This window comes from Pseudomonas wadenswilerensis (genome assembly GCF_900497695.1).
Classification (GTDB): Bacteria; Pseudomonadota; Gammaproteobacteria; order Pseudomonadales; family Pseudomonadaceae; genus Aquipseudomonas; species Aquipseudomonas wadenswilerensis.
On sequence record NZ_UIDD01000010.1, the window covers coordinates 679889 to 792829 of the forward strand.

Sequence of the window (112941 nt, forward strand, 5' to 3'; positions counted from 1 at the left end):
CCGGGACGGAACAACGCCACCAGTGCGATCAGGTCTTCGAGGCAGTCGGGCTTGAGCTTCTTGATCAGCTCCTTCATGCCCCGCGATTCAAGCTGGAACACCGCCGTGGTTTCAGCTTTTTGCAGCAGGTCGTAGGTCTTTTTGTCATCCAGCGGGATGAAGTCGATGTTCAGGTCATCCAGGCCTTTCTTGGCCTGTTCGCGGTTGATGGTTTCCATCGCCCACTTGATGATGGTCAGGGTCCGCAGGCCCAGGAAGTCGAACTTCACCAGGCCGGCGGCCTCGACGTCATCCTTGTCGAACTGGGTGACCAGGCCGCCGCCCTCTTCATCACAGGCGATCGGCGAGAAGTCGGTGAGCTTGGTCGGCGCGATAACCACACCACCGGCGTGCTTACCGGTACCCCGGCAGACGCCCTCGAGCTTGAGGGCCATGTCCCAGATTTCCTTGGCGTCTTCGTCGCTCTTGAGGAAATCGCGCAGGATCTCTTCCTGCTCGTAGGCTTTTTCCAGGGTCATGCCGACTTCGAAGGGGATCATCTTCGACAGGCGGTCAGCCAGGCCGTAGGACTTGCCCTGCACCCGCGCCACGTCACGCACCACCGCCTTGGCGGCCATGGTGCCGAAGGTGATGATCTGGCTCACGGCGTTGCGCCCGTAGGCGTCGGCCACGTATTCGATTACCCGGTCGCGACCGTCCATGCAGAAGTCGACGTCGAAGTCGGGCATCGATACCCGTTCCGGATTGAGGAAACGTTCGAACAGCAGGTCATAAGCCAGTGGGTCGAGGTCGGTAATCTTCAGCACGTAGGCGACCAGCGAGCCGGCACCCGAACCCCGGCCCGGGCCGACCGGCACGCCGTTGTTCTTGGCCCACTTGATGAAGTCCATAACGATCAGGAAGTAACCGGGGAAGCCCATCTGGATGATGATATCCAGCTCGAACTTCAAGCGGTCGAGGTAGACCTGGCGCTTCTCTTCGTAATTCGGCGTGGTTTCTTTCGGCCACAGTACCGCCAGACGTTCTTCCAGGCCTTCGTGGGAAACGTGGCGCAGGTAGTCGTCGATACCCATGCCGTTGGGCGTCGGAAAGTCGGGCAGGAAGTGCTTGCCCAACTGCACCTGGATGTTGCAGCGCTTGGCGATCTCGACGGTGTTGGCAATCGCCTCGGGCAGGTCGCTGAACAGCTCGGCCATTTCCTCCGGGCTTTTCAGGTACTGCTGGTCGCTGTAGTTACGCGAACGGCGCGGATCGTCCAGGGCCCGGCCTTCACCGATGCACACGCGGGTTTCGTGGGCGTCGTAGTCGGACTGCTTGATAAAGCGTACATCGTTGGTCGCCACCAACGGCGCGCCCAGCTTGTCGGCCAGGGCCACGGCGGCGTGCAGGTATTCTTCGTCACCGGCGCGGTTGGTGCGCTGCACCTCGACGTAGAAGCGCTCCGGGAACATCTGCAGCCAGTCGCGCAGCAGCGCTTCGGCTTCATCCGGGTTGCCATTGAGCAACGCCATGCCGATGTCGCCTTCCTTTGCCGCGGACAGGGCAATCAGCCCCTCGCTGGCCTCAACGATCCACTGGCGCTCGATGATCACCAGACCATTGCGCTGGCCATCGACCCAGCCGCGGGAAATCAACTCGGTAAGGTTGCGGTAGCCCTTGGCGTCCATGGCCAACAGGCAGATGCGCGACAGCGGTGCATCCGGGTCGCTGTTGGCCAGCCACAGGTCGGCACCGCAGATCGGCTTGATACCGGCGCCCATGGCGTTCTTGTAGAACTTGACCAGCGAGCACATGTTGCTCTGGTCGGTAACCGCGACCGCCGGCATGTTCATCGCCGCCAATGCCTTGGCCAGCGGCTTGATCCGCACCAGGCCATCGACCAGCGAGTATTCGGTGTGCAGGCGAAGATGAACGAAAGAAGCCGACATGATGATCCTATAGCAGCACAAAACAACAAGGCCCGGATTGTACCGGGCCTTGATCAAAACAACAGCCAGTGCGGGGCGATCCTGACTACTGACGCCCGTCGCGTCCGGTCAGACCTCGGCAAACCCGCCGTTGATGGCATCGCGGGCTTCGAAAGCGGCACGCACGGGTGCGAACGAGCGCCGGTGAATCGGCGTCGGCCCCAGGCGCGCCAGGGCTTCGAGGTGCACCGGGGTCGGGTAGCCCTTGTGCCCGCCGATGCCGTAGCCGGGGTAGATCAGCTCGAACGCCGCCATCTCGCGGTCACGGGTGACCTTGGCCAGGATCGACGCCGCCGCAATGGCCGGCACCTGGCTATCGCCCTTGACCACCGGTGCCGCCGGCACCGACAGCTGCGGGCAGCGATTACCGTCGATCAGCGCCAGTTTCGGCGTGACGCTCAGACCTTCGACTGCACGCTGCATGGCCAGCATGGTGGCGTGGAGGATATTGAGCTGGTCGATTTCCTCGACCTCGGCGCGGGCGATGCAGAAGCTCAGGGCTTTTTCACAGATTTCGTCAAAGAGCTTTTCACGCTTGGCTTCGGTGAGCTTTTTCGAGTCGTTGAGCCCCAGAATCGGCCGCTGTGGGTCGAGAATCACCGCAGCGGTCACCACCGCGCCGCACAGCGGGCCACGGCCCACTTCGTCGACACCGGCGACCAGGTCCTCGACCAGGTTGAAGTCCAATCCCATTTGCATCTATCGGTTTTCCAGCAGGGCCAGCACCGCGTCAGCTGCCTGGTTCGAGGCATCGCGGCGCAAGGTACGGTGAATCTGGTCAAAGCCTTCGGTCTGCTGCACACCGCCATGCACCAGCGGCGCCAGGGTCTGGGCCAGCGCTTCGGCGCTGGCCGCTTCCTGCAGCAACTCGGGCACCAGCATGCGCTGGGCCAGCAGGTTGGGCAGCGACACGTACGGGCTTTTTACCAGGCGTTTCAAAATCCAGTAGGTCAGCGGGGCCAAACGATAGGCCACGACCATTGGCCGCTTGAACAGCAAGGCTTCAAGGGTCGCAGTACCGGAAGCGATCAGCACCGCATCGCAGGCGGCCAGGGCCTGGTGCGAGCGACCGTCAAGCAGGGTCACCGGCAAGTCGCGGCCCTGGAGCATCTGCTCAAGCTGGGCACGGCGTTCGGCATTGGCGCACGGGGAAACGAAACGCACCCCCGGCACCAGTTCGCACAGGCGCTGGGCGGTATCGAGGAACAGCGCACCCAGGCGGCCAACTTCGCCGCCACGGCTGCCCGGCATCAACGCCACCAGCGGCCCCTCAGCCAGGCCCAGCTGTTCGCGCGCAGCGGCACGGTCAGCGTCCAGCGGAATGCTGTCGGCCAGCGGATGGCCGACAAAGCGTACCGGCACACCCTTCTCTTCATAGAATTTGGCTTCGAACGGAAACAGCGTGAGCATCAGGTCGCAGCCTTCGCGAATCTTCAGCACGCGCTTCTGCCGCCAGGCCCAGACCGAAGGGCTGACGTAATGCACGGTCTTGATCCCGGCCTTGCGCAGGTTCAGTTCGATATTGAGCGTGAAATCCGGGGCATCGATACCGATAAAGACGTCCGGACGCTCGGCGATCAGGGTCTGGATCAGTTCCTTGCGACGCTTGAGCAGCTCGCGCAGGCGCCCTAGCACCTCGACCAGACCCATCACCGCCAGGCGCTCCATGGGGAAGTACGAGCTCAGGCCTTCAGCCTGCATCAACGGCCCACCCACACCAATGAAGCGTACTTGCGGATGACGCGCCCTGAGCGCGCGCATCAGCCCGGCGCCGAGAATATCGCCGCTGGCCTCACCGGCCACCAGCGCTACACAAAGCTCGGCCATATCAGCGGGTGATGCCGCGAGTGGAGTTCTGGATCGACTTGAGGAACACGTCGACTTCAGGGAACTGGGTAGCCGGCTCGACAAGCTCGGCAATCGCCTGCTCGACGGTCAGGCCCTGGCGATAGACCACCTTGTAGGCCCGGCGCAGGGCGTGAATGGCGTCTTCGCTGAACCCGCGACGGCGCATGCCCTCGAAGTTCATGCTGCGCGCTTCAGCCGGGTTGCCGAACACGGTGACGTAGGCCGGTACATCCTTGCCGATCGCCGTGCCCATGCCGGAAAAGCTGTGGGCGCCGATATGGCAGAACTGATGCACCAGGGTGAACCCGGAGAGGATCGCCCAATCGTCGACATGCACATGGCCAGCCAATGCAGTGTTGTTGACCAGGATGCAATGGTTGCCAATGACGCTGTCGTGACCGATATGGGCATAGGCCATGATCAGGTTGTGATCACCCAGGGTGGTTTCCGAGCGGTCCTGCACGGTGCCACGGTGGATGGTCACGCCTTCGCGGATCACGTTGTGATCGCCAATCACCAGGCGTGTGGCTTCACCCTTGTACTTGAGGTCAGGGGTGTCTTCGCCTACCGAGGAAAACTGGTAGATGCGGTTGTGCCGACCGATGCGGGTCGGCCCTTTGAGAATCACGTGTGGACCGATGACGGTCCCCTCGCCGATCTCGACTCCGGCACCGATGATCGACCAAGGGCCTACCTCGACTCCGTCGGCGAGCTTCGCCGATGGATCGATGATTGCCCGAGGGTCAATCAAACTCATAGTTTGCGTTCCGCGCAGATGATCTCGGCCGAGCATACCGGCTTGCCGTCGACCGACGCCTGGCACTCGAACTTCCAGATCTGGCGCTTGCAGCTGATGAACTTGGCTTCGAGGATCAGCTGGTCACCCGGCAGCACCGGCTGGCGGAAGCGCAGCTTGTCGGAACCGACGAAGTAGTACAGGGTACCGTCCGCAGGTTTGACGTCGAGCATCTTGAAGCCGAGGATGCCGGCCGCCTGGGCCATGGCCTCGATGATCAGCACGCCCGGCATGATCGGATGCGCCGGGAAGTGACCATTGAAGAAAGGTTCGTTGATGCTGACATTCTTGTAGGCACGAATGCGCTGGGCCTCGACGTCCAGTTCCACCACCCGGTCCACCAGCAGGAACGGGTAACGGTGAGGCAGGTATTCGCGAATCTCGTTGATGTCCATCATTTCGGGGGGAAGCCTGTAGTAAAGATAGGGAGCGCCGGTTTTCACACGGCGCTCCTTTAGCAAATCAAAGAGTCAGTCTAGGGCTGTTCACTCTTGATCAGGAAATGGTATCAGCCTTCTGATGAAGCTTTATCGCCGGAGGTCACGGCGGCGAGACGCTTTTCCAGCTGTTGAAGGCGTTTTGACATCTCGTCCAGCTGGCGAATTCGTGCGGCGCTCTTGCGCCACTCGGCCAGCGGCTGCATCGCCGTACCGGAAGAATAGGCGCCTGGCTCGGTAATCGAGCGCGTCACCATGGTCATCCCGGATACGAAAACGTTGTCGCAGACATCGATGTGTCCAACCATGCCGACACCGCCGGCAATGGTGCAGTGCTTGCCGATCTTGGTGCTGCCGGAAATTCCGACACACGCCGCCATCGCCGTATGATCGCCGATCTGCACGTTGTGGGCGATCTGGATCTGGTTGTCGAGCTTGACCCCGTCACCGATGCGGGTATCGGCCAGAGCGCCGCGGTCGACCGCGGTGTTGACGCCGATCTCGACATCGTCACCGATGCTCACACCACCGATCTGGGCGATTTTCTGCCAGACGCCTTTCTCGTTGGCAAAGCCGAAGCCTTCGCCACCGATCACCGCGCCCGACTGAATGACCACTCGCTTGCCGATACGCACGTCGTGGTACAGGGTCACCCGCGGGGCCAGCCAGCCGCCCTCGCCGATCACGCAACGCGCGCCGACGAAACACTGGGCACCGATGGTCACGCCCGGGCCGATCTGCGCACCGCTCTCGATCACTGCACAGGCACCCACACTGGCGCTGGCATCGACCTGGGCATCGGCGGCAACCACGGCGCTGGGATGAATTCCCGCTACAGCCCTGGGCTTTGGATCGAACAGGTGGGAGATGCGCGCGTAGGCGAGGTACGGATCGGGAACGATCAGGGCGTTACCGGCAAAACCCTCGGCGTCGGCCGGCTTGAGCAGGATCGCTGCCGCGTGGGTTTCAACCAGGTACTTGCGGTACTGCGGGTTGGCGAGAAAGCTCAACTGCCCCGGCCCGGCTTCCTGAAGGGTCGCCAGGCCAGTGATTTCCAGCTCCTCGGGGCCACTCAGGGTGGCGCCGAGGAACTCGGCCAGCTGACCGAGTTTCATGGTCACGGTCATGATCAACGGGACTGATTCATGCGCTCGATAACCTGGCGGGTGATGTCGTACTGAGGTTTGACATCAATGACCGCGCCACGCTCGAGAACCAGGTCGAAACCGCCTTTCTTGATCACTTCTTCAACCGCGCCATCCAGCTTCGGCTTCAGTTGTTTCAGCATTTCGCGATCAGCCACGGCCTTGGACTCGTTCAGCTCCTTGGACTGGAACTGGAAGTCACGGGCTTTCTGCTTGTATTCAAGCTCCAGGCGCTCGCGCTCAGGCTGGGCCATCTTGTCGCCACCGGCACGGATCCGGTCGGCAATGCCCTTGGCGCTGCTTTCCAGGTTCTTCAGCTTGGTCAGCTGCGGGCCGAATTTCTTCTCGGCATCGACTGCGTACTTCTTCGCCGCGTCCGACTCGAGCAGAGCCATTTGATAGTTCAGCACGGCAACTTTCATTTCGGCGAAAGCCGGGGTTGCGATCAGGGTCGCAGCCAGTACTGCCAGTTGAGTCAACTTACGCACGATGCACTCCTACAGAATCCGTTGTCGTTAGCAAGGGGCAGACCTTAGAAGGTCTGACCCAGAGAGAATTGGAACACCTGGGTATCGGCTTCGTCCGGCTTCTTCACCGGCATTGCCAGGCTGAAGCTCAACGGACCGAGCGCGGTAATCCAGGTCACGCCCAGGCCGACGGAGCTGGCCAGACCCGACAGGCCGACCTTCTCGCAGTTCGGCTTGGAACCGCAGTTGGTGTCGAAAACGTTACCCACATCCCAGAAGACCGAGGTGCGCAGCGAGCGTTGGTCCTTGACGAACGGCAGCGGGAACAGCAGCTCCACACCACCCTGGACGAGGACGTTACCACCGAACGGCAGCGGATCCTGGTCCGGGTCTTCAATGGTACCGGGCTTGTTGCCCTTGCTCGGGGTACTGCGTGGGCCCAGGCTGCTGTCCTTGAAGCCACGTACCGAGTTGAAACCGCCGGCATAGTAGTTCTCGTAGAACGGCAGACCGGAGGTCGAACCGAAGCCATCACCATAGCCCAGCTCGGTGTGCAGGCGCAGGGTGTAGTCGTTGGTGATCGGCTTGAACAGCTGGCCACGGTAATCCAGTTTGAAGAACGACAGGTCACTACCCGGAGTGGTCGCTTCCAGCACCAGGCTTTGCGAGTGACCACGGGTGGCCAGCACGCCCTTGTTCAGGGTCGACTCGGACCAGCCGGCCGAGGCCTTGAAGTTCAGGTACTTGTCGCCTTCCTTGTCGACGAAGTCAAAGATCTCGTCAACGGTGTACTTGCCGGTCTTGATCTCGTCCTGCTGTACGGTCAGGCCGAAGGTCAGGCGCGAGGTCTCGCTGATCGGGTAGCCAACACTGACACCGGCACCCAGGCTGTCAACCGCATAGCTGGCCACGTCGACGTCGAGGTCATCGTAGTCGGTGGTGCGATAGAAAGCGTTGTAGCCCAGGCTGACGCCATCGGCGGTCCAGTAGGGGTCAACGAAGCCGAAGTTGTAGCGGCTCTGGTATTCACTGCGGGTCAGACCGATGGAAACCTTGTTACCGGTACCGAGGAAGTTGGTCTGGCTGATCGAACCACCGAGGATCAGGCCGGCGCTCTGGGCGAAACCGACGCTGGCGGTGATCGAACCGGAAGCTTGTTCTTCAACGCTGTAGTTGACGTCGACCTGGTCGTCGGTGCCCGGTACGGCCGGGGTCTCGACGTTGACTTCCTTGAAGAAGCCCAGGCGCTCCAGACGGGTCTTGGACTGGTCGATCAGGTAGGTCGAAGCCCAGCCGCCTTCCATCTGGCGCATTTCACGACGCAGCACTTCGTCTTCGGACTTGGTGTTGCCGCGGAAGTTGATGCGGTTGACGTAGGCACGCTTGCCCGGGTCGACCACGAACATGATATCGACAGTGTGGTCATCGTCGTGCGGCTGTGGCACACCGTTGACGTTGGCGAAGGTATAGCCTTCGTTACCGAGACGGCGGGTGATCAGCTCGGAGGTGGTGGTCATCACCTTGCGCGAGAACACCTGGCCTGGTTGGACCAGCAGCAGCGACTTGATCTGGTCTTCCGGCACCTTGAGGTCACCGGAGAGCTTGACGTCACGTACCGTGTACTTCTCGCCTTCGTTGACGTTGACGGTGATGTAGACGTGCTTCTTGTCCGGGGTGATCGACACCTGGGTGGAAGCGATGTCCATGTTGATGTAGCCGCGGTCCAGGTAGTAGGAACGCAGACGCTCCAGGTCACCGGAGAGTTTTTCGCGGGCGTACTTGTCATCGTTCTTGAAGAACGACAGCCAGTTGGTGGTCTTGAGCTCGAACAGGCCGATCAGGTCTTCATCGGGGAAGACGGTGTTGCCGACCACGTTGATGTGCTGGATCGCAGCGACAGTGCCTTCGTTGATCTTGATCTTCAGGCCCACGCGGTTACGCGGTTGCGGCACCACCTCGGTGTCGACCTCGGCCGAGTAGCGGCCCTGGGCAACGTACTGGCGTTGCAGTTCGTTGCGCACACCTTCAAGGGTGGCACGCTGGAAGATCTCGCCTTCGGACAGACCGGACTGCTTCAGACCTTTCATCAGGTCTTCGGTGCTGATCGCCTTGTTGCCTTCGATCTCGATGCTCGAAACCGAAGGACGTTCGACCACGGTAATGATCAGGACGTTGCCGTCCCGGCTCAGTTGGATGTCCTGGAAGAAACCGGTCTTGAACAGGGACCGGGTCGATTCCACCAGGCGCCGGTCATCGGCCTCATCGCCGACGTTCAATGGCAAGGCACCAAAAACGCTGCCCGCGGAAACCCGCTGCAGACCATTGACACGAATATCGGAGATGGTGAAGGACTCGGCGTGAACTTCAGCGATCATCAGTACGGCGAGAACCGCAGTTAGCAGCAGACGTTTCATGAAGTCCTTTCTTATTCCAACTGGCAATAAACGACCCACCGCGGGACGCGGCAGGTTCGCAATTGAGCGAAGCTTTACAGTCGACCCAAATCGTTGATCAGGGCAAGCAACATCACCCCGACTACCAAACTGATACCGATCTGGATCCCCCAACCTTGCACCCGATCCGAAAGCGGACGACCACGCGCCCACTCGATCAGGTAGAACAGCAAATGCCCCCCATCCAGTACAGGAATGGGCAGCAAATTAAGAACCCCCAGGCTAATGCTCAGGTAGGCGAGGAAATTCAGGAAATCCCCAACACCGGACTGGGCCGAAGCGCCCGCCACTTTAGCAATGGTTATCGGTCCGCTCAAGTTTTTTACCGAGAGCTCGCCGAACAGCATTTTCTTCAGCGATTCCAGGGTCAGGACACTCATGTTCCAGGTCCGCGAAAGCCCCTCCCCTACGGCCTCGAGCGGCCCGTAACTGACTTCGCGAAGCATGGCATCTGGCCACTTCACCGCTTTGACCCCGGCACCGAGATAACCCGTGGCCGATTTGCCTTCACCGCGGCTGGCCAACGTCACCGGCAGCTCCAGCGGCGCCCCGTCACGCTCGATGCGCAGGACGATCTTGCTGCCAGCCCGGCCACGTACGGTATCGACCACTTGCTGCCAGTTGTTCAGCGCCTGACCATCGAGCGCCAGCAAACGGTCACCGGTTTTCAACCCGGCAGCATTTGCCGGCCCCTTCGGGTCGAGTTCAGCCAGCACCGGCGGCAATACCGGGCGCCACGGGCGCAAGCCCAGCGAGCGAATCGGGTCCGGATCGTCGGCGCCCTTGAGCCAGTTATTGAGGGTCAGCACGTGCGGGCTGTCAACGGACGCGCCCTCCTCGCGCACACTGATGTGCAACTGGCCGCTTTCACCCAGACGGCGGATCAGTTGCAGGTTGACTGCCGCCCAGCCACTGGTTGGCTTGCCATCAATGGAAACAATTTCCTGGCCAGCTGTGAGCCCGGCCACTTCGGCGATACTCCCCGCCTCGACCGCACCGATGACCGGACGCTCCTGCTGGGTGCCGACCATGGCCAGGACCCAGAAGAAGAAAAACGCCAGGAGAAAGTTGGCCACCGGGCCCGCGGCAACAATCGCGATGCGCTGGCGCACGGACTTGCGGTTGAACGATTGCTCGACCTGATCGCGCGGCACCTCGCCTTCGCGCTCGTCGAGCATCTTCACGTAGCCGCCCAGCGGAATGGCCGCCACCACGAACTCCGTGCCATGGCGGTCATGCCAGCGCAGCAGCGGCATGCCGAAACCGACGGAGAAACGCAAAACCTTGACGCCGCAACGCCGGGCCACCCAGAAGTGACCGAATTCGTGAAAGGTGACCAGCACACCCAATGCCACCAGGGTGCCGATAATCATGTAGAGCGCACTCATGTCTTTCTCCGAATGACGTTCAGCGGCACCGGGCCTGACGCACTGATGCGCCAGGCCTCAGCGACCGTGATGAGCCAACCATTGTCCGGCCAGTTGCCGCGCACGCTGATCAGCGGCAAACACCGCATCAAGCGACTCGACGGCAACCACCGGCTCCTGATCGAGCACTTGTTCGATCATACTCGCGATCTCGGGGAAGCGGATGCGCCGCTGGAGAAATGCCTCCACCGCCACTTCGTTGGCCGCGTTGAGCATGGCCGGCGCGCTGTTACCCGCCTCGGCCGCCTCACGGGCCAGGCGCAGGCAAGGGAAACGCTGCTCGTCCGGCGCCTTGAAGTCCAGCCGGGCAATCGCGAACAGGTCCAGTGGCGCCACGCCTGAATCGATACGCTCCGGCCAAGCCAGAGCATTGGCGATCGGCGTGCGCATGTCCGGATTGCCCAACTGGGCCAGCACCGAACCGTCGACATAATCGACCAGCGAGTGGATCACACTTTGCGGGTGCACCACCACCTCAACCTGGCTCGGCCGGGCATCGAACAGCCAGCAGGCCTCGATCAGCTCCAGGCCCTTGTTCATCATGCTCGCCGAGTCGACCGAGATCTTGCGGCCCATGGACCAGTTCGGGTGGGCGCAGGCTTGCTCGGGACTGACATCCACAAGCTCGGCCATCGGCGTTTCGCGAAACGGCCCGCCAGAGGCGGTCAACAGGATACGGCGCACGCCAACCTGAGCCAGGCCGCGGGAGTAATCACCCGGCAGGCACTGGAAGATCGCATTGTGCTCGCTGTCGATCGGCAGCAGCACCGCACCACTGCGACGTACCGCCTGCATGAACAAGGCGCCGGACATCACCAGCGCTTCCTTGTTGGCCAGCAACACCTTCTTGCCCGCCTCGACTGCCGCCAGGGTCGGGCACAGGCCCGCAGCGCCGACGATCGCGGCCATCACGGCATCCACCTCGGCAGCTGCGGCCACCTGGCACAAGCCCTCTTCGCCGACCAGCACTTCAGTGGCCAAGCCGGCTTCCGCCAGGCCTTCACGCAGTTGCTGCGCAGATTCGGCTGTCGGCACCACGGCAAACACCGGGGTATGGCGCACGCACAGGGCCAGCAGCTCTTGCAGGCGCGAATAACCGCTCAGGGCGAACACCTGGTAACGATCCGGATGGCGGGCAATCACATCGAGGGTGCTCAGGCCGATGGAGCCAGTCGCACCCAGCACGGTAATACGTTGCACGCCGCTCACATCGCGCCCCAATTGGCTGCCCAGAGCAGCACGGCAAACACCGGAATAGCCGCGGTGAGGCTGTCGATACGGTCCAGCACGCCACCGTGGCCGGGCAGCAGATTACTGCTGTCCTTGATCCCCGAGCGGCGCTTGAACATGCTTTCGGTCAGGTCGCCAACCACCGACACCAGCACCACCACTGCAGCGCCGAACAAGCCAAGCATCAGCTCGCCTGCGCTCCAGTCACGGTAGATACCCACCGCAGCGGTGATGACCAAACTCAGGACCAGGCCGCCATAGACGCCTTCCCAGCTCTTGCCCGGGCTCACCTGCGGGGCCAGTTTGCGCTTGCCGAAGGCGCGGCCGGAGAAATACGCACCGATGTCCGCACCCCAGACCAGCACCATGACCGCCATGATCAGCCAGTTGCCCAGCGGCCACTGCTTGAGCAGCACCAGGCCTTGCCAGGCCGGCAGCAGGATCAGCAGCCCGATCAGCAGGCGGCAGGCAGCACTGGCCCACAGCTCGCTGCTGCGCGGATAGGTGAGCACCAGCCAGGTGGCCAGCCCCCACCACAATACCGACGCACCCAGCACCCACGGTGCCAGGTCGGGCATCAGGTAGAGCAGCATCAGCAGCCCGGCGACGACCGCCGCATAGGCTACCCGCAGGGATTGCGCGACCAGGCCGGCCAGGCGTGCCCATTCCCAGGCGCCCAGGGTCACCACCACACCGATGAACAGGGCAAAATCGCCACCGTTCAGCAGGAAGAAGCCACACAAGGCGATCGGCAGCAGGATCAGCGCAGTAATGATGCGTTGTTTAAGCATTAAGCACGGGCTCCAGCTTCGACCTGCTCGCTGGTTTTCCCGAAGCGGCGCTGGCGCGAAGCGAAATCGGCCAGCGCGGTGCGCATGGCCTCGTGTTTGAAGTCCGGCCAGAACAGGTCGGAAAAGTACAACTCGGCGTAGGCCAGCTGCCACAACAGGAAATTGCTGATGCGGCGCTCACCACCGGTACGGATACACAGATCGGGCAGCGGCAGGTCGCCTGTGGCCAGGCAGGTCTGCAGCAGCTCGGGGGTGATATCGTCCGGACGCAGGTGACCGGCCTGGACTTCCCGCGCCAGGCGCTGGGCGGCCTGGGCGATATCCCACTGACCGCCATAGTTGGCGGCGATCTGCAGGATGAAGCGGTTGCTGCCAGCGGTCAGCGCTTCGGCTTCACGCATGGCGGCCTGCAGCTCAGGGTGAAAGCGCGAGCGGTCACCGATGATGCGCAGGCTGATGTTGTTGTCGTTGAGTCGCTTGGCTTCCCGGCGCAAGGCCGAGAAGAACAGCTCCATCAACGCCCCGACCTCTTCAGCCGGGCGCTGCCAGTTTTCACTGGAAAAGGCGAACAGGGTCAGCACCTCGACCTTGGCCTCGGCGCATACCTCGATGACCGCGCGCACCGCATCCACACCGGCCTTATGCCCGGCAACACCGGGCAACAGGCGCTTCTTCGCCCAGCGATTATTCCCATCCATGATGATCGCGACATGGCGCGGCACCGATGGGGACACACCTTGCTTGGTCTTTTCCATTGAAAAAAGTCCCGACCCTTAAACGGCCATCAGGTCCTTTTCTTTCTGCTTGACGGCAACTTCGATCTCAGCCACGAATTTGTCAGTCAGCTTCTGGATTTCGTCGGCGGCACGGCGTTCGTCGTCTTCGCTGATTTCCTTTTCCTTGACCAGATCCTTGAGCTGGCTCAGTGCATCGCGACGGATATTGCGCACGGCAATACGGCCATCTTCAGCGGCGTCACGAGCCTGCTTGGTGAAACCCTTGCGGGTCTCTTCGGTCAGCGCCGGCATGGTGATCAGCAACAACTCGCCCAGGTTGGTCGGGTTGAGGTTCAGACCCGCACTGCCGATAGCCTTGTCGACAGCGCCCAGCATATTGCGCTCGAACGCCACGACCTGCAGGGTACGGGCATCTTTCACGGTGATGTTAGCCACTTGCTTGATCGGCGTATCGGCACCGTAGTAAGGAACCATCACACCTTCCAGAACGCTAGGATGCGCCTGGCCAGTACGGATTCGGCTGAAAGCGTGCGCCAAGGACTCCAGCGACTTTTGCATGCGCTCTTGAGCGTCTTTCTTGATTTCGTTGATCATTTTTGAACTTCCTCGATCAGAGTTCCTTCAGCGCCGCCATGCACGATGTTCAGCAGGGCGCCGGGCTTGTTCATGTTGAAGACGCGCAGCGGCATCTTGTGGTCGCGGCACAGGCAGATTGCCGTCAGGTCCATCACGCCCAGCTTGCGATCCAGCACTTCATCGTAGGTCAGATGATCGAACTTCTCGGCATGCGGGTCTTTGAATGGATCTGCAGTGTATACACCATCGACCTTGGTTGCCTTCAATACCACGTCGGCATCGATTTCGATGGCGCGCAGGCAAGCGGCGGAGTCAGTGGTGAAGAACGGGTTGCCGGTACCGGCAGCGAAGATGACCACTTCTTTCGAGTTCAGGTGGCGCATGGCTTTGCGGCGATCATAGTGATCGGTCACGCCTACCATGGAGATGGCCGACATGACGATCGCGGTAATGTTCGCCCGCTCCAGCGCATCGCGCATGGCCAGGGCATTCATTACGGTCGCCAGCATGCCCATGTGGTCGCCAGTGACGCGGTCCATGCCGGCTGCACTGAGCGCCGCGCCACGGAACAGGTTGCCACCACCGATCACCAAGCCTACCTGAACACCAATACCGACCAGTTGGCCGACTTCCAGCGCCATGCGATCCAGGACCTTGGGGTCGATCCCGAACTCTTCCGAGCCCATCAGGGCCTCGCCGCTAAGCTTGAGTAGAATGCGTTTATAGCGAGCTTGATAACCACTGCCCTGCTGAGCCATTGCGAATCTCTCCTGCGGCGTTTGTAAAAAAATCTGGCGGGCTGTTTTCAGCCTGCGCGTAACTCTAGCGTGGCGCAGCTACTGCGCCAGCGAAAGGCGGTCTCGTAAACCGCTCCCGCTTTGACAAAGAGGCTGCGCGCGTGAGCGGGCAGCCTCTTCGGGGCGACAGAGGTGAATCTGTCTTATTGCTTGGCAGCAGCCAGCTGAGCGGCAACTTCTTCAGCGAAGTTGTCGACCGGCTTCTCGATGCCTTCGCCTACTTTGAAGTAGGTGAAGGAAACGATTTCAGCGCCAGCTTTCTTGGCCAGCTCGCCGACCTTGATTTCCGGGTTCATGACGAACGCTTGCTCGACCAGGCTGGCTTCGGCCAGGAACTTCGAGATACGGCCTTTGACCATGTTCTCGACGATGTTCTCAGGCTTGCCCTTGATCTTCTCTTCGTTCAGGGTCAGGAAGACGTTCTTCTCGCGCTCGATCGCTTCAGCCGAAACTTCCGATGGCAGCAGGAACTCAGGGTTGCTTGCAGCCACGTGCATGGCGATTTCTTTGGCCAGCTGGACGTCGCCGCCCTTCAGGACAACAGCAACACCGATCTTGTTGCCGTGCAGGTAGGTGCCGACAACGTCACCTTCAACGCGCACCAGGCGACGGATGTTGACGTTCTCGCCAACCTTGGCAACCAGGGCTTCACGAGCCGATTCGCGGGAAGCGATCAGCGGAGCCGCGTCAGTCAGCTTCTCGGCGAAGGCTTGCTCAACGCTTTCGGCCACGAAGGTTTTGAAGTCGTCTTGCAGGGCCAGGAAGTCGGTCTGCGAGTTGACTTCCAGCAGAACGGCGGACTTGTCGTCGGCCTTGATGGCGATAGCGCCTTCAGCGGCAACGTTGCCGGCCTTTTTAGCGGCCTTGATGGCGCCCGAAGCGCGCATGTCGTCAATGGCTTTCTCGATGTCGCCGCCGGCCTTTTCCAGGGCCTTTTTGCAATCCATCATGCCTTCGCCGGTACGCTCACGCAGTTCTTTGACCAGCGCTGCAGTAATTGCTGCCATTTCAAATTCCTCTTGGATAGGTTTTCAACCATTCCACCCGATACTTGACGGGCGTTCAATTCTGTAAATCCACTTACCAGCACTCATGCAGTAACAAGATTGCAACGGCGATGCTGACAAGAGGATTTCAAGGTGGCAAAAAGGGGGCAAAGCCCCCTTTTCGCGTGCCGAGTAGACGCTAAGCGTCAGCTACTCAGGCTTCGGCAGCCGGTGCTGCTGCTTCTTCGGCGTACACTTCGGTACCGCCAGCAACGTTGTTGCGGCCACGGATAACGGCGTCAGCCATCGAACCCATGTACAGCTGGATAGCGCGGATGGCGTCATCGTTACCTGGGATGATGTAATCAACGCCTTCTGGGCTGGAGTTGGTATCGACAACGCCGATGACCGGGATGCCCAGCTTGTTGGCTTCGGTGATAGCGATGCGCTCGTGGTCAACGTCGATCACGAACAGGGCATCAGGCAGGCCGCCCATGTCCTTGATACCACCCAGGCTGCGATCCAGTTTTTCCAGATCGCGCGAACGCATCAGGGCTTCTTTCTTGGTCAGCTTGGCGAAAGTGCCGTCTTCGGACTGGACTTCCAGGTCGCGCAGACGCTTGATCGAAGCACGGATGGTCTTGTAGTTGGTCAGCATGCCGCCCAACCAGCGGTGATCGACGTACGGCGAACCGCAACGTGCTGCTTCTTCAGCAACGATCTTGCCAGCGGAACGCTTGGTGCCGACGAACAGAATCTTGTTTTTGCCCTGGGCCAGGCGCTCTACGAAGGTCAGTGCCTCGTTGAACATTGGCAGGGTTTTTTCAAGGTTGATGATGTGAATCTTGTTACGCGCGCCGAAAATGTACTTACCCATTTTCGGATTCCAGTAACGGGTTTGGTGACCGAAGTGCACACCGGCCTTCAGCATATCGCGCATGTTGACTTGGGACATGATAGTTCCTTGATAAGTCGGGTTGGGCCTCCACGTATCCCAATGACCAACCCGCGACCCTAAGATCGAAGGCACCCAGGTCATCGTGTCGACACGTGTGTGGGTTTAGTGCTTCCGGAGCTATCCCCGGAAAGCGGCGCATTTTATACCACAGAAGCCCGCCAAGCGAAACCCGAATTACCATAGAACGTCACAGGCTTTTGCACACACCGCCCATTAGCGCCAGAATGGCCCTTATATAAAGGCTGTATCAGCGCCATAGCCGCCTGAATCGGGCATGGCTCTGTTAGAATCCGGCCTTTCCCCAGATTATTCGCGCCTTGCTGCGCCGTAGAGAGCCTGTAATGACCGTTACCATCAAAACCGCCGAAGACATCGAAAAGATGCGCGTCGCCGGCCGCCTGGCCGCCGAAGTCCTGGAGATGATCGAAGAGCACGTCAAGCCCGGTGTCACCACCGAAGCGCTCGACCGCCTGTGCCACGACTACATCGTCAACGTCCAGAAAGCGATCCCGGCGCCACTCAACTACAAGGGTTTCCCCAAGTCGATCTGCACCTCGGTCAACCACGTGGTCTGTCACGGCATCCCCGGTGACAAACCGCTCAAGGATGGCGACACCCTGAACATCGACGTCACGGTGATCAAGGACGGCTACCACGGCGACACCAGCCGCATGTTCCACGTCGGCAGCGTGCCGGTGTGGGCCGAGCGCCTGTCCCAGGTCACCCAGGAATGCATGTACAAGGCCATCGAACTGGTCAAGCCGGGCTGCCGCCTGGGCGACATCGGTGAAGTGATCCAGAAGCACGCGGAAAAGAACGGCTTCTCGGTGGTGCGCGAGTTCTGCGGCCACGGCATCGGCAAGGTGTTCCACGAAGAGCCGCAGATCCTGCACTACGGCCGCGCCGGCACCGGCATGGAGCTCAAGGAAGGCATGACCTTCACCATCGAGCCGATGATCAACCAGGGCAAGGCCGACACCAAGGTGCTGGGCGACGGCTGGACCGCCATCACCAAGGACCGCAAGCTCTCGGCCCAGTGGGAGCACACCCTGGTGGTGACCGCGACCGGTTACGAAATCTTCACCCTGCGTAAAGACGACACTATTCCGCGCACATCGGCCTGACTCTTACAGGAAAGCCTCTCGATGCCCCAGGTGGATCCCGAGCTGTTCGATCGCGGCCAGTTCCAGGCGGAACTGGCCCTCAAGGCAAGCCCCATCGCTGCCTTCAAGAAAGCCATCCGCCAGGCCGGCGAGGTGCTCGACAACCGTTTTCGCAGCGGTCGCGAGATCCGCCGGCTGATCGAGGACCGCGCCTGGTTCGTCGACAACATCCTGCAACAGGCCTGGAATCAGTTCACCTGGAGCGAAGACGCCGATATTGCCCTGATCGCCACCGGCGGTTACGGGCGCGGCGAGCTGCACCCCTACTCCGACATCGACCTGTTGATCCTGCTCGACAGCGCCGACCATGAAGTCTTTCGTGACTCGATCGAACGCTTTTTGACCCTGCTCTGGGACATTGGCCTGGAAGTGGGCCAGAGCGTGCGCTCAGTCGATGAATGCGCCGAACAGGCCCGCGCCGACCTGACGGTTGTCACCAACCTAATGGAAAGCCGCACCATCGCCGGCCCCGAGCACCTGCGCCAGCGCATGCTCGAGGTGACCAGCACCGCGCACATGTGGCCGAGCAAGGAATTCTTCCTGGCCAAGCGTGCCGAGCAAAAGGCCCGGCACCACAAGTACAACGACACCGAGTACAACCTGGAGCCCAACGTCAAGGGCTCACCGGGCGGGCTGCGCGACATCCAGACGGTACTGTGGATCGCCCGCCGCCAATACGGCACCCTCAACCTGCATGCCCTGGCCGGCGAAGGCTTCTTGCTGGAAAGCGAGAACAACCTGCTGGCCTCGTCCCAGGAGTTTCTCTGGAAGGTGCGCTACGCCCTGCACATGCTGGCCGGGCGCGCCGAAGACCGCCTGCTGTTCGATCACCAGCGCAGCATCGCCGCCCTGCTCGGTTTTGGCGACGAGAACCCCAAGCGCGCCATCGAACAGTTCATGCAGCAGTACTACCGGGTGGTGATGAGCATCGCCGAGCTCAGCGACCTGATCATCCAACACTTCGAAGAAGTCATCCTGGACGACGACAGCGGCAGCGCCCAGCCGCTGAATGCGCGCTTCCAGCTCCACGACGGCTATATCGAGGCAGTGCGCACCAACGTTTTCAAGCGCACGCCGTTCGCCATGCTGGAAATCTTCGTGCTGATGGCCCAGCACCCGGAAATCAAGGGCGTGCGCGCCGACACCATTCGCCTGCTGCGTGAACACCGGCACCTGATCGACGACGATTTTCGTAACGATATCCGCAACACCAGCCTGTTCATCGAGCTGTTCAAGTGCGAGATCGGTATCCACCGCAACTTGCGACGAATGAACCGCTACGGCATTCTCGGCCGCTACTTGCCGGAGTTCGGCCTGATCATCGGGCAGATGCAGCACGACCTGTTCCACATCTATACAGTCGATGCGCACACCCTGAACCTGATCAAGCACCTGCGCAAACTGCAGTACACCCCGGTTTCGGAGAAATTCCCGCTGGCCAGCAAGCTCATGGGCCGCCTGCCCAAGCCGGAGCTGATCTACCTGGCCGGGCTCTACCACGACATCGGCAAGGGCCGCCAGGGCGACCATTCGGAGCTGGGCGCAGTGGATGCCCAGGCCTTCTGTGCACGCCATCAGTTGCCGAGCTGGGATAGCCGCCTGATTGTCTGGCTGGTGCAACATCACCTGGTGATGTCGACCACTGCCCAGCGCAAGGACCTCTCCGACCCGCAAGTGATCCACGACTTCGCCCAACTGGTCGGCGATGAGACCCGCCTGGACTACCTCTACGTGCTGACCGTGGCGGATATCAACGCCACCAACCCGAGCCTGTGGAACTCCTGGCGCGCCAGCCTGCTGCGCCAGCTCTACACCGAGACCAAGCGCGCCCTGCGCCGCGGCCTGGAAAACCCGCTGGACCGCGAAGAACAGATTCGCCAGACCCAGGGCGCGGCCCTGGACATCCTCATTCGCGAGGGCACCGACCCGGACGACGTCGAGCAACTGTGGTCGCAGCTGGGCGATGACTACTTTCTGCGCCATACCGCCGCCGACGTCGCCTGGCACAGCGATGCCATCCTTCAGCAGCCGGCCGATGGCGGACCACTGGTACTGATCAAGGAAACCACCCAGCGCGAGTTCGAGGGCGGCACGCAGATCTTCATCTATGCCCCCGACCAGCACGACTTCTTCGCCGTGACCGTGGCGGCCATGGACCAGCTCAACCTGAACATCCATGACGCGCGGATCATCACCTCGAGCAGCCAGTTCACCCTCGACACCTATATCGTGCTCGACAACGATGGCGGCTCTATCGGCGACAATCCCGTGCGGGTCAAGCAGATTCGCGACGGCTTGACCGACGCCCTGCGCAACCCCGACGACTATCCGACCATCATTCAGCGCCGGGTACCGCGCCAGCTCAAGCACTTCACCTTTGCCCCGCAGGTGACCATCCATAACGATGCCCAGCGCCCGGTGACCATCCTCGAACTCAGCGCCCCCGACCGCCCCGGCCTGCTGGCGCGGATCGGCAAAATCTTCCTGGAGTTCGACCTGTCGCTGCAAAATGCCAAGATTGCCACCCTCGGCGAACGGGTCGAAGACGTGTTCTTCATTACCGACGCCGACAACCAGCCCCTGTCCGACCCGCAACTGTGCAGCCGCCTGCAGGATGCGATCGTCGAGCAACTGCGCGTCGACCAGGCGACCGGGGTGCCTTTGACCCGCCTGACCATTTGACCGTTTGACGAGACCTTGCGCCGATGAACAATGCTTTGAACCAGCTTCAGCCCTACCCGTTCGAGAAACTCCGTGCGCTGCTCGGCAGCGTTCAGCCAGCAGCGGACAAACGCGCCATTGCCCTGTCGATCGGTGAACCGAAGCATGAGTCGCCGGCCTTCGTCGCCCAAGCCCTGGCCGACAGCCTCAAGCAGATGGCCGTGTACCCGACCACTGTCGGCCTGCCGGCCCTGCGCCAGGCCATTACCCGCTGGTGCGAACAACGCTTTGGCGTGCCGGCCGGCTGGCTGGATGCCGACAAACACGTGCTGCCGGTCAACGGCACCCGTGAAGCGCTGTTCGCCTTCACCCAGGCCGTGGTCAATCGCAGCGACGACGGCCTGGTGATCAGCCCCAACCCGTTCTACCAGATCTACGAAGGCGCAGCCCTGCTGGCCGGCGCCACCCCGCACTACCTGCCGTGCCTGGACAGCAACGGCTTCAACCCGGATTTCGACGCGGTGTCGGCCGAGACCTGGCAGCGCTGCCAGATACTTTTCCTCTGCTCCCCAGGCAACCCCACCGGCGCCCTGGTGCCGATGGAGACCCTGAAAAAGCTGATTGCCCTGGCCGACCAGTACGATTTCGTGATCGCCGCCGACGAGTGCTACAGCGAGCTGTACTTCGACGAGCAAAGCCCGCCGCCGGGCCTGCTCAGCGCCTGCGTGGAACTGGGCCGCAGCGACTTCAAGCGTTGCGTGGTGTTCCACAGCCTGTCCAAGCGCTCCAACCTGCCGGGCCTGCGCTCAGGCTTCGTGGCCGGCGACGCCGAGATCATCAAGCCGTTCCTGCTCTACCGCACCTACCACGGCTGCGCCATGCCGGTACAAACCCAGCTGGCGAGCATTGCCGCCTGGAACGATGAAGAACACGTGCTGGCCAACCGCGACCTGTACCGCGAAAAGTTCGATGCAGTACTGGCGATCCTCGCCCCGGTACTGGACGTTCAGCGTCCGGACGGCGGCTTCTACCTGTGGGCCAAGGTGCCAGGCGATGACGCCGCGTTCACCCGTGACCTGTTCGAAGCCCAACACGTGACCGTGGTGCCGGGTTCGTACCTGTCGCGCGAAGTGGATGGCGTCAACCCGGGTGCCGGGCGGGTGCGCATGGCATTGGTAGCGCCATTGGCCGAGTGTGTAGAAGCAGCCGAGCGGATTCGCGCGTTCTTGCAGAAGTAAACGGCCCCATCGCGGGGCAAGCTGAACTGGTCAACAGATTTTGGACACCGGTTTAGGTTCATGCCGCAACCTTGAGCTTTTTCTCCATGGCTACCGGGGTTTCATAGCCGTTGTAGCTGTGGAGACGCTTAAGGTTGTAACGCATCAGATAAGCCTGGATGTCTAACTGTGCTTGCGCTTCGGTTTCGTAACCTTCTGCTGGCATCCACTCAGACTTCAATGCACCGAAGAAGCGCTCCATGACGGCGTTATCCCAGCACTGGCCTCGGTGACTCATGCTCTGTTCCAGACCGTACTCCTCAAGAGCAGCCCTGAATTTATGGCTGGTGTACTGACAGCCCTGATCCGAGTGGAACATCACTCCAGCCGGTCTACCTCTAGATTCGGCCGCCATTCGTAGCGCCTCGCAGGCAAGCCGGGCATCGGCGATCATTGAGAAAGCCCAGCCCACCACTCGGCGAGCATACAAGTCGATCACAGCCGCCAAGTACAGCCAACGCTTGCCTACCTGGATGTAGGTGACATCGCCGCACCACACCTGGTTGACCGTCGAGACGTTGAAGTTTCGCTTGAGCTGGTTACTCGCGATCAATGCTTCTGTGCCCGATGATCGGTAACGATGCGGCCTGCGTTGCTTGCATTGCAGACCGGCTTCCTTCATCAGCATACGTACCTTGTATCGCCCGGCTTTATGGCCAGCACGACGCAATTCCCGAACCAGCGTTCGCGACCCAGCAGAGCTACGAGAGGCCTTGAAAAGGCTGGCCATCGTTGAACGCAGATCCTCTCTGACCGGATCCTTTCGTCCCTGGCGTTTTCGCCATGCGTAGAAACTGCTGCGCCGAACTCCAAGGACGCGACAGCAGTCGAAAACACCAAATTGCTCACTCAGTTCGTTGATCAACGAGAACGATCCTTGGAGTCCCGAGCAGGAGAGCACTGGCCTTTTTTAGGATTTCGATATCCCGGTCCTTTTGCCGGACTAGCGCTTCCAGCTCCTGGATTCGCTGCTGCTCTGGAGTGATGGCCTTGGCGCCGACTGGTGTTTGACCTTCTCGTTCCTGGCGCAGTTGCTCGACCCAGCGACGAAGCGCGGTCCGCCCTAGGCCAAGGCTCTCGCAGACATCAGGGACTGACTCACCATCGTCCAGCACCATCTCGGCAGCTTTGATTTTGAATTCGTTCGAGTAAGATTTTCGCACTGATTTTGCCTCCAATTGGGCGCCATAATAGCGCCCGACGAAGGTGTCCAAAATCATTAGGCCAGTTCAAGCCCGCTCCCACAGATGATGGTAGGAGCGGGCTTGCCCCGCGATGCTTTACTTCACCGGCCCCAGATTCGCCTCACTCATGTCCAGCTCCCCCAGCACCTGACGCACCACGTCATCACCGATCTGATGCTGGCGATGCAGGTTGTACAGCTCCAGACGCTGGGCCCGCAGCGCGCGCAGGCGCAAGCGCCGTTCGAGTTGGTCCATTTGCGCGGCCAGGGCCTGGGCTTCGGCGCTGTCGTTGAAGGTATCGAGCTGATGCCGGTATTCAGCCATCAACCGCGCCTTGAGTTCAGCCGCCAGGGCTGCCTGGGAGGCATCCAGCGGGGTACCGGCCTCGGCCAGATCTTCTGCCTCAAGCGCGTGAATCGCCGCCTCGGCCGTGCGTCGCCAGGCCTCCTGGGCTTCCTGGCGCAGGGCGTCATCCGGGCTTTTGGTGACACCGCGCAACAGCAGCGGCAAGGCGATGCAGGCGGCGACCAGCGACAGCAGAATCACCCCGGCAGCGATGAAAATCAGCAAATCACGCTCCGGGAAGTCCTTGCCGGCGCTGATCAACAGCGGCACCGACATGACACCGGCCAGGGTCACTGCCCCGCGCACGCCGCCGACGGTCAACAACCAGCAGGAACGGGCGTTGGGCACCAGCACCAGGTCTTCTTTACCGCGCCAGCGGCGGATCACGCCAATCAGGCGCCAGATGCTCTGCACCCAGATAAAGCGCAGGGCCAGCAGTACCGCAAAGATCGCCACTACATCCAGGCAGCGCCATAGCAAGGTCGGCCACAGCGAGGCTTCGTGACTGGTCACCGCCTTGATGATGTCGGGCAACTGCAAGCCCAACAACAGAAAGATCAGACCGTTGAAAGCGAACTCCAGCAGCGACCAGACGCTGCGGTTGAGCAGGCGCGTGCTGGTCTGCCGGGGCAGCAGGTCGAGCCAGCTCTGCATCATCCCCGCCGCTACCGCCGAGAGAATGCCGGAGGCACCCAGGCGCTCGGCCAGCACATAAGCGGCAAACGGCAGCAGCAACATGAACACGACATGGGTGGCCGGGTCATCCCAGCCGCGGGCGATCATCCAGGCGCGCAGGCGGCCGACCAGCCAGCTCTGGGCCACACCGATGGCCAGGCCACCGACGGCGACCAGCACGAAGGTCAGGCTGGCCTCGGCCAGGGAGAACACGCCGGTGATTGCCGCCGCCAGGGCGAACTTGAAGGTCACCAGGCCCGAGGCGTCGTTCATCAGCGCCTCGCCCTGGAGCATGTGCATCAGGGGCGTCGGCAGGCGGTCCTGGGTGATTGCCGAGACCGCCACGGCGTCGGTGGGCGACAGTACCGCCGCCAGGGCAAAGGCCACCGGCAGAGGAATGCTGGGCAGGATCCAGTGAATGAAATAGCCGGCACCTACTACGGTAAACAGGACCAGGCCGACCGCCAGGGTCAGGATCGGCCCGCGTAGCCGCCAGAGGTCGCGCTTGGGCATCCGCCAGCCATCGGAAAACAGCAGCGGTGGCAGGAACAAGAACAGAAACAATTCCGGGTCCAGGGCCACGTGCAGGCCCAGGGTCGGCCACGCCAGCAAGGCGCCAGCGGCAATCTGTACCAGCGGCAGGGGCAGCGGGATCATCCGCCCGACCAGTTTGGAAACACTCACCAGCATCAGCAGGATGAGAACGGTGTAGGCTGATTGCATTCAGCGAGTCCTGTTCAATTCAAACGCATTCAATAACTTATGCGGGGCTGGGCACGGCATTGCCATTGAAACGACATATTAGCCGCTTAGGCTGCCGGCGCACCGCTGCACAAAAGTCGCAGAACCGTCCAGAACCTGTAACACAATGCTACAAAGAGCCGTGGCAACGCCAACCCAAAGCCGCCGACCATGGCATAATCCTTCACCATTTTTTCCCAGGGGGGCAAGACATGACCAAACGCGACACGCCATTGCACCTTTATGGAATCAAGGCCTGCGACACCATGAAGAAAGCCCGCACCTGGCTCGAAAACCAGGGCCTGGGCTACGATTTCCACGACTACAAGACCCAGGGCATTGACCGTGCGAGCCTTGAGCGCTGGTGCAATGAACATGGCTGGCAAACAGTACTCAACCGTGCTGGCACCACCTTCCGCAAACTAGACGACGCCCAGAAGGCCGATCTCGACCAGCTCAAGGCCATCGAACTGATGCTGGCCCAACCGTCGATGATCAAGCGCCCTGTGCTCGACCTCGGTAAGCGGACCCTGGTCGGCTTCAAGCCTGATCTGTACGCGGCCGCCCTTCAGTAACCCGGCGCCGAGCTTTCATTCAATTTCGCAAGAGGTAACTGCATGTCCACTTCCCTGTTCAGCCTGGCCTTCGGTGTCGGCACCCAGAACCGTCAAGGCGCCTGGCTGGAAGTCTTCTACGCACAACCGCTGATCAACCCGGCTGCCGAACTGGTCGCTGCCATCGCCCCGGTCCTGGGCTATGAAGGCGGCAACCAGGCGATCGCCTTCAGCACCAGCCAGGCTGCCCAGCTGGCCGAAGCCCTCAAGGGTGTCGATGCTGCCCAGGCCGCACTGCTGACCCGCCTGGCCGAAAGCAACAAGCCGCTGGTAGTCACCCTGCTGGCCGAAGACGCCGCGCTGACGTCCACCCCGGAAGCCTACCTGAAGCTGCACCTGCTTTCGCACCGCCTGGTCAAGCCACACGGCCTGAACCTGGCCGGTATCTTCCCGCTGCTACCGAACGTGGCCTGGACCAGCCAGGGCGCCGTCGACCTGGCGGAGCTTGCCGAGCAGCAACTGGAAGCGCGCCTGAAGGGCGAGCTGCTGGAAGTGTTCTCGGTGGACAAGTTCCCGAAAATGACCGATTACGTAGTCCCTGCCGGCGTGCGTATTGCCGACAGCGCCCGTGTACGCCTGGGCGCCTACATCGGCGAAGGCACCACCATCATGCACGAAGGCTTCGTCAACTTTAACGCCGGCACCGAAGGCCCGGGCATGATCGAAGGCCGCGTTTCCGCGGGCGTCTTCGTCGGCAAGGGTTCGGACCTGGGCGGCGGCTGCTCGACCATGGGCACCCTGTCCGGCGGCGGCAACATCGTCATCAAGGTTGGCGAAGGCTGCCTGATCGGCGCCAACGCCGGTATCGGCATCCCGCTGGGCGACCGCAACACCGTTGAAGCCGGCCTGTACATCACTGCCGGCACCAAGGTGAACCTGCTGGACGAGAACAACCAGTTGGTCAAGGTCGTCAAAGCCCGCGACCTGGCCGGCCAGACCGACCTGCTGTTCCGCCGCAACTCGCTGAACGGTGCCGTGGAGTGCAAGACCCACAAGTCGGCCATCGAGCTGAACGAAGCGCTGCACGCCCACAACTAAGTGGTACCATCGGGTCTGGCCTAACGCCAGGCCCGATTTTCAGGTCCGATCATCATGTTCCAGCCCTCCCCCTGGCGCGCTGACTTTCCAGCCATCGACGCCCTGCAACGCCAGCACCAGACCTACCTGGACAGCGCCGCTACCACGCAAAAACCGCAAATCCTGCTCGATGCCCTGAGCCACTACTACGGCCATGGTGCTGCCAATGTGCACCGTGCCCAACACTTGCCCGGCGCCCTGGCGACCCAAGCCTTCGAACGCAGCCGGGAAAAGGTCGCCGGCTGGCTGAACGCCGTCGACAGCCAGCAAATCGTCTTCACCCATGGCGCCACCTCGGCCCTGAACCTGCTCGCCTATGGGCTTGAGCCGCTGTTCGAGGCCGGTGACGAAATTGCCATTAGCGCCCTGGAGCACCACGCCAACCTGCTGCCCTGGCAACAGTTGGCACAGCGCCGCGGACTCAAGCTGGTGGTGCTGCCACTGGACAGCCGCGGCCTGATCGACCTCAACATCGCCCTGCAACTGATTGGCCCGCGCACCCGGGTGCTGGCGGTCAGCCAGTTGTCCAACGTACTTGGTGCCTGGCAGCCGCTGGAGCCCCTGCTGGCCCATGCCCAGGCCCAGGGCGCGCTGACCGTGGTCGATGGCGCCCAGGGCGTGGTCCACGGCCGTCATGACGTACGCCAGCTGGGCTGTGACTTCTACGTATTCTCCAGCCACAAGCTGTATGGCCCTGACGGCGTCGGCGTGCTCTACGGCCGCAGCGAGGCCCTGGCGCGCCTGCGTCATTGGCAATTCGGCGGCGAGATGGTGCAGATCGCCGACTACCACAGCGCCAGCTTTCGCCCGGCGCCGCTGGGCTTCGAAGCCGGTACCCCGCCGATTGCCAGCGTGATCGGCCTCGGAGCCAGTCTCGATTACCTGGCGGGGCTCGATGCCCATGCGGTCGCCGAGCATGAAGCCGGCCTGCACCGGCATCTGCTGCGCGGCCTCAACGACCGCGAAGGCATCCGCCTGCTTGGCCAGCCGCAACTGGCCCTGGCCAGCTTCGTAGTCGACGGTGTGCACAACGCTGATCTGGCCCATATGCTCACCGAACAAGGCATCGCCGTGCGCGCCGGCCATCACTGCGCCATGCCATTGCTCAAAAGCCTCGGCCTGGACGGTGCGATCCGCGTGTCCCTGGGCTTGTACAACGACTCCGACGACTTGCAGCGTTTCTTCGAAGCTCTGGATCAAGCCCTGGAGTTGCTGCGATGAGCCTGCCGATGGCCGCACAGGAAGCCCTGAATGTCTTCGAACAGGCGGCCGGCTGGGAACAGCGCGCACGGTTGCTGATGCAATGGGGCGAGCGTCTGGCGCCCTTGAGCGAAGAGGAAAAGTCCGAATCCAATCGTGTTCATGGCTGCGAAAGCCAGGTCTGGCTGGTGGCCGAGCAGCAGGACGGCCAGTGGCGCTTCAAGGGTGCCAGCGATGCGCGGATCATCCGCGGCTTGCTGGCGCTGCTGCTGGTACGGATCGAAGGGCTGTCCAGCGCCGAACTGGCACAACTGGATCTGCCTGCCTGGTTCAATCAGCTGGGCCTGGGCCGCCAGCTCTCGCCTTCGCGCAGCAACGGCCTGAACGCCGTGCTGCAACGCATGTCTCAGCTCGCCGCGGGCGCCTGAGCCTTGCGCTCGGACGGGCGGCGGGCGCCGCCCACAAGCTTTTCCACCGCCTTGCTGGCGGCGACCATGCCGAAGGTTGCAGTGACCATCATCACCGCGCCGAAGCCGCCGGAGCAGTCCAGCTTAACCCCCTCGCCGACAAAGCTCTTCTGCAGGCAGACGCTGCCGTCGCCTTTGGGGTAGCGCAACTGTTCGGTGGAGAACACACAGGGCACGCTGTAGTTGCGGGTCACCGTGCGGGAAAAACCATAATCGCGACGCAGGGTCGAACGCACCCGCGAAGCCAGCGGGTCGTTGAAGGTCTTGTTCAGGTCGGCGACGCGGATCTGGGTCGGATCGATCTGCCCTCCAGCACCACCGGTGCTGATGATGGTGATCTTGTGGCGCTTGCACCAGCCAATCAGCGCGGCCTTGGCCATGACGCTGTCGATGCAGTCGATCACACAGTCGATGTGCTCACCGATGTACTCGGGCAGGGTTTCCTTGGTGACGAAATCCACCACCGCATGCACCTTGCACGCCGGGTTGATGGCCCGCAGGCGCTCGGCCATGACCTCGGCCTTGGCGCGGCCGATATTGCCCTCCTGGGCATGCAACTGACGGTTGGTATTGCTGACGCAGACATCATCGAGGTCGAACAGGGAGATTTCGCCCACGCCGCTACGGGCCATGGCTTCGGCCGCCCAGGAGCCGACCCCGCCGATACCGACGATGGCTACGTGGGCCTCGCGCAGGCGCTGCAGGCCGTTGTCACCGTACAACCGGGCGACACCGGCAAAGCGTGGATCTTCTGTACTCATGGCCCAACCCCGAAAAAACCGGCGCGTATTATAGGCCTCTTACGACGCGATGGCACCCTGCTGTACCCGCCGCCTGAGTCGTGCATTGGTAAAGGTAGTTGTAATCCTGCTTTAATGTCCCATGCAATCCAAAGACTTGGACGACAAAAGTACGGGCTAAGAACTTCAGCTCCTGAAGCCAATCCAATCTTCTGCCACCGACCTGTTCTCACATTGCCAGGACAGGACGCACGCAGGATTCGCGCCCTCCGGCGCCCGCCCGTTCCACCTTTCGGAACCCGAACTATCTATGTCATCGCGTAAATTTGGTATCAACCTGGTGATAGTCATGGCCATCGCCGCGCTATTCACCGGGTTCTGGGCGCTGATCAACCGCCCGGTTTCCGCCCCCAACTGGCCGGAGCAGATTTCCGGTTTCTCCTATTCGCCGTTCCGCCAGGGCGAGAGCCCGCAAAAGGGCCAGTACCCGAGCGAGGACGAACTGCGCCAGGACCTCGAACAGCTCAGCAAGCTGACCGACAGCATCCGTATCTATACGGTGGAAGGCACACAGGCGGAGATTCCGCGCCTGGCCGAAGAGTTCGGCCTGCGCGTGACCCTGGGGGTGTGGATCAGCCCGGACCTTGAGCGCAACGAGCGGGAAATCGAGAAAGCCATCGAACTGGCCAACAGCTCGCGCAGTGTCGTGCGGGTCATGGTCGGCAACGAAGCGCTGTTCCGCAAGGAGATCACCCCGGAGGCGCTGATCCAGTACATGGACCGGGTGCGCGCGGCGGTAAAGGTACCGGTGACCACCAGTGAGCAATGGCACATCTGGAAAGAACATCCGGAGCTGGCCAAGCATGCCGACCTGGTGGCTGCGCACATCCTGCCATACTGGGAATTCATTCCGATGAAGGATGCCGGCCAGTTCGTCCTCGACCGTGCCCGCGACCTCAAGCAACAATTCCCACGCAAACCGCTGCTGCTGTCTGAAGTCGGCTGGCCAAGCAACGGCCGCATGCGTGGCGGTGCCGAAGCGACCCAGGCCGACCAGGCCATCTACCTGCGCACCCTGGTCAACAAGCTCAACCGCCAGGGCTACAACTACTTTGTCATCGAAGCCTACGACCAGCCGTGGAAAGCCAGCGACGAAGGCTCGGTGGGCGCTTACTGGGGCGTATTCAATGCCGCACGCCAGCAAAAATTCAACTTTGAAGGCCCGGTTGTAGCCATTCCGCAATGGCGCGTGCTGGCGGTCGGTTCGGTGGTACTGGCGATGCTCTCGCTGACCCTGCTGCTGATCGACGGCTCGGCCCTGCGCCAGCGCGGCCGGACCTTCCTGACCTTTATCGCCTTCCTTTGCGGTTCGGTACTGGTGTGGATCGGCTACGACTACAGCCAGCAATACAGCACCTGGTTCAGCCTGACCGTGGGCTTCCTGCTCGCCCTCGGCGCCCTCGGCGTGTTTATCGTGCTGCTCACCGAGGCCCATGAGCTGGCCGAAGCGGTGTGGATTCACAAACGCCGCCGGGAATTCTTGCCGGTGCAGGCCGACGCGGCCTACCGTCCCAAGGTCTCGGTGCATGTGCCGTGCTACAACGAGCCGCCGGAGATGGTCAAACAGACCCTCAACGCCCTGGCGGCGCTGGATTATCCGGACTACGAAGTCCTGATCATCGACAACAACACCAAGGACCCGGCGGTCTGGGAGCCGATCAAGGCTCACTGCGAGATGCTCGGCGAGCGCTTCAAGTTCTTCCACGTCGCGCCCCTGGCCGGTTTCAAGGGCGGTGCGCTGAATTATCTGATCCCGCATACCGCCAAGGATGCCGAAGTGATCGCAGTGATCGACTCGGACTACTGCGTCGACCGCAACTGGCTCAAGCACATGGTGCCGCACTTCGCCGATCCGAAGATCGCCGTGGTGCAATCGCCCCAGGACTACCGCGACCAGAACGAAAGCACCTTCAAGAAGCTGTGCTACAGCGAATACAAGGGCTTCTTCCATATCGGCATGGTCACCCGCAACGACCGTGACGCGATCATCCAGCACGGCACCATGACCATGACCCGGCGCTCGGTGCTCGAAGAGCTGGGCTGGGCCGACTGGTGCATCTGCGAGGATGCAGAGCTCGGCCTGCGGGTGTTCGAGAAAGGCTACTCGGCGGCCTATTCCCACGAGAGCTATGGCAAGGGCCTGATGCCTGACACCTTCATCGACTTCAAGAAGCAGCGCTTCCGCTGGGCCTACGGCGCCATCCAGATCATCAAGCGCCATGCCGCAAGCCTGCTACGCGGCAAGGACTCGGAACTGACCCGTGGCCAGCGCTATCACTTCCTCGCCGGCTGGCTGCCGTGGATTGCCGATGGCATGAATATCTTCTTCACCGTCGGCGCCCTGCTGTGGTCGGCGGCGATGATCATCGTGCCGCAACGGGTCGACCCACCGCTGCTGATCTTCGCCATTCCGCCACTGGCGCTGTTCGTCTTCAAGGTCGGCAAGATCGTGTTCCTCTACCGCCGTGCGGTAGGCGTGAACCTCAAGGACGCTTTCGCCGCGGCCCTGGCCGGCCTTGCCCTGTCGCACACCATTGCCAAGGCGGTGCTGTACGGTTTCTTCACCAGCAGCATCCCGTTCTTCCGCACGCCGAAGAACGCCGACAGCCATGGTTTGCTGGTGGCGCTTTCCGAAGCCCGTGAAGAGCTGTTCATCATGTTGCTGTTGTGGGGTGCGGCGGCCGGGATCTACCTGGTTCAGGGCCTGCCGAGCAACGACATGCGTTTCTGGGTGGCCATGCTGCTGGTGCAGTCGCTGCCGTACCTGGCGGCACTGATCATGGCCATGCTGTCGTCGCTGCCCAAGCCGGTGGATGCCGCACAGCCGGCCCAGGCCTCCTGACCCCGGGGCGGCCTTGCCGCCCTTTCGCCGGCAAGGCCGGCTCCCACAGGACGGGTAAACACCCAACCTGTGGGAGCTGGCTTGCCAGCGATGAGGCGCTGACAAACAGCGCAGATCCAAGGTCCTCAACCCCTGCTTTTGCTATAAGATAACCCCCCTCGAATTCGTGCCCTGCCTTGCCCCGGAGCTCCCCATGACGGCCCCAGCCGACCTCTCGCCTACCCTTGAACTGGCCTGCGACCTGATTCGCCGTCCGTCGGTAACCCCGCTGGACTTCGATTGCCAGAAACAGATGATGCAGCGCCTGGGCGATGCCGGTTTCATGCTCGAACCGATGCGGATCGAAGACGTCGACAACTTCTGGGCCACCCATGGCACCCAGGACGGTCCCGTGCTGTGCTTCGCCGGCCACACCGACGTAGTCCCGACCGGCCCGGTGCAAGCCTGGCAGAACGATCCGTTCGACGCCCTGATCGATGCCGATGGCATGCTCTGCGGGCGTGGCGCTGCCGACATGAAGGGCAGCCTGGCGGCCATGGTGGTGGCCACCGAGCGCTTCGTCGCCGACTATCCCAACCATCGCGGCAAGGTCGCCTTCCTGATCACCAGCGATGAAGAAGGCCCGGCCCACCACGGCACCAAGGCCGTGGTCGAGCGCCTGGCAGCACGCAACGAGCGCCTGGACTGGTGCATCGTCGGCGAGCCATCGAGCACCAGCCTGGTCGGTGACGTGGTCAAGAACGGCCGTCGCGGCTCGCTCGGCGCCAAGCTCACCGTGCGCGGCGTACAGGGCCATGTGGCCTACCCGCACCTGGCGAAGAACCCGATCCACCTGGCCACTCCGGCCCTGGCGGAACTGGCTGCCGAGCACTGGGACGAAGGCAACGCGTTCTTCCCGCCGACCAGCTTCCAGATCTCCAACCTCAACTCCGGCACCGGCGCCACCAACGTGGTGCCGGGCGAGCTGACCGCACTGTTCAACTTCCGCTTCTCTACCGAATCGACGGTCGAAGGCCTGCAGCAGCGAGTTGCCGCCATCCTCGACAAGCACCAGCTGGATTGGCACGTGGACTGGGCCTTGTCGGGCCTGCCGTTCCTCACCGAGCCGGGCGACCTGCTCGACGCCGTATCGGCGAGCATCAAGGCGGTCACCGGCCGTGAAACCAAGGCGTCGACCAGCGGCGGCACCTCCGACGGGCGCTTCATCGCCACCCTCGGCACCCAGGTGGTCGAGCTGGGCCCGGTCAACGCCACCATTCACCAGGTCAACGAGCGGATCCTGGCCAGCGACCTCGACGTGCTGACCGAAATCTACTACCAGACCCTGACCCGGTTGCTTGCCTGATGCTCACCTGCCCAATCTGCAGCGCCGCGCTGAGCACCCTCGACAATGGCGTGGCCTGCCCGGCCGGCCACCGTTTCGACCGTGCCCGACAGGGTTACCTGAACCTGTTGCCGGTGCAGCACAAGAACAGCCGTGACCCGGGCGACAACCAGGCCATGGTCGAGGCCCGCCGCGACTTTCTCAACGCCGGGCATTACGCCCCGGTAGCCCGGCGCCTGGCCGAGCTTGCCGCTGAACGCGCACCGGCACGCTGGCTGGATATCGGCTGTGGCGAGGGTTACTACACCGCGCAGATCGCCGCAGCGCTGCCCGAGGCCGACGGTTATGCCCTGGACATCTCCCGCGAAGCGGTCAAGCGTGCCTGCAAGCGCAACCCGGCGCTGACCTGGCTGGTGGCGAGCATGGCCCGGGTGCCGCTGGCCGATGCCAGTTGCCAGTTCCTGGCCAGTGTCTTCAGCCCGCTGGACTGGCAGGAAGCCCTGCGCCTGCTGAGCCCCGGCGGCGGCCTGATGCGCGTCGGCCCGACCAACGAGCACCTGATCGAGTTGCGCCACAAGCTCTACGATGAAGTGCGCGACTACGCCGACGACAAACACCTGGCACTGGTGCCAGCGGGCATGCAGCACGCCCATAGCGAAACCCTGAAATTCCGCCTCAGCCTTGCCGATAGCAAGGCCCGCGCCGACCTGCTGGCCATGACCCCGCATGGTTGGCGCGCCAGCGCCGATAAACGCGCGCGCGTCATCGACCAGGCCGAGCCTTTCGAGGTCACGGTATCGATGCGTTACGATTACTTTGTGCGCCAAGACTGAGCGCACCCGGAGCCCCTATGCGCCAACCCGATATCGAGATTTACCTGAAAGACGCCGACGTCGACCACAAGCAGATCGCCGCCTGGCTCACCGAGGCACTCGGCCCGTGCAGCGACTGGCAGCAGAAAGGCCAGACCTACAAGTGCAAGGCCGGTAACATTCCAGTTACCTGGTTACCGAAGGCTGTGGGCAAATGGAACAGTCTTTACCTGGAAAGCGACCAGACGCCGTGGGACGACGACATCGCCTGCGCGCGCGCCGCCTTTGCCGCGCTGAGCGTCGAAGTGCGCTGCGCGCCGGGCACCTGGGTCGAGGAAGAAGGTGAAGAGGATGCCGATCGCTGGATCCGCATCAGTGCCGACGGTGAAGAGGAAATCACCTGGCGTACCAACTGAAATTGCTTCTTCGAAAAGGCCCGCCCCGGTTGTCCGGCGGCGGGCCTTTTCGCTTGTGGGCCCAGGCTCGAGGCTTGTGGCCCGGCGCTTACAGCCCGACTACGTCTTCTGCCTGCAGGCCTTTCTGGCCCTGAGTCAGATTGTATTCGACCTGCTGCCCCTCAAGCAGGGTGCGATGACCCTCCCCGCGGATGGCACGGTAGTGAACAAACACGTCCGCGCCACCTTCACGCTGAATGAAGCCGTAACCTTTGGCGTCATTGAACCACTTTACACTTCCAGTCTCACGAGACGACATCTGAACTACTCCGGATTTTTATTTTGGAATCGCCTGGCATGCAGAGAGGTCACGGCCCCCTGCCGACGCAGCTTGCACAAATCTCTTGCAAGCGGCGGACCGAGTATATGACACACTTAAATTAATTTTCATGACCGGGGCGCTTTTTGCTGAACTTGCGCAGATACGGCACACTAACCGACTGAGCAATCACTCGAAAATCTCATCCAGAGCACACACCGTATGACCCGTTCCCCCCTGCGCCGCCTGATCTTCGGCGCCCTGCGTCGCCTGTTGTACCTGTGGGTTCGCTCCGAGACCATCAACCAGTCGTCCTTCACCCTGAACCTGGATCGCAGCCGGCCGGTGTTCTACGCCCTGCAGTCGCCGTCGCTCACCGACCTTGCCGTGCTCGACCGCGAATGCACCAAAGCCGGGCTGCCACGCCCGGTGTTGCCCACCGCCGTTGGCACCCTGCAAGAGCCCGCAGCATTCTTCTACTTGACCCCGGAGCCCGACTGGCTCGGCCGCCAGGACAAGCGCGGCGCCCCGCCAACCCTGGCGCGGCTGGTCAACGCCATCAGCCAGCATGCCGAGGAAGACGCGCAGATCATTCCGGTCAGCGTGTTCTGGGGCCAGTCGCCGGCCAGTGAATCCAGCCCCTGGAAGCTGCTGTTCGCCGACAGTTGGGCGGTTACCGGGCGCCTGCGCCGGTTGCTCACCGTACTGATCCTCGGGCGCAAGACCCGCGTACAGTTCTCGGCACCGATTCACCTGCGCGAACTGGTGCAGCACAACAAAGGTCACGAGCGCACCGTGCGCATGGCCCAGCGCCTGCTGCGCGTGCACTTTCGCAACCTCAAGTCCGCCGTCATCGGCCCGGACATTTCCCACCGCCGTAACCTGGTCAAGGGCCTGGTGCACGACCCGCTGGTGCGCCAGGCCATCGCCGATGAGGCCGAGCGCGAAAAGATCCCGCTGGCAAAAGCCGAGGCCCAGGCCCTGCGCTACGGCAACGAGATCGCCTCGGATTACACCTATACCGCCATCCGCTTCCTCGAAGTGGTGCTGAGCTGGTTTTGGAACAAGATCTACGACGGCATCAAGGTCAACCACATCGAGCAGGTGCAGGGCATCGCCCCGGGCCACGAAGTCATCTACGTGCCGTGCCACCGCAGCCATATCGACTACCTGCTGCTGTCCTACCTGCTGTTTCGCAACGGCCTGACCCCGCCGCACATCGCCGCCGGGATCAACCTCAACATGCCGGTGATCGGCGGCCTGCTGCGCCGTGGCGGGGCGTTCTTCATGCGCCGTACCTTCAAGGGCAACCCGCTGTACACCGCGGTGTTCAACGAGTACCTGCACACCCTGTTCACCAAGGGCTTCCCGGTCGAGTACTTCGTCGAAGGCGGCCGCTCGCGCACCGGGCGCATGCTGCAGCCAAAAACCGGCATGCTCGCCATTACCTTGCGCAGCTACCTGCGCTCATCGCGCACCCCGATCGTCTTCGTGCCGGTGTACATCGGTTATGAACGGGTGCTCGAAGGCCGCACCTACCTGGGCGAACTGCGCGGGGCGAGCAAGAAGAAAGAATCGATCTTCGACATCTTCAAGGTCATCGGCGCGCTCAAGCAGCGCTTCGGCCAGGTGGCGGTCAACTTCGGCGAGCCGATCCGCCTCGGCGCCTTCCTCGACCAGCAGCAACCCGGCTGGCGCGAGCAGGAGCACGGCCCGCAGTTCCGCCCGGCCTGGCTCAACGAAACCACCTCGCGCCTGGGCGAGAAAGTCGCCCGGCACCTGAACGAGGCAGCGGCGATCAACCCGGTCAATCTGGTGGCCCTGGCGCTGCTTTCCACCAGCCGCCTGGCCCTGGACGAACGCGCCCTGATCCGCGTGCTGGACCTGTACCTGGCGCTGTTGCGCAAGGTGCCCTACTCGCCGCACACCACGCTGCCTGAAGGCGATGGCCTGGCACTGATCAGCCACGTCAAGGGCATGGACCTGCTGGCCGAACAGAGCGATGCACTGGGCAAGATTCTTTACCTGGACGAGCAGAACGCCGTCCTGATGACCTATTACCGCAACAACGTGCTGCATATTTTCGCCCTGCCGGCCTTGCTGGCGAGCTTCTTCCAGAGCAGCTCGCGAATGAGCCGCGAGCTGATCCTGCAGTACACCCGGGCGCTGTACCCGTACCTGCAATCGGAGCTGTTCATTCGCTGGGAGCTGGATGAGCTGGACGCGGTCATCGACCAGTGGCTGGAGGCCTTCGTCGAGCAAGGCCTGCTGCGCTTTGAAAACGGCGTGTACCTGCGCCCGGCGCCGAGTTCGCGGCAGTTCGTGCTGCTGACCCTGCTGGCCCGGGCCATCACCCAGACCCTGCAGCGCTTCTACATGGCCACCGCCCTGCTGCTCAACAGCGGCCAGCACACCCTGAGCGCCGAAGAGCTGGAAGACCTCTGCGTGATCATGGCCCAGCGCCTGTCGATCCTGCACGGCCTGAATGCACCGGAGTTCTTCGACAAAACCCTGTTCCGCCACTTCATCCAGACCCAGATCGAGCAAGGCGTACTGCGTCCGGATACCAATGGCAAACTCGGTTACCACGAAAAACTCAGTGAACTGGCCGAAGGCGCAGCCAAGCGCGTGCTGTCGGCGGAAATACGCCTGTCGATCCGCCAGGTGGCCCTGCAGCGCAGTGAAGAGGCCACCGAAACCGCGGCATAGGCCATACTGGCCAGTGTCTTTGGAGCAACACGAATCAAACCGCCGGGCGACCGCAACCGCGGCGCCGGCGCTAAGGAGCTACTGATGAAAAAACTGTCCCTGATCCTTCTTGGCAGCCTGCTGGCCGCGTGCAGCAGCACCCCTGAAGCGTCCAAGGCCAGCCTTGATGGCGAAGTCTTCTACCTGCAGCGCATTGCCCTGCCGCCTGCCGCCACCCTGAGCGTCGCCCTGCAGGACGTGTCGCTGATGGACGCTCCCGCCGTTACCCTGGCCAGCCAGAGCGGCCCGGTCAAAGGCAATGTGCCGCTGCCCTTTCACCTGAGCTACGACCCGGCCCAGGTCAAGCCCGGCCACCGTTATGCAGTCAGCGCGCGGATCGAACTGGATGGCAAGCTGCTGTTCATCAACACCGAACACCACGGCGTTCAGCTTGATGGCAACGACCCGCAACCGGTGCGTATCAAGGTCGATGCCGTTCGTTGATTGATTGTTCTGCCCTTCGCATAAGGATGCTGCCATGTTTCGCCCAGCTCTAACCTTTACCGGCCTGTGCGCCGGCCTGCTGCTGTCGGCAAGCGCCCTGGCGCTGTCGCTCGGCGACCTCTCGCAAAAAGATGCCTCCACTGGCCTGAAGGACGCCCTGACCCAGGGCGCCCAGGTGGCGGTGAAACAACTGGGCACCCCCGGTGGTTTCAGCAATAACCCGGATGTGCGTATCGAGTTGCCGGGCAACCTTGGCAAAGCCGCCAAGAAGATGAAGGCGTTCGGCATGGGTGCCCAGGTCGAGCAACTGGAAACCAGTATGAACAAGGCCGCTGAAGCTGCCGTGCCGCAGGCCCAGGCGCTGCTGGTCGATGCAGTGAAGAAGATGACCGTGGAAGATGCCAAGGGCATCCTCAGCGGCGGCAACGACTCGGCCACCCAGTACCTGAGCAAGACCAGCCGCGAGCAGATTCGCGCCAAGTTCCTGCCGATCGTCAAGAAGGCTACCGACCAGGTCGGCCTGGCCCAGCAATACAACAGCTTCGCTGGGCAAGCGGCGACACTGGGCGTGCTGGATGCCAAGAATGCCAACGTCGAAGGCTATGTAACCGAGCAGGCGCTCAACGGCCTGTTCGAGATGATTGCCAAGCAGGAAGAAACCATCCGCCAGAACCCGGCTGCGGCGGCTACCAGCATTGCCAAGAAGGTGTTTGGCGCGCTTTGAGCCTCTCGCTCCAAAGGGCTGCTTGCGCAGCCCATCGCCGGCAAGGCCGGCTCCCACAATAGATCTGTGTCACCGCCCTCAGGCTTTCTTGACCCTGAACCACGCCGCATACAAGGCCGGCAGGAACAACAGCGTCAACGCCGTCGCCACGATCAACCCCCCCATGATCGCCACCGCCATCGGCCCGAAGAACACGCTGCGTGACAGCGGGATCATCGCCAGCACCGCCGCCAGGGCGGTCAGCACGATCGGCCGGAAGCGCCTTACCGTCGCCTCGATAATCGCCTGCCAGCGGTCCAGCCCGGCGGCGATGTCCTGTTCGATCTGGTCGACCAGGATCACCGAGTTGCGCATGATCATCCCCGACAGGGCAATGGTCCCGAGCATGGCGACAAAGCCGAACGGCTGGCGGAACACCAGCAGGAACAGGGTTACGCCAATCAGCCCCAGCGGTGCGGTGAGGAACACCATCACCGTGCGCGAGAAGCTGCGCAATTGCAGCATCAGCAGGGTCAGCACCACAACGATGAACAGCGGTACCCCGGCGTTCACCGACTTCTGCCCGCGGGTAGAGTCTTCCACCGTGCCGCCTACCTCTAGCAGATAGCCATCGGGCAGTTCTGCACGCACCGGGTCCAGGGTCGGCAGGATCTGCTTGACCAGGGTAACCGGTTGCTCTTTGCCGTAGATGTCGGCGCGCACGGTGACATTGGGCAGACGGTTGCGGTGCCAGATCACGCCTTCTTCAAAGCCGTATTCCAGGGTTGCCACCTGCGACAGCGCCACACTGCGGCCATTGTCGGTAGGCACCGCCAGGCTTGGCAGGTTGGCAAGCTCGCTGCGCTCCTGCTGGGTACCGCGCAGGAGGATCTCGATCAGCTCGTTGTCCTCACGGAACTGGCTGACCGCAGAGCCGGTCAGCGAGCTTTGCAGAAACTTCGCCAGGTTCGCCGTGCTCACTCCCAGGGCGCGGGCGCGGTCCTGGTCGATGTTCAGGTAAACCACCTTGCTCGGCTCTTCCCAGTCGAGGTGGACGTTGACCACATGGGGGTTCTCGCGCACCTTGGCCGCCACTTTGCGGGCCAGGGCGCGGACTTGCTCGATATGCTCGCCGGTGACCCGGAACTGCACCGGGTAGCCCACGGGCGGGCCGTTTTCCAGGCGCGTGACCCGCGAACGCAGGTCGGGGAATTGTTCATCGAGGGTGGCGATCAGCCAGCTGCGCAGTTGTTCACGCTCCTCGATGGTTTTCGCCAGCACGACGAACTGGGCGAAACTTGGCGCTGGCAGTTGCTGGTCCAATGGCAGGTAGAAGCGTGGCGAACCCGTGCCCACATAGGCTACATAGTTGTCGATGCCGGCGCGTTCCTTGAGCAGCGCTTCCAGACGCTTGACCTGCTCGGCGGTATTACTCAGCGAGGCGCCTTCGGCCAGCTTCAGGTCAACCATCAGCTCCAGGCGCCCGGAAGCCGGGAAGAACTGCTGGGGCACGAAGCGGAACAACAAAATACTGCCGATAAACAGGGCGATAGTCGCCACGATCACCGTCTTGCGCCGCTCCACGCACCAGCCGACCAGGCGCCGCACGCGCTGGTAGAACGGTGTGCCATACGGATCTGGCCCACCTTCGGCAGTGCCATGCTTGGCCGCGTGCAGCTTGGCCAGGTCCGGCAGCAGGCGCTCGCCCAGATAGGGCACGAACACCACCGCGGCAATCCACGAGGCGAGCAAGGCGATGGTTACCACCTGGAAGATCGAACGGGTGTATTCGCCCGTTCCGGACTGCGCGGTGGCAATCGGCAGGAAGCCGGCGGCGGTGATCAGGGTGCCGGTCAGCATTGGGAAGGCGGTGCTGGTCCAGGCATAACTGGCCGCCTTGAGCCGGTCGAAACCCTGCTCCATCTTGATTGCCATCATCTCCACGGCAATGATGGCGTCATCCACCAGCAGGCCCAGGGCCAGCACCAGCGCGCCGAGGGAGATCTTGTGCAGGCCGATACCGAAGTAGTACATGGCGGCAAAGGTCATCGCCAGTACCAGCGGAATGGCCAGGGCCACCACCAGGCCGGTGCGCATCCCCAAGGAGAAGAAACTCACCAGCAAGACGATGGCCAGGGCCTCTACCAACACCTGGACGAACTCGCCAACGCCGGTCTTCACCGCTGCCGGCTGATCGGACACCTTGCGCAGCTCCATGCCGGCCGGCAGATTGTGGGCGATGCGGGCGAACTCGGTTTCCAGGGCCTTGCCCAGCACCAGGATATCGCCGCCGGCCTTCATCGATACCGCCAGGCCGATGGCATCTTCGCCCATGAAGCGCATGCGCGGTGCGGGCGGATCATTGAAGCCTCGGCGCACATCGGCGACATCGCCGATACGGAAGGTGCGGTCACCGACCCGGATCGGGAACTGCTGGATCTGCTCGACCGTGGTGAAGCGCCCGCTGACCCGCAACTGCAGGCGCTCGGATGGAGTCTCGAAGAAACCCGCGGTGCTCACCGCGTTCTGCTCTTCCAGCGCCTGCTGCACCGCTGCCAGGGGCAGGCCGAGGGTGGCCAGCTTGAGGTTGGACAGCTCGATCCAGATCTTCTCGTCCTGCAGGCCAAGCAGCTCGACCTTGCCGACGTCCTTGACCCGCTGCAACTGGATCTGCACCCGGTCGGCGTAGTCCTTGAGCACGGCGTAGTCGAAGCCATCACCGGTCAGCGCGTAGATGTTGCCGAAGGTGGTGCCGAATTCATCGTTGAAGAACGGCCCCTGAATACCCTGGGGCAAGGTGTGCCGGATATCGGCGACCTTCTTGCGGATCTGGTACCAAAGCTCGGGGATGTCGGCCGAATGCATCGAATCGCGGGCCATGAAGGTGACCTGCGATTCACCGGGCCGTGAGAACGAGACGATCCTCTCGTACTCGCCGGTTTCCATCAGCTTCTTTTCGATGCGCTCGGTCACCTGGCGCGAGACTTCCTCGGCGCTGGCACCAGGCCAGATGGTGCGAATGACCATGGCCTTGAAGGTAAAGGGCGGGTCTTCGCTCTGCCCCAGTTTGGTGTAGGACAGCGCGCCGACCACGGCCAGCAGAATCATCAGGAACAGCACGATCTGCCGATTGCGCAGGGCCCAGGCGGAAAGGTTGAAACCCATCGGGACTTACTCCTTGGCCGCCAGATTCACCACACGATTGGACCGATCCACCGGACGTACCTGCTGCCCCTCCTGGAGCACATGCACGCCGGCCGCCACCACCCAGTCCGAGGCATTCAGGCCTTCAAGCACCGGCACGCTGTTTTCACCGTAGGCACCGACCCGTACCGGCACGCGCTTGAGGGTGTTGTTGGCATCGACACGCCAGACATAGGTCTGGCCGTTCTCTGCGGTCAGCGCCGAGAGCGGCACCGCCAGCGGAATCTGCTCGGCGTGCTGGATGAACACCCGGGCACTCTGGCCAAGCTCGGCCGGCACCTTGCCGGCGGTAAAGGCGATGCGCGCCGCAAAGGTTCGCGAGCGTGGATCGGCCGAAGGTGACAGCTCACGAATACGGCCATTGAAGCGTTGATCCGGTTGCGACCAGAGCTCCACCGACACCGGCTGGCCGACCTTGAAGCGCCCGAAGTTCTGCTCCGGCAGGCCGATCAGCACTTCACGCTCGCCATCGGTGGCCAGGGTGAACACCGTCTGGCCAGCGGACACCACCTGCCCCACTTCGACCTGGCGCTTGGCAATCACACCATCCTGAGAGGCCCGCAGCACAGCGTATTCCGCCTGGTTGCCGGCGACGTCGAACTCGGCGCGCACCTGTTTGAGCCGGGCCAGGCCCGCGCGGTAAAGGTTCTCAGCATTGTCATATTGCGAACGGCTGACCATCTGCCGGTCGAGCAGGGTCTTGTAGCGGTCGCGCTCGGCCTTGACCAGGCTCAGGTTGGCTTCGGCGGCGGCCAGTTGGGCACGGCTGGCTTCCAGTTGCAGGCGCACATCCTGGGGGTCGAGCTCGGCCAGCGCCTGCTCGGCCTTGACCCGCTGCCCCTCCTCGACCAGGCGCTTGCTGACCTTGCCACCGATGCGGAAGGCCAGCTCCGGTTCGAAGCGCGCCCGCACCTCGCCAGGGTAGCTGTCGGCAGCGGCGCTGGCCGGCTGCGGCTGTACCACCATGGCTGGACGAAGGGAAGTCTGCGGTGCGCTTTCCTGCCCGCAGGCAGCAAGCAACAGCACAAGACTGACGGGCAAAGCGAGGGGCAAGGCAAGGCGCAACATGATGAATGACCTTTCGCGAATGGCGCTTTGAATATTTATACTGACGGGTATATTAAATCAGGGAGCCGGACCGGGGAAGCAGGCGTCCGAGAGAAATCCCATATTTATGCCGGGAGCAGCGCGTCGATATTTGCCCGCCGAAAGACCGGTCGCGATGTACCATGTGCACTTACTGGAATATGTATCTTTTCACTCATGCCCAAAGTCACCGCTCCTACCGGCCCCGGCCGGCCCAAGGACCTGGCAAAACGCCAGGCCATTCTCGAAGCAGCCAAGGCGCTGTTTCTAACCCTTGGCTATGCCAACACCAGCATGGATGCGGTCGCGACAGCGGCAGGTGTGTCAAAACTCACGGTCTACAGTCACTTCACCGACAAGGAAACGCTGTTCTCCTCGGCGGTGGTCGCCACCTGCACGGCGCAGCTGCCCGAACTGATCTTCGAGCTGCCTGAAGGCGTGCCGCTGGAGCAGGTATTGGTGAAGATCGGCCGCGGCTTTCAGGCGCTGATCAGCAGCGACCTGTCGGTCAAGTTGCACCGCTTGATCATGGCCCTGGGTAATCAGGACCCAAAGCTCAGCCAGATCTTCTTCGAGGCCGGCCCGTTGCGGGTCCTGCACGAGATGGAGGCGCTGTTGCGCCAGGCGGATGCGCGCGGGTTGCTGTGCATCGAGCTGCCGGCCAACGCCGCCGAGCACTTCTTCTGCCTGCTCAAGGGCGCGGCCAACTTCCGCTTGTTGCTCGGCTATGCCCCGGCGCTGGATGCCGAGGCTGCCGAGGCCCATGTCCAGGAAGTGGTGGCGCTGTTCATGCGCGCCTACCGGCCTTAAGGCTTGAGGGCTTTTTTCGGGTAGATGTCGTAGCGGCTGGATTTGCCTTCCAGGCTGTGGCTGGGCTTGGGGCCGTCGATGATCGGCGCCTTGCGCGGGCGCTTGACCACCACCCGGTGGCTGGCCAGGGCCAGGGCGGCTTCGAGCAGTGCCGGCGCATCGAGGTCGTCACCGACCAGCGGGCGGAACACGCGCATTTCCTTTTTCACCAGGGCGCTCTTGTCGCGGTGCGGGAACATCGGGTCGAGGTAGATCACCTGCGGCGGCTCGCCTTGCCAGTTGCGCATGTGCTCGATGGCATTGCCGCTGAGCAGCTGCATACGCGCGACGATCGGGCCGACCTCGGCGTCGCTGCGGGCGCGGGCCAGGCCATCTGCGAGCAAGGCGGCGACCAGCGGCTGGCGCTCGATCAGGGTCATCTGGCAGCCCAGGCTTGCCAGCACGAAGGCGTCCTTGCCCAGCCCCGCCGTGGCGTCGAGCACCTGCGGGCGTACGCCCTGGGCGATACCCACGGCCTTGGCGATCATCTGCCCGCTACCGCCACCGAACACCCGCCGGTGGGCCGCCGCGCCTTCGACGAAATCCACCCGCACCGGCCCTGGCGCTTGCGGGCCCAGTTGCTGGATCTGCAGGCCATCGGCGCCGACCTGCACGGCAAAGCCTGCGTTGTCATCGCTCAGCGGCAGCTCCAGGCGCTGCGCCCACTCGGCAGCCAGGGCCTGATAATCGGCCGTCAATGCCTCGACCCGGATGCCGCCGTCCGCCAGTTGCTCCACCATCAAATCCTGTACTCAAAAAAATTAAATGATCGTCGGCCACGGCCGATATACGAAGTATTCGCTATTTTGCCAGACCAGAACGCTCTGCGACTGCCATGACCGACATTCTTCAGCTCAACTCAGGTTATATCTCGCCCGTCGGCGACTATGGCCGGCACAATACCCAGGCATTGGGTGGCGTCAGCCACCTGTGGCAGGATTTTTTTGCCCGCGCCCTGGCTGAGCAGCAAGGTGAAGACGGCGCGACCGAGGCCGTGGCCGCCGAGCAGTTCGACAAGGTCACTGGCGAGCCGCTGGGCGGCAGCCAGGTGCTGGCGCAGATTCACAGCCAGCGTCTGTGCGATGTGCATGACACCGAACTGGCCCCGCCTGAGGCACTGTTCCTGCCCATCGCCGAGCTGGAGCCTGAACTGCTGGAAAAACTCGCCCCGCCGTTCAGCGCCGCCGAACTGATCGAGCAGCAACGCCAGCTGGATATCAGCAACACCTGGGTACGCCCGGTGGTCATGAGCCAGGGCCACCCGCTCCCGGAACCAGGCCCGGCGCCACAGGCCAAGCCGCTGTACCTGCCGATTGCCGAGTTCGAGATGGACCTGCTGGACAAGGCGCCCGAGCCTTTCGACGAAGCCACCATGGCCGTGCAGCAATCGCAGCTGGACTTCGACAATCGCTGGGCACGCCCGGTGGTGCTGAACAACGTACGCATCGCCGCCTGAGCCTCAGCGGCAGATTTGCCAGAAGCCCATATCCAGATGAAAGTGATTGCGGTGAGCGGCGTTGTAGTCGGGCCCCAGCACCGTGTTGAAACTGTCGCAGGCACTGGCGTGCAGATCCTTTAGAAACTTCGCTTTGACACCCTCCCCCGGCCAGTCCTTGAGCAACTGGATGCGCTGCCCGTCGGCCAGGCGAAAGCCGGCGATGTCCAGGGCGTTGGCCGTGGCATGCTGGCTGAGGCGACCATTCTTGCGGTTGTACATGTTGCGACAGGCGAAGCTGCCCAGGTGATCGACCTGCACCACCGGCTGGGCAAAGGCGCGCTGCGCCGCCGGCTGCAGGGCATGGCGCTCGAACAGCGCGTAGGCCACCGCCAGCGGGCAACTGGCGAGAAAGCTGCTGCTCAGGCGCACCGACGAGCCCTCGACCCGCAGCACGTTTTCCAATGGGCAGGGCGCATTGGCCGGGCTGTCGGCCTGCTTGCGGTAACGCAAATTCGAAGTCGCCAGCGCCTGTTCGCACAGCTGCGGATCATCCTGCAGGCGGCCCAGCTTGTACGGTGTAAGCAGGTTCGGCGGCTCGCGCACATCGAGTGCCGCCCAGGGGTTCCAGGCATCCGGCAGGCGCCACCCCAGGCGCCAGGCAGCCACGGATACAGCAATCAATATCAGGCACAGCACGACGAGCAATCCTTTGCGCATGAGCGATCAGCGCCTGAACAACTGGTTGAGCTGGTCGAATGACAACGCCTGGTCGGCATAGTCAAAACGGCCTTGATCGTGAATCCGTTGCGCGGCGTTGAAGAACGCCCCATAGGCCGCCCGCGCCAGCGACGAACCGACGCTGATGCGCTTGACGCCCAGGGCCTGGACATCGCCAAAACTCAGCTGCACGCCGCTCAGGCCCATCAGCACGTTGACCGGTTTGGGCGCCACCGCCAGCACTACCCGACGGATCTCTTCAGCCGTACGCAGGCCCGGCGCATAGAGCACATCGGCACCGGCTTCGGCGAAGGCCTGCAGGCGGGCAATGGTGTCGTCCAGGTCGATGCGTCCATGCAGCAGGTTTTCAGCACGGGCGCAGAGCATGAACGGGAAGTCCAGGCTACGGGCAGCGGCGACGGCCGCCTCGACCCGCTCAACCGCGTGATGGAAGCTGTAGATCGGCTCGTCGGCGTTGCCGCTGGCATCCTCGATTGAGCCACCCACCAGACCGACGGCGGCGCCCTGCAGGATCGCCTCGGCGCAACCCTTGGGATCGTCGCTGAAACCGTTCTCCAGGTCGGCGGCCACCGGTAATGCCGTGGCATCGACAACAGAGCGCGCATTCGCCAAGGTTTCATCCAGGGTCATCGCCCCTTCGGCGTCCGGACGCCCCAGGGAGAACGCCAGGCCAGCGCTGGTCGTGGCCAGCGCCTCGAAGCCGAGGCTGGCCAGCAGCTTGGCGGAACCGGCATCCCAGGGGTTGGGGATGACGAAGGCGCCATCGCGCTCATGCAGGGCTTTGAAGGCTTCGGCACGCAGGGTTTGCACATCCATGATCACGACTCCCGGGCAGGCGGCAGGACGCGTTCAGAGCAGACCAAGTTGTTCGGCTTCTGGCGTCCGGTCCAGTTCAGGCAAGGCCGCAAGCCCCGGCAGGCGTTCCATCAGGCCCTGATGGAAACGCCGGGCCAGGGCGGCGGCCAGGCGGTTGTCGGCAGTATGCAGGAAAACATAGGGGCTGCGCCCCTCCTCGATCCAGGCCGCGACCTTGTCCAGCCAGGGCAGCAGGAACGGCTCGTTGGCGGCAAGCTCAGGGTGGCCGATGAAGCGGATCTGCGGGTGCTGGGTGAACGCGGTCGGGCGTGGCGGCACGCGCGGCTTTTTCGACTGGGCGTGGAGCACTTCGGGGCTGCGCGCGGTGCAACTGAACAAGGCCCGGGGATCAAGGCAGATACGTTCCACGCCTCGCTCGAGCAGCAAGCGGTTGAGCAAGCGCTCCTCATCGCCCTTGCTGAAGAACGCCGCGTTGCGCACCTCTACCGCAATCGGTACACCGACCTCGTCAAGGAAAGTCACCAGCTCGCCCAGCCGCGCCGGGCCGAAGGTTGCCGGCAGCTGCAGCCAATACGGCGCAACGCGTGCACCGAGAGGCTTGAGCAATTCGATGAAGGACTGAGCGGCGGCCAGTTGACCGTGCAGGTCACCGCCGTGGCTGATATCGCCGGGGAACTTGGCAGTAAAACGAAAATGCGCGGGCATCACTTGCGCCCACCGCTCGATAGTCGCTGGTGCCGGGCGCGCATAAAAGGTGGTGTTGCCTTCTACGGCATTGAAAACCTGGCTGTAGAGGCCGAGAAAGTCGCCGGTTCTGGCGTCCGCCGGGTACAGGTACTCGCGCCAGGCGTTTTCACTCCAGGACGGACAACCGACAAAATAGGGAAGCGTGGACAGACTCATCCATCAAATGTACAGGTCCAGCCCCAGTACTTCCATCTCCCAGTCAACGAAACCGGCAGTGGTCAGGTAGCTGGCCAGGGCATGGGCGGTGCGCTTGTTGCGCGCCCGCGGGAATATCATGTCCTGGGGCCGTGCCGGCAGGCCACCGGTGCGCGCCTGGCCTTGGCTGGCGCTGGCTTGCGGCTGCACTTCGAACTCGCCCGGCAGATCCTCGTCTTCCACGTCATCGCTGCGCACCGGCGCTTTGCGCGGGGCACGCTTGATGGGGTAGGACTGCGAGGAAAAACCGTCGATACGCATGGCGATTACTCAAGAGCAATGATGGCAATTTAGCAGCATCGTTGATCCTTCGCTAATGCCCGATTGATAACTGGACCACAGTTCGGGCAAAAGGTTTTACTTGGCTTGAGAATAGTCGACGAGTTGCACTCAGCGCGCTTTCGGCGTAGCCACTTTGTCGCGCAGGTACACAGGCTGCGCAAGGTCCGCGGCAATGGCCTCGCCACGCTGCCAGGCGAAGGTCGCCAGGCTCAGCAGGTCCTGGGCATGGGGCAGCAGGCTGGCATCCTGAGCGCTGACCTTGACCGCCAGGCGCTCGGCATAGCCCCAGCCGGTGCCTGCACCGAACCAGTCGCCGCTGGCGCCAGCCGGCAGTGCGACCTGCTCCGGCGGCAACACCGCTTCATTGCCCTGCAGGCGCATTTCGCCGTCGACGTTCCGATAGCAGCCCCAGTACACCTCGTCCATGCGCGCATCGATTGCCGCCGCCACCTGCTGCACACCCTGCTCGCGCATGGCGCGCTGGGCCAGCACCGCCAGGTTGGACACCGGCAGCACTGGACGCTCCAGGGCAAAGGCCAGGCCCTGGACCACACCGATGGCAATACGCACGCCGGTAAAGGCGCCCGGGCCACGGCCAAAGGCGATGGCATCGACCTGCTGCAGGGTGACACCGGCGTCGGCCAGCAACTGCTGGATCATCGGCAGCAGCTTCTGCGCGTGCAGGCGTGGAATCACCTCATAGTGGCTGGAAACCTTGCCGTCATGCAGCAAGGCAACGGAGCAGGCTTCAGTGGCGGTATCGAGGGCCAGCAAGGTGGTCATCGGAGAATCCAGGGGCAAGAAAAAAGAGCGGCATTATAAACAACAACGGCCCGCAAGCGGGCCGTTGTCTGCACTACCGAGCGTCGATCAGCTCAGTGCGGCCAGGACCTTGGCGGTGATCGCATCTACCGAGCCCACGCCTTCGATATGGCTGTACTTCGGCTTGCCGCCATTGGCAGCCGAGAGCTTCTGGTAGAAGTCCACCAGTGGCTTGGTCTGGTCGTGGTAGACCGACAGGCGATGACGCACGGTTTCTTCGGTGTCGTCTTTACGCTGTACCAGCGGCTCGCCGGTTTCGTCGTCCTTGCCTTCAGCCTTTGGCGGGTTGTAGACCACGTGATAGACGCGGCCCGAACCTTCGTGCACACGGCGGCCAGCGATACGCTGAACGATTTCTTCGTCTTCGACGGCGATTTCGACCACGGCATCCAGCTCGACGCCGGCAGTCACCAAAGCTTCAGCCTGAGGAATGGTGCGCGGGAAACCGTCGAACAGGAAGCCATTTGCACAGTCAGCCTGGGCAATGCGGTCCTTGACCAGGTTGATGATCAGCTCGTCGGAGACCAGCTTGCCAGCGTCCATGATTGCCTTGGCTTCCAGGCCCAGCGCAGTGCCGGCCTTGACTGCGGCGCGCAGCATGTCGCCAGTGGAAATCTGTGGAATACCGAACTTCTCGGTGATGAACTTTGCCTGAGTACCTTTACCGGCCCCGGGAGCTCCCAGCAGAATTACGCGCATCTCGTGCTCCTCATTTTTTTGTAAGCAAATCAGTGGGTTTGCCACGCAGGGCCAATCCCGGAATTTGGGTGATGATCGTAATTTCGATCAAAAGGCTGCTCAAGATACACAGCGCCCGCAAGCCACACAAGCGGTCGAAAGTCGGAAAAACCCACGCACGGTGGCCACTTGAAGCATAGGTTGCGCCGGGCGCAACCTGTTGCTTTACAAGCATTCTGCCCTTCTTGGGTAGACGATCGGCAGGCCGGATTTTTAACTCAGCCAGTATTGCGCAAGCCTGCCGCGATGCCGGCCACGGTGACCAGCAAGGCCTGTTCCAACGGGCTATCCAGAGCGGCTTCACGCCCGCGCGAGCGCGCCAGCAGTTCAGCCTGCAATAGATGCAGCGGGTCCAGATAGGTGTTGCGCAGGCGGATGAATTCCAGGGTCTCGGGGCTGTGCGCCAGTAGCACCGGCTGCCCGGTCAACCCCAGCACCACCTGGCACGCCTGCGACAATAGGTCGCGCAAATGTGCACCCAAAGGTCGCAGTTCTGGTTGCACTAGACGTTCGTCGTAGGAGCGGGCGATGTCGGCGTCGGCCTTGGCCAGGACCATCTCCAGCATGTCGATGCGTGTGCGGAAAAACGGCCACTGCTCGCGCATCTCGGCCAGCAACGGCCCCTGGCCGCGAGCCAGAGCGTTGTTCAGTGCCGCTTCCCAGCCAAGCCAGGCCGGCAGCATCAGGCGGGTCTGGGTCCAGCCGAAAATCCACGGGATCGCCCGCAGGCTTTCGATGCCGCCGGCGCGACGCTTGGCCGGGCGGCTGCCCAGCGGCAGGCGGCCGAGTTCCTGTTCGGGGGTGGACTGACGGAAGTATTCGACGAACTCGGGGTTGTCGCGCACTACGCCGCGGTAGGCCTTGACGCCGTCGGCAGCCAACTGGTCCATCAGCGCGCGCCAGGCCGGTTGTGGCGGCGGCGGTGGCAGCAAGGTCGCTTCCAGCACCGCGGCCAGGTAGAGGTTGAGGTTCTGCTCGGCGATGTCCGGCAAGCCGAACTTGAAGCGGATCATCTCGCCCTGCTCGGTGGTACGGAAGCGCCCGGCTACCGAGCCCGGTGGCTGCGACAGGATCGCCGCGTGGGCCGGGCCGCCACCGCGGCCAACGGTGCCGCCACGGCCGTGGAACAGCAGCAGTTCGACCTGCTGTTCGCGGCAGATGCGCACCAGGGTTTCCTGGGCGCGGTACTGGGCCCAGGCCGCGGCCGTGGTGCCAGCATCCTTGGCCGAGTCGGAATAGCCGATCATCACTTCCTGCGGGCCGTGCAACCCGGCGCGGTAACCCGGCAGGCCGAGCAGGCGTTCCATCACCGGGCCGGCGTTGTCCAGGTCGGCGAGGGTTTCGAACAACGGCACCACGCGCATCGACCGCAGCACGCCGGCTTCCTTGAGCAGCAACTGCACGGCCAGCACGTCGGAAGCGGCGCCGGCCATGGAGATCACATAAGAGCCCAGCGAGGCTGCTGGCGCTGCGGCAATCTCGCGGCACGTGGCGAGCACTTCGGCGGTGTCGGCCTGGGGCTTGAAGTAGCTTGGCAACAGCGGGCGACGGCTGTTGAGTTCCTGCTGCAGGAAGGCAACGCGCGCGTCTTCATCCCACTCGGCATAGCGGCCAAGGCCCAGGTATTCGGTGATTTCGCTCAGCGCCGAGGTGTGCCGGGCGGCGTCCTGACGCACATCAAGGCGCACCAGGAACAGGCCGAAGGTCACTGCCCGACGCAGGCAATCGAGCAGCGGGCCATCGGCAATCACGCCCATGCCACAGGCATGCAGCGATTCGAAGCACAGCTGCAGGGGTTCGAACAGGTCGCGGTTGTCCTGTAGCACCTCGGGTGCAGGGGCCTGCGGGGTGGTCAGCGAGGCTTGGGCCCATGCGCGAGTGACCCGCAAGCGCTCACGCAACTGCTTGAGCAAGGTGCGATAAGGTTCGGCCGACTCGCCTACCTTGGCCCTGAGCGCTTCGCTGGCCTGCTGCATCGACAGCTCGGCGGCCAGGGCATCGATATCACGCAAGAACAGGTCAGCGGCCATCCAGCGCGCCAGCAACAACACTTCGCGGGTGACCGGCGCGGTGACATTGGGGTTGCCATCGCGGTCGCCGCCCATCCACGAGGCAAAGCGGATCGGCGCTGCCTCCAGTGGCAGGCGCAGGCCGGTGGCTTGGTGCAGGGCCTTGTCGACCTTGCGCAAATGGTGCGGGACCGCCTGCCACAGCGAATGCTCGATCACCGCAAAGCCCCATTTGGCTTCGTCCACCGGGGTCGGTCGGGTACGGCGGATTTCTTCGGTGTGCCAGGCTTCGGCGATCAGGCGCTGCAGGCGCTCGCGGATCTGCTCGCGCTCGGCGGGGATCAGGTCGCGGTGATCCTGGGCAGCCAGTTGCGCGGCAATCGCGTCGTACTTCTGGATCAAGGTGCGCCGGGCCACTTCAGTCGGGTGGGCAGTCAGCACCAGTTCGATGCTCAGCTTGCCCAGTTGCCGGGCCAGGGCATCGTCGCTGTGGCCGGCAGCCTTGAGCCGCGCCAGCAACTCGGGCAGCACACGGGCTTCGAAAGGTTCGGGCTGGCCGACGTCGCGGCGGCGAATCAATTGATACTGCTCGGCGATGTTGGCCAGGTTGAGAAACTGGTTGAAGGCCCGGGCCACCGGCAGCAGCTCGTCTTCAGCCAGATCATTGAGAGTCGAGCTCAGTTGCTCGGCACCGCCACTGCGGTCGGCCTTGGCACTACGGCGAATGTCCTCGATGGTCTGCAAAAACGCTTCGCCGTGCTGCTCGCGCACGGTTTCGCCCAACAACTCGCCCAACAAATGAACATCTTCACGCAAGCGCACATCGATATCAGTCATCAGCCCTGTCTCCGGCATTCGGGAAAACCGCTCTGGGACCAGAGTGCCCCAGTACCGGCCGAGCTTCAAGGCAGAGCCCGGGCTGAACTACGCTCAACACAGGCACACAGGAGAACATCATGAAAATCCGTGATCTTGCCCAGCATTGGGAACAGCACGCCAAAGGCTCGCTGAGCCCCACCGGCCATGTCCTGCACCTGGACATGGAAGCGGCGGCGCGCCTGGCAGCCCTGGCCGAGATGTACCCCAAGCGCCGGCCCGAAGAACTGCTCGGCGAACTGCTGGGGGCAGCGCTTGAAGAGCTGGAAGCGAGCTTCCCGTATATCCAGGGCTCGCAGGTGATTGCCACCGATGAAGAGGGGGATCCGCTCTATGAGGACATCGGCCCGACCCCGCGTTTTCTTGCGTTGTCACGCCGCTACCTGCACGAAATGAGCAACGCCAAAGATGCCGGCAACCCTTGATTGACCCCGCCTTCACCCGCGTTCCGAGCGCCCGCGCAGGCGCTCGCGTACCGCAGGCATGCCTGGAAGTTCAACGAAAAACCCACTGACCGATCAGTCAGAAAAAACCGCGAACACGCGGTATTTTTTTCTGAACTATTCAAAAAACGCTTCGGTCACAGCCAATAGCCATCACGGCAAAACCCTCTCAGAACCGGGTGAGAGCAGTCCCCGAAGCTGACGGGTCGCGCCGATGGACTGTTACGGAATTCGTTGTTCATCAGGAGTGATCCAATGGAGTTGACCACCATGAAGACCCGCACCGCAAACACCTCATCCACCCATCTGCGCGGGCTCAAGCTGGCCGCGCTGGCACTGGGCAGCAGCCTGGTCCTGGTCGGCTGTGCCGGCAACCCACCCACCGAGCAGTACGCAGTGACGCAATCGGCGGTCAATTCCGCTGTCAGCGCCGGCGGTACCGAGTTCGCCGCCGTCGAAATGAAGGCCGCGCAGGACAAGCTGAAACAGGCGGAAATCGCCATGCACGACAAGCAGTACGACGACGCCAAGCGCCTGGCCGAACAGGCCGAGTGGGACGCCCGCGTCGCCGAGCGCAAGGCCCAGGCCGCCAAGGCCGAGAAAGCCGTACAGGATGCCCGCCAGGGCGTTCAGGACCTGCGTGAGGAAGGCATGCGCAGCGTCGAATGACGCCCGCCCGCCGACCCGTGCATTCGTAATCGATCAAAGGATGAACCATTATGCGTAAACACGTGATGATCCCAGCCCTTCTGGCCCTGAGCGTTGGCCTGGCCGCCTGCTCGACGCAGCCGAACGCCAACCTGGAATCGGCCCGGACCAACTTCTCTGCCCTGCAGAGCAACCCGCAGGCCGCCAAGGTCGCGGCCCTTGAAACCAAAGACGCCCAGGACTGGCTGAACAAGGCCGACAAGGCCTACATGGACAAGGAAGACCAGAAGAAGGTCGACCAACTCGCCTACCTGACCAACCAACGGGTGGAAGTGGCCAAGCAGACCATTGCCCTGCGTACCGCCGAAGGTAACCTGAAAAACGCTGCCGCCCAGCGTGCCCAGGCCCGCCTTGATGCCCGCGATGCGCAGATCAAGAAGCTGCAGGACAGCCTCAACGCCAAACAGACCGACCGTGGCACCCTGGTGACCTTCGGTGACGTGCTGTTCGACTTTGACAAGGCCACCCTCAAGAGCAGCGCCTACCCGAACATCACCAAGCTGGCGCAGTTCCTCCAGGAGAACCCTGACCGCAAGGTGATCGTCGAGGGCTACACCGACAGCAAAGGCAGCGCCAACTACAACCAGACGCTGTCCGAGCGTCGCGCAGCTTCGGTGCGCGCGGCACTGGTACGTGCCGGGGTAGATCCTGCGCGCATCGTCGCCCAGGGTTATGGCAAGGAATATCCGGTTGCCGAGAACAGCAGCAACTCGGGCCGTGCCCAGAACCGTCGGGTGGAAGTGACCATTTCCAACGACAACCAGCCGGTGGCACCGCGCTCGGTGAGCCAGCTGAATTGATGGTTGCTGAGCAGTAACAAGAATCCCGCCGAGTCTGGCGGGATTTTTGTTTGTGTTGCCGGCCTCCATCGCTGGCAAGGCCAGCTCCCACAAATGGATCTGTATACGCCGTCCACCCTGTGGGAGCCGGCCTTGCCGGCGATTGGGCTGCAAAGCAGCCTCGGGGCTTACTGGATTTCTTGCGGGGTCTCCTGCCCCAGGCAGCGCACGGCCTGCTTCTTGTTGTTCACCAACACGCCAGTCAGGCCCTTCTGCGCGGTATCGAACATCACCAGCACGCCATCAACGCATTGCGCCACCTGGCTGGCCGGCTGCAGGGAGATCTTGTAGTCCTCGCCCGGTATGGTCTTGAGCATGGTGAAGTCGGACAGCAGCAAGGCATCCTCCGGCTTGGCGAAATGCAGGTAACCGTAGTACCACAGGGCCGCGACGGTACCGATGATGCTGCAGACACCGGTAATGATCAGCGGGATGGCGTTGCGTTCTTCACTCATTGCGACTTCTCGTCAGGGTAATTGGGGACTTCGGCCAGGCGCCGCAGCCCGTTGAAACGACTCGGGTCGTCCAGAAAGCGCAACATGACCTGGCGCCAGGTCTTGTCGGCAAAGGTCTGCACATGCCCGCCACGGGTTAGCTGCAACACCCTCGGTGGTGGCGCAGCCTGATACAACTGGATGCCGTTGGCCAGCGGCACGATGGGGTCGTCGATGCTGTGAAAGAACAGCTTGGGCGGCGTTTTGATCCGCGCAATCGAATGGATCGCACTGTCGCCATCAGGCACCAGCCACGACAACGGCACCTGCAACGGCCAGGTCATCCAGGAATTGCTCAAGGCAAACCGCCCGACCTGGCGATAGCTGGCCGGCACGCCATCGAAGACCATGGCCTTGAAGCGCTCGGCCTGGCGGGGATGCTCGGCCAGGTAATGGATGGCCATCGAGCCGCCCAGGCTCTGGCCCAGCAGGATCTGTGGCTTGCCCTGCACCTCGGGCGCCTTGTCCAGCCAGTCCAGCGCCGCGGCGATGTCCTGGTAGACCTCGGGCAGCTCCGGCTTGCCCTCGGACAGGCCATAGCCGCGGTAGTCGAGCAACAGCACCTGATAGCCCTGCTCCGGCAACCACCAGCTGCCGCCCAGGTGCCAGGCCAGGTTGCCGCCATTGCCATGCAGGTGCAGCACTGTGCCCTTGACCTCGACACCGGGCTTGGCCGGCAGCCACCAGCCGTGCAGGCGGGTGCCGTCGGCCGCGGTCAGGGTGACGTCACGGTATTGAAGCTTGGCTTTCTCGGGGGTGAACGGCTGGCCAGGCTCGGGATAGAACAACAGCGAACTGCAGCCGCCCAGACTCAGCAGCACCAGCAGCAGGCCCAGGGGCCTGCGCCATGCCTCAGAGAATGTTCGAGTAATCGGCTTCAATCCGGTCCAGGCTCAGGTGGTTGAGGAAGTTGGAGAAACACATCCAGGCCGACAGCGCGTTGAGGTCGCGGAACTGCTCCGGCAGATACTTGGGCGGTTCCACCAGGCCTTCGTCGACCAGTTGGCGCAGGGTGCGCATGTCTTCAAGGGTGGTCTTGCCGCAGAACAACAAGGGGATCTGTTCGAGCTTGCCCTTGCGCACGGCCAACTGAATATAGTTGTAAACCATGATAAAGCCCTTGAGATAGGACAAGTCCTTGGTAAACGGCAGGCCGTTCGGGACCGATCCGCGGAACACCCGGCTGGCGTTGCCATAGCTTTCGGCCATCTCGAAGCCCTGGGCACGGAAGAACTCGTAGACCTGCATGAAGTCGGCGCCCTCCTCGACCATATGGATGGCCCGGGTACGGTTGGTCAGCTTGCGCAGGCGGCTGGGGTAGGAGGCGAAGGCGATCACCTCCATGAGGATCGCCAGGCCTTCCTGGGTCACGGTCGATGAGGGCGGGCCCTTGGCCAGGAAGGTGCAGATCGGCTGGTTGAGACCGTTCAGGGTGGTGCCAACGTGCACCAGGCCTTCGTGAACCTCCAGCGCACGCACGTCGCGGCTGTTGAACATGGCGTCGGCGCGGATCTTGATGTAGTCGGCGCCGGCAGCGGCGTCGGCGACGATACCGTCGGACTCGAATACGCGAATGGTGTCTTCAGCCTCGTTGAACACCTTGTTCAGGCGGCCCTGGAGCATCTCCACCGCCTGCTTGGCGGTGAGGTTCTTCGGCTCGTCCTTGAGGTCGCCACGGCCGTCGATGTTGTTCAGGTAGTCCGAGAGCATCAGGCCCAGGTCGGCCAGGGTCGGGTCACCGGCATGGAAGGCATCGGAGGCGGCGCCATACAGCTCCTGGGAGATCAGCCCGAAATCCTCTGTGCCGCGCGCCTCGAGCATGCGCACCACCATGCGGTATTCCTTGCACATGCGCCGCATGATCTGCCCGACCGGGTTGAACTGGCCGAGCTGGCGGGTGATGTCGCGTTCGATGTTCTGGAACTCGAGCTTGACCGCGGCGGAGTCGAACGACAGCGGCCGGCCCTGGTAATAGGCGCGGTCTACCGCTGGCGGCTCCTTGCCCTTGCTCTTGAGGAAACCCTGGCGGATGTTGTCGTCCCACTTCACCGCATCGAGCACGCGAATGGGCGTTTGCGCCAGGACAATGCGATCAGACAGGGCGCGTATCGTCTGCTGGTACTCGTCCACCCTACACTCCTTGAGTTGCAATCATTACTTGCCGGCCCGCTTGAAGCGCGCCACTTCGATGAACAGGTCGGAGTTGGCCGGGTCGTCCAGGTAAGCCAGGACGCGCTCGGCCGGGCTGTCGATAAGAATGCCTTCGCCGTTGTCTTCCGGCACCTCGATGGTCCGGCCGCTGAGTTCTTTCTTCTGCACAGCCTGGTTGACCTGCTCGACGTCGAGGTTGTAGATCACCAGTTCCTTGTCGTCGAGCACTTCAAAGCCGCCAATCAGGAAGTTGCCACCCAGGCGCTTGGGCACACCGGCCGAGAGGTACCAGCGGTTGCCGTGCTGGGACACAGTGAAGGCGTACTCGTCGCGCTTCTTGTCCTTGCCGATGGCCACCGCCTTGTAGGCGTTGCCACCGCTGCGGCTGATCTGCAGGGTCAGCGGTTCACCCCAGGCGTCCTTGCTGGTCCATTTTCCGAGCAGAGCCTTGGGCGCGGGCTTGTTGGCCGGGATCGGCTCATTGAAGGTGACCAGACAACCGCCAAGCAGCAAGAACGACAATGCCAACAGCAGGGTTCTGGCTTTCATCAACCTCTCCTTGAAATAGGTTCGCGCCTTACACCGACGCCAATACCAGATGCAGGTACCGGGTAAGGATAGCGAGCATCGGCGCTTCAGCCTGGGCCTGTTCGCCGTCGAGCAGGCCCTGATATTCCATCTGCTCGATAATCGCCGTCAACACCAGAGCATCCTGTTGCGGCTGACGCGAGCCTACCACTTGCAGCATCTGTACGGCGCCGCGCAGAAGAATCTGCTCGTGCAGCTTGACCAGTTCGGCCAGGCGCGGGCACAACAGCGCCTCCTGGCGGAAGGCCTGCTCGGCCATGAGAAAGTCGCGGCGGTTGTGCAACTGGCGCTGTACATAGTCAGTGGTCATCTTCGCCACTTCATCGGCCAGGCGCGCCCGCCACTGCGGGCTGCCATCGCCCTGGGAGAGCAACTGGCGCAGCAGCACCTCGGTGTTCTCCCAGAGTTTGGCCATGTAGGCCGCACTGCGTTCCACGTACTGGGCGAAGGTGTCGGTGAGCAGGTCTTCGATGTCCTTGAAGTAATAGGTGGTCGCCGACAGCGGCACCCCGGCCTCGGCCGCCACCGCACGGTGACGCACGCCGCGCACACCGTCACGCACGACAATGCGCATGGCCGCATCGAGGATCTGCTGACGGCGCTGCTCGCTGCCTTCACGGCTGGCTTTGCGGCCCTGGTACTGCACGCTTTCGGCCACCGCTGTAGCCACGCCGGCGGCGCCTTGTTGAGTCATAGCGGGAGTCACTGCTGGTCTACCCCAAACGTTGGATCCGATCGATGAATTTCTTGCAGGCATGAAAAAGCCGCCCCGGAAGGCGGCTTGTTCAGTTCGCTCAGGCCTGTGGGCGCATGTGCGGGAACAGGATCACATCGCGAATCGATGGTGAGTTGGTCAGCAGCATCACCAGGCGGTCGATGCCGATGCCTTCACCAGCGGTTGGCGGCATGCCGTATTCCAGGGCGCGGACGAAGTCGGCGTCGTAGTGCATGGCCTCGTCGTCACCAGCGTCCTTCTCGGCCACTTGGGCCATGAAGCGCTCGGCCTGGTCTTCGGCATCGTTGAGCTCGGAGTAGGCGTTGGCGATTTCGCGGCCACCGATGAACAGCTCGAAGCGGTCGGTGACGTTCGGGTTGTCGTCGTTGCGGCGGGCCAGCGGCGAGACCTCAAACGGGTACTGGGTGATGAAGTGCGGCTGCTCCAGCTTGTGCTCGACCAGTTCTTCGAAAATCATCACCTGCAGTTTACCCAGGCCTTCGAAGCCCAGCACCTTGGCACCGGCTTTCTTGGCGATCTCGCGGGCCTTGTCGATGTCCTGCAGGTCGGCGGCGGTGAGTTCCGGGTTGTACTTGAGGATCGAGTCGAACACCGACAGGCGTACGAACGGCTCGCCGAAGTGGAACACCTTGTCGCCGTACGGCACGTCGGTGCTGCCCAGAACCAGCTGGGCCAGTTCGCGGAACAGCTCCTCGGTCAGGTCCATGTTGTCTTCGTAGTCAGCGTGGGCCTGGTAGAACTCGAGCATGGTGAACTCGGGGTTGTGCCGGGTCGATACGCCTTCGTTACGGAAGTTGCGGTTGATCTCGAAGACTTTCTCGAAACCACCCACCACCAGGCGCTTGAGGTACAGCTCCGGGGCGATACGCAGGAACATCTGCATGTCCAGGGCGTTGTGGTGGGTTTCGAACGGCTTGGCCGCGGCACCACCGGGAATGGTCTGCAGCATCGGCGTCTCGACTTCGAGGAAGTCGCGGGCCATCAGGAAGTTGCGGATGTGGGCGATGACCTGCGAGCGGACGCGGAAGGTGTGACGGGTTTCTTCGTTGACCATCAGGTCGACGTAGCGCTGGCGATAGCGCTGCTCGGTGTCGGTCAGGCCGTGGTGCTTGTCCGGCAGCGGGCGCAGCGACTTGGTCAGCAGGCGCACGCTGGTCATTTCGACGTACAGGTCGCCCTTGCCGGAACGCGCCAGGGTACCTTCGGCGGCGATGATGTCGCCCAGGTCCCAGGTCTTGACCGCGGCCAGGGTTTCTTCCGGCAGGGTCTTGCGATTGACGTAGACCTGGATGCGCCCGGTCATGTCCTGGATCACCATGAACGAGCCACGGTTGAGCATGATGCGCCCGGCAACCTTGACCGGAATCGCTGCAGCTTCCAGCTCTTCCTTGGTCTTGTCGACATACTGTTTCTGCAGGTCGTTGCAGTAGCTGTCACGGCGGAAGTCGTTGGGGAAGGCATTACCCTTGGCGCGCTCGGCAGCAAGTTTTTCCTTGCGCAGCGCGATCAGGTTGTTTTCTTCCTGTTGCAGGTCTTGCGGGTCGAGTTGTAAGTCGCTCATGTCGTCACATTTTCCATCACGGGTTCATTGTCCCTCACCTTGGGCAAGGGATCGCGGGGCAAGCCCGCTCCTTCAGGGAGCAGGCCGGGGCCGCGCGGTTACAGCCCTTGCTTGAGGCTGGCTTCCAGGTATTCGTCGATATCACCATCGAGCACCTTGTCGCAGTCGCTGCGCTCGATGTTGGTGCGCAGGTCCTTGATCCGCGAGGCGTCGAGCACATACGAACGGATCTGGTGACCCCAGCCGATGTCCGACTTGCTGTCTTCCAGGGCCTGGGAAGCGGCGTTGCGCTTCTGCATCTCCTGCTCGTACAACTTGGCCCGCAGCATTTTCATGGCGGTGTCCTTGTTGGCGTGCTGGGAACGTTCGTTCTGGCAGCTGACCACGGTGTTGCTCGGTACGTGGGTGATACGCACGGCCGAGTCGGTGGTGTTTACGTGCTGACCACCGGCGCCCGAGGAGCGGTAGGTGTCGATGCGCAGGTCGGCCGGGTTGATCTCGATCTCGACCTTGTCGTCGATCTCGGGCGAGACGAACACCGCCGAGAACGAGGTGTGGCGACGGGCGCCGGAGTCGAACGGGCTCTTGCGCACCAGGCGGTGCACGCCGATCTCGGTACGCAGCCAGCCAAAGGCGTACTCGCCCTTGATGTGCACGGTGGCACCCTTGATGCCGGCGACTTCACCCTCGGACAGCTCCATGATGGTGGCGTCGAAGCCACGCTTGGCGGCCCAGCGCAGGTACATGCGCAGCAGGATGTTGGCCCAGTCCTGGGCTTCGGTGCCGCCGGAACCGGCCTGGATGTCCAGGTAGGCGTTGTTCATGTCCATCTCGCCGCTGAACATGCGACGGAACTCGAGCTTGGCCAGGGATTCTTCCAGGCCCTGGAGCACTTCGACAACGTCGTTGACGGCAGCTTCGTCGTTCTCTTCGACGGCCATGTCGAGCAGCTCGCGGGAGTCGACCAGGCCGCCGGACAATTCGTCCAGGGTATCGACGATCTGCGCCAGCATGGCGCGCTCGCGGCCCAGTTCCTGGGCGTACTCGGGCTTGTTCCAGACGTTCGGGTCTTCGAGCTCGCGGTTGACTTCGATCAGGCGGTCATGCTTGTGATCGTAGTCAAAGATACCCCCGAATGGACTCGGAGCGCTCGGTCAGGTCCTTGATGGTGTTCAGGATCGGTTGGATTTCCATGGGCGGGCAGCTCTCGTGCGTATTCTGTAGAAAAGCCGGAGAGTATAGCTGAGTTACAGCTTCAAGCGGCAAGCTACAAGCGACAAGAGGCCGGAGAAATGCCGGGCGCTGCGGTTTTTCTTGCCGCTTGAAGCTTGCCGCTTGTGGCTGCTGTCAATCCACCCCAACCTGGTTGCGGCCATTGTTCTTGGCCAGGTACAGGCCCTTGTCCGCCGCCGAGATCAGCTGCCGGCAATGGCTGCCGATGCCCGGGGTCAGGGTCGCCAGGCCGATGCTCACGGTCAGGACCGAATCGGGGTTGGGCATGGTGTGGGCGATGTTCATGGACGCTACGGTCTGGCGCAGTTTTTCTGCGACCAGGCGCGCGCCGCCGGGCGAGGTATTGGGCAGCACCAGGGCGAATTCCTCGCCGCCGTAACGGGCCGGCAAATCGCTGGGGCGGGCGCAGGAAGCACGTATGGCCTCGGCCACCTTGCGCAGCGCTTCATCCCCGGCCAAATGGCCGAAAGTGTCGTTGAACGACTTGAAGTAGTCGACATCGATCATCAGCAGCGACAACTGCGCCTGTTCACGCATGGCCCGGCGCCATTCCAGCTCCAGGTATTCGTCGAAATGGCGGCGGTTGGAAAGCCCGGTGAGGCCGTCGGAGTGCATCAAGCGCTGCAGCACCAGATTGGTGTCGAGCAGTTGCTGCTGGCTGACGCGCAGGGCCCGGTAGGCCTCGTCGCGTTGCAGCAAGGTCAGGTAGGAGCGCGAGTGGTAGCGGATGCGCGCCACCAGCTCGATGGTGTCCGGCAGTTTCACCAGGTAGTCGTTGGCTCCGGCGGCAAAGGCCGCGCTCTTGACCAGTGGGTCTTCCTTGGTCGACAGGACGATGATCGGGATGTCCTGGGTGGCCGGGTTGTTGCGGTATTCGCGCACCAGGGTCAGGCCGTCCAGGCCAGGCATGATCAGGTCCTGGAGGATTACCGTGGGCTTGATCTGCACCGCCTGGGCCACCGCCTGGTGCGGGTCGGCACAAAAGTGGAAGTCGATGTTCTCTTCGTGAGCCAGGCCACGCCGCACCGCTTCGCCGATCATTGCCTGATCGTCGACCAAGAGGACCATCGCCGAATTTTCATTCATGGTCGGAAAACCGTCGAGCGGTAAATCATTCATGCGCTGTCACCTGGTCACTGCCGGCCAGCCGGCGTGGCTCAATACATATCGTCATTTTGGAAAAATTTCCATCAATCGCGAGGCGATTCGCTCCAGCGGGCGAACCTCCACGGCGGCGTCTATCGCGGCGGCTGCCTTGGGCATGCCATACACCGCGCTGCTCTGCTGATCCTGGGCGATGGTCAAAAAGCCCTGTTGGCGCATCAGCTTCAAGCCCTGGGCGCCGTCGCGGCCCATGCCGGTGAGCAATACGCCGACCGCGTCGCCGCGCCAGTAGCGGGCCACGCTTTCAAAAAACACATCGATGGAGGGCCGGTAGATCTCGTTCACCGGCTCCGCGGTGTAGGCCAGGTTGCCGTTCTTGAGCAGGCGGATGTGGTGATTGGTCCCGGCCAGCAACACCTGCCCCGGCTGCGGCGGCTCGCCTTCGCTGGCCAGGCGCACCGCCAGCCCCGAGGCGCTGCTGAGCCACTCGGCCATGCCGGCGGCGAACACCTGGTCAACGTGCTGGACCAGCACAATGGCCGCCGGAAAGCTCGTTGGCAAGGCCTTGAGCAGCACCTCCAGCGCTGCCGGGCCACCGGCCGAGGAACCGATGGCAACCAGGCCCTGACGTTGGGCGGCCTCACGCACCGGTGCGGCCATGGCCCGGGTCGGGCTGCTACGCTGCTGGCCGATCAGCCAGCCAATATTGAGGATCTTGCGCAGCAGCGGCGCTGCCGCCTCACGCGGATCGCCAGCGCCCAGCGCCGGGGTGTCGACCACGTCGAGGGCGCCGTGGCCCATGGCCTCGAACACCCGGTGGACGTTCTGCTGCCGGTCGACCGTGACGATCACGATGGCACAAGGGGTTTCGGCCATGATCCGCCGGGTGGCCTCGATGCCATCCATGATCGGCATGATCAGATCCATGAGAATCAGGTCCGGCAATTGCTCGGCACACAGTTTGACCGCTTCGGCGCCATTGCTGGCGACCCAGATCACCTGATGGGCCGGTTCAAAGGCCAACGCCCGGCGCAAAGCCTCTACGGCCATGGGCATGTCGTTGACGATGGCGATTTTCATCCCTGCGCTCCCCCGATCAACTCGACGACAGCGTCGAGCAAGGCATCATCGTGAAAACTGGCCTTTGCCAAATAGTAGTCGGCCCCGGCGTCCAGTCCACGGCGACGATCTTCTTCGCGGTCTTTGTACGAGACCACCATCACCGGCAGCGATTGCAGGCGGCTGTCGCGGCGCAGCAGGGTGACCAGTTCGATACCGTCCATGCGCGGCATGTCGATATCGGTGATCAACAGGTCGAAATCCTCGCTGCGCAAGGCGTTCCAGCCGTCCATGCCGTCCACCGCGACGGCCACTTCATAGCCTTTATTGCTCAGTAGCTTGCGTTGCAGTTCGCGCACGGTCAGCGAGTCGTCGACCACCAGCACGCGCTTGCGCGCCGCCTCGCGCACACTGCGCTGACCGCGCTCGATGCGCTCCAGGCGGCCGGTGCTGAGGAGCTTTTCCACCGAGCGCAGCAGGTCTTCGACGTCAATGATCAGCACCACCGCACCGTCGTCGAGCAAGGCCCCGGCAGAAATATCCTGGACCTTGCCCAGGCGCGCATCCAGCGGCATCACCACCAGCACCCGCTCGCCGATCAGGCGTTCGACCGCCACGCCGTAGAGCATCTCGCGCTCGCGAATCACCACGACCTTGATGCTCTGCCCGTCCGCCTGACTTGGCGGGCGATTGAGCAGCTGGCTGGCCGAGACCAGGCCGATATGCCGGCCCTCGTGCCAGAAATGCTGGCGGCCTTCGATCTGCACGATGGCTTCGGCCGGCAGCTCCAGGGTGCGTTCGATATGCGCCAGGGGGAAAGCATAGGCTTCAGCGCCGACCTCGACCACCAGGCTGCGCACTACCGACAGGGTCAGCGGCACTTCGAGGTGGAAGCAACTGCCCTGGCCGCTGGTCTGGGTCAGCTCGATCGAGCCGCGCAGCTGGCGGACCATATGCTGCACCGCGTCCAGGCCGACACCGCGCCCCGACACTTCGGTCACCCGGTCGCGCAGGCTGAATCCGGGCAGGAAGAGGAAGGTCAGCAGCTCGGCTTCGCTCATCTGCTCCACAGTCTCGGCGGGCGACAGCTGGCGCTCGACAATGCTCTGGCGCAAGTGCGCCAGATCGACGCCGCCGCCATCGTCGCTGATCTCCAGCACCAGCAACCCGGCCTGATGCGAGGCACGCAGGCGGATCTGCCCTTCCATCGGCTTGCCGGCCAGCAGTCGTCGCTCCGGCAGTTCGATGCCGTGATCAACTGCATTGCGCAGCAGGTGGGTCAGCGGCGCTTCGAGTTTTTCCAGCACGTCGCGGTCGACCTGGGTCTTCTCACCTTCGATTTCCAGGCGCACCTGCTTGCCCAGCGAGCGGCCAAGATCACGGACCATTCGGCTTTGCCCGGTCAGCACATCGGCGAACGGGCGCATCCGGCAGGCCAGCGCGGTGTCGTAGAGAAGCTGCGCACGCTGGCTGGCCTGCCAACCGAATTCATCCAGGTCAGACGCCTGCTGCAAAAGGATCTGCTGGGTTTCCCCCAGCAAACGCTGGGCCAGGGCCAAGGCGTCCTGGACTTCCGGGCTCTGGCCAGTGCTTTCGAGTTGATGCTTGAGGCCATCCAGGGCACGGATACTCTGCCCGTGCATGCGCTTGAGGCGCTGCAGGGTGGCCAGGTAGGGCTTGAGCCGCTGGGTTTCGACCAGCGATTTGCTCGACAGGTCGAGCAGGCTGTTCAGGCGCTCGGCAGTAACCCGCAGAACCCGCTCGCCACCTTCGCCTGCGCGTTTGCCGCTGCGCACGGGCGCCGCTTCGACTTCAGGCTCAGGGTCGGCGGCTATGGGGTCAACCGGCAGCGGCTCGGGCAGTTGCATCGGCGGCGGCGCAAACGCAGGTGCCGGTACGGCGCTCGGGTCGAGCAGCGCAGCCATTTGCACCAGAAACCCCTCGACCGCGGCGTCGATGCTGACATCACCGGGCGTGGCGATGCGCATCAGCAGGTCAGTGCCCTGCAACAAGGCATCGATATGTTCCGGACGTAGCAGCAGCCGGCCTTCCTGAGCGCCGACCAGGCAGTCTTCCATCACATGGGCGACACTGACCCCGGCATCGACGCCGACAATCCGCGCCGCCCCCTTGAGTGAGTGAGCCGCACGCATGCAGGCTTCAAGCTGGTCGGCCTGGGTCGGGTTGCGCTCCAGCGCCAGCAGCCCGGCACTGAGCACCTGGGTCTGGGCTTCGGCCTCCAGGCTGAACAGCTCGAGCAACGAGGCGTCGCGCATTTGCTCTGGGGTCATGACAGGCTCCGGTTCACGGCAGACAGCACTTGGTCTTCATCCAGCACACGGACACTGCGCCCGCGCCATTGCAGCACCGCTGCGGTAAAACGGGTTTCGCCCTGCTCTGCCGTCAGGCGGCCGGGGTCCAGGCCATGGATACCATCCACTTCGTCGACCTGGACCACCACCGAGCCGCCCGCAGCGGCAATGATCAACATGCGCGGCATGACCCGCGCCGAGGTCGAGGCCGGCGCCTGGGATTCAAGGCCGAGCAGATCGCCCAGTGACAGGCACGGCACCAGCGCACCCCGTACATTGGCCACGCCATGCAGCACCCGCGAGCGCTGGTGCGGCAAGGAATGCACCTGCTGCAGCGGCGCGACTTCGACCAGGCAGCGGGTGGCCAGTGCCAACCACTCCTCGCCCAGGCGAAACAGCAACAACGAGCGGCCGCTGCTGGCTTGCTCAGGCGCCTCGCTCTGCTCGTGGGCTTCCTGGGACAGCGAGTAACGGTCCAGCAGGCGCGTCGCTGCTGCCGCATAGACCTCGCAATTGCGGCAGTGAATATGTTCGTCGAGCAGCTGGCAACTCTTGTCGCCATGCACACCGATACGGTTCCAGCAGTCGTCGATGCTGGCGGCGTCACTGGCGACCAGTTGCACGTCGTTTTCACCCATCATTGTTCAGACTCCCGGTCGGCGCGCCGTGCGGCCCGCTCCTGCAGGCGCCTGGCACCTGCGACATCACCTTGAGAAGCCAGCAACGCGGCCAGATGCACCAGCGCCTCCGGATGCTGGGGATCGAGGTACAACGCCTTGCGGTAGTGGCCCAGGGCATCGCTGCTGTCGCCAGCAGTGTCACTGAGCAGGCCCAGCCAGTAGAACACCTGGGCGCTGGGCGGGTACTGCTGCAAATAGCGGGCGCAGGCGGCCTGGGCCTGAGCGCTGCTGCCTGCATTGGCCAGTTGGGCGATCTGCGCCAGCAATTCGCCTGCCGACTCCGGCTCGGCGGGCCTGGCAGGCGGCGGGGCAATCGGCTTGATCCTGCGCACCACGGCAGGCGCCGGACGCGGCACGCTGGCCGCCGACACCGGCACCGTCAACGGCAAAGGAATGGCTAACGGCTTGCTCGGCGGCGCCGGCTCCATTTCAGCCTGGCGTACATAGGCAAACGACTGAGCTATGCCTACCGGGCGCATACCCATGCGCGCCAGCAAGCTGCCTTCGGCCGGGCCGATAAACAGCACGCCCTGCTCATGGATCAGACTTTTGAGCACCTCGAACACCCTCTGCTGGGTGGGTACGTCGAAGTAAATCAGCAGGTTGCGGCAGAAAACGAAATCGTAGCTGCCTTCTCGCGCCTTGAGCGCCGGATCCAGCACGTTGCCCGCCTGCAGCTTGACCTGCTGGCGGACCCGCTCGTCGAGGCTGTGGCCGTCACCGGTCTCGCTGAAATGCCGCTCACGAAAGTCCAGGTGCGAACCGCGGAACGAGTTGCGGCCATACAGCGCCTGTTCGGCACGGCTGATGGAATTGGGGCTGATGTCCATGGCGTCGACGCGAAAGCTGTGGCCAGCAATGCCGCCGTCGAGCAGGGCCATGGCGATCGAGTACGGCTCCTCGCCGGTGGAGCACGGCAGGCTGAGGATGCGCAGTGGGCGCAAGCCGCCCAGTTCGCTCAGACGCTTGCGCGCCAGGGTCACCAGGGCGTTGAAGGACTCCGGGTAGCGGAAGAACCAGGTTTCCGGGACGATCACCGCTTCAATCAGCGCCTGCTGTTCCTGGTTCGACTGCTGCAGCCGCAGCCAGTAGTCATCCAGGTCCCGGGCTTCCAGGGTCGCACAGCGCAGGCGCAAGGCGCGCTCGACCATTGGCGCGCCGACCGAAGCCACGTCCAGGCCGATGCGATCCTGCAAAAAGCGAAAGAACCGCTGTTCGCCACTCATGCCAGCCCCTCGCCACTTGCCACAAGCTCAGGCGGGAACAACAACTGGCGCACCTCGGCGCTGAGCAAGTCCTGCACCCCGATTCGCTGCAGCAAACCCTGGGCATCCTCACGTACCGGTCCCAGGTAAGGCGCCTGCTGGTTGTCCAGGCCATAGGGCTGGAACTCGGCGGGGTCGCAACGCAGGGTATCGGTGGCCTGTTCGAGGATCAGCCCCAGCAGCAATTGCGGGCGCAAGGGGTCGACGCGGTAGTGCACCAGCACCAGGCGCGTGCTGGTGCGCACCGGCGCCGGCAGGCCGAAACTCAAGGCGCCGACGTCGATCACCGGCACCAGCGCACCGCGATGGGCGAGCACCCCGGCGACCCATGCCGGGGTCTGGGCGATCGGTTTGAGCGGCAGGCGCGGCAGCACTTCGGCGACCTCATGGGCGTCCAGGGCAAAGCGCTGGTCGCCGATGCGGAACACCAGGTACAGGGTGCCGTGGGAGGCCGCATCCTGATTGCGGCGAGGCTGAAGGTCGTTCATCGGCAGGTCAGACTTTGAACCGCGACACGCCGCCACGCAGGCCGGTGGCCACCTGGCTCAGTTCGTCGATGGCAAAGCTGGCCTGACGCAGCGACTCGACGGTCTGGCTGCTGGCATCGCCCAGCTGCGCCAGGGCGTGGTTGATCTGTTCGGCACCAGTGGCCTGGGCCTGCATGCCTTCGTTGACCATCAGCACCCGCGGCGCCAGGGCCTGGACCTGATGAATGATCTGGGTCAGTTGCTCGCCAACCTGCTGCACCTCGAACATGCCGCGGCGCACTTCCTCGGAGAACTTGTCCATGCCCATGACCCCGGCCGACACCGCCGACTGGATCTCGCGAACCATCTGCTCGATGTCATAGGTAGCGACGGCGGTCTGGTCGGCCAGGCGCCGTACTTCGGTGGCGACCACGGCAAAACCACGGCCGTACTCACCGGCCTTTTCCGCCTCGATGGCGGCGTTGAGCGACAGCAGGTTGGTCTGGTCGGCGACCTTGACGATGGTCACCACCACCTGGTTGATGTTGCCGGCCTTCTCGTTGAGGATCGCCAGCTTGTTGTTGACCAGATCGGCCGCGCCCATCACCTGGTGCATGGTCTCTTCCATGCGCGCCAGGCCCTGCTGGCCGGAGCCTGCGAGGATCGAGGCCTGGTCGGCGGCCGAGGTGACTTCGGTCATGGTCCGCACCAGGTCGCGGGAAGTCGCGGCGATTTCCCGCGAAGTTGCGCCAATTTCGGTGGTAGTGGCAGCGGTTTCGGTGGCGGTCGCCTGTTGCTGCTTGGAGGTGGCGGCGATTTCGGTCACCGAGGTGGTCACCTGCACCGACGAGCGCTGGGCCTGGGACACCAGGTTGGTCAGTTCGCCCATCATCTCGTTGAAGCCGCTTTCCACCGCGCCGAACTCGTCCTTGCGGTCCAGGTTCAGGCGCACGCTGAGGTCGCCGCCGCTGAGTTTGTCCAGGGCATGGACGATACGCTGCATCGGTGCGGTGATGGCACGCATCAGCACCAGCCCGCAGAGGGTCGCGGCAACAATGGCCAGCAGCAGCGAAACGATCATGCTGAACTTGGCCGTGGCCACGGCACTGACGATGGAGTCGGTGGCGCTCTCGGCGGAAAGACGATTGCGCTCGATCACCCCGTTCAGGTGCTTGCGGCCATTGACCCAGGCCGGGGTCAACACCTCGGCGAGCAGGCGCTGGGCTTCGGGGTAATCTTTCTTGCGATAGGCCCCCAGCACGGTATCCACTGCTTTGAGGTAATCGGCCTCAAGCTGGCCGAACTGGTCAAAGCTGGTCTGATCGTCCTTCTCGCGAATGGTCGACTGGTAGCTGGCCATGTGCTGCTTGAGGCGCTCTTCAAAGCCCTTGTACAGCTCCATGTCGGCCGAGGTGATCTCGCGATGGTCGCTCAGGCCCACCAGCTGCTGGGTCAGCACATAGCTGTCGACCCAGGCGCTGCGGATCATGGAGCTGTAGTAGACCCCGGGGATGCTATCGGTTCGCACCGCTTCTTCACCGGACTCTATGGCCACCAGTCGCGAATAGGCGGCGACCACCATCAGCGACATGATGGCGATAATCACGGCGAAGCTCGCCAGGATCCGTTGGCGCAAGGTCCAGTTTTTCACAGTCAGCCCTCAAGTGTTCTACGCGAGCAGGAAAAATGGGCAGAGTATAGCCCAGCGGCTGCGCGCTTTTGAGGCTGACTTAAAAGCTGGATCGGGCCAAACGGGCTAGATACTGGCCATTAGCCCGATTTCATTGACTGGCGGCAAGTTTCACCTGGTTTTCCAGCTCGCTCTTGAGTGCAGGATCGAGCTTGAGCTGGCGCGCCAGTTCATCCAGGTAGGCACGCTCCATGAAATGCTCCTCGTCCACCAGCATGACGCTGGCGATATACATCTCGGCGGCCATTTCCGGGGTGCTGGCGGCGCGGGCGACATCGGCCGGGTCCAGCGGTTTGTTCAGTTCGGCGTGCAGCCAGTGTTGCAGCTCCTGGTCGCTGGACAGCTTGACGAACTCGCCTTCGATCAGCGCCCGCTCGCGCTCATCGACGTGGCCATCGGACTTGGCCGCCGCCACCAGCGCCTTGAGGATCGCCTGGCTGTGCTGCTCGACCTGGGCCGGCGGCAGGCGGTCAAGCGTTTGTGGCTCGCCCTGCACGGCAGCCCCCTGCTTGGCCTGCCAGTTGCCGTAGGCCTTGTAGGCGATGACCCCAAGGGCAGCCAGGCCACCATAGGTCAGGGCCTTGCCGCCGTACTTGCGGGCCTTCTTGTTACCCAGCAGCAAACCCATCGCACCTGCCGCCAGGGCACCGCCGCCAGCACCGGAGAGCAGGCTGCCAAGGCCACCGCCGCCCTTGCCGCCAAGCAGGTCGCCAATACCGCCGGTTTTGCCGGCCTGGTTCTGCAACAGGTCCTGGCCGGATTTGAGCAGTTGATCGAGCAAGCCACGGGTGTTCATTGGGCATCTCCATGGAGAGGAAAGAAAGCCGAAGAGTACTGCCCCAGGCTGAAGTGAAGCTGAATGCATTTGCTTCCAGATGTTGCCCAGAACCGGGCCACGCTGGACCCACGCAACAGCAACTACGCTTAAACCAGCTATACCTGCACTTTCACTGCCCCGACATAATTTGAACAAGAGGGAACACCATGTTCGTGCACAAGACCGCCACGCTCTGCGCCCTGAGCACCGCCCTGCTGGCCAGCGCCAGCCTGCAGGCCGCCGAACCCTTGAAAGCCGTGGGCGCCGGCGAAGGCCAGCTGGATATCGTTGCCTGGCCGGGTTACATCGAGCGCGGTGAAAGCGACAAGGCCTACGACTGGGTGACCGGCTTCGAGAAGGAAACCGGTTGCAAGGTCAGCGTCAAGACCGCCGCCACCTCCGACGAGATGGTCAGCCTGATGACCAAGGGCGGTTACGACCTGGTCACCGCCTCCGGCGATGCCTCGCTGCGGCTGATCGCCGGCAAGCGCGTACAGCCGATCAACACTGCGCTGATTCCCAACTGGAAGAACCTCGACCCACGGCTCAAGGACGGTGCCTGGTACGTGGTCAACAAGCAGGTGTACGGCACGCCCTACCAGTGGGGCCCGAACGTGCTGCTGTACAACACCAACGTGTTCAAGCAGGCGCCCACCAGTTGGGGCGTGGTCTTCGAGCCCCAGGACCTGCCGGACGGCAAGCCGAACAAGGGCCGGGTCCAGGCCTACGACGGGCCGATCTACATCGCCGATGCCGCGCTGTACCTGAAATCGACCAAGCCCGAACTCGGCATTCAGAACCCCTATGAACTGAATGAAGCCCAGTACAAGGCGGTGCTCGACCTGCTGCGCCAGCAACAGCCGCTGATCCACCGCTACTGGCACGATGCCACGGTGCAGATGAGTGACGTCAAGAACGAAGGCGTGGTCGCCTCCAGCTCCTGGGGCTACATGGTCAATGGCCTGCAAGCCGACAAGCAGCCGGTGGCTTCGACCATCCCCAAGGAAGGCGCCACTGGCTGGGCCGACACCACCATGCTGCACAGCGAGGCCAAGCACCCCAACTGCGCCTACAAGTGGATGGACTGGTCGCTGCAGCCCAGGGTCCAGGGCGACGTGGCGGCCTGGTTCGGTTCGTTGCCGGCGGTACCGGCGGCCTGCACCGGCAGCGAATTGCTCGGCGCCGAAGGCTGCAAGACCAATGGTTTCGACCAGTTCGACAAGATCGCCTTCTGGAAAACCCCGCAGGCTGAAGGGGGCAGGTTCGTGCCGTATAGCCGCTGGACCCAGGACTATATTGCGATCATGGGGGGCCGCTAGGGCCCTATCGCGGGGCAAGCCCGCTCCCACCTCAAGACGCGGGCTTGCTCCCATTTGCTGGAGCTTCGCACCATGACCCTTGCAGTGCAGTTCACCAATGTCTCGCGGGCCTTTGGCGAGGTCAGGGCCGTTGACCAGGTGTCGATCGACATCCACGACGGCGAGTTCTTCTCGATGCTCGGCCCCTCGGGCTCGGGCAAGACCACCTGCCTGCGCCTGATCGCCGGCTTCGAGCAACCCAGTGCCGGTTCGATCCGCATTCACGGCGAAGAGGCTGCGGGCCTGCCGCCCTACCAGCGCGACGTCAACACAGTGTTCCAGGATTACGCCCTGTTCCCGCACATGAACGTGCGCGACAACGTCGCCTATGGCCTGAAGGTCAAGGGCGTGGCCAAGGCCGAGCGCTACACCCGCGCCGAAGAAGCCCTGGCCATGGTCGCACTGGGCGGATATGGCCAGCGCAAGCCGGTACAGCTCTCCGGCGGCCAGCGCCAGCGCGTGGCCCTGGCCCGGGCCCTGGTCAACCGCCCACGGGTGCTGCTGCTGGATGAACCACTGGGGGCGCTGGACCTGAAACTGCGCGAGCAGATGCAGGGCGAGTTGAAGAAGCTGCAACGCCAGCTGGGCATTACCTTCATCTTCGTTACCCACGACCAGACCGAGGCGCTGTCGATGTCGGACCGGGTCGCGGTGTTCAACCGTGGTCGCATCGAGCAGGTCGACACCCCGCGCAACCTGTACATGAAGCCGGCGACGACCTTTGTCGCCGAGTTCGTCGGTACCTCGAACGTGCTGCGCGGCGAACTGGCACAGCAGCTCAATGGCAGCCAGCTGCCCTTCTCGATTCGCCCGGAACATATCCGCCTTGGCGACCAGCCGGCCGCCAGCAACGAAATCCAGGTCAGCGGCCTGCTCCACGACATCCAGTACCAGGGCAGCGCCACCCGCTACGAGCTGCAGCTGGACAACGGCCAACTACTCAGTATCAGCCAGGCCAACAACCAGTGGCAGGAACACACCGTGCCCTGGCAGCCCGGCCAACGCCTGCAGGCGCGCTGGGCCCGCGAGGCGATGACCGCGCTGCAGGAAATCGTGCCCGACGAGGGCCGCTGAGATGAGCCTGACCGTGGAAAAAGCCGCGCCGGCCCCCATGCGGCGTTTCTCCAACCTGCTCTACCGGCGACCGAACCTGTACCTGGCGCTACTGTTGATACCGCCGCTGATCTGGTTCGGTGCAATCTACCTCGGCTCGTTGCTGAGTTTGCTGTGGCAGGGCTTCTACACCTTCGACGACTTCACCATGGCGGTCACCCCGGAGCTGACCCTGGCCAACTTCGCCGCGCTGTTCAACCCGTCGAACTTCGACATCATCCTGCGTACCCTGGGCATGGCCATCGCCGTGTCGATCGCCAGTGCCACCCTGGCCTTCCCGATCGCCTACTACATGGCGCGCTACACCAGCGGCAAGACCAAGGCGTTCTTCTATATCGCGGTGATGATGCCGATGTGGGCCAGCTACATCGTCAAGGCCTATGCCTGGACCTTGCTGCTGGCCAAGGGCGGCGTGGCCCAGTGGTTCGTCCAGCAACTGAACCTGGGGCCAGTGCTGCAGTTCATCCTCGGTATTCCGGGGGTGGGCGGCAGCACCCTGTCGACCTCGCACCTGGGGCGTTTTCTGGTGTTCGTGTACATCTGGCTGCCGTTCATGATCCTGCCGATCCAGGCCTCGCTGGAGCGCCTGCCGCCGTCATTGCTGCAAGCCTCGGCGGACCTTGGCGCCAGGCCGTGGCAGACCTTCACGCAGGTGATCCTGCCGCTCTCGGTACCGGGCATCGCCGCAGGCTCCATCTTCACCTTTTCGCTGACACTGGGCGACTTCATCGTCCCGCAACTGGTCGGCCCGCCCGGCTACTTCATCGGCAGCATGGTCTACGCCCAGCAGGGCGCCATCGGCAACATGCCCATGGCCGCCGCCTTTACCCTGGTGCCAATCGTGCTGATTGCCGTGTACCTGTCCATCGTCAAACGCCTGGGGGCCTTCGATGCACTCTGAACGCGCCTCGATCGGCCTGCGCCTGGCGGCCTGGGGCGGGCTGGTGTTCCTGCACTTCCCGATCCTGATCATCTTCCTCTATGCCTTCAACACCGAGGACGCCGCCTTCAGTTTTCCGCCCCAGGGCTTCACCCTGAAGTGGTTCAGCGTGGCCTTCTCGCGCCCGGATGTGCTGGAGTCGATCACGCTGTCGCTGCAGGTCGCCTGCCTGGCCACGCTGCTCGCCCTGGTACTCGGCACCCTGGCCTCGGCGGCGCTGTACCGGCGCAGTTTTTTCGGCAAAGAGAGCATTTCGCTGATGCTGATACTGCCCATCGCCCTGCCCGGGATCATCACCGGCATCGCCCTGCTCTCGGCGTTCAAGACCCTAGGCATAGAGCCCGGTATTTTCACCATCGTCGTCGGCCACGCCACCTTCTGCGTGGTGATCGTCTACAACAACGTCATCGCCCGCCTGCGGCGTACCTCGCAGAGCCTGATCGAGGCGTCGATGGATCTCGGGGCCGACGGCTGGCAGACCTTTCGCTACATCGTTCTGCCCAACCTCGGCTCGGCTCTATTGGCCGGCGGCATGCTGGCCTTTGCCTTGTCGTTCGACGAAATCATCGTCACCACCTTCACCGCTGGCCACGAACGCACCCTGCCGATCTGGCTGCTCAACCAGTTGAGCCGGCCGCGCGATGTGCCGGTTACCAACGTGGTGGCCATGCTGGTGATGCTGGTGACCATGCTGCCGATCCTCGGCGCCTACTACCTGACCCGCGGCGGCGAAAGCGTTGCCGGCAGCGGCAAATAACTCCTGGAGGACTGGAACCATGCAAACCCGACTGTTGATCAACGGCCAACTGGTTGAAGGCGAAGGCGCAGGCTACGCAGTGCTCAACCCGGCGCTGGGCACTGTGCTGGTGGAGGTCAATGAAGCCAGCGAAGCCCAGGTCGACGCCGCCGTGCGCGCCGCCGACCGCGCCTTCGAGAGCTGGTCGCAGACCACGCCCAAGGACCGCTCGCGGTTGCTGCTCAAACTCGCGGACACTATCGAGGCCCACGGCGAGGAACTGGCGCGGCTGGAATCGGACAACTGCGGCAAGCCCTATGCCGCCGCGCTCAACGACGAGATCCCGGCCATCGCCGACGTGTTTCGTTTTTTCGCCGGTGCCACCCGCTGCCTGGGCGGCTCGGCCGCAGGTGAGTACCTGCCGGGACATACCTCGATGGTGCGCCGCGACCCGCTGGGCGTGGTCGCCTCGATCGCACCGTGGAACTACCCGCTGATGATGGTGGCCTGGAAGATTGCCCCGGCCCTGGCCGCCGGCAACACCGTGGTGCTCAAGCCGTCGGAGCAGACGCCGCTGACGGCCTTGCGCCTGGCGGAACTGGCCAGCGAAATATTCCCGGCCGGCGTGCTGAATATCCTCTTCGGCCGCGGCCCGAGTGTCGGCACGCCGCTGGTGAGCCACCCGAAAGTGCGCATGGTGTCGCTGACCGGCTCGATCGCAACCGGCGCCAACATCATCGCCAGCACCGCCGATAGCGTCAAACGCATGCACATGGAACTGGGCGGCAAGGCACCGGTGATCATTTTCGATGATGCCGATATCGACGCCGCGGTCGACGGCATCCGCACCTTCGGCTTCTATAATGCCGGCCAGGACTGCACCGCCGCTTGCCGTATCTATGCCCAGAGCGGCATCTACGAGCAGTTCGTCGAAAAACTCGGCAAGGCCGTCGCCAGTATCAAGCATGGTCTGCAGAACGACCCGGACACCGAGCTCGGCCCACTGATCACCGCCCAGCACCGCGACCGGGTAGCGGCCATGGTCGAACGGGCGCTTGCCCAACCGCATATCCGCCTGATAACCGGTGGCAAGGCGGTGGCCGGTGACGGTTTCTTCTTTGAACCGACTGTGCTGGCCGATGCCCAGCAGGATGACGAGATCGTCCGCCGCGAAGTGTTCGGGCCGGTGGTCTCGGTGACCCGCTTTGAGGATGAAGAGCAGGCCCTGGCCTGGGCCAACGATTCGGACTACGGCCTGGCGTCATCGCTGTGGACCGCTGACGTCGGCCGTGCCCATCGCGTCTCGGCGCGCCTGCAGTACGGCTGTACCTGGGTCAACACGCACTTTATGCTGGTCAGCGAAATGCCCCATGGCGGTCAGAAACTGTCCGGCTATGGCAAGGATATGTCCATGTACGGGCTGGAGGACTACACCTGCGTCCGGCATGTGATGTTCAAACATTAAGGTAAGGACACCCATGGAAATCACCCGACGCGACTTCATCAACGGAGTCGCCATCGGCGTTACAGCGGGCCTGACCCCGCTGCAACTGCTTCAGGCTGCCCCCGGCGGGCGCTACTACCCACCGGCCCTGACCGGTTTGCGCGGCAGTCACCCCGGCGCTTTCGACGTTGCGCACCAGATGGGCTGGGAGAAAAAAACCTTCGTCACCGACGCCCTGCCGATCAGCGAAGAGTATGACCTGGTGGTGGTCGGCGGCGGCATCAGCGGCCTGTCGGCAGCGTTCTTCTACCGCGAGAAACACCCGGCTGCGAAGATTCTGATCCTCGAGAACCACGACGACTTCGGCGGCCATGCCAAGCGCAATGAGTTCAGCGCCGGCGGGCGGATGATCCTCGGCTACGGCGGCAGCGAAGCCTTCCAGTCGCCCAATCACCTGTACAGCAAAGAGGTCAACGGCCTGCTGAAAAAGCTCGGGGTGGACATCAAGCGTTTCGAGACCGCCTTTGACCGCAGCTTCTATCCCGACCTGGGCCTGTCGCGCGCAGTGTTCTTCGACCAGGAGACCTTCGGCGAAGACAAGCTGGTCACCGGCGACCCGACGCCGATGGTCGGCGATGACATCGCCCCTACGCAGCTCAACGCCCGTTCGATCGGCGATTTCATCAACGATTTCCCCCTGCCCGAAAGCGACCGCAAGGCCCTGATCGACCTGCACCAGGCCCCCAGGGATTACCTGGCCGGCAAGTCGCTGGAAGACAAGACCGCGTACCTCGAGCGCACCAGCTACCGTGATTTCCTGCTCAAGGACGTCGGCCTGTCGGCCAAGGCGGTCAAGTACTTTCAGGGCCGCAGCAATGATTTCATGGCCCTGAGCATCGATACCGTGGCCGCTGCCGACGCCTACTATGTCGGCTTCCCCGGTTTTGCCGCGATGAACCTGGAGCCGGTCAGCGAGGAAGCCAAGGCGGAGATGGAAGAGCCCTACATCTACCACTTCCCCGACGGCAACGCGTCGCTGGCGCGCCTGCTGGTGCGCAGCCTGATACCGACGGTGGCGCCGGGCCAGAACATGGAGGACATCGTCCTCGCCAATTTCGACTACAGCCAGCTCGACCGCGCCGGGCAGCCGGTGCGCCTGCGTCTGAACAGCACGGCGGTCAGCGTGCGCAACGTCGACGGAGGCGTCAATGTCGGCTACAGCCGCGCCGGGCAACTGGCCCAGGTGCGCGGCAAGCACTGCATCCTGGCCTGCTACAACATGATGATCCCCTACCTGCTGCGCGACCTGTCGGCCGAACAGGCCCATGCCCTGAGCCAGAACGTCAAGTTTCCGCTGGTGTACACCAAGGTCATCGTGCGCAACTGGCAGGCGTTCCAGAAGCTTGGCGTGCACGAGATCTACGCCGCCACCCAACCCTACAGCCGGATCAAGCTCGACTACCCGGTGAGCCTCGGCGGCTACGAGCATCCACGCGACCCGGCGCAGCCCATCGGCCTGCACCTGGTCTACGTGCCGACCAGCCCCGACAGCGGCATGAACAGCCGCGACCAGGCCCGTGCCGGACGCGGGCGCCTGTATGGCACTTCATTCGAAGTGCTGGAAAGCCAGCTGCGCGAACAGTTGCAACGCATGCTTGGCCCCGGCGGTTTTGACCACGACAAGGACATCCTGGCGATCACCGTCAACCGCTGGCCCCACGGCTACGCCTGCTTCAGCAACACCCTCTACGACGATCCCGAGCAGACCGAAAAGTGGATAGCACTGGCGCGCCAACCCGTGGGCAAGGTCAGCATCGCCAACTCGGACGCGGCCTGGAGCGCCTATGCCCATGCGGCGATTGATGAGGCGTGGCGGGCGGTGGGGGAGCTGGGCTGAATCCAGGAAACCTCCTTCATCCGCAAAGTCCTCGTCCTACGGTCGTCCCATTGCTGCATGGATGACGGTATCATAATCTGATACCATGAATAATCATCAGCGCGGCACGTTGAAGTCGGTCTTCAGCAAACCGATACCCAACAATCTGGAATGGGCTCGCATCGAATCGTTGCTGGTCGGTGCGGGGGCCCGGGTAATCGAAGGCAGAGGTTCACGCGTGCGCTTCGAACTCAATGGTGTGATCGCGACGTTCCATCGCCCTCATCCGGATAAAGATGCCAAGCCTTATCAGATCCGCGATGCGCGGTTGTTTCTGGAACAGGCCGGAGTGACCCCATGAATGTCATGCACTACAAAGGCTATGCCGCCCGTATTGAATACAGCGATGAAGACCAATTGTTGATTGGCCACGTCGCAGGTATACGCGATGTGATCGGTTTTCACGCGCAATCGGTCGCGCAACTGCGCATCGCCTTCGAAGAAGCCGTGGATGACTACCTCGATACTTGTGCGCGCTTGGGACGTGAGCCGCAGAAAGCTTATTCGGGGAAATTGAGCTTGCGCCTGGAGCCGACGCTGCATGCCAGCGTCGCGCAAAAGGCTGAGCTGGCAGACAAGAGCATCAATCAGTGGGTCAGTGATGTGTTGAGCCAGGCGGCACATGCCTGAGGCCCGCTCCCACAGAGGGTTTATGTACGCCGAACCTGTGGGAGCTGGCTTGCCTGCGATCGAGCGCGAAGCGCTCGCCATTCAGTCAATCGCGCAAATCAGACTCGTGTATCGGCTGGTCACGACTGGTAGCCCGTTGGTACTGCGCCGGCCACACTGCCTTGTTGCCCCCCAGGTCGTCGTCGGCGTGCAGCGGCCAGTAGGGGTCGCGCAGTAGCTCGCGGGCGAGGAAAATGATATCGGCCTGCGCCGTACGCAAGATGGTTTCAGCCTGCATCGGGTCGGTAATCATGCCGACCGTCCCGGTGGCGATCCCCGCCTCCTCCCGCACCTTGGCCGCAAACTGGGTTTGATAGCCCGGCCCTGTGGGGATCTCGGCTTTTACCGAGGTGCCGCCGGACGACACATCGATCAGGTCCACTCCCAACTTTCTCAAGCGCTTGGCCAACTCCACGGTCTCATCCGGATTCCAGCCATCTTCCACCCAATCGGTGGCCGACAGACGCACGAACACCGGCAGCTCAGCCGGCCAGACCTCACGCACCGCTTCGGTCACTTGCAGGGTCAGGCGGATACGGTTTTCGAAGCAGCTGCCGTACTGGTCACGGCGCTGGTTGCTCAAGGGCGAGAGGAACTGGTGCAGCAGGTAGCCATGGGCGGCATGCACTTCGGCCACCTTGAAGCCGGCCTCCAGGGCACGCCGGGCGGCAGCGACAAAGGCCTGGATGATGTCAGCGATCTGCGCTTCGGTCAGTTCGGCAGGTGCGGTGTGCTCCGGGTCGAAGGCAATCTTCGAGGGCCCCACCGGCACCCAGCCACCATCGTCCACCTTGACGCTGCCATGCTTGCCCAGCCAGGGCCGATGGGTGCTGGCCTTGCGCCCGGCATGGGCCAGCTGGATGCCTGGCACCGCGCCCTGGGCGGTGATGAAACGGGTGATGCGTTGCAGCGCCGGGATCTGCGCGTCGTCCCACAAGCCCAGGTCCTGCGCGGTAATGCGCCCATCGGCAGTCACGGCAGTGGCTTCGGTGAAAATCAGGCCGGCGCCACCCACCGCGCGGCTGCCCAAGTGCACCAGGTGCCAGTCATTGGCCAGGCCGTCGACACTGGAATACTGGCACATGGGTGACACGGCAATGCGGTTGGGCAGGATCAGCTGGCGCAGGGTGTACGGCTCAAGCAGCAGGCTCATGGGGCACCTCTCAAATCAAGTGGTAAGGCTCCAGATGGTTGACCGGCCGACTACAGAATCTTCCCCGCAGGTTCTTCGACCCATCATCCGAAGCCTAGACCACTTTGCCCCGTCAGTTCAGCGCGGCTCGATATGGGCGATCATCAGTTGCACGCTTTCCTGGCCGCGGAACTCGTTGACGTCGAGCTTGTAGGCCAACTCCACCCAGCGCACCGTCGGGTTGGGCCAGACCTCGCGGTCGATGCCAAAGGCGATGCCATCGAGCTTGAGCGAACCGCATTCGCTCTTGAGCACCACCTTCAGGTGCCGCTCACCGACGACGCGCTGCTCGACCAGCTGGAACACCCCGTGGAACAGCGGCTCGGGAAAGTGCTGGCCCCAGGGCCCGGCATGGCGCAGGGCGCGGGCCAGCTCCAGGTGAAATTCCTCGACCGCCAGGGTGCCGTCGGACAGCAGACGGCCGGTCAGGTCTTCTTCGTGCAGCTGGCGCCGGGTTTCTTCGTCGAACGCCTGGGCAAAGGCCGGGAAGTTGTCGGCGGGCAGCGATAGGCCGGCAGCCATGGCGTGGCCACCAAACTTGCTGATCAACTGCGGGTGACGCGCCGCCACGGCATCCAGTGCATCGCGAATATGGAAGCCCGGCACCGAACGCGCCGAGCCCTTGAGCATGCCTTCGCCAGCATCGGCAAAGGCGATGGTCGGGCGGTGATAACGCTCTTTCAGGCGCGAGGCGAGGATGCCGATCACGCCCTGGTGCCAGTCCGGCTCGAACAGGCACAGGCCGAACGGCATCGACTCCAGCGCCAGGTCCTTGAGCTGGGCCAGGGCTTCGCGCTGCATGCCCTGCTCGATGGACTTGCGGTCCTGGTTCAGTTCGTCGAGCTGGCCGGCGATTTCCCGTGCCAGGTTGGCATCGTCACTGAGCAGGCACTCGATGCCCAGGCTCATGTCGTCCAGGCGTCCGGCGGCATTGAGCCGAGGGCCGAGGATAAAGCCAAGGTCGGTGGAGGTGATGCGCGCATGATCGCGCCGGGCCACTTCAATGATGGCCTTGAGCCCCGGCCGGGCCCGCCCGGCACGGATGCGTTCCAGGCCCTGATGGACCAGGATACGATTGTTGGCATCCAGCGGCACCACGTCAGCCACGCTGCCCAGGGCCACCAGATCGAGCAGCTCGCCGATGTTCGGTTGCGGCGCGTTGTCGTAATGACCGAGGCTGCGCAAACGCGCTCGCAAGGCCATCAGCACATAGAAGATCACCCCGACCCCGGCCAGCGCCTTGCTGGGAAACTCGCAGCCCGGCTGGTTGGGATTGACGATGGCGTCTGCCGCCGGCAATTCATGGCCCGGCAGGTGGTGATCGGTCACCAGTACTTTCAAGCCCGCAGCCTTGGCGGCTGCCACGCCTTCGACGCTGGAGATGCCGTTGTCGACGGTGATCAGCAACTGCGGCTGGCGTTGCAAGGCCACCTCGACGATCTCCGGGGTCAGGCCATAGCCGTACTCGAAGCGGTTGGGCACCAGGTAATCGACATGGGCGGCACCGAGCAGACGCAGGCCGAGTACACCGACGGTACTGGCCGTGGCGCCGTCAGCGTCGAAGTCGCCGACGATGAGGATGCGCTGGCGTTCTGCCAGTGCCGCCACCAGCAGGTCGACCGCCGCCTCGATGCCCTTGAGCTGCTGGTAAGGCAGCAAGCGCGCCAGGCTTTTATCCAGCTCGGCTGCCGACTGCACGCCGCGGGCGGCATACAGGCGGGTCAGCAACGGTGGCAGGTCGCCAAGGAATGGCAGCGTGGACGGCAACGGGCGGGGATCGATACGCATGGGGCGATTGGGGCTTCTCGTGAATCAGGAATGTTCGACCGGAACGGGCGCGCGATCAGCGCTCGCCCATCAGCCATTGAAGCTGGACTTCGTGCTGGCCGCGATCGTCGGTGACGAACACCGTGCCTTCGCTGATCATCACGTCCCACTTGATCGCCCGCGGCATGTCCTTGGCCAGGGTTTCCAGAACCTCCTGGGGCACGGCGGCGATGTTCAGGTTTTTCAGGTTCTTGACCGCTGGCACCACCTTGGTTTCCCACACGCGCAGGCTGCCATAGGCCAGCAGGCTGGTGCGCTCGGTGCGGCGCGAGCACCAGGTCAGGCGATCGGCATCCGGCTGGCCAACTTCGATCCAGTGCAGGATGCGGTCATCCAGGCTCTTTTCCCACACCGCTGCTTCGTCCACATCCGACAGACCGCGGCCAAAGGCCAGTTGCTCGTTGTACCACAGGGCGTAGGCCAGCAGGCGCACGGCCATGCGCTCTTCGGTTTCCGACGGGTGACGGGCGATGGTCTGCTTGACGCTTTCGTACACGCCGCGGTCAAGGTCGGTGAGGTTCAGTTCAAACTTGTAGGTGGTGGACGGCTGGGCCATGGACGGGCTTCTTGCGGCAAGGAAAGTCGCCCAGTCTAACCGATCCGCATGTTCCTTGCGCCGCGGCAGTATCTGGGCGCGCCCAGCTATGATAAAAACGGGGGCCCTGACCAGCTGCCACGGACGCCTCATGCCTACGCCCAGCAAACCCCTCGCCGGCCTCAAAGTCATCGAACTCGGCACCCTGATTGCCGGTCCGTTCGCTTCGCGCATCTGCGCCGAGTTTGGCGCCGAGGTGATCAAGGTCGAGTCGCCCGATGGCGGTGATCCGCTGCGCAAGTGGCGCAAGCTGTACGAAGGCACGTCACTTTGGTGGTTCGTCCAGGCCCGCAACAAGCAGTCGCTGACCCTCAACCTCAAGCACGCCGAAGGGCTGGATATCCTCAAGAAGCTGCTGGCCGAAGCCGACATCCTGATCGAGAACTTCCGCCCCGGGGTACTGGAAAAACTCGGCCTGGGCTGGGACGTGCTGCACGCCCTCAATCCGAAGCTGGTGATGGTGCGCCTGTCCGGCTTCGGCCAGACCGGGCCGATGAAAGACCAGCCGGGGTTCGGCGCCGTCGGCGAATCCATGGGCGGGCTGCGCTACATCACCGGTTTCGAGGACCGCCCGCCGGTGCGTACCGGCATCTCCATCGGTGACTCGATTGCAGCGTTGTGGGGCGTAATCGGCGCATTGATGGCCCTGCGTCATCGCGAGGTCAACGGCGGCCAGGGCCAGGTGGTGGACGTGGCCCTGTACGAAGCGATCTTCGCCATGATGGAAAGCATGGTGCCGGAGTTCGACGTGTTCGGTTTTATTCGCGAGCGTACCGGCAACATCATGCCCGGCATCACCCCCTCCTCCATTCACACCAGCGCCGATGGCAAGCATGTGCAGATTGGCGCCAATGGCGATGCGATCTTCAAGCGCTTCATGCAGGCCATCGGCCGCGATGACCTGGCCGACGATCCGGCCCTGGCCAGCAATGACGGCCGCGACCTGCGCCGCGATGAACTGTACGGGGTGATCGACCGCTGGGCCCGGACCCTGCCGCTGGATGCGCTGATGCAGGTGCTCAATGACGCCCAGGTACCGGCCAGCCGCATCTACAGCGCCGAGGACATGTTCAGCGATCCGCAGTTCCTTGCCCGCGAGATGTTCCTCCAGGCCAAACTGCCCGACGGCAAGCCGTTCAAGATGCCGGGTATCGTGCCCAAACTCTCGGACACACCGGGCTCCAGCGAATGGGTTGGTCCGGAACTGGGCGCGCACACTGATCAGCTACTGGCCAGGTTGGGTTACGACGCGGCGGCGATTGCCCGGCTACGCGCGCAAGGAGCGGTCTGAACGACACATTGCTTGAATTCCGTGGCAACGGTGGAGACCCGAACATGACCTATCACTGGCAAGCGAGCGTGCGTCGTGGATTGCCGTTGTTGTTGGGTCTGCTGCTGAGCTTTGGCCTGCCGGCCTCGGCCTGGGCCAAGGAGCGTTTGTTCTGGCTATTGCGCGATTTGCCGCCGCTGACCATTTTTGAAGGCACGGGCAAAGGCCAGGGGGTGATCGACCAGTTGCTGCCGCTGCTGATCGAACAGATGCCCGAGTACGATCACAGCATTGTCCGGGTCAATCGGGCCCGGGGCATCCAGATGCTTCAGGAATCGACCTTCACCTGCGACCCTACGTTGCTGTGGACGCCCGAACGAGCGCGCTACGTGCACTTCTCGATACCCAGCCTTGGGGTGTTGAGCAGTGGCCTGGTGGTGCGGCGCAAAGACCAGCGCCTGCTCGAACCCTATCTCCAGAACAATCAGGTCGACCTGCACGCGATGCTCGGCAACACGTCGCTGAAGCTCGGAGTAGTCGCCCAGCGCAGCTACAGCGCAGCCGTTGATGAACTGCTCAAGACCCTGCCCGACACTACCCTCAGCCGTCATTACGGCAATGATGCGGTGACCAGCCTGTTGCAGATGCAGCAGCATGACCGCCTGCAACTGGTGCTTGGCTACTGGCCGGAGGTGCGCTACCTGTTACAGCAACAGGGCTGGCCGACGGATGACTATGCCTTCTACCCGATCCAGGGTGTCGAGCAGTACCAGTTGCTGCGGGTCGGCTGCTCCGACACGCCCCTCGGGCGCGAAGCCATCAGCCATATCAACAAGCTGTTGCTGCCCCTGCGCGACGACACCTTGCCCGACCTGTACGCCCAGTGGCTGGCCCCGGAAATGCGCGAGCAGTACCTGCACGACAGCCTGCGTCTGTTTGGCGAGCACCCTTGAGCCCTGATCCGCAGGCAAAAAGAAACCCCGAGCGGTGGGGAGGCCGCCCGGGGCTAAACAGAAGCCCATAGGGGCTTCGCACGACAGCTTCACGACATCGGAGCAAAATCCCGATCAGCTGTCCTTATAAGGTCTGATTGCCCCCACCGGCAAAGGTTCCATCACACCCCGGCGCTGATCGAGCGGCCTTGCTGCAGGTGACGCTGGGCAGCGATCACACAGGGCTGCAGGCGACCTTCGACGATCAGCAGGTCGCGCTGCAGACCATCGACCAGGTCGACCAGCAGGCGCTGGTCCTGCAGCTGGCTGGGTTTGACGGTGCGCCGGAGGACGGTGCGCGACGCCTCATCGGTCAGGCGCAGATCAAAATCACACCCCGCGCTCAAGCGCACCAGCCTGACCTGGTAAGGCGCCAATGCTTCGCCAAGCAGCAATCTGATACATTCCATCTCATTCATTGTTCATCTACCTGTCGAGAAGGGGTCTTTCACTGACCCTGAGGCAGCCGGAAAAGTTCTATCAGTGCGATTTCCTCGACCCAGCATGCCCGGCAAAAATGACAGATTGAAATCCAGCGGATTGATCGGAGCTTGCCTGTGACAGACCCTACCCCGGGTGAGCTGCGCATCATCCTTGCCGATGACCACCCGATCTTTCGCATTGGCCTGCGTGCCGTGCTGGAGCAGATTCCAGGCATTCGCGTGGTGGGCGAAGCTGGCGGTCCACTGGAGCTCACGACACTGTTGCAAGACGTGGAATGCGACGTGCTGGTGACCGACTTCATGATGCCGCTAGAGCAGCAGAACGACGGCCTGAAGCTGCTGGAACAGTTGCGTCGGCACCACCCTCAATTGCCGATCCTGGTGGTGACCATGATCAACAACGCCGGGCTGTTTCGGGCGATGCTGGCCCTGGGGGTCAATGGCCTGCTGAGCAAAGCCAGCCTGGCCGACGAGTTGCCCCAGGCCATCGTTCGCCTGCAGCGCGGCAAGATCTACCTGGCCGATTCTGTGCAGCAATTACTGTTGCAGGAGGGTGCCGTGCGCGAAGACCTGGCCCGTGACCAGGCGGCCTTGTCGCCACGGGAACTGGAAGTTGCCCGCCTGCTTGCGGCAGGCCATACAGTCGGTCGGATCGCCGCCCTGCTCAACCGTAGCAAACAGACAGTGAGCAGCCAGAAGGTCAGTGCCATGCGCAAGCTGGGCCTGGCCAATGATGCTGCGCTGTATCTCTACCTGCAGGAACATGGCCTGGGCTAACGGTAGTTCAAGCCCTGCGCCGCTGTCTGGATTCGTCCGACTCACGCTCCAGCATCCACTGGCAAAGGTCTTCCCCTGCCATCGGCCGGGCAATGAAATAGCCCTGCATCACCGGGCTGCCCAGGGCCTTGATCGCCATCAGGTCATCAACCGTCTCGACCCCTTCGACCACCACCTTCATTTCCATGCGTCGGGCCATGATCAGGGCACCGGCCACCACCGCCGCCTTGCGGCCATCGTCGGCCATGCCACGGACAAACTCGCTGGGCAGTTTCAATTCGCTGAACGGCAGCTCCAGCAGGCGCTGCAGGTTGGACACCCCCATGCCGAAGTCATCGATCGACAGCTGGCAGCCAAGAATGCGCAGGTGCAGCAGCCCTTCGAGCTGGGTACTGTCGAGCTGGCAGCCATGGGTTTCGATGACTTCCAGGGTCAGGGCACTGGCCGGCACGTCATGGCGCTGGAGGGCAGCGATGACCTGCGCAGCGAAATCGTCGCGCACCAACATCTGCGGTGCGATGTTCACCGCCACCGGCAATGGCTGACCCTTGTGCTCCCTGAAGCGGACGCTGAAGGCCAGGGCCTGGTCGAGCACATGCCAGCTCAGCGTCTCCAGCAAGCCGGCGCCCTCGACCAGCGGGAAGAACTGCCCGGGGCCGAGCAAGCCAAGGCTCGGATGCTGCCAGCGTACCAGCGCCTCGACGCCTGCCAGAGTGCCGTCGAAACCGACCTTGGGCTGATAGTGGACCACCCATTGCGCCTTGCTCTGCGCTACTTCATCCGCTGACAGGGCCAATAACTCGGCATGTACCGGTACCGCGACGGCCGGGGGCGTATCGCCGGGCTCATCCAGGTAGCGGCGCAACAACTTGTGCAGGGAAACGCTGCAGGCCGGCTTCTGCAGGCTGCCGAGGACCCTCAGGCCCAGTTGCCGGGCAAGGTCGGCAACGCTGTCGAGCACCCCACGTTCGGCACTGCTGAGGATGATCAGTGCCGCGGCAAGCCCGCTGTCGGCTAGGTGACGGATCAGTTCCAGGCCGTCCTGGCCGTCCATGTGCAGGTCGCAGATGGCGATATCGACCCGCCCACGCCGGGACAGGGTCTGCCGGGCCCCCTCGACCGACTCAGCCGTCAGCACATCGAAGACGCCATTGGCGTTGAGCATCTGATGCAAGGCCATCAGTTGGAAAGGATGATCCTCGAGAATCAGAACCTTCAGTGAGCGCATGAATATTTCCCCGCAGTAGCCGATCTGTACGACAGCACCCTGCAACTTTAGGAAAATCGGCCTAGGACGCCCATAGGACATGTCCTAAAGTTCAGGCGACATTTTCCACAGCTCTTGTTGAATGTCCTGCTGCAACTGGTCTATCGCAGCCTTCAGCGTTGTCCATGCCGATGTCGCCAATGCCGTGGAACGCCCTTGGCGGGCGCTTTCCAGCTGCGCACAAGCCTGCGCCAGGGGCAGCGCATCAATCAGGCAGGCAACGCCTTTGAGGCGATGCAACGCCACGCCGATGCGCTCCCAGTCCTGCGCCTCGACGGCAGATGCCAGCAAGGCTGACTCCTCGCACAGGTTTTTCAGCAACTCTTCCAGCATGCGTTGCAGCACGGCGGTATTGGCCTGGGTCATCTTCTGCAGGGTCTGCATCCTGAAGCTGTGCCGGGGAGCCAACTGCTCGATCACCGCGACCAGCTGGGCAAGTGCGACCGGCTTGACCAGGCATTCATCCATGCCGGCCTCAAGGCAGCGGGCGCGCTCTTCCTGCATGGCGTTGGCGGTGTAACCGACGATGGCGATGGCTGGGCTCTGGCTGCCGCGCTCCAGGCGGCGGATGCCGCGGGCCAGCGCATAACCGTTCATTACCGGCATGTTGCAGTCGCTGAGCACCAGGTCGAACTCGCCGCCCTGCCAGGCCTGCAGAGCGCTCTGACCGTTTTCCACGGCCACCACCTCATGGCCGAGAAACTCCAGTTGCTGGCTGAGCACCAGGCGACTGGCCGACAGGTCGTCGACCACCAGGATCCGTCGCGCCGGGCCGCTGGGCAACCTTGGCGCGGGGTCTTGCGGCGCAGGTTCGGCGGCCACGGCTTCGAGGGTAAGTTCGACACTGACTTCGGTGCCTTTGCCCAGCACGCTGCGCAAGGCAATGCTGCCGCCCATCAACTCGACCAACTGCCGGCAGATGCTCAGGCCCAGGCCCGAGCCACCATATTCGGCGCCGGCGCCTGCCTGAGCAAACGGCTGGAATAGCTCGCTTTGCTGTTGCGCGCTGATACCGATGCCGGTGTCGCGCACACACAGCCTGAGGCCAACGCCATGCAAGCTGTCGTGCCCACTGCGGCTAACCTGCAGTTCGACCAGGCCCAGGTGGGTGAACTTCAGGGCGTTGCCCAGCAGGTTGACCAGCACCTGACGCAAGCGCAGCGGGTCGAACCAGTACACCCCTTGCGCCTCGCTGGCCAGTTGCAGGCGCAGGTCCAGCCCCTGACCGAGGGCCTGGGCGTGGAACTGCTCGACAATGGCGTTGAGGAATGGCTTGAGCGCCCGCGCCTGCGGTTCCAGTTGCAGGCTGCCGGCCTCGATGCGGGCAAGATCGAGGCTGTCACCGATCAGGGCGATCAGCTCGCGGGCTGACTGATGAGCCGTTTCCAGGCCTTGCGAAGGTACCTGGCCATGCGCCAGGGTCGTCTCCCGCTCAAGTTCAAGCAGGCCAATGATGACGGCCATGGGGGTACGGATTTCATGGCTCATGGTCGCCAGGAATGCACTTTTGGCCTGGTTGGCCTGCTCGGCCTGCTGGCGGGCTTCAACCAGCGCTGCTTCCAGCTGCTTGCGCTCGGTAATGTCGATCCAGCCGCCCAGCAGGCCCTGCAGTTGGCCGTCGGCACTGTAGAACGGCACGGTCCACTGGTAGGCGTCGGTGCGCTGGCCCTGGAATTCGATGCGCCGGTCAACGAATACCGGCTTGGGGTCCTCGAGCAGGCTCAGGTAATCGGCGTGCAGCTGTCTGGCCAGTGCCTCGGGAATGACTTCGATGTCCGTCAGGCGCCGGCCCTTGACGTCTTCCAGGCGCAACGAGAAGGCTTGCTCATAGCTTTTGTTGCAGGTGATCAATCGCCCTTCCAGATCACGTACGTAGATCGGATTGGGGATACCGTCGAGCAACGCGCGCTTGAAGGCCAACTGGTCGTTGAGGGCTTGCTCGGCCCTTTGCCGCTGACGGATCTGCACCCGCAGGCGGCTGCTCCAGACCAACGACACCAGCCCAAACAGCACCGCTGCAGCCACAGTCCAGTAGATCCACGGCGCAATCCGCTGCCAGGCCGGCGCTGGCGGCGCCAACGCGCCCAGCCACTTCATGCGCACGGCGCGCAACTCAGCGACCGGGAAGGCTTCCAGAGCCTTGTTCAGAATGCTTTCCAGCTCCGGAGCGCTGCGCCGCACCGAGAACCTGTCCGGTGCCCACTTGCCCTCAACCCCGCGCCCGACCTTGAGCACAGGGTCGTTGCCGATCACGCTGTAGGCACCGATTTCGCTGTCGATAGTCGCCAATGCTTCGCCGCTGCGCACCTTTTCCCGGGCTTGCTCCAGCGAGTCCACCAACAGCAGGCGAACACCGGGGTGGTCCTGGCGAATGGTGCCTTCCAGTGCGTGCTGCGCCGGCAACGCCAAGGTCTGCCCGGCCAGTTCATCCAGGGACGCCAGGCCCAATTGCGCCTGGCGAACGATGAACACCCAGCTTTGCCCGCCAATGGAATGGGTAAAGTCGAGAAACTCGCGGCGCTCCGGGGTTTCGCTCAAGGTGGTGCTCATGTCGGCCTGGCCGCTCCTGAGCATCTCCAGGCTCTGGGCTATCGATTCAGACGGCGCATAGACGAATTTCAGCCCGGTCATTTGCGCGACGGTCGCCAGTACATCGCTGTTAAGGCCAACCCAGGCGCCCTGACGATTGCGGAACAGATAGGGTGGGTACTGGCTGCCGACCACGGTGACCGCCGGGTGGCTGGCAATCCACTCACGTTCGGCCAGGGTCAACTCGACCCGGTGATGCGCCACGTCCGAGCCCAGCCCGGAGGTCCAGCGACCGAGAATCTCGCGCCGCACCGACTCATCGAGGCTGGCCAGGGCGTCGTTGAACATGTCCTGCAGCAGCCGATCCTCGGCGCGCACGGCAAAGGCGAAGCCGATCGGCGGCAAAGCGCTGGGGCCGACCACCTGCAAGCCCAGATACGGGCGCAAGGCGTTGAAGGCGCGGATGATGATCTCGTTGCCGATAAACACATCCACCTCACCCTGGTTCAGCGCCTCCAGGGCACTGCTCAGGTTAGGCGCCAAAAGCACCTGACTGTCGGGGTAGACCCGATGCATGACCCGGGTGTCGGCGTAGCCATCGAGCAGCACCACTTTCATCCCGGCCAACGACGGTGGCGGCACTGGCGCGCCACCGCGCACCACGACCATCGAGCGATCGGGAATGTAGTCGTCGGAAAACGCCAGGCCCGCCACACTGCGCTCGAAGCCATTGGCGCTGGTCAGCACATCGATATCGCCATGGCGCAGCGCCTCGATGGCTTCCTCGCGTTTGGCGAAGGCCAGTACCTGGGTTTTCACCCCGAGGCGTTCAGACACCAGGCTCAGGTAGTCGGCGCTGATGCCCTGGTAGCGATTGCGGTCGATGGTGATGTCCACCGGCTCGTAATCGGCAAACGAGATGCCCACCCGCAACACCCGCGACGGCCCCAGCCACTGTTGCTGCGCGCGGCTCAAGGCCAGCGGCTCAAGCTCGGTGAACGGCGGCGCCAGGGTAAAGGACAGACTCTGCGCGGCCTGCACCATGTGCCCCATACCTAGCCCGAACAGGCAGACCAATACCAGCCCTGCTGCGCGACGACGTCCTGTGCTCATTGATACCCCTGATTCGTTGCTGCAAACCAATGCCAGTGTAGAAATAAAAAAGCCCGTCAGAGACGGGCTTTTCATGTGCCGATCAGTCGATCAGAGCGGCTTGCCGCGATTACCGTGCTGGCTGACGAAGGCCTGAACGGCTTTCAGGTCATTGGCCAGTACCGTGCATTTTTCTTCGCGGGCGAACAGGTCGCTCAGGTGCGCAGGCAATTCCAGGGCCTTGCCGACCCCGGCCTTCTCCACCGCTTCCGGGAACTTGACCGGGTGCGCGGTGCCCAGCACCACCATTGGCGTATCCAGGCTGCGGCGGCACTCGCGACCGGCCTTGACGCCGATCGCGGTGTGCGGGTCGAGCACTTCGCCAGTCTGGGCAAAGACTTCGGCGATGGTTTCGCAAGTCTGCGCGTCATCGACGGCCAGCGAATCGAACAGCTTGCGCGCTTCGGTCCAGCGGTCTTCTTCGACGCTGAAGCCGCCACCCTGCTTGAAGTTGTCCATCAGGCCGGCAATGGCCGCGCCGTTGCGACCGTGCAGGTCGAACAGCAGGCGTTCGAAGTTCGACGAAACCATGATGTCCATGGACGGCGACAGGGTCGCGTGCAGGGTTTCCTTGACGTACTGGTTGCCGCTCATGAAGCGGTGCAGGATGTCATTGCGGTTGGTGGCGACGATCAGCTGGCTGATCGGCAGGCCCATGTTGCGCGCCAGGTAGCCGGCAAAGATGTCGCCGAAGTTGCCGGTCGGTACCGAGAACGCCACCGAACGCGCCGGGCCGCCCAACTGCAGGGCTGCGTGGAAGTAGTAAACGATCTGGGCCATGATCCGCGCCCAGTTGATCGAGTTCACCGCCACCAGGCGAGTGCCCTTGAGGAAGCCCTGGTCAGCAAAGCTGGCCTTGACCATTTCCTGGCAGTCGTCGAAGTTGCCTTCGATGGCGATGTTGTGGATGTTCTCGCCGAAGATGGTGGTCATCTGCCGGCGCTGAACTTCCGACACGCGCTGGTGCGGATGGAGGATGAAGATGTCGACGTTGTCGCAACGGCGGCAACCTTCGATGGCCGCAGAGCCGGTGTCACCGCTGGTGGCGCCGATGATCACCACGCGCTCGCCACGCTTGGCCAGCACATGGTCGAGCAGGCGGCCGAGCAGTTGCAGGGCGAAGTCCTTGAAAGCCAGGGTCGGGCCGTGGAACAGTTCCAGCACCCATTCGTTGCTGTTCAGCTGACGCAGCGGCGCGACCGCGGTGTGGGCGAACTCGCCGTAGGTTTCTTCGAGAATCTTCTTGAAATCGGCATCGGCGATGCTGCCGGTGACGAACGGGCGCATCACCCGGAAGGCCAGTTCGTGGTACGGCAGGCCGGCCCAGGAAGCGATTTCTTCCTGGGTGAAACGCGGCAGGTTTTCTGGCACGTACAGGCCGCCGTCGCTGGCAAGGCCTGCCAGCAGCACGTCTTCAAAGTTCAGGGCCGGTGCCTGGCCGCGGGTACTGATGTAGCGCATTTTTGCAAACCTTCGGTTTGAGCTTCAAGCTTCAAGCTTCAAGCTGCAAGTCACCGCAGTCCCGCTGTGATCTTGCAGCTTGTAGCTTGCCGCTTGCCGCTGTTGTCAGTTGAGTTGTTCGACGCGGATACGCACCACGTTGCCGACCACATCCTGCAGGGCTTCCAGGGCGGTGATGGCATCATTCATGCGCTGTTCGACCACTCGATGAGTGAGCAGGATCATGGGCACCAGGCCGTCCTGTTCCTCGACTTCCTTCTGCATGATCGATTCGATGTTGATGCCGCGCTCGGAGAGGATGCTCGCCACCTGGGCCAGCACGCCCGGATGATCCTTGGCCTGGATGCGCAGGTAGTAGGCGCTTTCGCAAGCTTCGATCGGCAGGATCGGGTGGGCCGACAGCGAGTCTGGCTGGAAGGCCAGGTGCGGTACACGGTTCTCCGGGTCGGAGGTCATGGCGCGAACCACGTCGACCAGGTCAGCCACCACCGACGAAGCGGTCGGTTCCATGCCGGCGCCGGCGCCGTAGAACAAGGTGGAACCGGCAGCGTCACCGTTGACCATCACTGCGTTCATCACGCCATTGACGTTGGCGATCAGGCGATCGGCCGGGATCAGCGTCGGGTGCACGCGCAGTTCGATGCCGTTGGCAGTGCTGCGGGCCACGCCCAGGTGCTTGATGCGGTAGCCCAGCGCTTCGGCGTAGTTCACGTCAGCGGTGGTCAGCTGGGTGATGCCTTCGGTGTAGGCCTTGTCGAACTGCAGCGGGATACCAAAGGCGATGGACGCCAGGATGGTCAGCTTGTGCGCGGCATCGATGCCTTCGACGTCGAAGGTCGGATCGGCTTCGGCGTAACCCAGGGCCTGGGCTTCGGCCAGCACGTCGGGGAACGCACGGCCTTTTTCACGCATTTCGGTGAGGATGAAGTTGCCGGTGCCGTTGATGATCCCGGCCACCCAGTTGATACGGTTGGCCGAGAGACCTTCGCGGATCGCCTTGATCACCGGGATACCGCCGGCTACGGCCGCTTCGAAAGCGACGATGACGCCCTTCTCGCGAGCCTTGGCGAAAATCTCGTTGCCGTGCACGGCAATCAGCGCCTTGTTGGCGGTGACCACGTGCTTGCCGTTGTCGATGGCCTTGAGCACCAGTTCGCGGGCGATGGTGTAGCCGCCGATCAGCTCGATGACAATGTCGATTTCCGGGTTCGTTGCGACCTCGAACACATCAGCGGTAATGGGGGTACCGGTAATCTGGCAATTCGGGTTTGGCGAACGCATGGCAATCTGTGCCACTTCAATACCACGCCCGGCACGGCGGGCGATCTCCTCGGCGTTACGCTGAAGTACATTGAAGGTACCGCCACCGACGGTCCCCAACCCACAGATGCCTACTTTGACCGGTTTCACTGTGAACTCCCCATGAAACGACCGGCTGGCAGCCGATCGTGAAACTGCCGCCACCCCAAGGTGACGGCTTCAGATTGAATTACTTGGCCAGGGCCAGCTTGGCCACTTGCGGTGCCGGCTGGTAGCCCGGAATCACCTGGCCGTTTTCCAGGACGATGGCCGGCGTACCGTTGACGCCGATCGACTGGCCCAGGGCGAACTGCTTGCCGACCGGGTTGGCGCACTTGGCGGCCTTGATTTCCTTGCCGTCGATCATCTTGTCCAGCGCCGCCTTGCGGTCGCTCGAGCACCAGACCGCCTGCAACTGCTCGTCACCCGGCGAACCCAGGCCCTGACGCGGGAAGGCGACGTAGCGCACTTCGATACCGCGACGGTTGAGCTCAGGCACTTCGGCGTGCAGCTTGTGGCAGTACGGGCAGGTGGTGTCGGTAAACACCGTGATGTGCGACTTGGTTTCGCCCTTGGCAGGATAAACCACCATCTCGGCCGCTGGAATGGCATTAATAGTCTTGGCGATGGCCTGTCGTTCGGTCTTCTCGGTCAGGTTGACCGGCTTGCCGTCCTGGATCTGGAACAGGTAGCCCTGCATGACGAACTGGCCGTCGGCGCTGGCGTACAGCACGCGGCCGCCTTCGAGCTTGACTTCATACAGACCGTTGAGCGGGCTGGTGGCAACGCTGTCGACCGGCACGCCCAGTTCCAGGGACTGCAGGGTCTTGCGGATCGCCTGCTCGGCGTTGTCGGTGGCAGCGGCAAAAGTACTGACCAGCGCCAGGGCGGCGGCGGCGAAAATCTGGGTCACGCGCATGGGAACTCCTGAAGGCGGACAGGGGGCCGGATGCAGCACGCCCGTACTGAAAACGGGGTGTCATTGCGGCCCTCGGTGCAAACCGCCCAAGCCTACCACAGAAGCGGCGGCGGTCGGAGGCGTGCTCGATCGGGAGCGCAAGGCTGCGTGCGCCAGCGGTCAGCGTCTACCTCAGCTATCAATCACCGTCTGCCAGCAAGACCTCATCTGCATCACTGGAGACTTTCAGAAAATCAACAAAAGCAAACACATCGCGATCAATGTCCTGTAACAGCAGCGCAATCAACATCTTCTGCTGCCTGGGATAAATCCTGGATCGCCCATAAGGATCGATATAAAGCCCCGTCTTTTCACGCAATTCAATAAATGCGCCCTGCACACGCTTCACCTCAGCGTCACTCAGTTGAAGGTAGGGCTTGTCGCTCAGTACATCCGACAGATAGGAGATGTCCAGCATTTTAAAAACCTTAGCCTTTACTTAAACCAACCGAAACGGCGGCATCTGCAGAAGATGCCAATAGATAATCTACAGCCAGGAATTGAACTATATTAATCTCCCAATATTCGGCAACGGCTACTCACCCAGCCCGCTACAGCTAAACCACGTCAACCACCTCAACCACCTCAACCACTGCAACGTACCGTCCGCCTTCATACACGCTCAAAGAATGTCCTTTTCTTAATAGAGAGGATGGCGCGCTCTCCACTAGAAAATAGGCTTTACCAAGACCGGTTCTGCTACCGACATCTTCTGTATTGCGTTCTATTTCCAACACTAGGCTCCAGTTCGTCTCTATCCCTGATTCATTTTTAAGCAGGTCGGTCGTAACGTAGTAGGGCGTCTTGTCAGGCAGGACGGCTTTACCGCCTAAATGCTCATCAGTCCAATGCACTGCGACCTCCACCGTCTTTCTCATATCTCCAGCCTCCACAGGCTATCCGGCGAGCCCGCTTTGGTTCGACTTTTGAGCAGTACTCAGGTCGATTGGGCGCGGCGTAGAACAGCGCGCAGTTGATTCGCCAATTCACCTGCTTCCCGGTAGCTAAAGTCGCCACTGCAAACAGCACGGGAGGTGCCCTTCAAGTCGGCGAAAACCAGATCCTGCTCAGGGGTTTCCAACCTCCAAATGACGCGTCCGAAGGTGTGTTTACGTCGATGAGAAAACACCAGGAAATCGTCGAACAAAGTGCCACAGGTTAGAAAAAACGGCCTGGCGCGCTCACTGAAATCCTCAGTTTCTTCCTCATCGAACGAAGAAAGATCCTTTTCCAGCAAGGCGAAAGTCTGCGAGACACTTGGGGAGTCGTAGCACTCAGGCAGGCCTGGCTTACGCAGCAAGTCCTCAAGGCAACCCAGCAGATAACCTTCGAAGTAGATCAGATCCTCCAACGACCCCAGCGGCTGATTACTGAACCAGAATCGAGCATGCCCCATCAGTTCGACACTGTCGGTCAGGACATACTCGATGGCGATCGATGCTTTGTTGCCGATGAGTTTCATCAGAGTGCACAGCCTTTGAGATTTCTGGCAAATTTTGGAACATTGCGCCTATCAATGGCTCGGGGACGTCCATTGATGTCAAGCCCATCAGTTGAACCATTCCAGTGGAATGGTTTTGTACCATCGGGTGCGCTGCTTTGAAAGCGATGCCATTCGGCCTTCTTCCCCTCGCCCACCTTGGTCCAGCGAGTTTTTGGATCATCAGGATCGGCAACACTGTTCTTGAACAGCGCTTCATGCTGTTCTGGCAGGATGCTCTTCGACGAATTGAAAGGTACCTTACGATCAGCCATGTAACCCGGATAGTGGTGGCCCGGGTTTTCATAGACTGCTTCAAGCCCCCAGGGATCTATCCAGCCAGTGGGGTTCGGGGCGTACTGATAAAGGTTAATCCCGCCAGCCAACCCAATCGGGTCTGGCTGCGTGAACCGCCCGATATCCGGGTCATAAAACCGGAACGTGTTGTAGTGCAGGCCCGTCTCACGGTCCAGATACTGGCCCTGAAACCTGAGGTTCTGTTCCTCGATGAAATGCGCCTCGCGCACTTCCTGCAGGGTATTGCCCCAGACCTGATACCGCGCCTGCCAGACTGCTTCGCCACTGTCATCCGTCAGCTGTTCGGGCAGGCCATTGAGATCGTTATGGTAGTAGCGCACCTGTTGGTGCAGCCCCGTGCCGTCAACCCGCGCCAATGGCTCGTGACTGCCTTCAACATACAGGTACAGGCTGGTCTGGCTGTATCGATGCTCCTGTAGCAAGCGCAGGCCATCCCAGGCGAAGCGGGTCTGGTCGAGCAGATTGCCCTGATCGTCGTATTCGCTTTTCTCGACACGCCGCCCTAGCGGGTCGTAGCGCATGTTCAGCACTCGCTTACGACCGCCGTGCTGGCTGCGCACCTGGATCAGGCGGTGCTCGGCGTCGTAGCTGAAGTGCTGGATGCCACGCCGGCTGCTGCGTTTCTCGATCAGGCGGCCGAAGCCGTCGTAGCGATAGCGTTTGTCCTGGTAGGTGAGCACGCGGTTATGGCGCACCAGGCCGATGCCGGCTTGCGGCCCATCGAGCAGGTTGGCGGCGGCGTCGTAGGCGAAGGCTTCACTTTGGCCCTGGCCGGCGTCCTGGCTGGCCATGATCCGCCCGCTGGCATCGTAATGCAGTAATTGCTGGTGCTGGCTACCGGGCTGCTGGTTGAAGCGGCTGATCAGGTTGTCTGCGGGATCGAAGTCGAAACGTTGCTGCACCGCAGCCGGCAGTTGCGGCGGCTGGTGGTTGGGGCGGCGCAGCCGTGAACGCAAACGACCGCTGCGGTCGTACTCGCTGCGGGTACTGATACGCCCCTGGGTGCGCAGCACTTCGCGGTGCAGGCGGTCGCGCTCGAAGTCGCTGATCACCTTGCCGTCGAGATTTAGCTGATGCAGGTGACCGCTGCCGTAATACAGCCGGTTGAGCCAGCGACCATCAGGCAGCTGGCTCTGGATCAGGTTGCCGAGTTCGTCGTAGTGATGCTTCAGCACACCATTGGCACTGTGTTCTTCGACAAGTTGGCCGAAAGCATCATAAGCGAAGGCCAGTTGTTCGCTGTTGCCCATGTTGTCGGTAAAGCTCACCGCCGTCAGTTGATCGAGAGGGTCATAAGCATACGAAGCAAGACCATCATCGGTATGCCTTGCGATCAACCGCCCCGCCGCATCCCGCTCCAGCTTGTGGGTGATTGGTTGCTGATGACTGCCATCCGGCGCCGGGATGAATTGCACCTGGCGGATGTCATCGAGGGCGTCATAGCAAAGGCGCTTGGCACTGCCATCCAGATTCTGCTGCAGCGTCAGGCGATCCCCCAGGTCCCAGGCAAACCGGTAGGTTTCACCATTTTCATTGGTCAGGGCCTGAAGACGACCGTAGGCATCGTAGGCAAGCTGTACGTTGCGGCCATGGGCATCGATTCGCTCGCATACCTGACCACGACGGTCATGGCGGTAATGAGTGGGATGCCCGGCCAGGTCGATGTAACGATCCAGCAGGCCGCGCGCATTGTGCAGGTAATGTTCACTGCGGCCGTCGGGCAGCACCCTTTTGAGCAGCCTTCCCTTATGGTCGTACGAATACTCCATGCGTTCGCCGAGGGCATCGGTGACAGCCTGCAGATGCCCGCGCCGGTCATAGCTGAAGCGGGTCGGATACCCTGAGCAATCGACCTGCTCAATCAGCAGGCCCAATTCGTTCCAGCGCAGGTGCTTGTGCTTGCCCGCCGCATCGATGATCTCCACCACCTGGCCGCGTTCGTCATGGCGGTAGCGGGTGGTGTGGCCCAGCGGGTCGGTTTCGCTGCTGCAGTTGCCGCGCTGGTCGTAGCGATAGCTCCAGCGCTTGCCGGCCTTGTCGGTCTGTACCCGGGGCAGCGACCAGTGTTCCAGCCACTGGGTCGCCTCGCTGCGGCCCAGTGGGTCGATGCTTTCGCAGAGGTTGCCGGATTCATCGTACAGATACTGCCATTGCCCGCCCTGCGGGTCGGTCGCGGCCAGTAGCTGGCGTTCGTCGTTCCACTCGAAATGCCAGGTGTGGCCGAGGGCGTCGGTGTACTGGGTGATCTGGTACTGCGGGTTCCAGTGGCGGCTGCTGACCCGCTGCAGGCCGTCGGTGACCCGGGTGATGCCGGCTTCGAGGTCGTAGTCGAAGCGGTATTCGTCGCCGTCGTCGGTCCAGTGTCGGGTCACGCGCCAGTCGTCTGCAGCACGAGTCCATTCGTAGAAGCAGCGCAGGCCGCTGGGCAACTGGTGCTCGACCATGCGCCGGCCCTGGTCATAGGCGAAGCGTCGTTGCACCTGGCCGCTGGCGTCGCGCACTTCCGCCAGGTCGCCGTTGCCGTCGTAGGCATAGCTGACCAGCAGTTCGCTCGACTCGTCGCGGTACAGGCGCTCGATATGGCTGACCCGTGCCGGCCACTGGGCGCTGTAAACCAGCTGCACCTGGACCTCATCGAAAGTGTCACGCAAGCGTAGTAATCGTCCGCTGGTGTCGTAGTCCAGGTAGATGCGGTTGTCGTTGCGGTCACCCAGTTGCGCCAGGCGCAGGCGTTGCGGGTTACCCGGGGTTGGCTGGAACAGGCGATAGAGGCCGTCGACGCTTTCGATCAGCAACTCGCCATTGTGCGCGCGACGCACGCTGAGGCCTTCGCCGGCGCTGAACACGGCATCACCACGAGGGATATGGCCCATGTCGACGACCCGTGCCTGTTCGTCGGTGAACAGCAGGCGCTCGCCGCCTTCAGGGTGCGCTTCGATGGCGACGAAGACTTCGTAGTCGACGCTCCAGCCAGCGCCAAACAGGCCGTCGCGGCGTTCATCCCGGCTGTTGTAGTAGCGCTGCCAGTCCAGCGGGATCAGTCCGGGCAGGCTGAAATCGAGTTCGGCTTCGCCGCTCAACAACTTGGCGCCTGTGGGGCTGTGGACCGGGTTGGGTGAGCCGGCGATGGCGTTGGTGATCGCGCCGGTCACCTGGCTGGTGACGGCGCTGCTGATGCCGCCAATCGCCATGCAGCCGAACTTGCTGTAGAACTTGCCGCCGCGCCCGCGCAGCATCATCAAGGCGGTAATCGCCAGGCCGATGCCCGGGGTCTTGCCGCTGCGAATCTCGCGGACCACGATCGAGCCGCCGCCGATGCGCACGTTATCGGAGACCAGCCCGGCGTCGACGATCACCGCCTCGCAGGTGCTGCGATCGCCGCTGCGACAGGCCGGATGGCCGTTGATGGTGACCTTGCTCGAGCCTTCGGCCAGGTACTGCGGCGGCATCGGCGGGTGCTTGCTGCAGAGGATCTTGTCGTCGTCGGCAGGCTCGGTGTTCGGCGCCGGGCTGGCGACCGTAGGCCGCCACATCTGCGAGAAAAAGCCCTTGGCCATGTCGAGGAAGCTTTCTTCCTCCTCCTCGGCCGGCGGCTGAGCCGCGTCGCTGCCAGCGGGCGCCGCGGCGGCAACGATGACACCTGCAGCGCGGGCGGCCGGTTTGCCATTGGTGTGGGTGTTCTTCGAGCCGGTGAGGATGTTGGCCTGCACCGAGGGCGGGAACAAAAAGTTGCCGATGCCCTCGCATAAACTGCTTAAACCCTTGTCGGCCCCGGTCTTGCTCATGGCCACGCCGACCACGATACCCACCACCGCGCCGAGCACGAAGCAGCCGAGGCCGCCGGTGACCACGGTCAGGCCCAGCGCCGCCGTCACCGCCGCGGTGGCCAGCACGCCGATGGCGACGTTGGCGGCCACCTCCAGCACGCCGCTGACGATGTCGGCCATCATCGAGGTGTGCATCAGCGCATCGCCCTGGCGGGCGGCCCACAGGGCGTCAGACATTACTGACCGGCAACGGCACGGCTGCAGGGCACTTGAACCTGGTCATGCTTGATTTCCATATCGAGCGTTTGAGGTGTCGGAATCTGCTGGATGATCGCCCGAGCGTCAACCCCGAGGGTGATGCAAAGCGTGTAGTTCCTGCAGCCGCGCACGGGCCACATGGGTGTAGATCTGGGTGGTCGACAGGTCGCTGTGGCCCAGCAGCATCTGCACCACCCGCAGGTCGGCGCCGTGGTTGAGCAGGTGGGTGGCAAAGGCGTGGCGCAGCGTGTGCGGCGACAGGCTCTTGTCGATACCGGCCACCAACGCCTGGTGCTTGATGCGGTGCCAGAAGGTCTGGCGGGTCATCTGCTCGCCGCGCTGGCTGGGGAACAGCACATCGCTGGGGCGCCCGCCGAGCAGCTCGTTACGGCCGTCACGCAGGTAACGCTCGATCCACACCACCGCCTCTTCGCCCATGGGCACCAGGCGTTCCTTGCTGCCCTTGCCCATCACCCGCAGCACGCCCTGGCGCAGGTTGACCTGGTCGAGGGTCAGGCTGACCAGTTCGGTGACGCGCAAACCACAGGCGTAGAGCACTTCGAGCATGGCGCGGTCGCGCTGGCCGATCGGCTCGCTCAGGTCCGGCGCCTGCAACAAGGCCTCGACGTCGGCTTCCGACAGGGATTTGGGCAACGGCCGACCCAGTTGCGGCATTTCCACCTGCAGGGTCGGGTCGACGCCAATCAGTTTTTCCCGCAGCAAGTAGCGATAAAACCCTCGCACACCGGAGAGAAAGCGTGCCGTCGAACGCGGCTTGTAGCCCTGTTCCAGGCGCCAGGCCAGGTGATCGAGGATCAGTTCGCGCCCGGCATTGGGCAACTCGACGCCCTGCTCCTTGAGCCAGCCGTTGAACAGCGCCAGGTCGCTGCGGTAGGCATCGCGGGTGTTGTCGGCCAGGCCCTTTTCCAGCCACAGGGCGTCAAGGAACTGATCGATAAGCGGATGTTCAATAGCGGGCATGACAACTCTGCGGCAGGCGACGAAAACGACGAATTGCCGCTAGTCTTCCATAACACTGCCGGCATAGGGAGCCTGAATGAACGAACAACAGATATTGCTGGCATTTGGTGGTATCGGTCTGGCCGCATTGTGCTGCCAGTGGCTGGCCTGGCGCCTGAAACTGCCAGCGATTCTTTTCCTGCTGCTCAGCGGCATTCTCGCCGGCCCCGTGCTCGGCTGGCTCGACCCGCAAGAATTGTTCGGCCCGCTGCTGATGCCGCTGGTATCACTGGCGGTGGCGCTGATCCTGTTCGAGGGCAGCTTGACCCTGCACCTGTCGCAGTGGAAAGACATCGGCAGCGTGGTACAGCGCATGGTCACCCTCGGTGCGCTGTCGACCTGGTTGCTGATTACCCTGGCCACCCATTGGCTGCTGGGTTTTGACTGGATGCTGGCTACCCTGTTCGGCACCCTGACCCTGGTCACCGGGCCGACGGTGATCGTACCGATGTTGCGGGTGGTGCGGCCCAAGGCGGCCATCGCCAACATCCTGCGCTGGGAAGGCATCGTCATCGATCCGATCGGCGCGCTGCTGGCGGTGGTGGTGTACAGCTTCATCATCGCCAGCGCCGCCGGCGAGGGCCTGAGCCATAGCCTGGTGACCTTTGCCGGGGTGATTGTCTGCGGCAGCGGTTTCGGCGTGGCCGGCGGCTGGTTGCTGGGCCAGGTAATCCGTCACCAGTGGTTACCGGAGTATCTGCACAATCTGGCTTCGCTGGCGGCGGTGCTGGGGATTTTCATTGCCTCCAACCAGGTAATGCACGAGTCGGGACTGCTGGCGGTCACCCTCATGGGCATGTGGCTGGCGAACATGAAGGGCGTGGATGTACGACAGATCCTGCACTTCAAGGAGAACCTCAGCGTGCTGCTGATCTCCGGGCTGTTCATCCTCCTGGCTGCGCGCCTGGACCTGGATGCCCTGATTGGCCTGGGCCCGGCGGTACTGGCCTTGCTGCTGGTCATCCAGTTCGTTGCCCGGCCGCTGAACGTCGCGTTGTCGACCTTTGGTTCGCAACTGAACTGGCGCGAACGCGCCCTGCTCGCCTGGATCGCCCCACGCGGCATCGTTGCCGCAGCAGTGTCGGCGATTTTTGCCATTCGCCTGGACGAAGCCGGACATGCAGGCGCCCTGTTGCTGGTGCCGCTGACCTTCGCCGTGATCATCGGCACCGTGGTGCTGCAGAGCGCCACCTCGCGGCCATTGGCGCGCCTGCTCAAGGTTGCCGAGCCCGCCCCCAGCGGCTTTCTGATCGTCGGCGCCAACCCGCTGGCCCGGGCCGTGGCCAAGGCCCTGCAGCAGCTGGATTGCCGGGTGCTGCTGGCCGATTCCAGCTGGGAAAACATCCGCGCCGCGCGCATGGAGGGCTTGCCGACTTACTTTGGCCACCCTGCCTCGCAGCATGCCGATGCGCACCTGGACCTGGTGGGCCTGGGCCATCTGCTCGGGCTGTCGCCGGCGGGCGAGCTCAATACCCTGGCCTGCACCCGTTTTCGCCATGACTTTGGCCCGCAGCGGCTGTTTGTCCTGGCCAGCGGCCTGGAGGCCAAGCGCAGCGACAAGCACCGGGCCAGCGATGAGCATCGCGGGCAGACGCTGGGGAGCCAGCCGCTGACCTACGGGCAGTTGGCCGGTTTGCTCAACAACGGAGCGGAGCTGTACAGCACGCACCTGACCGAAACCTTTGGATGGGCGGACTATCAGGCGCTGCATGGCGAGCGGGCGAACCCGCTGTTTGCCCGCGATGGCAGCGGCTGGGTGCATGTGTTCGGGCCGGACAGTGTGCTGAAGCCTGGGCCAGGGTGGACGCTGGTGGCGTTGATTCAGCCGCAGTAGGAGCGGGCTTGCCCCGCGATGAGGCCGGTGAAGCCTGCACATTATCGCGGGGCAAGCCCGCTCCTACAGGATGGTCAGAAACCGGGCAGTACCGGCACCGGGCGCTTGTCTTCATCAATGGCGACAAAGCTGAACAGGCCGTGGATAGCCTTCTCGCGGCTGTCACAGCTCATGCTCTCGACAAACACCTCGACCTCGACCTTGAGGCTGGTGTTACCTACCGTCGCCACCCGCCCAACCAGCTCGACGATGGAACCTGCGGCAATCGGGTGCTTGAAGTCGATGCGGTCGGTGGACACGGTCACCAGCGGCAAACGGCAGAAACGCGTCGCGGCGATGAACGACACTTCGTCCATCCAGGCCAGCGCGGTGCCGCCGAACAGGGTGTTGTGGTGGTTGGTGGTGGACGGGAATACCGCCTTGGTCACGCGGGTCACCGACAGTTCGGTGCGGCGTTCGATTTCCTGCTCTCTGGGGGTCATGGGCTTCATATCGGCAAACAAATTTCAGACAACAAAAAAGCAGCCCGAAGGCTGCTTTTTTCGCATGGTGGCCGCAGCCACCGGTCAAGCTGTCCTCAGGACAGTTTTTCCTTGATGCGAGCGGCTTTACCGGACAGGTCGCGCAGGTAGTACAGCTTGGCTTTACGCACGTCACCACGACGTTTCACGGCCAGGCTGTCGATTTGCGGGCTGTAGGTCTGGAAAGTACGCTCTACGCCAACACCGTTGGAGATCTTGCGAACAGTGAAAGCACTGTTCACACCACGGTTACGCTTGGCGATTACAACGCCTTCGAAAGCCTGCAGACGCGAACGATCGCCTTCCTTCACTTTCACCTGAACGACGATGGTGTCGCCCGGGGCAAAGGTCAGGATCTCTTTGGTCATCTGCTCTGCTTCGAGTGCAAGAATGATTTTGTTGGTCATGCTGTGCTCCTAAGGTAAATCAACTGGATTTACCATCGATACGTTAACTATCGTCCCGCTCACGGAGGTATTCCGCCAGCAGCTTCTTCTCTTCTCCAGAAAGTGAGCGACTTTCCAGAAGATCGACGCGTCGTTCATAGGTCCGCCCAAGGGACTGCTGTAAACGCCATCGCCGGATGTGTGCATGGTTGCCACTAAGCAACACGTCGGGAACACGCTGATCCGCATACACCTCAGGTCGGGTGTAGTGCGGGCAATCAAGCAGACCATCGGTGAAGGAGTCTTCCTCCGCCGAGTCCGCATGCCCTAAAGCTCCGGGCAGCAGTCGTGTAACCGCATCGATCAGGACCATCGCCGGCAGCTCGCCGCCAGACAGGACATAGTCTCCAATCGACCACTCTTCATCGACATGAGCTTCAATAAAGCGCTCGTCGATGCCTTCATATCGACCGGCTATCAGAATCAACGATTCGTGCTTCGCCAGGTCTTTGACCGCCGACTGAGTCAGCTTGCGGCCTTGTGGGCTCAGGTAAATCACCTTTGCCGCCTCTCCGGTTGCCTGCCTGGCATTCACCAGGGCGTCTTCCAGAGGCTTGATCTTCATCACCATGCCCGGACCACCGCCAAACGGCCGATCATCTACCGTATGGTGACGATCTGTGGTGTAGTCCCGCGGATTCCAGCAGGTCAGTTGCAACAACCCCTGTTTCACCGCGCGGCTGGTAATGCCGTACTCACTGATGGCCGAGAACATCTCGGGGAACAGCGTGATGACGTCTACGCGCAGGCTGGCCATTGCTTAGAAGTCCGCGTCCCATTCGACCCTCATTTCGCCTGCAACCAGGTCGATCTTCAACACGCATTGCCCGGTATAAGGCAACAGGCGTTCTCGATCATCCAGGCTGCCCGCGCAGGGCTTGACCACCATTACATCGTTCGCGCCGGTCTCCAACAGGTGATCAATCTTGCCGAACAGCTGTTCGTCCTGATTGATGACTTTCAGACCCACCAACTGGTACCAGTAGTACTCGTCGGCAGACAGGTTGGGCAAAAGGCTACGCGAGATACAAATCTCATAACCGCTCAGAAGACGGGCTTCATCACGATCGTCGAGGCCTTTGAGCTTGGCGACCAGGTCCTTTTGAGTGGAACGGCCACTGACCAGCTCGACCTGTTTTACCTTCCCTTCGTGCCGAAGCGTCCAGTTAGGGTAATCCAACAGGTTTTCAATCGGATCGGTAAAGGAAAAGACCTTTACCTCGCCGCGAACGCCGTGAACCGAAAAAATCTTGCCGACGACGATCAGGTCATCAGCTTTTTCTGGCGTCGCGCTCATACTATTCAGGCAGCAGCCTTAGCAGCATCTTTCAGCAGTTTTGCAACGCGCTCGGATGGCTGTGCGCCAACGCTCAGCCAGTGAGCAACGCGGTCTTGTTTAACGGACAGGCGAACTTCCTGGCCACGAGCGATAGGGTTGAAGAAACCAACCTGCTCGATGTGCGAACCGGTAACCGGGTTACGCGAGTCGGTCACGGTCAGGGTGTAGAATGGGCGCTTTTTAGAGCCACCACGGGCAAGACGGATGGTTAGCATTGAACATCGTTCCTGTAGTCGGTGCTGCAAATCATAATGCACAGCGGGCACACGGGTGCCCGAAAGGCCGCATATTCTCAAGGAATACACGGACTTTTGCAAATGCCTTTTTACGCCAGGTAAAAAGGCCAGCCTGCAGATCTGCGGTTCGTGCTGCCTCTATATAAAGGCAGCGGTGTTCCCGCCGGGGCGGGGTTCCGATCGTCGGCCCGTTTCCAGGCCGCCGATCCGAATGGGGTTACAGCTTGGGCATGCCGCCGCCGGGCATCATGCCACCCAGGCCGCGCATCATTTTGGCCATGCCGCCTTTGGCAGAAAACTTCTTCATCATCTTCTGCATCTGCTTGTGTTGCTTGATCAGACGGCCGATGTCCTGCACCTGGGTGCCGGAACCGAGGGCGATACGGCGTTTGCGCGAACCGCTGATCAGCTCAGGGTCGCGGCGCTCGGCCGGGGTCATCGAGTTGATGATCGCTTCCATCTGCTTGAACTGCTTCTCGGCGGCGCCCTGGGCGCTGCCCATCTGGGCCAGGTTGACGCCGCCGATGCTCGGCAGCTTGTCCATCAGGCCGCCCAGGCCACCCATGTTCTTCATTTGTTGCAGCTGGTCGCGGAAGTCTTCGAGGTCGAAGCCCTTGCCCTTCTTCAGCTTCTTGGCCAGTTTGTCGGCCTTTTCCTTGTCGAGGGTCTGTTCGGCCTGCTCGATCAGGCTGAGCACGTCGCCCATGCCAAGGATGCGCGAAGCGATACGGTCGGGGTGGAACGGCTCGAGCGCGTCGCTCTTCTCGCCCATACCGATGAATTTGATCGGCTTGCCGGTAATGGCGCGCACCGACAGCGCGGCACCGCCACGGGCGTCACCGTCGACCTTGGTGAGGATCACACCGGTCAGCGGCAGCGCGTCGCCGAAGGCCTTGGCGGTGTTGGCGGCGTCCTGGCCGGTCATGGCGTCGACCACGAACAACGTCTCGATCGGCTTGACCGCGGCGTGCAGGTCCTTGATCTCGGCCATCATTTCGGTGTCGATGTGCAGACGACCGGCGGTGTCGACGATGACCACGTCGATGAACTTGAGCTTGGCTTCGCGGATTGCCGCTTCAGCAATGGCCACCGGCTTCTGGCTGATATCGGACGGGAAGAAGGTCACGCCGATGTCGCCCGCCAGGGTTTCCAGCTGCTTGATCGCCGCCGGACGGTAGACGTCGGCCGACACCACCATCACGGTCTTCTTCTTGCGCTCTTTAAGAAAGCGCGCCAGCTTGCCGGCGGTGGTGGTCTTGCCCGCACCCTGCAGACCGGCCATCAGCACCACCGCAGGCGGCGCGGCGTTGAGCGCCAGGTCTTCGTTGGCGGCGCCCATCAGGCCTTCGAGCTCGGCCTGGACGATCTTCACGAACGCCTGGCCCGGGGTCAGGCTGCGCGACACCTCGGTGCCGACCGCACGCTCCTTGACCTTGTTGACGAAATCCTTGACCACCGGCAGGGCGACGTCAGCCTCGAGCAACGCCATGCGCACTTCACGCAGGGTGTCTTTGATGTTGTCTTCGGTCAGCTTGGCCTTGCCGGTGACATGGCGCAGCGTCTGTGACAGACGGTCGGTCAGGTTTTCAAACATGGTGATCCTTTCGGGCTCTGTAGAACCGAGGTTTATCAGCTGCCTCTGGCGTATTCGGCCGGCCTTGGGCAGGGGCAGGTCGGCGATTATAACGAAGACTTGGCCCAGCGCACACCATGCCGTCGGCTGGCAGTCTTCCTAGGCGGGCGCGATCTATGCCAAACTCATTCTCTTTCGGGCTTGCCTAACAGGACTTATGCTCCCCTTGTCACCCAGCTTGCTACCCAATCTCATCGCCGCCTGCCTGTATGCCGCCGCGACCTTCTATCAAGGCTCACGCCTGGCCCAGGGCACCAAGGCCGACAAACGCCTGCTCGGCCTGCTTGGCGCACTGGCGGTCATCGCCCAGGGCACCGCGCTGTTCTGGCAACTGCTCACGCCCCTGGGCCTGAGCCTGGACTTCTTCAGCGCCGCCAGCCTGATCGCCACTGCAGTGATCGCCCTGACCCTGCTGGCCTGCCTGCGCATTCCGGTGGAGAACCTGCTGCTGTTGCTGTTCCCGCTGGGCATGACCACGGCTCTGATCGCCCAGTTCGCGCCGTCGGGCACAGTGCCGCTGATCAACGAAGAGCCGGGCATCCTCGCGCATATCCTGCTGTCGATCCTGGCCTACGGCATGTTCACCATCGCCGTGGTCCAGTCCTTGCTGCTGCTGTTGCAGGATCACCAGCTCAAGCACAAACACCCGTCCGGGCTGATCAAGAACTTCCCGCCGCTGCAGACCATGGAAAGCCTGCTGTTCGGCTTCCTCTGGGCCGGCTGGGGCCTGCTGTCGCTGTCGCTGCTCTCCGGCTGGCTGTTCCTCGACAACCTGTTCGCCCAGCACCTGGTGCACAAGACCCTGCTGGCTTGCCTGGCCTGGATCGTCTTCAGCGTACTGCTGTGGGGCCGCACCCGCCTCGGCTGGCGCGGGCACAAGGCGATCCGCTGGACCCTGGCCGGTTTCTGCCTGCTGATGCTGGCCTATTTTGGCAGCAAGCTGGTACGCGAATTCATCCTGCATATCTGACGAGCACAGGTAAATGGACGCTCTGCCGTTAGGACCGCTACTCGGCGTATTGGCACTGGCACTGCTCTGGTCGGCGTTATTCACTGCGGTGGACGCCGCCCAGCATCAGCTCAATGGTGCGCGGCGCAACGCCCAGACCGGCGCACACCCCGACCTTGCCGTTACCCCCCAGGCCCTGGTGCTGTGCTCGACCCTGGGCAAGCTGCTGGTGCTGGCCCTGGCCTGCCTGATCGGCCAGCGTTACAGCGGCGAACACGGCTTCTGGCTGGCGGGCCTGGGTGCCGCAGCGCTGCTGCTGATCGTCGCCGAGTACCTGCCGCGGCAACTGGCCCGACGTAACCCGCAGGCCTTCATTGGCCTGGGCAACAGCCTGCTCAAGGTGCCGCTCAAGCTGCTGCAACCCCTGGCCTGGCTGCTCGATGGCTGCGCGCGCCTGCTACTGCGCCCGTTTCGCGTGCAAAGCCATGCCGTGGCCGTGCACGACAACGACGATGCCGACAGCTACGCCGCCGATGAACCCGACACCGACCAGCGCCTGAACCTGCCCGAAAGCCTGCTGGCGCTGGACAAAATCACCGTCAACGACATCCTGGTGCCGCGCAACGATGTCGACGGCATCAACCTCGATGAGTCGATCGAGGCGATCATCGAGCAGTTGATCATCAGCCGCCACACCCGCCTGCCGGTCTACCACAGCGACATCAACCAGGTTGAAGCGATCCTCAACACCAAGCTGATCAGCCACCTGCTGCCCAAGGCCGAGCTGACCCGCGAAACACTGCAAGCAGCCTGCTACGAACCCTACTTCGTGCCGGAAAGCACGCCGCTGCAGCTGCAATTGCTCAACTTCCACAAGCAACAGCGGCGCCTGGGCGTGGTGGTCGACGAGTACGGTGAAGTGCTCGGCATCGTCACCCTGGAAGACATCCTCGAAGAAATCGTCGGCGAATTCGAAGACGAGCACAGCCTCGACAACCCGCACATTCACCCGCAAGCCGACGGGCGCTTCGTCATCGAAGGCAACGTGTCGATCCGCGAGCTGAACCGTACCCTGGGCTGGCACCTGCCCAGCGATGGGCCAAAAACCCTCAACGGCCTGGTCACCGAAGCCCTGGAAAGCATTCCGGCAAGCGCGGTATGCCTGAAAATCGGCCGTTATCGCCTGGAAATCCTCGAAACCGAGGACAATTGTGCCAGCCGCATACTGGTCTGGACGCTCAAGCGCTAGCTATACTCAGCAACGCTTACCCAGCCCCAGCCGTCTCGCCCGCTACCCGCACCGGCGTCACACGGCCAGTCAGCCTGACTGAATATTGCGCGCAATAGCGGTACTGGTTCACACCCCGAGCCTTGCCCGCGCCCGCCCCCATCCCCAAAGGGCGTATGTTCAGTTGCGCGACCATAACAATTCGCTTCGGCGCACGCCCTTGCCTGCCTGTTCACCAGGCCTGCGGCCATGCCCATGGAGCTCTCGACTGTCAGGGATAATCGCATGACGACCAGCAGCACCTACTCCGATACCGCCCAGGCCAGCCCCGGCAACTCGCCAGCGCGGGTCGCCACGGCCAGCTTCATCGGCACCGCCATCGAGTTCTACGACTTCTACGTGTACGCCACGGCGGCAGCGCTGGTGATCGGCCCGGTGTTCTTCCCGCAGACGTCGGGCACCGCACAGATGCTCTCGGCCTTCCTGACCTTCGGTATTGCCTTCCTGGCCCGGCCCCTGGGCTCGGCGCTGTTCGGCCACTTTGGCGACCGGGTCGGGCGTAAATCGACCCTGGTGGCCTCGCTACTGCTGATGGGGGTCTGTACCACCCTGATCGGCGTACTGCCCGGCTACGACAGTATCGGTGCCTGGGCGCCGATCCTGCTCTGCGTGCTGCGCTTCGGCCAGGGCCTGGGCTTGGGCGGCGAATGGGGCGGTGCGGCGCTGCTGGCCACCGAGAATGCGCCCAAGGGCAAGCGCGCCTGGTTCGGCATGTTCCCGCAGTTAGGCCCTTCGATTGGTTTTCTGGCGGCTAACGGCCTGTTCCTGACCCTGGCCATGCTGCTGACCGATGAGCAGTTCCGCAGTTGGGGCTGGCGCATTCCGTTCCTGCTCAGCGCCGCTCTGGTCATGGTTGGCCTGTACGTGCGCCTGAAGCTGGAAGAAACGCCGGTGTTCGCCAAGGCCGTGGCTCGTCACGAGCGGGTGAAAATGCCGGTGGTCGAGCTGTTTGCCCAGTACTGGGCCCCTACCCTGCTGGGTGCTGGGGCCATGGTGGTGTGCTATGCGCTGTTCTACATCTCGACGGTGTTTTCGCTCAGCTATGGCGTTTCGACCCTGGGCTACAGCCGTGAGACCTTCCTCGGCCTGCTGTGCTTCGCGGTCCTGTTCATGGCCCTGGCCACGCCACTGTCGGCCTGGCTCAGCGATCGTTACGGGCGCAAGCCGGTGCTGATTGTCGGTGGCCTGCTGGCGATCGCTTCGGGCTTTACCATGGAGCCGCTGCTGACCTCGGGTTCGACCACGGGGGTGGCGTTGTTCCTGGCCATCGAGCTGTTCTTGATGGGCGTGACTTTCGCGCCGATGGGGGCATTGCTGCCTGAGCTGTTCCCCACCCACGTGCGTTACACCGGGGCGTCGGCAGCCTATAACCTGGGCGGGATTGTCGGGGCCTCGGCGGCGCCGTTCTTTGCCCAGAAGCTGGTGGCGATGGGCGGTTTGAGCTGGGTCGGCGGGTATGTGTCGGCGGCGGCTGTGCTGAGCCTGATTGCGGTGTTGTGCCTGAAAGAGACGCGGCACTCGGAGCTTTGACAAGCGGGGCTGCTGTGCAGCCCATCGCCGGCAAGGCCAGCTCCCACAGGGATGGCGCAATTGTGGGAGCCGGCCTTGCCGGCGATGGATGAGGTTTAGAACTCTACCTTGACCGCCTGCGAAGCACGGGTTGCCTTGGCGCGGGCAGCTTCGATCGACTCGTCACGGGCCAGGCACACGCCCATGCGCCGCTGGCCATTGACCTCAGGTTTGCCGAACAGGCGAATCGCGGTGTCCGGCTCGCTCAACGCCGCGCCCAGGTTATCGAATGCAGTCTGCTGCGACTGACCTTCAACCAGGATCACCGCCGACGCCGACGGGCCGAACTGGCGAATCAGCGGGATCGGCAAGCCCAGAATCGCCCGCGCATGCAGGGCAAATTGCGACAGGTCCTGGGAAATCAGGGTCACCAGGCCGGTGTCGTGCGGGCGCGGCGAAACTTCGCTGAACCACACCTGGTCGCCTTTGACGAACAACTCGACACCGAACAACCCACGACCGCCCAGCGCCTCGGTAACCGCCTTGGCCACCCGTTCGGACTCGGCCAGGGCCACCGGGCTCATCGCCTGCGGCTGCCAGGATTCCTGGTAATCGCCCTTTTCCTGACGGTGGCCGACCGGTGCGCAGAAGGTAGTACCGCCGACATGACGAACGGTCAGCAGGGTAATTTCGTAGTCGAAATCGATAAAGCCTTCGATGATCACCCGGCCCTTGCCGGCACGCCCGCCTTCCTGGGCGTAGTCCCAGGCCTTGTGCAGGTCGTCAGCGCTGCGCAGCAGGCTCTGGCCCTTGCCCGACGAGCTCATGACCGGCTTGACCACGCACGGGAAACCCAGGTCTTCGACAGCCTTGGAATACGCCTCGAAGGTATCGGCGAAATGATAGGGCGAGGTCGGCAGGTCCAGCTCTTCCGCTGCCAGGCGACGGATGCCTTCGCGGTTCATGGTCAACTGCGCGGCGCGGGCGGTCGGCACCACGGTGAAGCCTTCGTTTTCCAGCTCGACCAGGGTCGCGGTGGCGATGGCTTCGATTTCCGGGACGATGTAATGCGGCTTCTCGGCCTCGATCACTGCCCGCAGGGCGGCGCCGTCGAGCATGTTGATCACGTGGCTGCGATGGGCCACCTGCATGGCCGGGGCATTGGCGTAACGGTCCACGGCAATCACTTCAACGCCCAGGCGTTGCAGCTCGATCACCACTTCCTTGCCCAGCTCGCCGCAGCCACAGAGCAGTACGCGGGTCGCGGTCGGCGACAATGGGGTTCCGATACGGGTCATTTCAGGTCCTCAGAGGGAAGAACATCCTGGGCCGCCCCGTACTCGGTGCAACCCGGTGAAAAGGAGCGCCATTTTACATGAACCGCGGCCGCTGGCCTCAGCCGGTGACCACCCGTTTGCGCACGCGCCAGGCCATGGCCAGCCAGACCACGGTGACACCGGCGAATTTCGACGCCATGGCGGTGCCGACCACGGCCGGGGTCAGGGCCCCGATCATGCCGAAGAAGATAAAGGTGTCGATCGGAATGCTCAGTGCCGAACTCAGCCACAGGCGATCATGCAAGGGCCGTTTGGTAAGGGTGAACACCAGCCAGTCGATGCATTCGGACACGGCAAAGGCGGTGGCACTGGCCAGGGCAATGGCCGGCTCCGAGGTGATATAGGACAGCACCAGGGCCGCCAGCATGGCGATCAGCGCACCATGGCCGAAGCGGGTCTGGACCATGTCGCGCAGGATGAACACCAGGCCGCCCCAGGCAGACCAGATGACATCCAGGTGCGGGGCACTGGAGAAGGCGTAGTTGATCAGCACTACGCTGCTGATATAGGCAATCAGAAAGAACATGGGATCGACCGCTGGGCAAGCGCTACAGGGTACTGCAGCGACTGCCGGCGGCCAAGGGGCGGATCATGCGCCGACGCTGAAGATCAGCCCGGCAGCGACTGCACGCTCATGGCACAGCTTGAGCACCTGGCGGCGCTCAATGTTGTCCATCCGCCCCCAGCGGGTGATT

Annotated in this window: 103 protein-coding genes (2 of these 103 only partly in view); 34 read left to right on the forward strand and 69 right to left on the reverse strand. The window is 62.8% G+C overall.

Going from position 1 to position 112941, the window contains the following annotated elements; translation table 11 throughout:
• The 16 genes from dnaE to rpsB form a co-directional block, all read right to left on the reverse strand.
• Positions 1-1928, reverse strand: the 5' portion of a protein-coding gene (gene dnaE, locus CCOS864_RS22140) for a DNA polymerase III subunit alpha (RefSeq protein WP_115088375.1). The gene continues 1594 nt to the left of window position 1, outside the view; the window shows 1928 of its 3522 coding nt (coding positions 1-1928); the start codon lies at positions 1926-1928; its stop codon lies off the left edge, out of view.
• A 108-nt stretch (positions 1929-2036) separates the two neighbouring features.
• A complete protein-coding gene (rnhB, locus tag CCOS864_RS22145) occupies positions 2037-2666 on the reverse strand; it encodes a ribonuclease HII (RefSeq protein WP_115088376.1) in 630 nt (209 codons plus the stop codon).
• Complete coding sequence (gene lpxB, locus CCOS864_RS22150) at positions 2667-3794, reverse strand: lipid-A-disaccharide synthase (protein ID WP_115088377.1); 1128 nt, start codon at positions 3792-3794, stop codon at positions 2667-2669. It abuts the gene before it with no gap.
• Position 3795: 1 nt separating this feature from the next.
• Complete coding sequence (gene lpxA, locus CCOS864_RS22155; RefSeq protein ID WP_115088378.1) at positions 3796-4572, reverse strand: acyl-ACP--UDP-N-acetylglucosamine O-acyltransferase; 777 nt, start codon at positions 4570-4572, stop codon at positions 3796-3798.
• On the reverse strand, positions 4569-5009 hold the full coding sequence (gene fabZ, locus CCOS864_RS22160) for a 3-hydroxyacyl-ACP dehydratase FabZ (protein WP_010224833.1): 441 nt from the start codon (positions 5007-5009) through the stop codon (positions 4569-4571). Before fabZ ends, lpxA begins: the two co-directional genes overlap by 4 nt.
• Before the next feature lie 110 nt (positions 5010-5119).
• On the reverse strand, positions 5120-6175 hold the full coding sequence (gene lpxD / locus CCOS864_RS22165) for a UDP-3-O-(3-hydroxymyristoyl)glucosamine N-acyltransferase (RefSeq protein WP_115088379.1): 1056 nt from the start codon (positions 6173-6175) through the stop codon (positions 5120-5122).
• Positions 6176-6177: 2 nt separating this feature from the next.
• A complete protein-coding gene (locus CCOS864_RS22170) occupies positions 6178-6681 on the reverse strand; it encodes an OmpH/Skp family outer membrane protein (RefSeq protein WP_038996736.1) in 504 nt (167 codons plus the stop codon).
• 44 nt (positions 6682-6725) lie between these two features.
• On the reverse strand, positions 6726-9074 hold the full coding sequence (bamA, locus tag CCOS864_RS22175; protein ID WP_115088380.1) for an outer membrane protein assembly factor BamA: 2349 nt from the start codon (positions 9072-9074) through the stop codon (positions 6726-6728).
• Positions 9075-9148: 74 nt separating this feature from the next.
• A complete protein-coding gene (gene rseP, locus CCOS864_RS22180) occupies positions 9149-10501 on the reverse strand; it encodes an RIP metalloprotease RseP (protein WP_115088381.1) in 1353 nt (450 codons plus the stop codon).
• A 57-nt stretch (positions 10502-10558) separates the two neighbouring features.
• A complete protein-coding gene (gene ispC / locus CCOS864_RS22185) occupies positions 10559-11749 on the reverse strand; it encodes a 1-deoxy-D-xylulose-5-phosphate reductoisomerase (protein WP_115088382.1) in 1191 nt (396 codons plus the stop codon).
• Positions 11746-12561 (reverse strand): phosphatidate cytidylyltransferase, encoded by an 816-nt coding sequence (locus tag CCOS864_RS22190; RefSeq protein WP_115088383.1) that lies wholly within the window; start codon positions 12559-12561, stop codon positions 11746-11748. The genes ispC and CCOS864_RS22190 overlap by 4 nt, the downstream gene beginning before the upstream one ends.
• Complete coding sequence (gene uppS / locus CCOS864_RS22195) at positions 12561-13316, reverse strand: polyprenyl diphosphate synthase (protein WP_115088384.1); 756 nt, start codon at positions 13314-13316, stop codon at positions 12561-12563. Before uppS ends, CCOS864_RS22190 begins: the two co-directional genes overlap by 1 nt.
• A gap of 18 nt (positions 13317-13334) precedes the next feature.
• Positions 13335-13892 (reverse strand): ribosome recycling factor, encoded by a 558-nt coding sequence (frr, locus tag CCOS864_RS22200; protein ID WP_038996742.1) that lies wholly within the window; start codon positions 13890-13892, stop codon positions 13335-13337.
• Positions 13889-14632, reverse strand: coding sequence for a UMP kinase (gene pyrH / locus CCOS864_RS22205; protein ID WP_038614006.1), 744 nt, complete (start codon positions 14630-14632; stop codon positions 13889-13891). Before pyrH ends, frr begins: the two co-directional genes overlap by 4 nt.
• Before the next feature lie 182 nt (positions 14633-14814).
• A complete protein-coding gene (tsf, locus tag CCOS864_RS22210) occupies positions 14815-15678 on the reverse strand; it encodes a translation elongation factor Ts (protein WP_115088385.1) in 864 nt (287 codons plus the stop codon).
• Positions 15679-15871: 193 nt separating this feature from the next.
• Complete coding sequence (rpsB, locus tag CCOS864_RS22215; RefSeq protein WP_115088386.1) at positions 15872-16612, reverse strand: 30S ribosomal protein S2; 741 nt, start codon at positions 16610-16612, stop codon at positions 15872-15874.
• A gap of 344 nt (positions 16613-16956) precedes the next feature.
• Between rpsB and map the strand changes: the two genes are divergently transcribed.
• From map to dapC, 3 genes are read left to right on the forward strand one after another with little or no spacing between them, the layout of a single operon-like run.
• Positions 16957-17739 carry a type I methionyl aminopeptidase gene (map, locus tag CCOS864_RS22220; protein ID WP_115088387.1) on the forward strand — a complete coding sequence of 261 codons (783 nt, stop codon included), beginning with the start codon at positions 16957-16959 and terminating at the stop codon, positions 17737-17739.
• Positions 17740-17760: 21 nt separating this feature from the next.
• A complete protein-coding gene (locus CCOS864_RS22225) occupies positions 17761-20460 on the forward strand; it encodes a [protein-PII] uridylyltransferase (RefSeq protein WP_115088388.1) in 2700 nt (899 codons plus the stop codon).
• A gap of 23 nt (positions 20461-20483) precedes the next feature.
• Positions 20484-21677 carry a succinyldiaminopimelate transaminase gene (gene dapC, locus CCOS864_RS22230; RefSeq protein ID WP_115088389.1) on the forward strand — a complete coding sequence of 398 codons (1194 nt, stop codon included), beginning with the start codon at positions 20484-20486 and terminating at the stop codon, positions 21675-21677.
• Positions 21678-21735: 58 nt separating this feature from the next.
• Here dapC and CCOS864_RS22235 read toward each other — a convergent pair.
• Both CCOS864_RS22235 and CCOS864_RS22240 read right to left on the reverse strand, forming a co-directional pair.
• Positions 21736-22936, reverse strand: a protein-coding gene (locus CCOS864_RS22235) for an IS3 family transposase (RefSeq protein WP_420849248.1) whose coding sequence is annotated in 2 segments (ribosomal slippage) — positions 21736-22590 and positions 22592-22936 — 1200 coding nt in all. Because the reading frame shifts where the segments join, the coding sequence is not laid out codon by codon here.
• A 60-nt stretch (positions 22937-22996) separates the two neighbouring features.
• Positions 22997-24643, reverse strand: coding sequence for a Na+/H+ antiporter (locus CCOS864_RS22240; protein ID WP_115088391.1), 1647 nt, complete (start codon positions 24641-24643; stop codon positions 22997-22999).
• Between the two features lie 230 nt (positions 24644-24873).
• Between CCOS864_RS22240 and CCOS864_RS22245 the strand changes: the two genes are divergently transcribed.
• The 4 genes from CCOS864_RS22245 to CCOS864_RS22260 are packed head-to-tail and all read left to right on the forward strand — an operon-like array spanning position 24874 to position 27980.
• Positions 24874-25236 (forward strand): ArsC family reductase, encoded by a 363-nt coding sequence (locus CCOS864_RS22245; RefSeq protein ID WP_115088392.1) that lies wholly within the window; start codon positions 24874-24876, stop codon positions 25234-25236.
• Positions 25237-25278: 42 nt separating this feature from the next.
• Positions 25279-26313 (forward strand): 2,3,4,5-tetrahydropyridine-2,6-dicarboxylate N-succinyltransferase, encoded by a 1035-nt coding sequence (dapD, locus tag CCOS864_RS22250; protein ID WP_115088393.1) that lies wholly within the window; start codon positions 25279-25281, stop codon positions 26311-26313.
• Positions 26314-26367: 54 nt separating this feature from the next.
• Positions 26368-27573 (forward strand): aminotransferase class V-fold PLP-dependent enzyme, encoded by a 1206-nt coding sequence (locus CCOS864_RS22255; protein ID WP_115088394.1) that lies wholly within the window; start codon positions 26368-26370, stop codon positions 27571-27573.
• Positions 27570-27980 carry a SufE family protein gene (locus CCOS864_RS22260; protein WP_115088395.1) on the forward strand — a complete coding sequence of 137 codons (411 nt, stop codon included), beginning with the start codon at positions 27570-27572 and terminating at the stop codon, positions 27978-27980. The genes CCOS864_RS22255 and CCOS864_RS22260 overlap by 4 nt, the downstream gene beginning before the upstream one ends.
• Here CCOS864_RS22260 and tcdA read toward each other — a convergent pair.
• Positions 27959-28780, reverse strand: coding sequence for a tRNA cyclic N6-threonylcarbamoyladenosine(37) synthase TcdA (gene tcdA, locus CCOS864_RS22265; RefSeq protein ID WP_115088396.1), 822 nt, complete (start codon positions 28778-28780; stop codon positions 27959-27961). The genes CCOS864_RS22260 and tcdA overlap by 22 nt on opposite strands.
• 289 nt (positions 28781-29069) lie before the next feature.
• On the opposite strand from tcdA, the gene CCOS864_RS22270 reads away from it, so the two are divergent.
• From CCOS864_RS22270 to CCOS864_RS22285, 4 genes are all read left to right on the forward strand, one after another.
• A complete protein-coding gene (locus CCOS864_RS22270) occupies positions 29070-31661 on the forward strand; it encodes a glycosyltransferase (protein WP_115088397.1) in 2592 nt (863 codons plus the stop codon).
• A gap of 193 nt (positions 31662-31854) precedes the next feature.
• Positions 31855-33006 carry a succinyl-diaminopimelate desuccinylase gene (gene dapE / locus CCOS864_RS22275; protein WP_115088398.1) on the forward strand — a complete coding sequence of 384 codons (1152 nt, stop codon included), beginning with the start codon at positions 31855-31857 and terminating at the stop codon, positions 33004-33006.
• The gene (locus CCOS864_RS22280; protein WP_115088399.1) at positions 33006-33818 is read left to right on the forward strand and encodes a putative RNA methyltransferase; all 813 of its coding nucleotides are present in this window, start codon (positions 33006-33008) and stop codon (positions 33816-33818) included. The genes dapE and CCOS864_RS22280 overlap by 1 nt, the downstream gene beginning before the upstream one ends.
• 17 nt (positions 33819-33835) lie before the next feature.
• Entirely contained in the window at positions 33836-34213 is a 378-nt protein-coding gene (locus CCOS864_RS22285) for a hypothetical protein (RefSeq protein ID WP_115088400.1), read from the forward strand.
• A gap of 88 nt (positions 34214-34301) precedes the next feature.
• Here the strand turns inward: CCOS864_RS22285 and CCOS864_RS22290 are convergent, their stop codons facing one another.
• The gene (locus CCOS864_RS22290) at positions 34302-34511 is read right to left on the reverse strand and encodes a cold-shock protein (RefSeq protein ID WP_038996759.1); all 210 of its coding nucleotides are present in this window, start codon (positions 34509-34511) and stop codon (positions 34302-34304) included.
• A gap of 222 nt (positions 34512-34733) precedes the next feature.
• Here CCOS864_RS22290 and plsB point away from each other — a divergent pair, with 222 nt between their 5' ends.
• The 3 genes from plsB (at position 34734) to CCOS864_RS22305 (ending at position 38427) form a co-directional block, all read left to right on the forward strand.
• Complete coding sequence (gene plsB, locus CCOS864_RS22295; RefSeq protein WP_115088401.1) at positions 34734-37220, forward strand: glycerol-3-phosphate 1-O-acyltransferase PlsB; 2487 nt, start codon at positions 34734-34736, stop codon at positions 37218-37220.
• An 84-nt stretch (positions 37221-37304) separates the two neighbouring features.
• Positions 37305-37703 (forward strand): YbaY family lipoprotein, encoded by a 399-nt coding sequence (locus CCOS864_RS22300; RefSeq protein ID WP_010224875.1) that lies wholly within the window; start codon positions 37305-37307, stop codon positions 37701-37703.
• 34 nt (positions 37704-37737) lie between these two features.
• Complete coding sequence (locus tag CCOS864_RS22305; RefSeq protein WP_115088402.1) at positions 37738-38427, forward strand: DUF4197 domain-containing protein; 690 nt, start codon at positions 37738-37740, stop codon at positions 38425-38427.
• A gap of 78 nt (positions 38428-38505) precedes the next feature.
• Here CCOS864_RS22305 and CCOS864_RS22310 read toward each other — a convergent pair whose 3' ends face one another.
• Positions 38506-41571, reverse strand: coding sequence for an efflux RND transporter permease subunit (locus CCOS864_RS22310; RefSeq protein ID WP_115088403.1), 3066 nt, complete (start codon positions 41569-41571; stop codon positions 38506-38508).
• A 6-nt stretch (positions 41572-41577) separates the two neighbouring features.
• On the reverse strand, positions 41578-42678 hold the full coding sequence (locus CCOS864_RS22315; RefSeq protein ID WP_115088404.1) for an efflux RND transporter periplasmic adaptor subunit: 1101 nt from the start codon (positions 42676-42678) through the stop codon (positions 41578-41580).
• A gap of 195 nt (positions 42679-42873) precedes the next feature.
• Here CCOS864_RS22315 and CCOS864_RS22320 point away from each other — a divergent pair, with 195 nt between their 5' ends.
• The gene (locus tag CCOS864_RS22320; protein WP_115088405.1) at positions 42874-43506 is read left to right on the forward strand and encodes a TetR/AcrR family transcriptional regulator; all 633 of its coding nucleotides are present in this window, start codon (positions 42874-42876) and stop codon (positions 43504-43506) included.
• Here the strand turns inward: CCOS864_RS22320 and CCOS864_RS22325 are convergent.
• The gene (locus CCOS864_RS22325) at positions 43503-44285 is read right to left on the reverse strand and encodes a class I SAM-dependent methyltransferase (protein WP_115088406.1); all 783 of its coding nucleotides are present in this window, start codon (positions 44283-44285) and stop codon (positions 43503-43505) included. The two genes, CCOS864_RS22320 and CCOS864_RS22325, sit on opposite strands and share 4 nt — an antisense overlap.
• A 95-nt stretch (positions 44286-44380) precedes the next feature.
• Here CCOS864_RS22325 and CCOS864_RS22330 point away from each other — a divergent pair, with 95 nt between their 5' ends.
• Entirely contained in the window at positions 44381-45001 is a 621-nt protein-coding gene (locus tag CCOS864_RS22330) for an energy transducer TonB (protein ID WP_115088407.1), read from the forward strand.
• Between the two features lie 3 nt (positions 45002-45004).
• Here the strand turns inward: CCOS864_RS22330 and CCOS864_RS22335 are convergent, their stop codons facing one another.
• The 8 genes from CCOS864_RS22335 to ppc all read right to left on the reverse strand — a co-directional run bounded on the left by CCOS864_RS22335 (position 45005) and on the right by ppc (position 52167).
• Entirely contained in the window at positions 45005-45700 is a 696-nt protein-coding gene (locus tag CCOS864_RS22335; protein WP_115088408.1) for an extensin-like domain-containing protein, read from the reverse strand.
• Between the two features lie 6 nt (positions 45701-45706).
• A complete protein-coding gene (locus tag CCOS864_RS22340) occupies positions 45707-46537 on the reverse strand; it encodes an isocitrate lyase/PEP mutase family protein (protein WP_115088409.1) in 831 nt (276 codons plus the stop codon).
• 33 nt (positions 46538-46570) lie between these two features.
• Positions 46571-47440, reverse strand: a complete 870-nt coding sequence (locus tag CCOS864_RS22345; RefSeq protein WP_115088410.1) for a DUF72 domain-containing protein — start codon at positions 47438-47440, stop codon at positions 46571-46573.
• 3 nt (positions 47441-47443) lie between these two features.
• Positions 47444-47740, reverse strand: a complete 297-nt coding sequence (locus CCOS864_RS22350; protein WP_115088411.1) for a hypothetical protein — start codon at positions 47738-47740, stop codon at positions 47444-47446.
• Positions 47741-47869: 129 nt separating this feature from the next.
• Complete coding sequence (gene tsaB, locus CCOS864_RS22355) at positions 47870-48544, reverse strand: tRNA (adenosine(37)-N6)-threonylcarbamoyltransferase complex dimerization subunit type 1 TsaB (protein WP_115088412.1); 675 nt, start codon at positions 48542-48544, stop codon at positions 47870-47872.
• A gap of 87 nt (positions 48545-48631) precedes the next feature.
• Positions 48632-49282 carry an adenylate kinase gene (adk, locus tag CCOS864_RS22360; RefSeq protein ID WP_115088413.1) on the reverse strand — a complete coding sequence of 217 codons (651 nt, stop codon included), beginning with the start codon at positions 49280-49282 and terminating at the stop codon, positions 48632-48634.
• Positions 49283-49292: 10 nt separating this feature from the next.
• Positions 49293-49496: a hypothetical protein gene (locus tag CCOS864_RS28130; RefSeq protein ID WP_148708571.1), complete on the reverse strand. Its 204-nt coding sequence runs from the start codon at positions 49494-49496 to the stop codon at positions 49293-49295.
• 43 nt (positions 49497-49539) lie between these two features.
• Positions 49540-52167, reverse strand: coding sequence for a phosphoenolpyruvate carboxylase (gene ppc, locus CCOS864_RS22365; RefSeq protein ID WP_115088414.1), 2628 nt, complete (start codon positions 52165-52167; stop codon positions 49540-49542).
• Between the two features lie 119 nt (positions 52168-52286).
• Here ppc and CCOS864_RS22370 point away from each other — a divergent pair, with 119 nt between their 5' ends.
• From CCOS864_RS22370 to lptF, 3 genes are all read left to right on the forward strand, one after another.
• Positions 52287-52631: a pilin assembly protein gene (locus CCOS864_RS22370; protein WP_115088415.1), complete on the forward strand. Its 345-nt coding sequence runs from the start codon at positions 52287-52289 to the stop codon at positions 52629-52631.
• A gap of 273 nt (positions 52632-52904) precedes the next feature.
• Positions 52905-53318 (forward strand): DUF4398 domain-containing protein, encoded by a 414-nt coding sequence (locus CCOS864_RS22375; RefSeq protein WP_115088416.1) that lies wholly within the window; start codon positions 52905-52907, stop codon positions 53316-53318.
• A gap of 50 nt (positions 53319-53368) precedes the next feature.
• Positions 53369-54157 carry a lipotoxin F family OmpA-related lipoprotein LptF gene (gene lptF, locus CCOS864_RS22380; protein ID WP_115088417.1) on the forward strand — a complete coding sequence of 263 codons (789 nt, stop codon included), beginning with the start codon at positions 53369-53371 and terminating at the stop codon, positions 54155-54157.
• Between the two features lie 167 nt (positions 54158-54324).
• Here the strand turns inward: lptF and CCOS864_RS22385 are convergent, their stop codons facing one another.
• The 15 genes from CCOS864_RS22385 to CCOS864_RS22455 form a co-directional block, all read right to left on the reverse strand.
• Positions 54325-54651 carry a PA3694 family proteiin gene (locus CCOS864_RS22385; protein WP_115088418.1) on the reverse strand — a complete coding sequence of 109 codons (327 nt, stop codon included), beginning with the start codon at positions 54649-54651 and terminating at the stop codon, positions 54325-54327.
• Complete coding sequence (locus CCOS864_RS22390; protein WP_115088419.1) at positions 54648-55571, reverse strand: alpha/beta hydrolase; 924 nt, start codon at positions 55569-55571, stop codon at positions 54648-54650. The genes CCOS864_RS22385 and CCOS864_RS22390 overlap by 4 nt, the downstream gene beginning before the upstream one ends.
• On the reverse strand, positions 55543-56820 hold the full coding sequence (locus tag CCOS864_RS22395) for a flavohemoglobin expression-modulating QEGLA motif protein (protein WP_115088420.1): 1278 nt from the start codon (positions 56818-56820) through the stop codon (positions 55543-55545). The genes CCOS864_RS22390 and CCOS864_RS22395 overlap by 29 nt, the downstream gene beginning before the upstream one ends.
• A gap of 24 nt (positions 56821-56844) precedes the next feature.
• The gene (locus CCOS864_RS22400) at positions 56845-57390 is read right to left on the reverse strand and encodes a hypothetical protein (RefSeq protein WP_115088421.1); all 546 of its coding nucleotides are present in this window, start codon (positions 57388-57390) and stop codon (positions 56845-56847) included.
• Positions 57391-57418: 28 nt separating this feature from the next.
• Positions 57419-58123, reverse strand: coding sequence for a TetR/AcrR family transcriptional regulator (locus CCOS864_RS22405; protein ID WP_115088422.1), 705 nt, complete (start codon positions 58121-58123; stop codon positions 57419-57421).
• Positions 58124-58223: 100 nt separating this feature from the next.
• Positions 58224-59726 carry a lysine--tRNA ligase gene (lysS, locus tag CCOS864_RS22410; protein WP_115088423.1) on the reverse strand — a complete coding sequence of 501 codons (1503 nt, stop codon included), beginning with the start codon at positions 59724-59726 and terminating at the stop codon, positions 58224-58226.
• A 98-nt stretch (positions 59727-59824) separates the two neighbouring features.
• Positions 59825-60920, reverse strand: a protein-coding gene (gene prfB / locus CCOS864_RS22415) for a peptide chain release factor 2 (RefSeq protein WP_115088424.1) whose coding sequence is annotated in 2 segments (ribosomal slippage) — positions 59825-60847 and positions 60849-60920 — 1095 coding nt in all. Because the reading frame shifts where the segments join, the coding sequence is not laid out codon by codon here.
• Between the two features lie 153 nt (positions 60921-61073).
• On the reverse strand, positions 61074-62078 hold the full coding sequence (locus tag CCOS864_RS22420; protein WP_115088425.1) for a response regulator: 1005 nt from the start codon (positions 62076-62078) through the stop codon (positions 61074-61076).
• A 51-nt stretch (positions 62079-62129) separates the two neighbouring features.
• Positions 62130-63143, reverse strand: coding sequence for a chemotaxis response regulator protein-glutamate methylesterase (gene cheB, locus CCOS864_RS22425; protein ID WP_115088426.1), 1014 nt, complete (start codon positions 63141-63143; stop codon positions 62130-62132).
• A complete protein-coding gene (locus tag CCOS864_RS22430; RefSeq protein ID WP_115088427.1) occupies positions 63140-65413 on the reverse strand; it encodes a hybrid sensor histidine kinase/response regulator in 2274 nt (757 codons plus the stop codon). The genes cheB and CCOS864_RS22430 overlap by 4 nt, the downstream gene beginning before the upstream one ends.
• Positions 65410-66075, reverse strand: a complete 666-nt coding sequence (locus CCOS864_RS22435) for a chemotaxis protein CheW (protein WP_115088428.1) — start codon at positions 66073-66075, stop codon at positions 65410-65412. The genes CCOS864_RS22430 and CCOS864_RS22435 overlap by 4 nt, the downstream gene beginning before the upstream one ends.
• Complete coding sequence (locus CCOS864_RS22440; protein WP_115088429.1) at positions 66072-67340, reverse strand: CheR family methyltransferase; 1269 nt, start codon at positions 67338-67340, stop codon at positions 66072-66074. Before CCOS864_RS22440 ends, CCOS864_RS22435 begins: the two co-directional genes overlap by 4 nt.
• Positions 67337-67867: a chemotaxis protein CheW gene (locus CCOS864_RS22445; RefSeq protein ID WP_115088430.1), complete on the reverse strand. Its 531-nt coding sequence runs from the start codon at positions 67865-67867 to the stop codon at positions 67337-67339. The genes CCOS864_RS22440 and CCOS864_RS22445 overlap by 4 nt, the downstream gene beginning before the upstream one ends.
• A 7-nt stretch (positions 67868-67874) precedes the next feature.
• Positions 67875-69437: a methyl-accepting chemotaxis protein gene (locus CCOS864_RS22450; RefSeq protein ID WP_420849250.1), complete on the reverse strand. Its 1563-nt coding sequence runs from the start codon at positions 69435-69437 to the stop codon at positions 67875-67877.
• 190 nt (positions 69438-69627) lie between these two features.
• Positions 69628-70332, reverse strand: coding sequence for a tellurite resistance TerB family protein (locus CCOS864_RS22455; protein WP_115088432.1), 705 nt, complete (start codon positions 70330-70332; stop codon positions 69628-69630).
• A gap of 188 nt (positions 70333-70520) precedes the next feature.
• On the opposite strand from CCOS864_RS22455, the gene ydcS reads away from it, so the two are divergent.
• From ydcS to CCOS864_RS22495, 8 genes are all read left to right on the forward strand, one after another.
• Positions 70521-71672, forward strand: coding sequence for a putative ABC transporter substrate-binding protein YdcS (gene ydcS / locus CCOS864_RS22460; RefSeq protein WP_115088433.1), 1152 nt, complete (start codon positions 70521-70523; stop codon positions 71670-71672).
• A 72-nt stretch (positions 71673-71744) separates the two neighbouring features.
• Positions 71745-72785 carry an ABC transporter ATP-binding protein gene (locus CCOS864_RS22465; RefSeq protein WP_115088434.1) on the forward strand — a complete coding sequence of 347 codons (1041 nt, stop codon included), beginning with the start codon at positions 71745-71747 and terminating at the stop codon, positions 72783-72785.
• A gap of 1 nt (position 72786) precedes the next feature.
• Complete coding sequence (locus CCOS864_RS22470) at positions 72787-73725, forward strand: ABC transporter permease (RefSeq protein ID WP_115088435.1); 939 nt, start codon at positions 72787-72789, stop codon at positions 73723-73725.
• The gene (locus tag CCOS864_RS22475; RefSeq protein WP_115088436.1) at positions 73715-74521 is read left to right on the forward strand and encodes an ABC transporter permease; all 807 of its coding nucleotides are present in this window, start codon (positions 73715-73717) and stop codon (positions 74519-74521) included. Before CCOS864_RS22470 ends, CCOS864_RS22475 begins: the two co-directional genes overlap by 11 nt.
• A 19-nt stretch (positions 74522-74540) precedes the next feature.
• Positions 74541-75965, forward strand: a complete 1425-nt coding sequence (locus tag CCOS864_RS22480) for a gamma-aminobutyraldehyde dehydrogenase (protein WP_115088437.1) — start codon at positions 74541-74543, stop codon at positions 75963-75965.
• Positions 75966-75978: 13 nt separating this feature from the next.
• Complete coding sequence (locus CCOS864_RS22485; protein WP_115088438.1) at positions 75979-77841, forward strand: NAD(P)-binding protein; 1863 nt, start codon at positions 75979-75981, stop codon at positions 77839-77841.
• Positions 77842-77926: 85 nt separating this feature from the next.
• Positions 77927-78181 (forward strand): type II toxin-antitoxin system HicA family toxin, encoded by a 255-nt coding sequence (locus CCOS864_RS22490; protein ID WP_115088439.1) that lies wholly within the window; start codon positions 77927-77929, stop codon positions 78179-78181.
• Entirely contained in the window at positions 78178-78510 is a 333-nt protein-coding gene (locus tag CCOS864_RS22495; RefSeq protein ID WP_115088440.1) for a type II toxin-antitoxin system HicB family antitoxin, read from the forward strand. The genes CCOS864_RS22490 and CCOS864_RS22495 overlap by 4 nt, the downstream gene beginning before the upstream one ends.
• Before the next feature lie 85 nt (positions 78511-78595).
• On the opposite strand, the gene CCOS864_RS22500 is transcribed toward CCOS864_RS22495, so the two are convergent.
• The 3 genes from CCOS864_RS22500 to CCOS864_RS22510 all read right to left on the reverse strand — a co-directional run bounded on the left by CCOS864_RS22500 (position 78596) and on the right by CCOS864_RS22510 (position 82124).
• Positions 78596-79702, reverse strand: coding sequence for an NADH:flavin oxidoreductase/NADH oxidase (locus CCOS864_RS22500; RefSeq protein WP_115088441.1), 1107 nt, complete (start codon positions 79700-79702; stop codon positions 78596-78598).
• A gap of 117 nt (positions 79703-79819) precedes the next feature.
• The gene (gene recJ / locus CCOS864_RS22505) at positions 79820-81529 is read right to left on the reverse strand and encodes a single-stranded-DNA-specific exonuclease RecJ (RefSeq protein ID WP_115088442.1); all 1710 of its coding nucleotides are present in this window, start codon (positions 81527-81529) and stop codon (positions 79820-79822) included.
• Positions 81530-81584: 55 nt separating this feature from the next.
• Positions 81585-82124, reverse strand: coding sequence for a YaeQ family protein (locus CCOS864_RS22510; RefSeq protein WP_038996805.1), 540 nt, complete (start codon positions 82122-82124; stop codon positions 81585-81587).
• A 130-nt stretch (positions 82125-82254) separates the two neighbouring features.
• On the opposite strand from CCOS864_RS22510, the gene CCOS864_RS22515 reads away from it, so the two are divergent.
• Together CCOS864_RS22515 and CCOS864_RS22520 are read left to right on the forward strand one after the other, a co-directional pair.
• Positions 82255-83454, forward strand: coding sequence for a CaiB/BaiF CoA transferase family protein (locus CCOS864_RS22515; protein WP_115088443.1), 1200 nt, complete (start codon positions 82255-82257; stop codon positions 83452-83454).
• 44 nt (positions 83455-83498) lie between these two features.
• On the forward strand, positions 83499-84386 hold the full coding sequence (locus tag CCOS864_RS22520; RefSeq protein WP_115088444.1) for a TIGR02285 family protein: 888 nt from the start codon (positions 83499-83501) through the stop codon (positions 84384-84386).
• A 161-nt stretch (positions 84387-84547) separates the two neighbouring features.
• Here the strand turns inward: CCOS864_RS22520 and CCOS864_RS22525 are convergent, their stop codons facing one another.
• The gene (locus CCOS864_RS22525; RefSeq protein WP_115088518.1) at positions 84548-84835 is read right to left on the reverse strand and encodes a DUF3509 domain-containing protein; all 288 of its coding nucleotides are present in this window, start codon (positions 84833-84835) and stop codon (positions 84548-84550) included.
• Positions 84836-84982: 147 nt separating this feature from the next.
• On the opposite strand from CCOS864_RS22525, the gene CCOS864_RS22530 reads away from it, so the two are divergent.
• Positions 84983-85645, forward strand: a complete 663-nt coding sequence (locus CCOS864_RS22530) for a response regulator (RefSeq protein WP_115088445.1) — start codon at positions 84983-84985, stop codon at positions 85643-85645.
• A gap of 7 nt (positions 85646-85652) precedes the next feature.
• On the opposite strand, the gene CCOS864_RS22535 is transcribed toward CCOS864_RS22530, so the two are convergent.
• The 10 genes from CCOS864_RS22535 to xerD all read right to left on the reverse strand — a co-directional run bounded on the left by CCOS864_RS22535 (position 85653) and on the right by xerD (position 101115).
• Entirely contained in the window at positions 85653-86873 is a 1221-nt protein-coding gene (locus CCOS864_RS22535) for an EAL domain-containing response regulator (RefSeq protein WP_115088446.1), read from the reverse strand.
• Positions 86874-86957: 84 nt separating this feature from the next.
• A complete protein-coding gene (locus CCOS864_RS22540; protein ID WP_415842507.1) occupies positions 86958-90554 on the reverse strand; it encodes a transporter substrate-binding domain-containing protein in 3597 nt (1198 codons plus the stop codon).
• Positions 90555-90644: 90 nt separating this feature from the next.
• Positions 90645-92054: a threonine synthase gene (gene thrC, locus CCOS864_RS22545; protein ID WP_115088447.1), complete on the reverse strand. Its 1410-nt coding sequence runs from the start codon at positions 92052-92054 to the stop codon at positions 90645-90647.
• A gap of 105 nt (positions 92055-92159) precedes the next feature.
• Entirely contained in the window at positions 92160-93464 is a 1305-nt protein-coding gene (locus CCOS864_RS22550; RefSeq protein WP_036994034.1) for a homoserine dehydrogenase, read from the reverse strand.
• A gap of 79 nt (positions 93465-93543) precedes the next feature.
• Complete coding sequence (gene dsbC / locus CCOS864_RS22555) at positions 93544-94272, reverse strand: bifunctional protein-disulfide isomerase/oxidoreductase DsbC (RefSeq protein WP_115088448.1); 729 nt, start codon at positions 94270-94272, stop codon at positions 93544-93546.
• Between the two features lie 178 nt (positions 94273-94450).
• Positions 94451-94729, reverse strand: a complete 279-nt coding sequence (locus CCOS864_RS22560; protein ID WP_115088449.1) for a hypothetical protein — start codon at positions 94727-94729, stop codon at positions 94451-94453.
• Between the two features lie 139 nt (positions 94730-94868).
• A complete protein-coding gene (locus CCOS864_RS22565) occupies positions 94869-95189 on the reverse strand; it encodes a hypothetical protein (RefSeq protein WP_115088450.1) in 321 nt (106 codons plus the stop codon).
• 59 nt (positions 95190-95248) lie between these two features.
• A complete protein-coding gene (locus tag CCOS864_RS22570; RefSeq protein ID WP_115088451.1) occupies positions 95249-95773 on the reverse strand; it encodes a hypothetical protein in 525 nt (174 codons plus the stop codon).
• Positions 95773-100113: an RHS repeat-associated core domain-containing protein gene (locus CCOS864_RS22575; RefSeq protein ID WP_115088452.1), complete on the reverse strand. Its 4341-nt coding sequence runs from the start codon at positions 100111-100113 to the stop codon at positions 95773-95775. The genes CCOS864_RS22570 and CCOS864_RS22575 overlap by 1 nt, the downstream gene beginning before the upstream one ends.
• A gap of 105 nt (positions 100114-100218) precedes the next feature.
• A complete protein-coding gene (gene xerD, locus CCOS864_RS22580) occupies positions 100219-101115 on the reverse strand; it encodes a site-specific tyrosine recombinase XerD (protein WP_115088453.1) in 897 nt (298 codons plus the stop codon).
• A 76-nt stretch (positions 101116-101191) separates the two neighbouring features.
• Here xerD and CCOS864_RS22585 point away from each other — a divergent pair, with 76 nt between their 5' ends.
• The gene (locus CCOS864_RS22585) at positions 101192-102988 is read left to right on the forward strand and encodes a cation:proton antiporter (protein ID WP_115088454.1); all 1797 of its coding nucleotides are present in this window, start codon (positions 101192-101194) and stop codon (positions 102986-102988) included.
• A gap of 74 nt (positions 102989-103062) precedes the next feature.
• Here the strand turns inward: CCOS864_RS22585 and CCOS864_RS22590 are convergent, their stop codons facing one another.
• From CCOS864_RS22590 to ffh, 6 genes are all read right to left on the reverse strand, one after another.
• Positions 103063-103470, reverse strand: coding sequence for an acyl-CoA thioesterase (locus tag CCOS864_RS22590; RefSeq protein WP_115088455.1), 408 nt, complete (start codon positions 103468-103470; stop codon positions 103063-103065).
• 95 nt (positions 103471-103565) lie between these two features.
• On the reverse strand, positions 103566-103916 hold the full coding sequence (gene rplS / locus CCOS864_RS22595) for a 50S ribosomal protein L19 (RefSeq protein WP_115088456.1): 351 nt from the start codon (positions 103914-103916) through the stop codon (positions 103566-103568).
• A gap of 43 nt (positions 103917-103959) precedes the next feature.
• Positions 103960-104712 (reverse strand): tRNA (guanosine(37)-N1)-methyltransferase TrmD, encoded by a 753-nt coding sequence (trmD, locus tag CCOS864_RS22600; protein ID WP_038996822.1) that lies wholly within the window; start codon positions 104710-104712, stop codon positions 103960-103962.
• Positions 104713-104715: 3 nt separating this feature from the next.
• Positions 104716-105252 carry a ribosome maturation factor RimM gene (rimM, locus tag CCOS864_RS22605; RefSeq protein WP_115088457.1) on the reverse strand — a complete coding sequence of 179 codons (537 nt, stop codon included), beginning with the start codon at positions 105250-105252 and terminating at the stop codon, positions 104716-104718.
• Positions 105253-105257: 5 nt separating this feature from the next.
• On the reverse strand, positions 105258-105509 hold the full coding sequence (rpsP, locus tag CCOS864_RS22610; protein ID WP_028942918.1) for a 30S ribosomal protein S16: 252 nt from the start codon (positions 105507-105509) through the stop codon (positions 105258-105260).
• Positions 105510-105747: 238 nt separating this feature from the next.
• On the reverse strand, positions 105748-107124 hold the full coding sequence (gene ffh, locus CCOS864_RS22615; RefSeq protein ID WP_115088458.1) for a signal recognition particle protein: 1377 nt from the start codon (positions 107122-107124) through the stop codon (positions 105748-105750).
• Between the two features lie 196 nt (positions 107125-107320).
• Here ffh and CCOS864_RS22620 point away from each other — a divergent pair, with 196 nt between their 5' ends.
• The 3 genes from CCOS864_RS22620 to CCOS864_RS22630 all read left to right on the forward strand — a co-directional run bounded on the left by CCOS864_RS22620 (position 107321) and on the right by CCOS864_RS22630 (position 110930).
• Entirely contained in the window at positions 107321-108133 is an 813-nt protein-coding gene (locus tag CCOS864_RS22620) for a cytochrome C assembly family protein (protein ID WP_115088459.1), read from the forward strand.
• 13 nt (positions 108134-108146) lie between these two features.
• On the forward strand, positions 108147-109361 hold the full coding sequence (locus CCOS864_RS22625) for a transporter associated domain-containing protein (RefSeq protein WP_115088460.1): 1215 nt from the start codon (positions 108147-108149) through the stop codon (positions 109359-109361).
• Positions 109362-109625: 264 nt separating this feature from the next.
• Positions 109626-110930, forward strand: coding sequence for an MFS transporter (locus CCOS864_RS22630; RefSeq protein WP_115088461.1), 1305 nt, complete (start codon positions 109626-109628; stop codon positions 110928-110930).
• A gap of 95 nt (positions 110931-111025) precedes the next feature.
• On the opposite strand, the gene purT is transcribed toward CCOS864_RS22630, so the two are convergent.
• The 3 genes from purT to CCOS864_RS22645 all read right to left on the reverse strand — a co-directional run.
• Positions 111026-112207 (reverse strand): formate-dependent phosphoribosylglycinamide formyltransferase, encoded by a 1182-nt coding sequence (purT, locus tag CCOS864_RS22635; RefSeq protein WP_115088462.1) that lies wholly within the window; start codon positions 112205-112207, stop codon positions 111026-111028.
• Positions 112208-112304: 97 nt separating this feature from the next.
• Complete coding sequence (locus CCOS864_RS22640; protein ID WP_115088463.1) at positions 112305-112772, reverse strand: VUT family protein; 468 nt, start codon at positions 112770-112772, stop codon at positions 112305-112307.
• Between the two features lie 63 nt (positions 112773-112835).
• On the reverse strand, positions 112836-112941 hold the 3' portion of the coding sequence (locus tag CCOS864_RS22645; protein ID WP_115088464.1) for a DUF1289 domain-containing protein. 98 nt of this gene lie beyond the right edge of the window; 106 of the gene's 204 nt are visible here — the last part of the coding sequence; its start codon lies off the right edge, out of view; the stop codon is at positions 112836-112838.

What these genes read in the sequence shown, in the direction of transcription:
- rnhB (WP_115088376.1), bottom strand. Translation starts at nt 2,666, where the DNA reads ATGCAAATGGGATTGGACTTCAACCTGGTCGAGGACCTGGTCGCCGGT.
- lpxB (WP_115088377.1), bottom strand. Translation starts at nt 3,794, where the DNA reads ATGGCCGAGCTTTGTGTAGCGCTGGTGGCCGGTGAGGCCAGCGGCGAT.
- lpxA (WP_115088378.1), bottom strand. Translation starts at nt 4,572, where the DNA reads ATGAGTTTGATTGACCCTCGGGCAATCATCGATCCATCGGCGAAGCTC.
- fabZ (WP_010224833.1), bottom strand. Translation starts at nt 5,009, where the DNA reads ATGATGGACATCAACGAGATTCGCGAATACCTGCCTCACCGTTACCCG.
- lpxD (WP_115088379.1), bottom strand. Translation starts at nt 6,175, where the DNA reads ATGACCGTGACCATGAAACTCGGTCAGCTGGCCGAGTTCCTCGGCGCC.
- bamA (WP_115088380.1), bottom strand. Translation starts at nt 9,074, where the DNA reads ATGAAACGTCTGCTGCTAACTGCGGTTCTCGCCGTACTGATGATCGCT.
- rseP (WP_115088381.1), bottom strand. Translation starts at nt 10,501, where the DNA reads ATGAGTGCGCTCTACATGATTATCGGCACCCTGGTGGCATTGGGTGTG.
- CCOS864_RS22190 (WP_115088383.1), bottom strand. Translation starts at nt 12,561, where the DNA reads ATGCTTAAACAACGCATCATTACTGCGCTGATCCTGCTGCCGATCGCC.
- uppS (WP_115088384.1), bottom strand. Translation starts at nt 13,316, where the DNA reads ATGGAAAAGACCAAGCAAGGTGTGTCCCCATCGGTGCCGCGCCATGTC.
- frr (WP_038996742.1), bottom strand. Translation starts at nt 13,892, where the DNA reads ATGATCAACGAAATCAAGAAAGACGCTCAAGAGCGCATGCAAAAGTCG.
- pyrH (WP_038614006.1), bottom strand. Translation starts at nt 14,632, where the DNA reads ATGGCTCAGCAGGGCAGTGGTTATCAAGCTCGCTATAAACGCATTCTA.
- tsf (WP_115088385.1), bottom strand. Translation starts at nt 15,678, where the DNA reads ATGGCAGCAATTACTGCAGCGCTGGTCAAAGAACTGCGTGAGCGTACC.
- rpsB (WP_115088386.1), bottom strand. Translation starts at nt 16,612, where the DNA reads ATGTCCCAAGTCAACATGCGCGATATGCTGAAGGCCGGTGTGCACTTC.
- map (WP_115088387.1), top strand. Translation starts at nt 16,957, where the DNA reads ATGACCGTTACCATCAAAACCGCCGAAGACATCGAAAAGATGCGCGTC.
- CCOS864_RS22225 (WP_115088388.1), top strand. Translation starts at nt 17,761, where the DNA reads ATGCCCCAGGTGGATCCCGAGCTGTTCGATCGCGGCCAGTTCCAGGCG.
- dapC (WP_115088389.1), top strand. Translation starts at nt 20,484, where the DNA reads ATGAACAATGCTTTGAACCAGCTTCAGCCCTACCCGTTCGAGAAACTC.
- CCOS864_RS22240 (WP_115088391.1), bottom strand. Translation starts at nt 24,643, where the DNA reads ATGCAATCAGCCTACACCGTTCTCATCCTGCTGATGCTGGTGAGTGTT.
- CCOS864_RS22245 (WP_115088392.1), top strand. Translation starts at nt 24,874, where the DNA reads ATGACCAAACGCGACACGCCATTGCACCTTTATGGAATCAAGGCCTGC.
- dapD (WP_115088393.1), top strand. Translation starts at nt 25,279, where the DNA reads ATGTCCACTTCCCTGTTCAGCCTGGCCTTCGGTGTCGGCACCCAGAAC.
- CCOS864_RS22255 (WP_115088394.1), top strand. Translation starts at nt 26,368, where the DNA reads ATGTTCCAGCCCTCCCCCTGGCGCGCTGACTTTCCAGCCATCGACGCC.
- CCOS864_RS22260 (WP_115088395.1), top strand. Translation starts at nt 27,570, where the DNA reads ATGAGCCTGCCGATGGCCGCACAGGAAGCCCTGAATGTCTTCGAACAG.
- tcdA (WP_115088396.1), bottom strand. Translation starts at nt 28,780, where the DNA reads ATGAGTACAGAAGATCCACGCTTTGCCGGTGTCGCCCGGTTGTACGGT.
- CCOS864_RS22270 (WP_115088397.1), top strand. Translation starts at nt 29,070, where the DNA reads ATGTCATCGCGTAAATTTGGTATCAACCTGGTGATAGTCATGGCCATC.
- dapE (WP_115088398.1), top strand. Translation starts at nt 31,855, where the DNA reads ATGACGGCCCCAGCCGACCTCTCGCCTACCCTTGAACTGGCCTGCGAC.
- CCOS864_RS22280 (WP_115088399.1), top strand. Translation starts at nt 33,006, where the DNA reads ATGCTCACCTGCCCAATCTGCAGCGCCGCGCTGAGCACCCTCGACAAT.
- CCOS864_RS22285 (WP_115088400.1), top strand. Translation starts at nt 33,836, where the DNA reads ATGCGCCAACCCGATATCGAGATTTACCTGAAAGACGCCGACGTCGAC.
- CCOS864_RS22290 (WP_038996759.1), bottom strand. Translation starts at nt 34,511, where the DNA reads ATGTCGTCTCGTGAGACTGGAAGTGTAAAGTGGTTCAATGACGCCAAA.
- plsB (WP_115088401.1), top strand. Translation starts at nt 34,734, where the DNA reads ATGACCCGTTCCCCCCTGCGCCGCCTGATCTTCGGCGCCCTGCGTCGC.
- CCOS864_RS22300 (WP_010224875.1), top strand. Translation starts at nt 37,305, where the DNA reads ATGAAAAAACTGTCCCTGATCCTTCTTGGCAGCCTGCTGGCCGCGTGC.
- CCOS864_RS22305 (WP_115088402.1), top strand. Translation starts at nt 37,738, where the DNA reads ATGTTTCGCCCAGCTCTAACCTTTACCGGCCTGTGCGCCGGCCTGCTG.
- CCOS864_RS22310 (WP_115088403.1), bottom strand. Translation starts at nt 41,571, where the DNA reads ATGGGTTTCAACCTTTCCGCCTGGGCCCTGCGCAATCGGCAGATCGTG.
- CCOS864_RS22315 (WP_115088404.1), bottom strand. Translation starts at nt 42,678, where the DNA reads ATGTTGCGCCTTGCCTTGCCCCTCGCTTTGCCCGTCAGTCTTGTGCTG.
- CCOS864_RS22320 (WP_115088405.1), top strand. Translation starts at nt 42,874, where the DNA reads ATGCCCAAAGTCACCGCTCCTACCGGCCCCGGCCGGCCCAAGGACCTG.
- CCOS864_RS22325 (WP_115088406.1), bottom strand. Translation starts at nt 44,285, where the DNA reads ATGGTGGAGCAACTGGCGGACGGCGGCATCCGGGTCGAGGCATTGACG.
- CCOS864_RS22330 (WP_115088407.1), top strand. Translation starts at nt 44,381, where the DNA reads ATGACCGACATTCTTCAGCTCAACTCAGGTTATATCTCGCCCGTCGGC.
- CCOS864_RS22335 (WP_115088408.1), bottom strand. Translation starts at nt 45,700, where the DNA reads ATGCGCAAAGGATTGCTCGTCGTGCTGTGCCTGATATTGATTGCTGTA.
- CCOS864_RS22340 (WP_115088409.1), bottom strand. Translation starts at nt 46,537, where the DNA reads ATGGATGTGCAAACCCTGCGTGCCGAAGCCTTCAAAGCCCTGCATGAG.
- CCOS864_RS22345 (WP_115088410.1), bottom strand. Translation starts at nt 47,440, where the DNA reads ATGAGTCTGTCCACGCTTCCCTATTTTGTCGGTTGTCCGTCCTGGAGT.
- CCOS864_RS22350 (WP_115088411.1), bottom strand. Translation starts at nt 47,740, where the DNA reads ATGCGTATCGACGGTTTTTCCTCGCAGTCCTACCCCATCAAGCGTGCC.
- tsaB (WP_115088412.1), bottom strand. Translation starts at nt 48,544, where the DNA reads ATGACCACCTTGCTGGCCCTCGATACCGCCACTGAAGCCTGCTCCGTT.
- adk (WP_115088413.1), bottom strand. Translation starts at nt 49,282, where the DNA reads ATGCGCGTAATTCTGCTGGGAGCTCCCGGGGCCGGTAAAGGTACTCAG.
- CCOS864_RS28130 (WP_148708571.1), bottom strand. Translation starts at nt 49,496, where the DNA reads ATGCTTGTAAAGCAACAGGTTGCGCCCGGCGCAACCTATGCTTCAAGT.
- ppc (WP_115088414.1), bottom strand. Translation starts at nt 52,167, where the DNA reads ATGACTGATATCGATGTGCGCTTGCGTGAAGATGTTCATTTGTTGGGC.
- CCOS864_RS22370 (WP_115088415.1), top strand. Translation starts at nt 52,287, where the DNA reads ATGAAAATCCGTGATCTTGCCCAGCATTGGGAACAGCACGCCAAAGGC.
- CCOS864_RS22375 (WP_115088416.1), top strand. Translation starts at nt 52,905, where the DNA reads ATGGAGTTGACCACCATGAAGACCCGCACCGCAAACACCTCATCCACC.
- lptF (WP_115088417.1), top strand. Translation starts at nt 53,369, where the DNA reads ATGCGTAAACACGTGATGATCCCAGCCCTTCTGGCCCTGAGCGTTGGC.
- CCOS864_RS22385 (WP_115088418.1), bottom strand. Translation starts at nt 54,651, where the DNA reads ATGAGTGAAGAACGCAACGCCATCCCGCTGATCATTACCGGTGTCTGC.
- CCOS864_RS22400 (WP_115088421.1), bottom strand. Translation starts at nt 57,390, where the DNA reads ATGAAAGCCAGAACCCTGCTGTTGGCATTGTCGTTCTTGCTGCTTGGC.
- CCOS864_RS22405 (WP_115088422.1), bottom strand. Translation starts at nt 58,123, where the DNA reads ATGACTCAACAAGGCGCCGCCGGCGTGGCTACAGCGGTGGCCGAAAGC.
- lysS (WP_115088423.1), bottom strand. Translation starts at nt 59,726, where the DNA reads ATGAGCGACTTACAACTCGACCCGCAAGACCTGCAACAGGAAGAAAAC.
- CCOS864_RS22420 (WP_115088425.1), bottom strand. Translation starts at nt 62,078, where the DNA reads ATGAATGATTTACCGCTCGACGGTTTTCCGACCATGAATGAAAATTCG.
- cheB (WP_115088426.1), bottom strand. Translation starts at nt 63,143, where the DNA reads ATGAAAATCGCCATCGTCAACGACATGCCCATGGCCGTAGAGGCTTTG.
- CCOS864_RS22430 (WP_115088427.1), bottom strand. Translation starts at nt 65,413, where the DNA reads ATGACCCCAGAGCAAATGCGCGACGCCTCGTTGCTCGAGCTGTTCAGC.
- CCOS864_RS22435 (WP_115088428.1), bottom strand. Translation starts at nt 66,075, where the DNA reads ATGATGGGTGAAAACGACGTGCAACTGGTCGCCAGTGACGCCGCCAGC.
- CCOS864_RS22440 (WP_115088429.1), bottom strand. Translation starts at nt 67,340, where the DNA reads ATGAGTGGCGAACAGCGGTTCTTTCGCTTTTTGCAGGATCGCATCGGC.
- CCOS864_RS22445 (WP_115088430.1), bottom strand. Translation starts at nt 67,867, where the DNA reads ATGAACGACCTTCAGCCTCGCCGCAATCAGGATGCGGCCTCCCACGGC.
- CCOS864_RS22450 (WP_420849250.1), bottom strand. Translation starts at nt 69,437, where the DNA reads ATGTCGCTGATGGTGGTCGCCGCCTATTCGCGACTGGTGGCCATAGAG.
- CCOS864_RS22455 (WP_115088432.1), bottom strand. Translation starts at nt 70,332, where the DNA reads ATGAACACCCGTGGCTTGCTCGATCAACTGCTCAAATCCGGCCAGGAC.
- ydcS (WP_115088433.1), top strand. Translation starts at nt 70,521, where the DNA reads ATGTTCGTGCACAAGACCGCCACGCTCTGCGCCCTGAGCACCGCCCTG.
- CCOS864_RS22465 (WP_115088434.1), top strand. Translation starts at nt 71,745, where the DNA reads ATGACCCTTGCAGTGCAGTTCACCAATGTCTCGCGGGCCTTTGGCGAG.
- CCOS864_RS22470 (WP_115088435.1), top strand. Translation starts at nt 72,787, where the DNA reads ATGAGCCTGACCGTGGAAAAAGCCGCGCCGGCCCCCATGCGGCGTTTC.
- CCOS864_RS22475 (WP_115088436.1), top strand. Translation starts at nt 73,715, where the DNA reads ATGCACTCTGAACGCGCCTCGATCGGCCTGCGCCTGGCGGCCTGGGGC.
- CCOS864_RS22480 (WP_115088437.1), top strand. Translation starts at nt 74,541, where the DNA reads ATGCAAACCCGACTGTTGATCAACGGCCAACTGGTTGAAGGCGAAGGC.
- CCOS864_RS22485 (WP_115088438.1), top strand. Translation starts at nt 75,979, where the DNA reads ATGGAAATCACCCGACGCGACTTCATCAACGGAGTCGCCATCGGCGTT.
- CCOS864_RS22490 (WP_115088439.1), top strand. Translation starts at nt 77,927, where the DNA reads ATGAATAATCATCAGCGCGGCACGTTGAAGTCGGTCTTCAGCAAACCG.
- CCOS864_RS22495 (WP_115088440.1), top strand. Translation starts at nt 78,178, where the DNA reads ATGAATGTCATGCACTACAAAGGCTATGCCGCCCGTATTGAATACAGC.
- CCOS864_RS22500 (WP_115088441.1), bottom strand. Translation starts at nt 79,702, where the DNA reads ATGAGCCTGCTGCTTGAGCCGTACACCCTGCGCCAGCTGATCCTGCCC.
- recJ (WP_115088442.1), bottom strand. Translation starts at nt 81,529, where the DNA reads ATGCGTATCGATCCCCGCCCGTTGCCGTCCACGCTGCCATTCCTTGGC.
- CCOS864_RS22510 (WP_038996805.1), bottom strand. Translation starts at nt 82,124, where the DNA reads ATGGCCCAGCCGTCCACCACCTACAAGTTTGAACTGAACCTCACCGAC.
- CCOS864_RS22515 (WP_115088443.1), top strand. Translation starts at nt 82,255, where the DNA reads ATGCCTACGCCCAGCAAACCCCTCGCCGGCCTCAAAGTCATCGAACTC.
- CCOS864_RS22520 (WP_115088444.1), top strand. Translation starts at nt 83,499, where the DNA reads ATGACCTATCACTGGCAAGCGAGCGTGCGTCGTGGATTGCCGTTGTTG.
- CCOS864_RS22525 (WP_115088518.1), bottom strand. Translation starts at nt 84,835, where the DNA reads ATGGAATGTATCAGATTGCTGCTTGGCGAAGCATTGGCGCCTTACCAG.
- CCOS864_RS22535 (WP_115088446.1), bottom strand. Translation starts at nt 86,873, where the DNA reads ATGCGCTCACTGAAGGTTCTGATTCTCGAGGATCATCCTTTCCAACTG.
- CCOS864_RS22540 (WP_415842507.1), bottom strand. Translation starts at nt 90,554, where the DNA reads ATGAGCACAGGACGTCGTCGCGCAGCAGGGCTGGTATTGGTCTGCCTG.
- thrC (WP_115088447.1), bottom strand. Translation starts at nt 92,054, where the DNA reads ATGCGCTACATCAGTACCCGCGGCCAGGCACCGGCCCTGAACTTTGAA.
- dsbC (WP_115088448.1), bottom strand. Translation starts at nt 94,272, where the DNA reads ATGCGCGTGACCCAGATTTTCGCCGCCGCCGCCCTGGCGCTGGTCAGT.
- CCOS864_RS22560 (WP_115088449.1), bottom strand. Translation starts at nt 94,729, where the DNA reads ATGCTGGACATCTCCTATCTGTCGGATGTACTGAGCGACAAGCCCTAC.
- CCOS864_RS22565 (WP_115088450.1), bottom strand. Translation starts at nt 95,189, where the DNA reads ATGAGAAAGACGGTGGAGGTCGCAGTGCATTGGACTGATGAGCATTTA.
- CCOS864_RS22570 (WP_115088451.1), bottom strand. Translation starts at nt 95,773, where the DNA reads ATGAAACTCATCGGCAACAAAGCATCGATCGCCATCGAGTATGTCCTG.
- CCOS864_RS22575 (WP_115088452.1), bottom strand. Translation starts at nt 100,113, where the DNA reads ATGTCTGACGCCCTGTGGGCCGCCCGCCAGGGCGATGCGCTGATGCAC.
- xerD (WP_115088453.1), bottom strand. Translation starts at nt 101,115, where the DNA reads ATGCCCGCTATTGAACATCCGCTTATCGATCAGTTCCTTGACGCCCTG.
- CCOS864_RS22585 (WP_115088454.1), top strand. Translation starts at nt 101,192, where the DNA reads ATGAACGAACAACAGATATTGCTGGCATTTGGTGGTATCGGTCTGGCC.
- CCOS864_RS22590 (WP_115088455.1), bottom strand. Translation starts at nt 103,470, where the DNA reads ATGACCCCCAGAGAGCAGGAAATCGAACGCCGCACCGAACTGTCGGTG.
- rplS (WP_115088456.1), bottom strand. Translation starts at nt 103,916, where the DNA reads ATGACCAACAAAATCATTCTTGCACTCGAAGCAGAGCAGATGACCAAA.
- trmD (WP_038996822.1), bottom strand. Translation starts at nt 104,712, where the DNA reads ATGGCCAGCCTGCGCGTAGACGTCATCACGCTGTTCCCCGAGATGTTC.
- rimM (WP_115088457.1), bottom strand. Translation starts at nt 105,252, where the DNA reads ATGAGCGCGACGCCAGAAAAAGCTGATGACCTGATCGTCGTCGGCAAG.
- rpsP (WP_028942918.1), bottom strand. Translation starts at nt 105,509, where the DNA reads ATGCTAACCATCCGTCTTGCCCGTGGTGGCTCTAAAAAGCGCCCATTC.
- ffh (WP_115088458.1), bottom strand. Translation starts at nt 107,124, where the DNA reads ATGTTTGAAAACCTGACCGACCGTCTGTCACAGACGCTGCGCCATGTC.
- CCOS864_RS22620 (WP_115088459.1), top strand. Translation starts at nt 107,321, where the DNA reads ATGCTCCCCTTGTCACCCAGCTTGCTACCCAATCTCATCGCCGCCTGC.
- CCOS864_RS22625 (WP_115088460.1), top strand. Translation starts at nt 108,147, where the DNA reads ATGGACGCTCTGCCGTTAGGACCGCTACTCGGCGTATTGGCACTGGCA.
- CCOS864_RS22630 (WP_115088461.1), top strand. Translation starts at nt 109,626, where the DNA reads ATGACGACCAGCAGCACCTACTCCGATACCGCCCAGGCCAGCCCCGGC.
- purT (WP_115088462.1), bottom strand. Translation starts at nt 112,207, where the DNA reads ATGACCCGTATCGGAACCCCATTGTCGCCGACCGCGACCCGCGTACTG.
- CCOS864_RS22640 (WP_115088463.1), bottom strand. Translation starts at nt 112,772, where the DNA reads ATGTTCTTTCTGATTGCCTATATCAGCAGCGTAGTGCTGATCAACTAC.